The sequence below is a fragment of the Streptomyces sp. NPDC014676 genome, assembly GCF_043084105.1.
Classification (GTDB): domain Bacteria; phylum Actinomycetota; class Actinomycetes; order Streptomycetales; family Streptomycetaceae; genus Streptomyces.
Window position 1 is genome coordinate 56,791 of record NZ_JBIBZI010000004.1, and the last position, 113,764, is coordinate 170,554.

At 70.8% G+C, this 113,764-nt stretch carries 105 protein-coding genes, 3 tRNA genes and 2 pseudogenes (1 of these 110 cut by a window edge); 56 read left to right on the forward strand and 54 right to left on the reverse strand.

The features are described from left to right. Window positions 1-1,156, reverse strand: the 5' portion of a protein-coding gene (locus tag ACF1DX_RS12910; RefSeq protein ID WP_391791240.1) for a CCA tRNA nucleotidyltransferase. The gene continues 311 nt to the left of window position 1, outside the view; 1,156 of the gene's 1,467 nt are visible here — the first part of the coding sequence; its start codon is at window positions 1,154-1,156; its stop codon lies beyond the left edge, outside the window. 196 nt (window positions 1,157-1,352) lie between these two features. On the opposite strand from ACF1DX_RS12910, the gene ACF1DX_RS12915 reads away from it, so the two are divergent. The 7 genes from ACF1DX_RS12915 (at window position 1,353) to trxA (ending at window position 11,151) form a co-directional block, all read left to right on the forward strand. After that, a complete protein-coding gene (locus ACF1DX_RS12915) occupies window positions 1,353-3,725 on the forward strand; it encodes a DUF6049 family protein (protein WP_391791241.1) in 2,373 nt (790 codons plus the stop codon). Window positions 3,726-3,769: 44 nt separating this feature from the next. After that, a complete protein-coding gene (murJ, locus tag ACF1DX_RS12920; protein WP_391791242.1) occupies window positions 3,770-6,079 on the forward strand; it encodes a murein biosynthesis integral membrane protein MurJ in 2,310 nt (769 codons plus the stop codon). Window positions 6,080-6,220: 141 nt separating this feature from the next. Then, the gene (locus ACF1DX_RS12925; RefSeq protein WP_391791243.1) at window positions 6,221-7,939 is read left to right on the forward strand and encodes a protein kinase family protein; all 1,719 of its coding nucleotides are present in this window, start codon (window positions 6,221-6,223) and stop codon (window positions 7,937-7,939) included. Between the two features lie 32 nt (window positions 7,940-7,971). After that, on the forward strand, window positions 7,972-8,697 hold the full coding sequence (gene sigM, locus ACF1DX_RS12930; protein ID WP_391791244.1) for an RNA polymerase sigma factor SigM: 726 nt from the start codon (window positions 7,972-7,974) through the stop codon (window positions 8,695-8,697). After that, complete coding sequence (locus ACF1DX_RS12935) at window positions 8,694-9,611, forward strand: anti-sigma factor family protein (protein WP_391791245.1); 918 nt, start codon at window positions 8,694-8,696, stop codon at window positions 9,609-9,611. The genes sigM and ACF1DX_RS12935 overlap by 4 nt, the downstream gene beginning before the upstream one ends. 191 nt (window positions 9,612-9,802) lie before the next feature. Continuing rightward, the gene (gene trxB / locus ACF1DX_RS12940) at window positions 9,803-10,771 is read left to right on the forward strand and encodes a thioredoxin-disulfide reductase (protein WP_030857061.1); all 969 of its coding nucleotides are present in this window, start codon (window positions 9,803-9,805) and stop codon (window positions 10,769-10,771) included. A 41-nt stretch (window positions 10,772-10,812) separates the two neighbouring features. After that, window positions 10,813-11,151 (forward strand): thioredoxin, encoded by a 339-nt coding sequence (gene trxA / locus ACF1DX_RS12945; RefSeq protein ID WP_030857059.1) that lies wholly within the window; start codon window positions 10,813-10,815, stop codon window positions 11,149-11,151. Between the two features lie 87 nt (window positions 11,152-11,238). On the opposite strand, the gene ACF1DX_RS12950 is transcribed toward trxA, so the two are convergent. The 9 genes from ACF1DX_RS12950 to rpmH form a co-directional block, all read right to left on the reverse strand. Continuing rightward, entirely contained in the window at window positions 11,239-11,856 is a 618-nt protein-coding gene (locus tag ACF1DX_RS12950; protein ID WP_391791246.1) for a GNAT family N-acetyltransferase, read from the reverse strand. Between the two features lie 327 nt (window positions 11,857-12,183). Beyond that, window positions 12,184-13,278 carry a ParB/RepB/Spo0J family partition protein gene (locus ACF1DX_RS12955; RefSeq protein WP_391791247.1) on the reverse strand — a complete coding sequence of 365 codons (1,095 nt, stop codon included), beginning with the start codon at window positions 13,276-13,278 and terminating at the stop codon, window positions 12,184-12,186. Then, window positions 13,275-14,351, reverse strand: coding sequence for a ParA family protein (locus ACF1DX_RS12960; protein WP_391791248.1), 1,077 nt, complete (start codon window positions 14,349-14,351; stop codon window positions 13,275-13,277). Before ACF1DX_RS12960 ends, ACF1DX_RS12955 begins: the two co-directional genes overlap by 4 nt. A gap of 291 nt (window positions 14,352-14,642) precedes the next feature. Then, window positions 14,643-15,359 carry a 16S rRNA (guanine(527)-N(7))-methyltransferase RsmG gene (gene rsmG / locus ACF1DX_RS12965; RefSeq protein WP_391791249.1) on the reverse strand — a complete coding sequence of 239 codons (717 nt, stop codon included), beginning with the start codon at window positions 15,357-15,359 and terminating at the stop codon, window positions 14,643-14,645. 122 nt (window positions 15,360-15,481) lie between these two features. Next, window positions 15,482-15,994, reverse strand: coding sequence for a protein jag (locus tag ACF1DX_RS12970; RefSeq protein ID WP_391791250.1), 513 nt, complete (start codon window positions 15,992-15,994; stop codon window positions 15,482-15,484). Window positions 15,995-16,009: 15 nt separating this feature from the next. Beyond that, complete coding sequence (yidC, locus tag ACF1DX_RS12975) at window positions 16,010-17,263, reverse strand: membrane protein insertase YidC (RefSeq protein ID WP_391791251.1); 1,254 nt, start codon at window positions 17,261-17,263, stop codon at window positions 16,010-16,012. Window positions 17,264-17,266: 3 nt separating this feature from the next. Beyond that, window positions 17,267-17,641 carry a membrane protein insertion efficiency factor YidD gene (yidD, locus tag ACF1DX_RS12980; protein WP_078913828.1) on the reverse strand — a complete coding sequence of 125 codons (375 nt, stop codon included), beginning with the start codon at window positions 17,639-17,641 and terminating at the stop codon, window positions 17,267-17,269. Continuing rightward, window positions 17,638-18,009 (reverse strand): ribonuclease P protein component, encoded by a 372-nt coding sequence (gene rnpA / locus ACF1DX_RS12985; protein ID WP_073933322.1) that lies wholly within the window; start codon window positions 18,007-18,009, stop codon window positions 17,638-17,640. Before rnpA ends, yidD begins: the two co-directional genes overlap by 4 nt. Before the next feature lie 21 nt (window positions 18,010-18,030). Then, the gene (gene rpmH, locus ACF1DX_RS12990; protein WP_003956500.1) at window positions 18,031-18,168 is read right to left on the reverse strand and encodes a 50S ribosomal protein L34; all 138 of its coding nucleotides are present in this window, start codon (window positions 18,166-18,168) and stop codon (window positions 18,031-18,033) included. A gap of 392 nt (window positions 18,169-18,560) precedes the next feature. Between rpmH and dnaA the strand changes: the two genes are divergently transcribed. The 9 genes from dnaA to ACF1DX_RS13035 all read left to right on the forward strand — a co-directional run bounded on the left by dnaA (window position 18,561) and on the right by ACF1DX_RS13035 (window position 31,432). Beyond that, window positions 18,561-20,522, forward strand: a complete 1,962-nt coding sequence (gene dnaA / locus ACF1DX_RS12995) for a chromosomal replication initiator protein DnaA (RefSeq protein ID WP_391791252.1) — start codon at window positions 18,561-18,563, stop codon at window positions 20,520-20,522. Between the two features lie 923 nt (window positions 20,523-21,445). Further along, a complete protein-coding gene (gene dnaN / locus ACF1DX_RS13000; protein ID WP_030857039.1) occupies window positions 21,446-22,576 on the forward strand; it encodes a DNA polymerase III subunit beta in 1,131 nt (376 codons plus the stop codon). Window positions 22,577-22,717: 141 nt separating this feature from the next. Continuing rightward, the gene (gnd, locus tag ACF1DX_RS13005; protein WP_030857037.1) at window positions 22,718-23,593 is read left to right on the forward strand and encodes a phosphogluconate dehydrogenase (NAD(+)-dependent, decarboxylating); all 876 of its coding nucleotides are present in this window, start codon (window positions 22,718-22,720) and stop codon (window positions 23,591-23,593) included. 85 nt (window positions 23,594-23,678) lie between these two features. Next, window positions 23,679-24,800, forward strand: a complete 1,122-nt coding sequence (gene recF, locus ACF1DX_RS13010) for a DNA replication/repair protein RecF (protein ID WP_391791253.1) — start codon at window positions 23,679-23,681, stop codon at window positions 24,798-24,800. After that, window positions 24,797-25,339 (forward strand): DUF721 domain-containing protein, encoded by a 543-nt coding sequence (locus ACF1DX_RS13015; RefSeq protein ID WP_391791254.1) that lies wholly within the window; start codon window positions 24,797-24,799, stop codon window positions 25,337-25,339. Before recF ends, ACF1DX_RS13015 begins: the two co-directional genes overlap by 4 nt. A gap of 432 nt (window positions 25,340-25,771) precedes the next feature. Beyond that, a complete protein-coding gene (gene gyrB, locus ACF1DX_RS13020) occupies window positions 25,772-27,832 on the forward strand; it encodes a DNA topoisomerase (ATP-hydrolyzing) subunit B (protein ID WP_391791255.1) in 2,061 nt (686 codons plus the stop codon). Window positions 27,833-27,874: 42 nt separating this feature from the next. Then, a complete protein-coding gene (gyrA, locus tag ACF1DX_RS13025) occupies window positions 27,875-30,469 on the forward strand; it encodes a DNA gyrase subunit A (protein ID WP_391791256.1) in 2,595 nt (864 codons plus the stop codon). An 18-nt stretch (window positions 30,470-30,487) separates the two neighbouring features. Continuing rightward, window positions 30,488-31,234 (forward strand): DUF3566 domain-containing protein, encoded by a 747-nt coding sequence (locus ACF1DX_RS13030; protein ID WP_391791257.1) that lies wholly within the window; start codon window positions 30,488-30,490, stop codon window positions 31,232-31,234. A 121-nt stretch (window positions 31,235-31,355) separates the two neighbouring features. Further along, a tRNA-Ile gene (locus ACF1DX_RS13035) sits at window positions 31,356-31,432 on the forward strand. Window positions 31,433-31,497: 65 nt separating this feature from the next. On the opposite strand, the gene ACF1DX_RS13040 is transcribed toward ACF1DX_RS13035, so the two are convergent. From ACF1DX_RS13040 to ACF1DX_RS13095, 12 genes are all read right to left on the reverse strand, one after another. Continuing rightward, on the reverse strand, window positions 31,498-32,655 hold the full coding sequence (locus ACF1DX_RS13040) for a tyrosine-type recombinase/integrase (protein WP_391791258.1): 1,158 nt from the start codon (window positions 32,653-32,655) through the stop codon (window positions 31,498-31,500). Continuing rightward, window positions 32,655-32,843 (reverse strand): helix-turn-helix domain-containing protein, encoded by a 189-nt coding sequence (locus ACF1DX_RS13045; protein WP_391791259.1) that lies wholly within the window; start codon window positions 32,841-32,843, stop codon window positions 32,655-32,657. The genes ACF1DX_RS13040 and ACF1DX_RS13045 overlap by 1 nt, the downstream gene beginning before the upstream one ends. After that, window positions 32,840-34,321 (reverse strand): replication initiator, encoded by a 1,482-nt coding sequence (locus tag ACF1DX_RS13050; protein WP_391791260.1) that lies wholly within the window; start codon window positions 34,319-34,321, stop codon window positions 32,840-32,842. The genes ACF1DX_RS13045 and ACF1DX_RS13050 overlap by 4 nt, the downstream gene beginning before the upstream one ends. 4 nt (window positions 34,322-34,325) lie before the next feature. Continuing rightward, window positions 34,326-34,505 carry a hypothetical protein gene (locus ACF1DX_RS13055; protein ID WP_391791261.1) on the reverse strand — a complete coding sequence of 60 codons (180 nt, stop codon included), beginning with the start codon at window positions 34,503-34,505 and terminating at the stop codon, window positions 34,326-34,328. 94 nt (window positions 34,506-34,599) lie between these two features. Next, the gene (locus tag ACF1DX_RS13060) at window positions 34,600-35,145 is read right to left on the reverse strand and encodes a GGDEF domain-containing protein (protein ID WP_391791262.1); all 546 of its coding nucleotides are present in this window, start codon (window positions 35,143-35,145) and stop codon (window positions 34,600-34,602) included. Between the two features lie 3 nt (window positions 35,146-35,148). Further along, window positions 35,149-35,475, reverse strand: coding sequence for a SpdD-like protein (locus ACF1DX_RS13065; RefSeq protein WP_391791263.1), 327 nt, complete (start codon window positions 35,473-35,475; stop codon window positions 35,149-35,151). Between the two features lie 12 nt (window positions 35,476-35,487). After that, entirely contained in the window at window positions 35,488-35,643 is a 156-nt protein-coding gene (locus ACF1DX_RS13070) for a hypothetical protein (protein ID WP_106979371.1), read from the reverse strand. 14 nt (window positions 35,644-35,657) lie between these two features. Beyond that, complete coding sequence (locus ACF1DX_RS13075) at window positions 35,658-35,846, reverse strand: mobile element transfer protein (protein WP_391791264.1); 189 nt, start codon at window positions 35,844-35,846, stop codon at window positions 35,658-35,660. A gap of 4 nt (window positions 35,847-35,850) precedes the next feature. Continuing rightward, the gene (locus ACF1DX_RS13080) at window positions 35,851-36,033 is read right to left on the reverse strand and encodes a hypothetical protein (RefSeq protein ID WP_391791265.1); all 183 of its coding nucleotides are present in this window, start codon (window positions 36,031-36,033) and stop codon (window positions 35,851-35,853) included. Between the two features lie 19 nt (window positions 36,034-36,052). Next, a complete protein-coding gene (locus ACF1DX_RS13085) occupies window positions 36,053-36,721 on the reverse strand; it encodes a DUF2637 domain-containing protein (protein ID WP_391791266.1) in 669 nt (222 codons plus the stop codon). A 78-nt stretch (window positions 36,722-36,799) separates the two neighbouring features. Next, window positions 36,800-38,140, reverse strand: a complete 1,341-nt coding sequence (locus ACF1DX_RS13090) for an FtsK/SpoIIIE domain-containing protein (RefSeq protein ID WP_391791267.1) — start codon at window positions 38,138-38,140, stop codon at window positions 36,800-36,802. A gap of 2 nt (window positions 38,141-38,142) precedes the next feature. Then, a complete protein-coding gene (locus tag ACF1DX_RS13095; protein WP_381231848.1) occupies window positions 38,143-38,472 on the reverse strand; it encodes a hypothetical protein in 330 nt (109 codons plus the stop codon). Window positions 38,473-38,631: 159 nt separating this feature from the next. Here ACF1DX_RS13095 and ACF1DX_RS13100 point away from each other — a divergent pair, with 159 nt between their 5' ends. The 3 genes from ACF1DX_RS13100 (at window position 38,632) to ACF1DX_RS13110 (ending at window position 40,758) form a co-directional block, all read left to right on the forward strand. Continuing rightward, on the forward strand, window positions 38,632-39,426 hold the full coding sequence (locus ACF1DX_RS13100; RefSeq protein WP_391791268.1) for a GntR family transcriptional regulator: 795 nt from the start codon (window positions 38,632-38,634) through the stop codon (window positions 39,424-39,426). Further along, window positions 39,423-40,088 (forward strand): YdcF family protein, encoded by a 666-nt coding sequence (locus ACF1DX_RS13105; RefSeq protein WP_391791269.1) that lies wholly within the window; start codon window positions 39,423-39,425, stop codon window positions 40,086-40,088. The genes ACF1DX_RS13100 and ACF1DX_RS13105 overlap by 4 nt, the downstream gene beginning before the upstream one ends. Before the next feature lie 490 nt (window positions 40,089-40,578). Then, window positions 40,579-40,758 (forward strand): hypothetical protein, encoded by a 180-nt coding sequence (locus tag ACF1DX_RS13110; RefSeq protein WP_391791270.1) that lies wholly within the window; start codon window positions 40,579-40,581, stop codon window positions 40,756-40,758. A 384-nt stretch (window positions 40,759-41,142) separates the two neighbouring features. Here the strand turns inward: ACF1DX_RS13110 and ACF1DX_RS13115 are convergent, their stop codons facing one another. After that, a complete protein-coding gene (locus ACF1DX_RS13115) occupies window positions 41,143-41,328 on the reverse strand; it encodes a hypothetical protein (RefSeq protein WP_391791271.1) in 186 nt (61 codons plus the stop codon). Window positions 41,329-41,544: 216 nt separating this feature from the next. After that, window positions 41,545-41,913 (reverse strand): DUF6344 domain-containing protein, encoded by a 369-nt coding sequence (locus ACF1DX_RS13120; RefSeq protein ID WP_391791272.1) that lies wholly within the window; start codon window positions 41,911-41,913, stop codon window positions 41,545-41,547. Between the two features lie 339 nt (window positions 41,914-42,252). Here ACF1DX_RS13120 and ACF1DX_RS13125 point away from each other — a divergent pair, with 339 nt between their 5' ends. Together ACF1DX_RS13125 and ACF1DX_RS13130 are read left to right on the forward strand one after the other, a co-directional pair. Next, window positions 42,253-42,381 (forward strand): DLW-39 family protein, encoded by a 129-nt coding sequence (locus ACF1DX_RS13125; RefSeq protein ID WP_003999697.1) that lies wholly within the window; start codon window positions 42,253-42,255, stop codon window positions 42,379-42,381. A 210-nt stretch (window positions 42,382-42,591) separates the two neighbouring features. Continuing rightward, window positions 42,592-43,863 (forward strand): hypothetical protein, encoded by a 1,272-nt coding sequence (locus ACF1DX_RS13130; protein WP_391791650.1) that lies wholly within the window; start codon window positions 42,592-42,594, stop codon window positions 43,861-43,863. A 26-nt stretch (window positions 43,864-43,889) separates the two neighbouring features. Here the strand turns inward: ACF1DX_RS13130 and ACF1DX_RS13135 are convergent, their stop codons facing one another. Next, window positions 43,890-45,431, reverse strand: a complete 1,542-nt coding sequence (locus ACF1DX_RS13135; RefSeq protein WP_391791273.1) for a serine/threonine-protein kinase — start codon at window positions 45,429-45,431, stop codon at window positions 43,890-43,892. Between the two features lie 87 nt (window positions 45,432-45,518). Further along, a complete protein-coding gene (locus tag ACF1DX_RS13140; protein WP_073933312.1) occupies window positions 45,519-46,067 on the reverse strand; it encodes a DNA-binding protein in 549 nt (182 codons plus the stop codon). Between the two features lie 182 nt (window positions 46,068-46,249). Between ACF1DX_RS13140 and ACF1DX_RS13145 the strand changes: the two genes are divergently transcribed. After that, window positions 46,250-46,322 (forward strand) — tRNA-Ala (locus ACF1DX_RS13145). Between the two features lie 124 nt (window positions 46,323-46,446). Here the strand turns inward: ACF1DX_RS13145 and ACF1DX_RS13150 are convergent. Next, the gene (locus ACF1DX_RS13150; protein WP_391791274.1) at window positions 46,447-47,148 is read right to left on the reverse strand and encodes a DUF5324 family protein; all 702 of its coding nucleotides are present in this window, start codon (window positions 47,146-47,148) and stop codon (window positions 46,447-46,449) included. A 338-nt stretch (window positions 47,149-47,486) separates the two neighbouring features. Here ACF1DX_RS13150 and ACF1DX_RS13155 point away from each other — a divergent pair, with 338 nt between their 5' ends. Further along, on the forward strand, window positions 47,487-48,023 hold the full coding sequence (locus ACF1DX_RS13155) for a peptidylprolyl isomerase (protein ID WP_391791275.1): 537 nt from the start codon (window positions 47,487-47,489) through the stop codon (window positions 48,021-48,023). Between the two features lie 103 nt (window positions 48,024-48,126). Further along, window positions 48,127-49,014: a rhomboid family intramembrane serine protease gene (locus tag ACF1DX_RS13160; RefSeq protein ID WP_391791276.1), complete on the forward strand. Its 888-nt coding sequence runs from the start codon at window positions 48,127-48,129 to the stop codon at window positions 49,012-49,014. A 278-nt stretch (window positions 49,015-49,292) separates the two neighbouring features. Here the strand turns inward: ACF1DX_RS13160 and crgA are convergent, their stop codons facing one another. Continuing rightward, on the reverse strand, window positions 49,293-49,547 hold the full coding sequence (gene crgA, locus ACF1DX_RS13165; RefSeq protein WP_030857015.1) for a cell division protein CrgA: 255 nt from the start codon (window positions 49,545-49,547) through the stop codon (window positions 49,293-49,295). Between the two features lie 141 nt (window positions 49,548-49,688). Here crgA and ACF1DX_RS13170 point away from each other — a divergent pair, with 141 nt between their 5' ends. The 5 genes from ACF1DX_RS13170 to ACF1DX_RS13190 all read left to right on the forward strand — a co-directional run bounded on the left by ACF1DX_RS13170 (window position 49,689) and on the right by ACF1DX_RS13190 (window position 53,379). Continuing rightward, complete coding sequence (locus tag ACF1DX_RS13170; RefSeq protein WP_391791277.1) at window positions 49,689-50,468, forward strand: DUF881 domain-containing protein; 780 nt, start codon at window positions 49,689-49,691, stop codon at window positions 50,466-50,468. Between the two features lie 197 nt (window positions 50,469-50,665). Further along, window positions 50,666-50,827: a hypothetical protein gene (locus tag ACF1DX_RS13175; RefSeq protein ID WP_176726179.1), complete on the forward strand. Its 162-nt coding sequence runs from the start codon at window positions 50,666-50,668 to the stop codon at window positions 50,825-50,827. Then, window positions 50,824-51,462 (forward strand): aminodeoxychorismate/anthranilate synthase component II, encoded by a 639-nt coding sequence (locus ACF1DX_RS13180; protein WP_391791278.1) that lies wholly within the window; start codon window positions 50,824-50,826, stop codon window positions 51,460-51,462. The genes ACF1DX_RS13175 and ACF1DX_RS13180 overlap by 4 nt, the downstream gene beginning before the upstream one ends. After that, on the forward strand, window positions 51,459-52,595 hold the full coding sequence (locus tag ACF1DX_RS13185; RefSeq protein WP_391791279.1) for a class E sortase: 1,137 nt from the start codon (window positions 51,459-51,461) through the stop codon (window positions 52,593-52,595). Before ACF1DX_RS13180 ends, ACF1DX_RS13185 begins: the two co-directional genes overlap by 4 nt. Before the next feature lie 13 nt (window positions 52,596-52,608). Then, the gene (locus tag ACF1DX_RS13190; RefSeq protein ID WP_391791280.1) at window positions 52,609-53,379 is read left to right on the forward strand and encodes a class E sortase; all 771 of its coding nucleotides are present in this window, start codon (window positions 52,609-52,611) and stop codon (window positions 53,377-53,379) included. A 183-nt stretch (window positions 53,380-53,562) separates the two neighbouring features. Here ACF1DX_RS13190 and ACF1DX_RS13195 read toward each other — a convergent pair. The 7 genes and pseudogenes from ACF1DX_RS13195 to ACF1DX_RS13225 form a co-directional block, all read right to left on the reverse strand. Beyond that, window positions 53,563-54,402 (reverse strand): annotated as a pseudogene (locus ACF1DX_RS13195) (restriction endonuclease); the annotation flags it as partial. Between the two features lie 296 nt (window positions 54,403-54,698). Beyond that, on the reverse strand, window positions 54,699-56,687 hold the full coding sequence (pknB, locus tag ACF1DX_RS13200) for a Stk1 family PASTA domain-containing Ser/Thr kinase (protein WP_391791281.1): 1,989 nt from the start codon (window positions 56,685-56,687) through the stop codon (window positions 54,699-54,701). Between the two features lie 168 nt (window positions 56,688-56,855). Beyond that, a complete protein-coding gene (locus ACF1DX_RS13205; RefSeq protein ID WP_391791282.1) occupies window positions 56,856-58,322 on the reverse strand; it encodes a peptidoglycan D,D-transpeptidase FtsI family protein in 1,467 nt (488 codons plus the stop codon). Continuing rightward, complete coding sequence (locus tag ACF1DX_RS13210; RefSeq protein ID WP_391791283.1) at window positions 58,319-59,767, reverse strand: FtsW/RodA/SpoVE family cell cycle protein; 1,449 nt, start codon at window positions 59,765-59,767, stop codon at window positions 58,319-58,321. Before ACF1DX_RS13210 ends, ACF1DX_RS13205 begins: the two co-directional genes overlap by 4 nt. A 27-nt stretch (window positions 59,768-59,794) precedes the next feature. Then, complete coding sequence (locus ACF1DX_RS13215) at window positions 59,795-61,336, reverse strand: Stp1/IreP family PP2C-type Ser/Thr phosphatase (RefSeq protein ID WP_391791651.1); 1,542 nt, start codon at window positions 61,334-61,336, stop codon at window positions 59,795-59,797. A gap of 141 nt (window positions 61,337-61,477) precedes the next feature. Next, on the reverse strand, window positions 61,478-61,990 hold the full coding sequence (locus ACF1DX_RS13220) for an FHA domain-containing protein (RefSeq protein WP_030856992.1): 513 nt from the start codon (window positions 61,988-61,990) through the stop codon (window positions 61,478-61,480). 10 nt (window positions 61,991-62,000) lie between these two features. Then, window positions 62,001-62,825: an FhaA domain-containing protein gene (locus ACF1DX_RS13225; RefSeq protein WP_391791284.1), complete on the reverse strand. Its 825-nt coding sequence runs from the start codon at window positions 62,823-62,825 to the stop codon at window positions 62,001-62,003. A 526-nt stretch (window positions 62,826-63,351) separates the two neighbouring features. Between ACF1DX_RS13225 and ACF1DX_RS13230 the strand changes: the two genes are divergently transcribed. Continuing rightward, window positions 63,352-63,435, forward strand: a tRNA-Leu gene (locus ACF1DX_RS13230). Between the two features lie 261 nt (window positions 63,436-63,696). Here ACF1DX_RS13230 and ACF1DX_RS13235 read toward each other — a convergent pair. Together ACF1DX_RS13235 and ACF1DX_RS13240 are read right to left on the reverse strand one after the other, a co-directional pair. Next, the gene (locus ACF1DX_RS13235; protein ID WP_391791285.1) at window positions 63,697-66,141 is read right to left on the reverse strand and encodes an FtsX-like permease family protein; all 2,445 of its coding nucleotides are present in this window, start codon (window positions 66,139-66,141) and stop codon (window positions 63,697-63,699) included. After that, a complete protein-coding gene (locus ACF1DX_RS13240; protein ID WP_391791286.1) occupies window positions 66,135-66,881 on the reverse strand; it encodes an ABC transporter ATP-binding protein in 747 nt (248 codons plus the stop codon). Before ACF1DX_RS13240 ends, ACF1DX_RS13235 begins: the two co-directional genes overlap by 7 nt. Window positions 66,882-67,061: 180 nt before the next feature. Between ACF1DX_RS13240 and ACF1DX_RS13245 the strand changes: the two genes are divergently transcribed. Beyond that, the gene (locus ACF1DX_RS13245; RefSeq protein WP_391791287.1) at window positions 67,062-68,345 is read left to right on the forward strand and encodes a sensor histidine kinase; all 1,284 of its coding nucleotides are present in this window, start codon (window positions 67,062-67,064) and stop codon (window positions 68,343-68,345) included. A gap of 23 nt (window positions 68,346-68,368) precedes the next feature. Continuing rightward, window positions 68,369-69,001: a response regulator gene (locus tag ACF1DX_RS13250; RefSeq protein ID WP_391791652.1), complete on the forward strand. Its 633-nt coding sequence runs from the start codon at window positions 68,369-68,371 to the stop codon at window positions 68,999-69,001. Window positions 69,002-69,056: 55 nt separating this feature from the next. On the opposite strand, the gene ACF1DX_RS13255 is transcribed toward ACF1DX_RS13250, so the two are convergent. Both ACF1DX_RS13255 and ACF1DX_RS13260 read right to left on the reverse strand, forming a co-directional pair. After that, on the reverse strand, window positions 69,057-69,980 hold the full coding sequence (locus tag ACF1DX_RS13255; protein ID WP_391791288.1) for an NAD-dependent epimerase/dehydratase family protein: 924 nt from the start codon (window positions 69,978-69,980) through the stop codon (window positions 69,057-69,059). Continuing rightward, window positions 69,977-70,936 carry a ScbA/BarX family gamma-butyrolactone biosynthesis protein gene (locus ACF1DX_RS13260; RefSeq protein ID WP_391791289.1) on the reverse strand — a complete coding sequence of 320 codons (960 nt, stop codon included), beginning with the start codon at window positions 70,934-70,936 and terminating at the stop codon, window positions 69,977-69,979. The genes ACF1DX_RS13255 and ACF1DX_RS13260 overlap by 4 nt, the downstream gene beginning before the upstream one ends. Window positions 70,937-71,184: 248 nt before the next feature. Between ACF1DX_RS13260 and ACF1DX_RS13265 the strand changes: the two genes are divergently transcribed. From ACF1DX_RS13265 to ACF1DX_RS13280, 4 genes are all read left to right on the forward strand, one after another. Then, window positions 71,185-71,850, forward strand: a complete 666-nt coding sequence (locus ACF1DX_RS13265; RefSeq protein ID WP_391791290.1) for a ScbR family autoregulator-binding transcription factor — start codon at window positions 71,185-71,187, stop codon at window positions 71,848-71,850. 265 nt (window positions 71,851-72,115) lie between these two features. Next, window positions 72,116-73,555, forward strand: coding sequence for a DUF2252 domain-containing protein (locus ACF1DX_RS13270; RefSeq protein WP_391791291.1), 1,440 nt, complete (start codon window positions 72,116-72,118; stop codon window positions 73,553-73,555). A gap of 90 nt (window positions 73,556-73,645) precedes the next feature. Next, complete coding sequence (locus ACF1DX_RS13275; RefSeq protein WP_391791292.1) at window positions 73,646-74,485, forward strand: hypothetical protein; 840 nt, start codon at window positions 73,646-73,648, stop codon at window positions 74,483-74,485. Window positions 74,486-74,537: 52 nt separating this feature from the next. Further along, window positions 74,538-74,867, forward strand: a complete 330-nt coding sequence (locus ACF1DX_RS13280) for a rhodanese-like domain-containing protein (protein WP_391791653.1) — start codon at window positions 74,538-74,540, stop codon at window positions 74,865-74,867. Window positions 74,868-75,155: 288 nt separating this feature from the next. Here the strand turns inward: ACF1DX_RS13280 and paaE are convergent, their stop codons facing one another. The 5 genes from paaE to paaA are packed head-to-tail and all read right to left on the reverse strand — an operon-like array spanning window position 75,156 to window position 78,778. After that, window positions 75,156-76,214: a 1,2-phenylacetyl-CoA epoxidase subunit PaaE gene (paaE, locus tag ACF1DX_RS13285; RefSeq protein ID WP_391791293.1), complete on the reverse strand. Its 1,059-nt coding sequence runs from the start codon at window positions 76,212-76,214 to the stop codon at window positions 75,156-75,158. Beyond that, window positions 76,214-76,753: a 1,2-phenylacetyl-CoA epoxidase subunit PaaD gene (gene paaD / locus ACF1DX_RS13290; protein WP_391791294.1), complete on the reverse strand. Its 540-nt coding sequence runs from the start codon at window positions 76,751-76,753 to the stop codon at window positions 76,214-76,216. Before paaD ends, paaE begins: the two co-directional genes overlap by 1 nt. After that, a complete protein-coding gene (gene paaC / locus ACF1DX_RS13295) occupies window positions 76,750-77,484 on the reverse strand; it encodes a 1,2-phenylacetyl-CoA epoxidase subunit PaaC (RefSeq protein ID WP_391791295.1) in 735 nt (244 codons plus the stop codon). The genes paaD and paaC overlap by 4 nt, the downstream gene beginning before the upstream one ends. Then, the gene (gene paaB / locus ACF1DX_RS13300; RefSeq protein ID WP_030215302.1) at window positions 77,481-77,768 is read right to left on the reverse strand and encodes a 1,2-phenylacetyl-CoA epoxidase subunit PaaB; all 288 of its coding nucleotides are present in this window, start codon (window positions 77,766-77,768) and stop codon (window positions 77,481-77,483) included. Before paaB ends, paaC begins: the two co-directional genes overlap by 4 nt. Then, window positions 77,765-78,778 (reverse strand): 1,2-phenylacetyl-CoA epoxidase subunit PaaA, encoded by a 1,014-nt coding sequence (gene paaA / locus ACF1DX_RS13305; protein ID WP_391791296.1) that lies wholly within the window; start codon window positions 78,776-78,778, stop codon window positions 77,765-77,767. Before paaA ends, paaB begins: the two co-directional genes overlap by 4 nt. 312 nt (window positions 78,779-79,090) lie before the next feature. Between paaA and ACF1DX_RS13310 the strand changes: the two genes are divergently transcribed. From ACF1DX_RS13310 to ACF1DX_RS13320, 3 genes are read left to right on the forward strand one after another with little or no spacing between them, the layout of a single operon-like run. Beyond that, window positions 79,091-79,999, forward strand: a complete 909-nt coding sequence (locus ACF1DX_RS13310) for a DUF5819 family protein (RefSeq protein ID WP_391791297.1) — start codon at window positions 79,091-79,093, stop codon at window positions 79,997-79,999. After that, window positions 79,996-81,237, forward strand: a complete 1,242-nt coding sequence (locus ACF1DX_RS13315; protein ID WP_391791298.1) for an HTTM domain-containing protein — start codon at window positions 79,996-79,998, stop codon at window positions 81,235-81,237. The genes ACF1DX_RS13310 and ACF1DX_RS13315 overlap by 4 nt, the downstream gene beginning before the upstream one ends. Before the next feature lie 10 nt (window positions 81,238-81,247). After that, a complete protein-coding gene (locus tag ACF1DX_RS13320) occupies window positions 81,248-82,021 on the forward strand; it encodes a TrmH family RNA methyltransferase (RefSeq protein WP_391791299.1) in 774 nt (257 codons plus the stop codon). A gap of 9 nt (window positions 82,022-82,030) precedes the next feature. Here ACF1DX_RS13320 and paaN read toward each other — a convergent pair whose 3' ends face one another. After that, a complete protein-coding gene (gene paaN, locus ACF1DX_RS13325; RefSeq protein ID WP_391791300.1) occupies window positions 82,031-83,722 on the reverse strand; it encodes a phenylacetic acid degradation protein PaaN in 1,692 nt (563 codons plus the stop codon). A gap of 160 nt (window positions 83,723-83,882) precedes the next feature. Between paaN and ACF1DX_RS13330 the strand changes: the two genes are divergently transcribed. Next, entirely contained in the window at window positions 83,883-85,397 is a 1,515-nt protein-coding gene (locus ACF1DX_RS13330) for a 3-hydroxyacyl-CoA dehydrogenase (protein ID WP_391791301.1), read from the forward strand. Further along, a complete protein-coding gene (locus ACF1DX_RS13335; protein ID WP_030856948.1) occupies window positions 85,394-85,984 on the forward strand; it encodes a TetR/AcrR family transcriptional regulator in 591 nt (196 codons plus the stop codon). The genes ACF1DX_RS13330 and ACF1DX_RS13335 overlap by 4 nt, the downstream gene beginning before the upstream one ends. A 10-nt stretch (window positions 85,985-85,994) precedes the next feature. Here the strand turns inward: ACF1DX_RS13335 and ACF1DX_RS13340 are convergent, their stop codons facing one another. Beyond that, window positions 85,995-86,480, reverse strand: a complete 486-nt coding sequence (locus ACF1DX_RS13340) for an Lrp/AsnC family transcriptional regulator (protein ID WP_391791654.1) — start codon at window positions 86,478-86,480, stop codon at window positions 85,995-85,997. A 185-nt stretch (window positions 86,481-86,665) separates the two neighbouring features. On the opposite strand from ACF1DX_RS13340, the gene pdhA (ACF1DX_RS13345) reads away from it, so the two are divergent. The 6 genes from pdhA (ACF1DX_RS13345) (at window position 86,666) to ACF1DX_RS13370 (ending at window position 93,756) form a co-directional block, all read left to right on the forward strand. Continuing rightward, complete coding sequence (pdhA, locus tag ACF1DX_RS13345; protein ID WP_391791302.1) at window positions 86,666-87,805, forward strand: pyruvate dehydrogenase (acetyl-transferring) E1 component subunit alpha; 1,140 nt, start codon at window positions 86,666-86,668, stop codon at window positions 87,803-87,805. Then, window positions 87,805-88,809 carry an alpha-ketoacid dehydrogenase subunit beta gene (locus tag ACF1DX_RS13350; protein WP_391791303.1) on the forward strand — a complete coding sequence of 335 codons (1,005 nt, stop codon included), beginning with the start codon at window positions 87,805-87,807 and terminating at the stop codon, window positions 88,807-88,809. Before pdhA (ACF1DX_RS13345) ends, ACF1DX_RS13350 begins: the two co-directional genes overlap by 1 nt. Next, the gene (locus ACF1DX_RS13355) at window positions 88,809-90,227 is read left to right on the forward strand and encodes a dihydrolipoamide acetyltransferase family protein (protein WP_391791304.1); all 1,419 of its coding nucleotides are present in this window, start codon (window positions 88,809-88,811) and stop codon (window positions 90,225-90,227) included. The genes ACF1DX_RS13350 and ACF1DX_RS13355 overlap by 1 nt, the downstream gene beginning before the upstream one ends. An 84-nt stretch (window positions 90,228-90,311) precedes the next feature. Beyond that, complete coding sequence (locus ACF1DX_RS13360) at window positions 90,312-91,295, forward strand: NTP transferase domain-containing protein (RefSeq protein WP_391791305.1); 984 nt, start codon at window positions 90,312-90,314, stop codon at window positions 91,293-91,295. Further along, the gene (locus tag ACF1DX_RS13365; protein ID WP_391791306.1) at window positions 91,295-92,665 is read left to right on the forward strand and encodes a molybdopterin molybdotransferase MoeA; all 1,371 of its coding nucleotides are present in this window, start codon (window positions 91,295-91,297) and stop codon (window positions 92,663-92,665) included. The genes ACF1DX_RS13360 and ACF1DX_RS13365 overlap by 1 nt, the downstream gene beginning before the upstream one ends. After that, window positions 92,662-93,756, forward strand: a complete 1,095-nt coding sequence (locus ACF1DX_RS13370) for a potassium channel family protein (RefSeq protein ID WP_391791655.1) — start codon at window positions 92,662-92,664, stop codon at window positions 93,754-93,756. The genes ACF1DX_RS13365 and ACF1DX_RS13370 overlap by 4 nt, the downstream gene beginning before the upstream one ends. Window positions 93,757-93,849: 93 nt before the next feature. On the opposite strand, the gene ACF1DX_RS13375 is transcribed toward ACF1DX_RS13370, so the two are convergent. Together ACF1DX_RS13375 and ACF1DX_RS13380 are read right to left on the reverse strand one after the other, a co-directional pair. Further along, a complete protein-coding gene (locus ACF1DX_RS13375; protein WP_391791307.1) occupies window positions 93,850-94,698 on the reverse strand; it encodes an ABC transporter permease in 849 nt (282 codons plus the stop codon). Next, entirely contained in the window at window positions 94,695-95,723 is a 1,029-nt protein-coding gene (locus ACF1DX_RS13380; protein WP_391791308.1) for an ATP-binding cassette domain-containing protein, read from the reverse strand. Before ACF1DX_RS13380 ends, ACF1DX_RS13375 begins: the two co-directional genes overlap by 4 nt. 203 nt (window positions 95,724-95,926) lie before the next feature. Here ACF1DX_RS13380 and ACF1DX_RS13385 point away from each other — a divergent pair, with 203 nt between their 5' ends. Then, window positions 95,927-96,910: an NAD(P)H-quinone oxidoreductase gene (locus tag ACF1DX_RS13385; protein ID WP_391791309.1), complete on the forward strand. Its 984-nt coding sequence runs from the start codon at window positions 95,927-95,929 to the stop codon at window positions 96,908-96,910. 277 nt (window positions 96,911-97,187) lie between these two features. On the opposite strand, the gene ACF1DX_RS13390 is transcribed toward ACF1DX_RS13385, so the two are convergent. Next, window positions 97,188-97,850: a hypothetical protein gene (locus tag ACF1DX_RS13390; protein ID WP_391791310.1), complete on the reverse strand. Its 663-nt coding sequence runs from the start codon at window positions 97,848-97,850 to the stop codon at window positions 97,188-97,190. A gap of 192 nt (window positions 97,851-98,042) precedes the next feature. Here ACF1DX_RS13390 and ACF1DX_RS13395 point away from each other — a divergent pair, with 192 nt between their 5' ends. Continuing rightward, window positions 98,043-98,582, forward strand: a complete 540-nt coding sequence (locus ACF1DX_RS13395; RefSeq protein ID WP_085572900.1) for a bacterial proteasome activator family protein — start codon at window positions 98,043-98,045, stop codon at window positions 98,580-98,582. Window positions 98,583-98,667: 85 nt separating this feature from the next. Here the strand turns inward: ACF1DX_RS13395 and ACF1DX_RS13400 are convergent, their stop codons facing one another. Next, window positions 98,668-100,308: a protein kinase gene (locus ACF1DX_RS13400; RefSeq protein ID WP_391791311.1), complete on the reverse strand. Its 1,641-nt coding sequence runs from the start codon at window positions 100,306-100,308 to the stop codon at window positions 98,668-98,670. A gap of 348 nt (window positions 100,309-100,656) precedes the next feature. Between ACF1DX_RS13400 and ACF1DX_RS13405 the strand changes: the two genes are divergently transcribed. The 4 genes from ACF1DX_RS13405 to ACF1DX_RS13420 all read left to right on the forward strand — a co-directional run bounded on the left by ACF1DX_RS13405 (window position 100,657) and on the right by ACF1DX_RS13420 (window position 106,273). Continuing rightward, window positions 100,657-102,303 (forward strand): protein kinase, encoded by a 1,647-nt coding sequence (locus tag ACF1DX_RS13405; protein ID WP_391791312.1) that lies wholly within the window; start codon window positions 100,657-100,659, stop codon window positions 102,301-102,303. Window positions 102,304-102,683: 380 nt separating this feature from the next. Next, window positions 102,684-103,889, forward strand: a complete 1,206-nt coding sequence (gene pdhA / locus ACF1DX_RS13410) for a pyruvate dehydrogenase (acetyl-transferring) E1 component subunit alpha (RefSeq protein ID WP_391791313.1) — start codon at window positions 102,684-102,686, stop codon at window positions 103,887-103,889. Window position 103,890: 1 nt separating this feature from the next. Continuing rightward, window positions 103,891-104,868 carry an alpha-ketoacid dehydrogenase subunit beta gene (locus ACF1DX_RS13415; RefSeq protein WP_391791314.1) on the forward strand — a complete coding sequence of 326 codons (978 nt, stop codon included), beginning with the start codon at window positions 103,891-103,893 and terminating at the stop codon, window positions 104,866-104,868. Window positions 104,869-104,878: 10 nt separating this feature from the next. Then, the gene (locus ACF1DX_RS13420) at window positions 104,879-106,273 is read left to right on the forward strand and encodes a dihydrolipoamide acetyltransferase family protein (protein WP_391791315.1); all 1,395 of its coding nucleotides are present in this window, start codon (window positions 104,879-104,881) and stop codon (window positions 106,271-106,273) included. Window positions 106,274-106,357: 84 nt separating this feature from the next. On the opposite strand, the pseudogene ACF1DX_RS13425 reads toward ACF1DX_RS13420, so the two are convergent. Together ACF1DX_RS13425 and ACF1DX_RS13430 are read right to left on the reverse strand one after the other, a co-directional pair. Then, a pseudogene (locus tag ACF1DX_RS13425) lies at window positions 106,358-106,939 on the reverse strand (DNA-binding protein); the annotation flags it as partial. A gap of 271 nt (window positions 106,940-107,210) precedes the next feature. After that, window positions 107,211-108,059, reverse strand: coding sequence for a D-alanyl-D-alanine carboxypeptidase family protein (locus tag ACF1DX_RS13430; RefSeq protein WP_391791656.1), 849 nt, complete (start codon window positions 108,057-108,059; stop codon window positions 107,211-107,213). Between the two features lie 281 nt (window positions 108,060-108,340). Between ACF1DX_RS13430 and ACF1DX_RS13435 the strand changes: the two genes are divergently transcribed. Further along, window positions 108,341-108,997 carry a GntR family transcriptional regulator gene (locus ACF1DX_RS13435; protein ID WP_391791316.1) on the forward strand — a complete coding sequence of 219 codons (657 nt, stop codon included), beginning with the start codon at window positions 108,341-108,343 and terminating at the stop codon, window positions 108,995-108,997. Beyond that, window positions 108,994-110,286 carry a nitrate/nitrite transporter gene (locus ACF1DX_RS13440; RefSeq protein ID WP_391791317.1) on the forward strand — a complete coding sequence of 431 codons (1,293 nt, stop codon included), beginning with the start codon at window positions 108,994-108,996 and terminating at the stop codon, window positions 110,284-110,286. Before ACF1DX_RS13435 ends, ACF1DX_RS13440 begins: the two co-directional genes overlap by 4 nt. 173 nt (window positions 110,287-110,459) lie before the next feature. Here the strand turns inward: ACF1DX_RS13440 and ACF1DX_RS13445 are convergent, their stop codons facing one another. Further along, entirely contained in the window at window positions 110,460-111,284 is an 825-nt protein-coding gene (locus ACF1DX_RS13445; protein ID WP_391791318.1) for a maleylpyruvate isomerase family mycothiol-dependent enzyme, read from the reverse strand. A 183-nt stretch (window positions 111,285-111,467) separates the two neighbouring features. On the opposite strand from ACF1DX_RS13445, the gene ACF1DX_RS13450 reads away from it, so the two are divergent. Further along, window positions 111,468-112,271, forward strand: a complete 804-nt coding sequence (locus ACF1DX_RS13450) for a carbon-nitrogen family hydrolase (RefSeq protein ID WP_391791319.1) — start codon at window positions 111,468-111,470, stop codon at window positions 112,269-112,271. Between the two features lie 72 nt (window positions 112,272-112,343). Here the strand turns inward: ACF1DX_RS13450 and ACF1DX_RS13455 are convergent, their stop codons facing one another. Next, the gene (locus ACF1DX_RS13455) at window positions 112,344-113,615 is read right to left on the reverse strand and encodes a GDSL-type esterase/lipase family protein (RefSeq protein ID WP_391791320.1); all 1,272 of its coding nucleotides are present in this window, start codon (window positions 113,613-113,615) and stop codon (window positions 112,344-112,346) included. Between the last annotated feature and the right edge of the window lie 149 nt (window positions 113,616-113,764).

Sequence of the window (113,764 nt, forward strand, 5' to 3'; positions counted from 1 at the left end):
GCGGTCCGGCGTCACGGACATAACGACGCACGGCGGAGTCCGTCCACTCTCCCATGCCGTAGCCGTGGAAGCGCAGATGGAGCTCGACGAGACGCGAGACGTCCTTCACCAGCTCGTTGGAGTACTTGAGCGCCGTCATGCGCTTCTTGGTCATCTTCGCCCCGACCACCTCGTGGTGGTGGAACGAGACGCGGCCGTCCTTCTCGAAGCGGCGCGTGCGCGGCTTGCCGATGTCGTGCAGCAGGGCCGCCAGGCGAAGGGTCAGGTCGGGGCCGTCCTCCTCCAGGGCCATCGCCTGCTCCAGGACGATCAGCGTGTGGTCGTAGACGTCCTTGTGCCGGTGGTGCTCGTCCCGTTCCAGGTGCAGGGCCGGCAGCTCGGGCAACACGTATGCGGCGATCCCGGTGTCCACGAGCAGGGACAGGCCCTTGCGCGGGTGTGTGGAGAGGATCAGCTTGTTCAGCTCGTCCCGTACGCGCTCGGCGGAAACGATCTCGATGCGTCCGGCCATCTCCTTCATCGCCGTGACGACCTCGGGTGCCACCTCGAAGTCGAGCTGAGCGGCGAAACGGGCGGCCCGCATCATCCGCAGCGGATCGTCCGAGAAGGACTCCTCGGGTGTGCCCGGGGTGCGCAGCACCCGCGCGGCCAGATCGGCACGACCGCCGTGCGGATCGATGAACCGCTTCTCCGGCAGCGCGACAGCCATCGCGTTCACCGTGAAGTCACGGCGGACCAGGTCTTCCTCGATGGAGTCGCCGTACGACACCTCCGGCTTGCGCGAGGTGCGGTCGTACGCTTCCGAGCGATAGGTGGTCACCTCGATCTGGAAGCTCCGGGCGGCGTCCCCGACGCGGGCCTCCTTCTGTGCGCCGACCGTGCCGAAGGCGATCCCGACGTCCCAGACGGCGTCCGCCCAGGGACGCATGATCTTCAGTACGTCCTGCGGGCGGGCATCGGTCGTGAAGTCCAGATCGTTGCCGAGGCGTCCGAGCAGCGCGTCCCGCACCGAGCCGCCCACCAGGGCGAGTGAGAACCCGGCCTCCTGGAAGCGGCGGGCGAGGTCGTCGGCGACAGGGGCGACCCGCAGCAGTTCACTCACGGCGCGGTCCTGCGCCTGGCTCAGGGCACTGGTCTCTTCGTTGGCGTTCGGCACAACAGAAGAGGGTACGTGGCCCGAACCGCCGGGGGCTCCTCCATAACGCGCGCGGACACCCCGGCCGATACACGGACAAGCCCACGTTCCCCGATCTTGTGGACCGGTCCGCGGCACTTCCTCCCAGCGCACATCGTTACCATGCGTGGACGCACATTCCGACGAACACTGACGAAGACGAGGGACGGGCGAGCGCGTGGCCGAGGCGGCAGACTTCCAGGGGACGAGTCCCTCACCTGCCCGCCGTTGGCTGCGGCGCACCGGAGCCCTGCTCGCCGGAGTGCCCCTGCTGACGGGACTCGTCCAGCTGCCCGCCGCGCCCCCCGCGGACGCCGCAGGGGCGGACGCGACGCAGGCCGCCTCCGGCGCGGGCTCGGTCTCCGTCTCGGTCGACACCCTCACCCCCGCCGTCCCCACCGAAGACGACACGGTCACCGTGTCCGGAACGGTGACCAACAAGGGCAGGCAGACCGTCACCGACGCCCACGTGGGGCTGCGTGTGGGACCGCTGCTGAACACCCGCTCGGGCATCGACAGCGTCGCCAAGAACAGCACCGACGTGCAGAACGTCTTCGGCTCGGAGGTCGGCGACAAGTACGCCGAGGAATTCGACAAGCTCACCCCCGGCATCTCGCAGCCCTTCAGCATCTCGGTGCCGGTGGACAAGCTGGACCTCGGGCAGGACGGCGTCTACCAGCTGGCCGTGGCACTCTCCGGGGAGACCTCCGCCCAGCCGTGGCCGCAGACCCTCGGTGTCCAGCGGACCTTCCTGCCGTGGCAGCCCGACGACGCCGGCACGAAGACGAAGACGACGTTCATGTGGCCTTTGGTCTCCACCTCCCACATGACGGCGGAGACGCGTTCGGACGAGCAGCAGACGCCGGTCTTCCACGACGACGACCTGGCCAAGGAGATCTCCCCGGGCGGCCGGCTGGACCGGATGGTGGCGCTGGGCAAGGACCTCGATGTCACCTGGGTGATCGATCCGGACCTGCTGGCGTCCGTCGAGGCCATGACCGACCGGTACGAGGTCCCCGGCGAGGGTGACGACACCGTCGTCGGCGGCCACCAGGCGGTCGCCAAGCACTGGCTCACTCAGGTGCAGGAGGCCGTGGCGGACAAGGAGGTCGTCGCGCTGCCGTTCGGCGACCCCGACCTGGCCTCCCTCGCCCACAACGGCACCTCCGTCAGCGGCTCGCTGAGCCACCTCAAGGAAGCCACCGACGTCGCCTCCAGCACCGTCGACGCGATCCTCCACGTCAAGCCCAGCACGGACTTCGCCTGGCCCGTCGACGGCGCCGTCGATCCCTCCATCGTCAAGGTCGCCACATCCGCCGGAGCCGACAAGGTGATCGCCCGCAGCGACACCTTCGAGGAGACCGGCCTGTCGTACACGCCCTCCGCGCCCCGGCCCATCGGCGGCGGCACCACGGCCGTCGTCGCGGATGCGCGGCTGTCCACGGTGTTCCAGGGCGACATGTCCAAGGCTTCCGCCTCCACGCTCGCGGTGCAGCGGTTCCTGGCCCAGAGCCTGGCCCTCGGTCTGCAGACGGGGAAGCAGCGCAGCGTCGTCGTCGCGCCGCAGCGCACGCCGTCCGCGAGCCAGGCCCGGACGATGGCCGAGGCGCTCACGATCCTCCAGGACGGCACCTGGTCCGAGCCCGAGGGCCTCGTGGCTGCCGCCAAGGCCCAGCCGGACCCTGCCGCCACCACCAAGGTCCCCTCGGCCTCCGCGTACCCCTCCTCCTTGCGCAAGCACGAGCTGCCACGGACGACGTTCGAGCAGATCGCCAGGACCCAGGCCAAGCTCGACAAGTTCAAGGTGATCCTCTCCGACCAGTCCCGGGTGGTGACCCCGTTCGGGCGCGCCCTGAACCGGGAGATGTCCGTGTCCTGGCGGGGTCGGCAGTCGGAGGCCGCGATCTACCGGAGCGGCGTCGAGGCCTACCTCGACACGCTGATCGGCCAGGTCAGACTGATCGACAAGTCGGAGACGAAACTCTCCGGCCGCAGCGCCACCATCCCCGTGACGGTGCAGAACAACCTGGTGCAGGGCGTCGAGCACCTGGTGCTGCGCCTCACCTCGACCAACCCGACCCGTCTCGAGATCGACGGGGACGCCTACACGGAGCAGCCCGTCGCGGTCTCCGGCGGCCACAGCCAGTCGGTGAAGTTCACCACGTCCGCCAACGCCAACGGACGGGCGACGGTGGTCGCCCAGCTGTACACGCAGGACGGCCAGAAGTACGGCGAGCCCGTCACGTTCGACGTGAAGGTCACCGAGATCACCGCCACGGTGATGCTGGTCATCGGCGGTGGCGTGCTGCTGCTCGTCCTCGCCGGCTTCCGGATGTACACCCAGCGCAAGCGGGCCGCGGCCCGCGAGGCCCAGGAGCGGGACCACGAGGCGGACGAGGACGCCGACGACCCGCAGAACCCGGAAACCGCCGGGGAGCGTCCCACTCAGGACTCCGGGGCGGGCGACCCGGAGCAGCCGAGTGACCCGGCACCGGACACCGCTCCGGGGAACGCCGACCCGTCCGGCACGGGTGAGAGAGTGGACCGTTGAGGATGTCGTGGCCGGTGGGCCCGGGACGATGAGGTGGGGTAACCATGAACGCGCCGTACGACGGTGACCGCGGCCATGCCGCGGACAACTCGGGCCATCCCGAGTCGGACCCCCCGCAGGGTCCGCCGCCCGGGCACGACCAGGTGCCGCAGCCTCCCGCCGATCCGTACCTCCAGGACGCCTACGACCAGGATCCCTACCGGGCACACGACCTCGCCGCCCAGGACCCGGTCGCCGAGGCGCTCTACGACCGCGCGGCGCACCCACCGCCTCCTCCCGGCGCCTACCCTCCTCAGCAGCCGCTGTACGGGCAGCCGCCGCAGTCTCCGTACGCTCCCGACCCACGGGTGTGGGCCCGGACCCCCGCACCGGAACCGGACGGACCGACGCAGTACCTGCCGTACGGCGACGACCCGCGCACCACGCAGTTCGTGGGCGTGGACGACCTGGTCGGCCAGGCCGGCGACCAGCACCACGAGCCGGACGCCTTCGCCCATCTCTTCCGCGACCAGCAGCAGAGCGGCGCCTTCCCCGACCAGCAGGGGGGCGGGTACCACCGGCAGCCCGGCGGCGGACACCCGGCCCACCCGCCGATGAACAGCGGGCAGCCTTACGCGCCGGTGCCGGGACCGGCGTCCTCGACGCCCGGCCACTACGCGGGCGCCACGCCGCCTCCCGTCGCCGAGGCTCCCGCACCCGAACCGGCTCCCGCCCCGAAGAAGGGCGGCCGGGCCGGGGGACTGCTGAAGTCGAGCGCCGTGATGGCGGCGGGCACGATGGTGTCCCGCCTCACGGGGTTCGTCCGGTCCGCGATGATCGTCTCGGCGCTCGGCCTCGCCCTGCTGGGCGAGTCGTTCCAGATCGCCTACCAGCTGCCGACGATGATCTACATCCTGACCGTCGGCGGCGGCCTCAACTCCGTCTTCGTGCCGCAGCTCGTGCGAGCGATGAAGGAGGACGAGGACGGCGGCGAGGCCTACGCCAACCGCCTGCTGACACTGGTGATGGTGGCCCTGGCCGCGCTCACCGCCCTCGCATGGCTGGCCGCCCCGCTCCTGGTGCGCGCGCTGTCGGTCCCGGTCGCCACCGACCCCGCGGCCAACGACGTCGCCGTCACCTTCACCCGCTACTTCCTGCCCTCGATCTTCTTCATGGGCGTTCACGTGGTGATGGGTCAGATCCTCAACGTACGCGGCCGGTTCGGCGCGATGATGTGGACTCCGGTCCTGAACAACATCGTCATCATCGTCACCCTCGGCACCTTCATCTGGGTCTACGGCACCGCCGCGGACTCGAAGATGGAGGTCACGAACATCCCGCCGGAGGGTCTGCGGCTGCTGGGTGTCGGCGTTCTCCTCGGCCTCGTCGTCCAGGCCCTGGCGATGATCCCGTACCTGCGCGAGACCGGCTTCCGTATCCGCCTGCGCTTCGACTGGAAGGGCCATGGCCTCGGCAAGGCGGCGATGCTCGCCAAGTGGACCATCCTGTTCGTCCTCGCCAACCAGGCGGGCGCACTGGTCGTCACCCAGCTGGCGACCGCGTCGGTGAAGGACACGGACATCGCGGGAACGGGCTTCAGTGCCTACTCCAACGCCCAGCTGATCTGGGGCCTGCCCCAGGCCATCATCACCGTCTCCCTGATGGCCGCCCTGCTGCCCCGTATCTCCCGCTCGGCGGCCGAGAACGACAGCGGTGCCATCCGGGACGACATCTCCCAGGGCCTGCGCACCACGGCCGTCGCGATCGTGCCGATCGCCTTCGGCTTCGTCTCGCTCGGCATCCCGATGTGCACGCTGATGTTCGGTTCCTCCGGCACCGAAGCGGCCACCAACATGGGCTACATGCTGATGGCCTTCGGCCTCGGCCTGATCCCCTATTCGGTGCAGTACGTCGTCCTGCGGGCCTTCTACGCGTACGAGGACACCCGAACCCCCTTCTACAACACGGTCATCGTGGCCGCGGGCAACGCGGTCGCCTCGGGCGTCTGCTACGTCGTGCTCCCGGCCCGCTGGGCCGTGGTCGGCATGGCCGCCTCCTACGGCCTGGCCTACGTGATCGGTGTCGGTGTCGCCTGGCGCCGGCTGCGCAAGCGGCTGGGCGGGGATCTGGACGGCGCCCGGGTGCTGCGGACCTACGCCCGGCTGTGCATCGCCTCCGTCCCCGCCGCGCTGCTCAGCGGCGCGGCCTGCTACGGGGTCGTGCAGACACTCGGCCAGGGCGTCCTGGGCTCGTTCGCGGCACTGCTGGCCGGCGGGGCCGTACTGTTCGGAGTCTTCTTCGTGGCCGCCCGCCGGATGCGGATCGAGGAAGTCAACTCGCTGGTCGGTATGGTGCGCGGACGCCTTGGACGCTGAGCCAGGGGGTAGGCGCACAACCATCGTCGGCCACTGTGTGTCGTGCATAGCGGCGGACTGTGGGCACAATTGGTCTCGGCGTCGAACGGCGCGCGACGGACGCCGGCCGACGCGCATGGGATGGGGAGGCAGGGAACGACGGTGGCCGAACGGAGCACAGCTGCCGTCGACGTGGCAGACAACAGCGGCGAGCAGTCGCTGACCGCACAGGCGGACCAGTCCACGGCCGACGGGGTGGCCCAGAACCGGGAGCGGGACACGGACAACGACGAGGCACAGGAGGGCGCCGGGACCGACGGTTCCGCGATGACCTCGCCACCCGAACTGCACAGCGGTCACAAACTCGCCAGGCGCTACCGCCTCGAGGAGTGCGTCACCCGTCTGGACGGGTTCAGCAGTTGGCGCGCCGTGGACGAGAAACTCCGCCGCGCCGTCGGCGTGCACATCCTGCCCGCGGATCACGCGCGCGCCCGGTCGGTCCTGGCCGCGGCCCGTTCCGCCGCCCTGCTGGGTGATCCGCGCTTCGTCCAGGTCCTGGACGCCGTCGAGGAGAACGACGTCGTCTACGTCGTGCACGAATGGCTCCCCGACGCGACCGAACTGACCACGCTCCTGGCGGCCGGCCCGCTGGAGGTGTACGACGCCTACCAGATGGTCAGTCAGGTCTCGGCCGCCATGGCCGCGGCCCACCGCGAGGGCCTCGCCCATCTCCGTCTGAACCCCAACGCCGTCCTGCGCACCTCGACCGGTCAGTGGCGCATCCGCGGCCTCGCGGTGAACGCCGCGCTGCGTGGCATCAGCTCCGACACGCCGCAGCGCACCGACACCGAGTCCATCGGCGCCCTGCTCTACGCGGCGCTCACCCAGCGCTGGCCTTACGAGAACGACGCCTACGGCTTGTCCGGACTGCCGAAGGACATCGGGCTGATCCCGCCCGACCAGGTGCGCGCCGGTGTCCACCGCGGGCTGTCCGAGCTGGCCATGCGGGCGCTCGCCAACGACGGAGCCACGGCCTCGCGCCACGAGTCGGCGTGCACCACGCCCGAGGAACTGGTGAAAGCGATCGGCGAGATGCCCCGCATCCGCCCGCCGGAGCCCGCGTTCACCACTCCTCCGGAGTACCAGCGCACGACGTACCAGCAGGGCACCTACGGCCGTCCGGCGCCGCACCCCGGCGTCACCCAGCCGGTGCCGACTCCGCCTCCTCCCCTGCAGAGCCGCACGGGCAAGGCCCTGAAGTGGGCCGTCTCGGCCCTGCTGATCGCCGCGCTGGGCCTGGGCAGCTGGCAGCTCGCGGACGCGCTCCTGGAACAGGACAAGCAGTCCGACGACACCAACCAGACCCAGACGACGGACGGCGGCGACAAGAACGACGACAAGCCCAAGCCGACCAAGCCCATCAGCGTCCAGGGCTCCCAGGAGTACGTCGTCAAGGGCGAAGCGCAGGCACCGGAGGATGTGGCCAAGACCTACGACGGCGACAACTCCACCTACTGGCGCACGAAGAAGTACAACGACGGCCCAACACTCGCGCCGTACAAGCCCGGCGTCGGCATCGTCTACGACCTCGGTTCACCTCAGGAACTGTCGACCGCGTCGATGGGCCTCCGGTACGCCGGTGATCACACGGCCGTGCACCTCTACGCCACCGACTCTCTGTCGCCCTCGACAGGGATCGAGGGAATGAAGGAGATCGGAACCGCGACCACCAGTGGTACATCACTCACGGTCAAGGCAGCCAAGCCACTCAAGACCCGGTACGTCCTGATGTGGATCACCGCTGCGCCGTACGCTCCCTCCGACGGTTACAGCGGCGCAGGCTACAAGCAGGCCATCACCGAAGTGACGTTCAAGGGCTGAGAACCCACGGAGCCGAAGAGGGAGGGGGTCCGATGGCAGACGACAGCATCTACGGCGACGTCAGTGATCAGGACCTCCTCGCCCGCCATGTGAAGGGCGACCCCGATGCCTTCGGTGAGCTCGTGCGCCGGCACCGTGACCGGCTCTGGGCCGTGGCGCTGCGGACGCTCGGCGACCGCGAGGAGGCCGCCGACGCCGTCCAGGACGCCCTCGTCTCCGCCTACCGGGCCGCCCACACCTTCCGCGGCCAGTCGGCCGTCACGACATGGCTGCACCGGATCACGGTGAACGCGTGCCTGGACCGCGCCCGCAAGGCGGCCTCCCGCAAGACCGCTCCGGTCGACGACACGGAGCGCCTGGAGCAGTTGCTCGAACCCCACGAGTCCGCCTCCGCGCCCGCGGAGCGCAACGATCTGCACCGTCAGCTCATCGAGGCCATGGGCACCCTCCCGCCCGATCAGCGGGCCGCGCTCGTCCTCGTGGACATGCAGGGCTATCCGGTCGCCGAAGCCGCCCGCATCCTCGATGTGCCCACCGGCACGGTGAAGAGCCGCTGTGCGCGGGGCAGAGCCAGACTCCTGCCCCTGCTCACTCATCTGCGGCCGGACGGTCCCGGTGAGAGCAGAAGACAGAGGGAGGGACGGAACCGGACGCAGGGGACGTCCGTCCCACCGGCAGCGGGCCCGCGGCAAGCGGATCCGCCGGACCCAGGATCGAACGACCCGGCTGCGGTGAAGGGCGGAGGTGGGCGAGCGTGACGTCGACGACAGACAGGGCGGAGCACCCGGACGTCGCGGAGATCTCCGACCTGACCGAGGGGCTCCTCCCGTCCGCCCGGAGCGCCGACGTGCGCCGGCATCTGGACGAGTGCGCGCTCTGCGCGGACGTCCATGCCTCGCTCGAGGAGATCCGGGACCTGCTCGGTACGGCGCCGGGCCCACCCCGCATGCCCGCCGAGGTGGCGGGCCGCATCGACGCCGCACTGGCCGCGGAGGCCCTGCTGCACGCCACTGCGCCGGAGCCGGAGGCCGCCGGGGAGCCCGTCGGCGCTTCTCCCATGTCCTCCGACGACGAGCCCGCGCATGTTTCACGTGAAACATCGGTGCCCCAGGACCGGCCGACCGGACGCCCCCGCTCCACCACGACCGGTCCGGGACGCAAGGGCCGTCTGCGCGGCGGGCGCCGCCGGGTCGCCGTCCTGGGAACCGTGTTCACAGTCGCCGCTCTGGGGCTCGGGTCCGTGGTGCTGTCCTCCATGAACGACGGCACCGGCCAGGACGAGGGGACCCGGACGGCCGCCTCGGACACCTTCTCCGAAGGGAAGCTGGAGAAGCAGGTCACCGATCTCCTCGCACAGAGCCAGGGGAAGGTGAAGGGCCCCGGTACCGTCCACCCCCTCGGGTCACAGTCGGAGTCCGGTGCCGTCAGTCCCAGGGTCCTCAAGGAGCCCGCGGTGCCGAAGTGCGTCAGCGACGGCATCGGCCGCAACGACGCCGCGCTCGCCACCAAGAAGGGCACCTACAAAGGGAAGGACGCTCTGCTCGTCGTGCTTCCCGACGTCTCGGACGACACCCGTGTGACCGCGTACATCGTCGAGGCGACCTGTGTGGACAACCCGTCCGCGACCGCCACCGCGAAGGTCCTGCTGAAGCACTCCTACACGCGCTCCTGACGACCGACGCTTCGTCCGCCTCCCGCGTGGTATCCCGTACGGTGTGCGCTTCTCCCTGCCGGCAGCGGGCCGTGCCCGTGTGCCCGGGCACGGCGGGAATGCGCGCCCCTTAGGATCCGTTGGACGGGGTGAGAGTTCCGAAAGAAGCTCCCCCGGTCGACCGACGCAGTCCAGAGACGAGGAAACAAGCCGTGAGCGACGTCCGTAACGTGATCATCATCGGCTCGGGGCCCGCCGGCTACACGGCGGCGCTCTATACCGCCCGTGCGTCGCTGAAGCCCCTGGTGTTCGAGGGTGCCGTCACCGCCGGCGGCGCGCTGATGAACACCACCGAGGTCGAGAACTTCCCCGGCTTCCAGGACGGCATCATGGGCCCCGAGCTCATGGACAACATGCGGGCCCAGGCGGAGCGCTTCGGTGCCGAGCTCATCCCGGACGATGTGGTCGCCGTCGACCTGACCGGTGAGATCAAGACCGTCACGGACACCGCCGGCACGGTCCACAAGGCGAAGGCCGTCATCGTCACCACCGGTTCGCAGCACCGCAAGCTCGGCCTGCCGAACGAGGACGCCCTCTCCGGCCGCGGTGTCTCGTGGTGCGCCACCTGTGACGGGTTCTTCTTCAAGGACCACGACATCGCCGTGATCGGCGGTGGTGACACCGCGATGGAGGAGGCCACCTTCCTCTCCCGCTTCGCCAAGTCCGTGACGATCGTCCACCGCCGTGACACCCTGCGTGCCTCCAAGGCGATGCAGGAGCGTGCCTTCGCCGACCCGAAGATCTCGTTCGTCTGGGACAGCGAGGTCGCCGAGGTCCAGGGTGACCAGAAGCTCTCGGGCCTGAAGCTGCGCAACGTCAAGACCGGCGAGCTCTCGGACCTGGCAGTGACCGGCCTGTTCATCGCGATCGGCCACGACCCGCGCACCGAGCTCTTCAAGGGCCAGCTGGAGCTGGACGAGGAGGGCTATCTGAAGGTCGAGGCACCCTCGACGCGCACGAACCTCACCGGTGTCTTCGGAGCCGGCGACGTGGTCGACCACACCTACCGCCAGGCGATCACCGCGGCCGGTACGGGCTGTTCCGCCGCCCTCGACGCCGAGCGCTTCCTCGCCGCTCTCGCGGACGAGGAGAAGGCCGAGCCCGAGAAGACCGCTGTCTGACCCCCACCCTCCTCACGCATCAACCAGTTAAGGAGCCCGCTGTGGCCGGCACCCTGAAGCATGTGACCGACGACTCCTTCGAGCAGGACGTCCTCAAGAACGACAAGCCCGTCCTGGTGGACTTCTGGGCCGCCTGGTGCGGTCCGTGCCGTCAGATCGCTCCGTCCCTCGAAGCGATCGCCGCTGAGCACGGAGACAAGATCGAGATCGTCAAGCTGAACATCGACGAGAACCCGGCCACGGCCGCCAAGTACGGCGTCATGTCCATCCCCACCTTGAACGTCTACCAGGGCGGCGAGGTCGCCAAGACCATCGTCGGTGCCAAGCCGAAGGCCGCGATCGTCCGCGACCTCGAGGAGTTCATCACCGCCGCCAAGTGATGACCGACCGCCTCGCTGGCGGTGCGTGTTTCACGTGAAACACGAATGGGCCGACCCATCTGGGTCGGCCCATTCGCATGAAGAGCGTCAGAGGGGACGTAGCGCCGGCTCCTTCTGTACGGCCCCGAGCAGCCGGTCCAACGCCATCTCGACGTCTTCCTTCCAGGAGAGCGTCGTTCTCAGCTCCAGCCTCAGCCGGGGGTGAGTGGGGTGCTGCCGGACCGTCTTGAAGCCCACGGCCAGCAGATGGTCGGCGGGCAGGACGCAGGCCGGTTCCTTCCAGCGTGCGTCGCCGAACGCCTCGATCGCCTTGAAGCCCCGGCGCAGCAGGTCCTTGGCCACCGTCTGCACCATCACCCGGCCCAGCCCCTGCCCCTGGTACCCCGGCATGATGAACGCGGTCATCAGCTGCACCGCGTCGGGCGACACGGGGCTGGTGGGAAACGCTGTGGAGCGTGGCACATAGGCGGGGGGAGCGTAGAGGACGAAGCCCACGGGGACGTCATCGACGTAGACGACCCTTCCGCAGGATCCCCAGTCCAGGAGGACGGCCGAGATCCATGACTCCTTCTCGACCTCGGAGGTGCCCGCCTTTACCGCTGCCTCGCCGCTGACGGGGTCGAGTTCCCAGAAGACGCACGAGCGGCAGCGCTGGGGGAGGTCCGGAAGGTTGTCCAGCGTGAGCGGTACGAGCCGACGGCCCATGAAGGCTGTTCCTCGCTTCCTTCGCCCGCTGCCTCGCGGGCGGCTGTCAGAGCGCTCCGTTCCTTGAGCAGGCTACCGATGAAGCCGCTGACGGCACCTACCCCCAGCCCCGCGCTCACCAGTCCGGTGCGGCTCGTCATTCGCATGGCCCCTGCCTTGCTCTCAGAGGTACTGCCGGGTGGATGCGCCCTGTCCAAACGCATCGTATCCATGAAGCGATTCCATCGATACCGCCAAAAGGCAAAGGGCGGACCGTGTTCCGGTACACACCGGACACGGCCCGCCCCTGGTCACCCAGTCGGCTGTTCGACCGACCCCGTCGAGGGGTCAGGACTCGGTCTCCACGGAGTCGTCGTCCACCAGGCTCTTCTGCAGAACGGGTCCCTCACCCGGAGCGAGGGTGCCGAGGATGCGTTCGAGGTCCTCCATGGAGGCGAACTCGACGGTGATCTTGCCCTTCTTCTGCCCCAGGTCGACCTTCACCCGCGTTTCGAAGCGATCCGAGAGACGCGTCGCCAGATCCGTCAGCGCCGGAGAGACACGGGCTCCGGCGCGCGGCCCCTTGGACCGCCGGTCCTTCTGGGGATGTGAACCCATCAGGGTCACGATCTCCTCGACCGCCCGCACCGACAGCCCCTCGGCCACGATCCGGTGGGCCAGCCGGTCCTGCTCCTCCGCGTCCTCGACGGACAGCAGCGCGCGTGCGTGTCCGGCGGACAGCACACCGGCGGCGACCTTGCGCTGAACGGTCGGGGAGAGCTTCAGCAGACGCAAGGTGTTGGACACCTGCGGACGGGACCGGCCGATGCGGTCCGCCAGCTGGTCGTGCGTGCAGTTGAAGTCCTTCAGCAACTGGTCGTAGGCGGCGGCCTCTTCCAGCGGATTCAACTGGGCACGGTGCAGGTTCTCCAGCAGCGCGTCCAGGAGGAGCTTCTCGTCCTCCGTGGCCCGCACGATCGCCGGAATCGCCTCGAGCCCCGCCTCACGGCAGGCACGCCACCGGCGCTCACCCATGATGAGCTCATAGCGTGCGGGCCCCACCTGCCGTACGACGACCGGCTGGAGGAGACCGACCTCCTTGATGGAGGTGATGAGCTCGGACAGCGCGTCCTCGTCGAAGATATCGCGCGGCTGCCGAGGGTTCGGCGTGATGGCATCGAGGGGGATCTCGGCGAAGTGCGCACCCATGGGCGGCACGGCCACAGCCCCATGAGCCGAGGCCTCATCCGTTTCACGTGAAACATCCGACAGCGTGGCCACCTTCGCGGCGGCCACCCCTCGATCGTTCGGCAGTATCGGCATCGTCGCAGAAGACGTGGAGACACTGCCGCCCACCGCGGACGGCGTCACCGTCTTCTCTGTCGGGGCAGCGGGGATCAGTGCGCCGAGACCACGACCCAGCCCCCTCCGTCGCTCGCTCACTGGACGCCCTCCACCATGCTCGGATCGTTCTGCCGTACGTCGAGGTGTGCCTGCGATGCGTCATAGCTGACGCCGACACCCCTCAGCGCAATCTCTCGTGCCGCCTCGAAGTAGGAGAGGGCACCGCTTGATCCAGGATCGTAAGTCAGCACCGTCTGCCCATAGCTCGGCGCCTCCGAGATACGGACGGAGCGGGGAATGCTCGTCCGCAGTACCTCGTCGCCGAAGTGGGTGCGCACCTCGTCCGCGACCTGTGACGCGAGGCGCGTCCGGCCGTCGTACATGGTGAGCAGGATCGTCGATACATGCAGAGTGGGATTGAGGTGTCCCCGCACCAGGTCGACGTTGCGCAGCAGCTGCCCCAGCCCCTCCAGCGCGTAGTACTCGCACTGGATCGGGATCAGGACCTCCTGGCCGGCCACCATCGCGTTGACCGTCAGCAGACCGAGGGAGGGCGGGCAGTCGATGAGGATGTAGTCCAGCGGCTGCTCGTACGCCTGGATCGCCCGCTGCAGCCGGCTCTCTCGCGCCACCAGCGACACCAGCTCGATCTCCGCACCGGCGAGATCGATCGTGGCGGGTGCGCAGAAGAGCCCCTCGACGTCGGGGACCGGCTGGACGACCCCGGCGAGCGGCTTGCTCTCCACCAGGACGTCGTAGATGGAGGGGACCTCGGCATGGTGGTCGATGCCCAGGGCTGTGGAGGCATTGCCCTGGGGGTCGAGGTCGATCACCAGGACACGGCTGCCGTGCAGAGCGAGCGACGCGGCAAGGTTGACGGTGGTCGTCGTCTTGCCGACACCGCCCTTCTGGTTGGCAACCACGATGACGCGGGTCTGCTCGGGCCGTGGCAGGCCCTCACCGGCTCGCCCCAGAGCCTCCACCGCCAGTTGGGCAGCACGACCGATGGGAGTGTCGTCCATCGGAGGCGGTGTTTCACGTGAAACATCCGCTCCCGTCGACTCGGTACGGGGACCGGGGACCGGATCGGTCATCGGTCCCGCGATGTTGGCGTCGGACCGCAAGGATTCACTCTCCTCGACTTCAGGCTCGCTATGAACAGAGCCTCCCATGCCTTCGGGGTCATGAACCAGTGAGCCCTGACGTTCTGTGGAGAAATCCACCTCTGTGGACAACTCCACACCTCTTGAGGAGACCAATGTCTCGTCGGGAACAGAAGCCTCTCCAAGCGACCCGAGGGGCTTCCGGTCACGGGGTTCGGCCGCGGCGCGGCCCCGACTGATGATGCCGTGCAGCAGTGAGCGACGTTTCACGTGAAACACGATGCACAGCGGCCGAGGCGGCACTGCCGCGACACTCCGGCATGGAGGGGTTCGGCAGCTTGTGTGGAGTACGTCCGGCCCTCAGCGCCGGCGTCGGGCCCGTCCCGTGCGGGCGGCCTTCGCGCGCTTCGCCGCGAACCGCACACCGCCCGGGCTCTCGCCGACCTCGACCCGCACCACCGTGGACATCGGATCCACGATGCCCTCACCCACATGCACGATGGATGTCTCCACGGCACCGAGCTTGCTCAGCGCCGTCGCCGCGCTCTTCAGCTCCTCCTCGGCGGTGTCGCCCTTGAGCGCCAGCATCTCGCCGTAGGGCCGCAGCAGCGGAATGCCCCATGTGGCCAGGCGGTCGAGCGGAGCCACGGCGCGCGCGGTCACCACGTGCACCGGAGGAAGCTTCCCCATGACCTCCTCGGCCCGGCCACGCACGACCGTCACGTGGTCCAGCCCGAGCAGCTCGACGACCTCGGTCAGGAAGTTGGTACGCCGGAGCAGCGGCTCCAGCAGAGTGATCTTGATGTCCTCCCTGACCAGTGCCAGGGGGATGCCCGGCAGGCCGGCGCCCGAGCCCACATCGCACACCGTCACTCCCTCGGGCACGACTTCCGAGAGCACCGCGCAGTTCAGCAGATGCCGCTCCCACAGGCGGGGCACCTCACGCGGCCCGATCAAGCCGCGCTGCACGCCCGCCTCGGCGAGCAGCTCCGCGTACCGGACCGCGTCCTCGAAGCGATCTCCGAACACCTCACGTGCCTGCTCGGGCGCGGGGGGAAGCTCCGCTGCCTCCGTCACGGGGGACCGTCCTTCCGTACCGTGCCGACACGGGGCGCCGACACCAGAACCACAGAACTATCAGGCTGACAAAGTTCGGCCCCGTCTGCGCAACAGACGGGGCCGGTGGAACGTAGAGCCGATCAGGCGGGAAGCACGACGACGAAGCGCTGCGGCTCCTCGCCCTCGGACTCGCTGCGCAGGCCGGCCGTCTTGACCGCGTCGTGCACGACCTTGCGCTCGAACGGGGTCATCGGGTCCAGCCTCACGGCCTTGCCACTGTTCTTGGCCTCGGCCGCGGCCTTGGCGCCCAGCTCGGACAGCTCGGTCCGCTTCTTGGCCCGGTAGCCCGCGATGTCGAGCATGAGACGGCTGCGGTCCCCGGTCTCCCGGTGCACGGCCAGACGCGTGAGCTCCTGGAGCGCCTCCAGCACCTCACCGTCACGACCCACCAGCTTCTGCAGGTCACGGCCGCCCGTGTCGCTGATGATCGAGACGGAGGCACGGTCGGCCTCGACGTCCATGTCGATGTCGCCGTCGAGGTCGGCGATGTCGAGCAGACCCTCCAGGTAGTCCGCCGCGATCTCGCCCTCCTGCTCCAGGCGGGTCAGGGTGTCTGCGCCCTCGGCAGCGGCGGAGGTGGTGCCTTCCGTCACGGGATGGACTCCTTCTTACTTCTTGGACGGGGACTTGGGCCGCTGCGGACCCTTGCGCTGCCCGGACTGGGCCCTGCTGCGGGTACTGCCGGCGGACTTGGCGTTGTCCTTCTTGGCAGGGCCGGCGGGCTTGGCATCCTCGGGCTCGTCGGACTTGGTCAGCGAGGTGGGCTCACCGGCCGCCTTGGCCGTACCGGACTGACGCTGGGACTTGGTCTGCCGCTTGGGCTGCTGCCGCTTGACGGCGGCCGCTTCCTCGGCCTGGGCGACGGCCGTGCTCTCGCTCTTGATCACCGTGCCGTCGGCCTGGGCCGCGAGGCCCTCCTTGTTCAGACCGTTGATGAACTTGCGCTCGTACTCGTTGCGGTCCCGGCCCTTCGCGACGATGGCCTTGACGATGGCGCGCTCACCGCGGCTGCGGGTCCTGCCGTGCTTGGAGACGCTCTTGGAAAGGCGCTCCAGGTACGCGGCCTGGGCCTTGGAACCCGGCGTGGGGTTGTTGTGGATGACGTACATCTGCTGGCCCATGGTCCACACGTTGGTGGTCAGCCAGTAGACGAGGACACCGACCGGGAAATTGATACCGAAGACGGCGAAGATGATGGGGAAGACGTACATCAGCATCTTCTGCTGCTGCATGAACGGCGTCTTCACCGTGGTGTCGACGTTCTTCGTCATCAGCTGGCGCTGCGTGTAGAACTGCGACAGCGACATCAGGACGATCATGATGGCCGTGACGACCCGGACATCGGTCAGCGAGGAGTTGAGCGCCTCGACCTTGTCCGCGCTGTCCGTGAACTTCGCCGCGAGCGGGGCACCGAAGATGTGGGCCTTCTGCGCGCTCTCCAGCAGGCGCTCGTTGATCACGCCGATGGTGTCGTTCGACGCGATGCTGTTGAGCACGTGGTAGAGGGCGAAGAAGAACGGTGACTGCGCCAGGATGGGAAGGCACGAGGAGAGCGGGTTGGTGCCCGTCTCCTTGTACAGCTTCATCATCTCTTCGGACTGGCGCTGCCGGTCGTTCTTGTAGCGCTCCTGGATCTTCTTCATCTCCGGCTGGAGCGTCTGCATCGCGCGCGTCGCCTTGATCTGCTTCACGAAGAGCGGGATCAGGCAGATACGGATCAGAATCACCAGGGACACGATGGACAGGCCCCAGGCCCAGCCGGTGTCAGGGCCGAAGATGGCGCCGTACACGCTGTGGAACTGGACGATGACCCAGGAGACAGGTGTCGTGATGAAGCTGAAGAGGCTGGCAATCGTGTCCACTAATCATGCTCCTTGGGCATGGGACGGGGTCTCTGCGGCCGGGCTCGAAGGGCTCGCCGGACCTGTGGGAGAGGTCCGCCCCTCGGTGGCCGGTTCGGCGGCGGAGGTCCCGCCCCCGCGTGCACGCCAGGCGTCACGCAGCATTTCGTGCCACCGCGGGCGCTTGCGCGGTGGGACATGGTCCACACCACCCGGCGACCACGGATTGCACCGGAGAATGCGCCAGGCCGTGAGCGCCGTGCCCTTGAGGGCACCGTGCCGGTCGATGGCCGTGTAGCCGTAGTGGGAACACGACGGGTAGTACCTGCACACCGGTCCCAGCAGCGGACTGATCGTCCACTGGTAGATCTTGATCAGAACCAGCAGCGGGTACTTCATCGCGCGCCCCCTCCCAGCAGCCGTCGTAGGGCGGCATCCAGGTCTCGGGCCAGTTGTGCATGGTCGGCGTCACCCGCACCGGGCAGCGCTCGTACGACTACCAGGCTACCGGGGGGCAACTGGTCGACTCGCTCGCGCATCAGATGGCGAAGCCTGCGCTTCACCTTGTTGCGCACCACCGCACCACCCACGGCCTTGCTCACGACGAAACCCGCACACGACGGGGGAGCGCTCTCCCCAGGCGCATGCGGGTCCGTGGCACCGCTACGAAGATGGACGACGAGATGCCGACTTCCTGCCCGGCGCCCTCGTCGTACCGCGGTCGCGAAGTCCTCGCGCCGCCTCAGCCGGTTCTCGGTGGGCAGCACGACGGCATGACCTGACCGGGATCAGGCGGACAGACGGGCGCGACCCTTGCTACGGCGGGACGCGAGAATCGCGCGGCCGGCACGGGTGCGCATACGCAGCCGGAAGCCGTGGGTCTTGGCGCGACGACGGTTGTTCGGCTGGAAGGTGCGCTTGCTCACTCGGGGGCTCCAGAAAGACTCGGTGTTTGCGGGGTGCCGTCCTGGCTGTCACCGTGCGCCCACGAGTAGCTCGCGTTACGCCCGAGTGCACCGCTGACCGATCACCTTGCGTGATCTGTGCCCATCGGAGGCAGGCGGCAGCAGCCATCGACAACTCGACCTGGTCACGGTACGCGCGGCTGCGCCATTCGGTCAAACCGGCGACGACTGAGGGACACTTGTCCACAGCCTGGGGACAACAACTTGAACCGTACCGGCCGCGCTGACTACCGTGGCTTGACTCCGGTTCGTTCCCTTGACGAGTCGTTTCCTTAATCCCCCCACCACCCGATTCACATCCCGACCCGTCCTCCGCATCACACGATCGAAGGACCTGTGAGAGAGCGTGCCCTGTGGCTGACGTACCTGCCGATCTTGCCGCAGTGTGGCCACGCGTACTGGAGCAGCTCCTCGGGGAGGGCCGCGGACAGGGGGTCGAGGGCAAGGACGAGCACTGGATCCGGCGCTGCCAGCCGCTGGCACTCGTCGCCGACACCGCGCTGCTCGCCGTACCCAACGAGTTCGCGAAGGGCGTGCTCGAGGGCCGCCTCGCCCCCGTCGTCAGCGAGAGCCTGAGCCGCGAGTGCGGACGCCCGATCCGCATCGCGATCACCGTCGACGACACCGTCGGCGAGCCCCCGCCGGCGCCCCGCCCCCAGCCGCGCTACGAGGAGCCCGAGCTCCCGGCCGTCCGCCAGGAACGACCCGAGCGCCCCGATCACCTGGAGCGGTCCGACCGGCCGGACCGGCAGGAGCGCGAGCCGTACGAGGGATACGACGGCTACGAGAGCTACGGCCGCCGCCGTACCGACCAGCAGCAGGGCCCCTCCGGCGACCAGCTGCCCACCGCCCGTCCCGCCTACCCGTCGGAGTACCAGCGCCCGGAGCCCGGCGGCTGGCCGCGGCCGGCGCAGGAGGAGTACGGCTGGCAGCAGCAGCGCCTCGGCTTCCCGGAGCGGGACCCGTACGCCACACCCCCGCAGGACGCCTACGGCTCCCAGGACTCGTACGGCTCGCAGGACGGCTACGGCGGCGGCCCGCCCACGCAGGACTACCGTCCGCAGCCCATGGACCGGCCGTCCTACGACCAGCAGCGATCCGACTACGACACCTCACGCGGCGACTACGACCAGCGTGACGCCAGGCGCCGTGAGCTGCCCGATCCGCCCGCCGGTTCCGGGCACGTCCACCGCGGCGGCCCGGTGGGTCCGAACCTGCCCACCACCGGCGCGCCCGGCCCGCTGGCGGCGCAGCCGGCACCGGCGGCCGGCCCCGGTGAGCCGACCGCGCGGCTGAACCCGAAGTACCTCTTCGACACGTTCGTCATCGGCGCGTCCAACCGCTTCGCGCACGCGGCCGCGGTCGCCGTCGCCGAGGCACCGGCGAAGGCCTACAACCCGCTGTTCATCTACGGGGAGTCCGGGCTCGGCAAGACCCATCTGCTGCACGCGATCGGACACTACGCGCGGAGCCTGTACCCCGGCACGCGCGTGCGGTACGTGAGCTCGGAGGAGTTCACCAACGAGTTCATCAACTCCATCCGCGACGGCAAGGGCGACAGCTTCCGCAAGCGGTACCGCGAGATGGACATCCTGCTCGTCGACGACATCCAGTTCCTGGCGGACAAGGAGTCGACGCAGGAGGAGTTCTTCCACACCTTCAACACGCTCCACAACGCCAACAAGCAGATCGTGCTCTCCAGCGACCGGCCGCCCAAGCAGCTGGTCACGCTGGAGGACCGGCTGCGGAACCGTTTCGAGTGGGGCCTGATCACCGACGTCCAGCCGCCGGAGCTGGAGACCCGCATCGCGATCCTGCGCAAGAAGGCGGTGCAGGAACAGCTCAACGCCCCGCCGGAGGTGCTGGAGTTCATCGCCTCCCGGATCTCGCGGAACATCCGTGAGCTGGAGGGCGCGCTGATCCGGGTGACGGCGTTCGCCTCGCTCAACCGGCAGCCGGTGGACCTGGGCCTGACGGAGATCGTCCTCAAGGACCTGATGCCCGGCGGCGACGACTCGACGCCGGAGATCACCTCGACGGCCATCATGGGCGCCACGGCCGACTACTTCGGCCTCACGGTCGAGGACCTGTGCGGCAGCTCCCGGGGCCGGCAACTGGTGACGGCCCGCCAGATCGCCATGTACCTGTGCCGTGAGCTGACGGACCTGTCGCTGCCGAAGATCGGCGCGCTGTTCGGCGGCCGTGACCACACCACGGTGATGCACGCCGACCGGAAGATCCGCAATCTGATGGCCGAGCGGCGCTCCATCTACAACCAGGTCACCGAGCTCACCAACCGCATCAAGGCCGGCTGAGCGGCGGCCCACGGGCCGGACGGTTCTTCGTCGAGGGCGCCCCTGGAGCGATCCGGGGGCGCCTTTTCGTGTCCCGGAGCGATGCGAGGGCGCCCTCTTCGTCTCCCGGAGCGCCTCGCCTCCTCGTGGAGCACCTCGGCGCTGTTCGATTCCGAAGCCGGGTTACGGCCTTCCTCCACAGATTCGGTGACTTTTTCCCGTCCACATCCTGGGGACCGGGAAGTTGTCCCGATCTTGTCCACAGGGCAGCCTGTCCAGGAGTCATCGGGCCAGTTCAGCGGGGTGTGGATACGTGGAAAAGCGATCTCCACAGGCTGTGGAAAAACTGGAGGTCCGCAACCCGTGCACCGAGTTGTCCACGGGCAACCCACAGGCTGGAGGCGGTTGTCCCCAGTGATCGCCCGGTTCTCCACATGTCTGTCCACTGTTCGGCAACACGACGCACTCTCTCACCGTGGCGAGTGAAAGGCGTCACACCGACCTGCCGGAGGGGCCTGTGGGAAAGAGCCTCAAACCTGGGGACGGAGCTGGGGAGAACTCGCCCCTCCCTGTGTACGGGATGTGCAGAACTTTCCGTTCTCCACAGAGACGCCCAGTTGTCCACGGCCTCCACCCACAGGACCGGTGGACAAAATCCCCGACCTGACCTGCGGAAACGAGGTTATCCACGGTATCCACAGGCCCTACTACTACTCCCAACTAGAGAGAGCGAGGAATCCGTTTCGAAGGAGGCCCTGTGCACAACTCGGTGTCTCGGCCCCGACTGCCACTCGTCACGACTTGACCCCGAGGGGCACCTACTGTCAGTGCGGTGCGTCAGACTGTTCCCGGTGTCCTTCCCCTCACCGGGGCCGACGACACCGAGTCAGACGACGAAAGCCAGGCAGGGCGAGAAGCGCCGGCAACAGCAGGAGGCGGCAACAGTGAAGATCCGGGTGGAACGCGACGTACTCGCGGAGGCAGTGGCCTGGGCGGCGCGCAGCCTCCCGGCCCGTCCGCCGGCCCCTGTCCTCGCCGGCCTGCTCCTGAAGGCCGAGGACGGCCAGCTGAGCCTGTCCAGCTTCGACTACGAGGTCTCCGCGCGGGTGTCGGTGGAGGCGGAGGTCGAGGAGGAGGGCACGGTCCTCGTCTCGGGGCGGCTGCTGGCCGACATCTCCCGCGCCCTCCCCAACCGGCCGGTGGAGATTTCCACAGACGGTGTACGGGCGACGGTGGTCTGCGGCTCCTCGCGGTTCACACTTCACACACTGCCTGTGGAGGAATACCCGGCCCTGCCGCAGATGCCGAACGCGACGGGCACAGTCCCCGGCGAGGTCTTCGCCTCCGCCGTGCAGCAGGTCGCCATCGCGGCCGGCCGTGACGACACGCTGCCCGTCCTCACCGGTGTGCGCATCGAGATCGAGGGCGACACCGTCACGCTGGCCTCCACCGACCGCTACCGCTTCGCGGTCCGCGAGTTCCTGTGGAAGCCGGAGAACCCGGAGGTCTCCGCGGTCGCCCTGGTGCCCGCCAAGACGCTCCAGGACACCGCCAAGGCGCTGACCAGCGGTGACCAGGTGATCCTGGCGCTGTCCGGTTCGGGTGCGGGCGAGGGCCTGATCGGCTTCGAGGGGGCCGGCCGCCGTACCACCACGCGCCTGCTGGAGGGCGACCTCCCGAAGTACCGCACGCTGTTCCCGACCGAGTTCAACAGCGTCGCCGTGATCGAGACCGCCCCCTTCGTGGAGGCCGTCAAGCGCGTGGCCCTGGTCGCCGAGCGCAACACCCCGGTGCGGCTGAGCTTCGAGCAGGGCGTGCTCATCCTGGAGGCCGGTTCCAGCGACGACGCACAGGCTGTGGAAAGGGTCGACGCCCAGTTGGAGGGCGACGACATCTCGATCGCCTTCAACCCGACGTTCCTGCTGGACGGCCTGAGCGCCATCGACTCCCCGGTGGCCCAGCTGTCCTTCACCACGTCCACCAAGCCGGCGCTGCTCAGCGGCCGTCCGGCGGTGGACGCGGAGGCGGACGACGCCTACAAGTACCTGATCATGCCGGTGCGGCTCAGCGGCTGACCGGTATCCCGAGCAAAGCCGCAGGTGAGGGCTGCGCATGAGCGCGTATGCCCACAGATGTGCGCGGGCGTCCGGGTTTAGGCTCGGGCGTCGGCACGTACGTGCCGACACGCCACGTCGCATACCTAAGGATCACAACTGATGGAGCTCGGTCTCGTCGGCCTCGGCAAGATGGGCGGCAACATGCGCGAGCGGATTCGCCGCGCGGGTCACACCGTCCTCGGATACGACCGCAACCCGGACCTCGCCGATGTCCACAGCCTGCGGGAGCTTGTGGACAAGCTCAGCGGCCCCCGTGTGGTGTGGGTGATGGTTCCGGCGGGCGGGCCGACCCAGTCCACGATCGACGAGCTCGCCGAGCTGCTCGAGCCGGGTGACGTCGTCGTGGACGGCGGCAACTCCCGCTGGACGGACGACGAGAAGCACGCCGAGGAGCTGGCGGCCAAGGGCATCGGCTTCGTCGACTGCGGCGTCTCGGGCGGCGTCTGGGGCCTGGAGAACGGTTACGCGCTGATGTACGGCGGCGACAAGGAGAACGTCGCCAAGGTGCAGCCGGTGTTCGACGCCCTCAAGCCGGAGGGCGACTTCGGCTCGGTGCACGCGGGCAAGGTCGGCGCGGGCCACTTCGCGAAGATGGTCCACAACGGCATCGAGTACGCCATGATGCAGGCCTACGCCGAGGGCTGGGAGCTCCTGGAGAAGGTCGACTCGGTGACCGACGTCCGGGAGGTGTTCCGCTCCTGGCAGGAGGGCACCGTCATCCGCTCCTGGCTGCTCGACCTCGCGGTGAACGCCCTGGACGAGGACGAGCACCTGGACGGGCTCCGGGGTTTTGCACAGGACTCCGGTGAGGGACGCTGGACGGTGGAGGCCGCCATCGACAACGCGGTCCCGCTGCCGGCGATCACCGCCTCGCTGTTCGCGCGGTTCGCCTCCCGTCAGGAGGACTCGCCGCAGATGAAGATGATCGCGGCGCTGCGGAACCAGTTCGGCGGCCACGCGGTCGAGAAGAAGTAGTCCACAGGGCACGTCCCGTATCCACAGGACCGCATCCAGGACCGTTTCCACGGTCCGCGACGTCAGGGAGATCGGCGGAACGACCATGCACGTCACGCATCTGTCGCTGGCCGACTTCCGGTCCTATCCCCGGGTCGAGGTCCCGCTCGACCCGGGGGTGACGGCCTTCGTCGGGCCCAACGGGCAGGGCAAGACGAACCTGGTCGAGGCGGTCGGCTACCTCGCCACCCTCGGCAGCCACCGGGTCTCCTCCGACGCCCCGCTGGTCCGCATGGGCGCCGACCGTGCGATCGTCCGGGCCCAGGTCCGTCAGGGTGAGCGACAGCAGCTCGTCGAGCTGGAGCTGAACCCGGGCCGCGCCAACCGTGCCCGCATCAACAGGTCCTCGCAGGTCAGGCCCCGGGACGTGCTGGGGATCGTCCGCACGGTGCTGTTCGCGCCCGAGGACCTCGCCCTGATCAAGGGCGACCCCGGTGAGCGGCGCCGGTTCCTGGACGAGCTGATCACCGCGCGCTCCCCGCGCATGGCCGGTGTCCGCTCCGACTACGACCGGGTGCTCAAGCAGCGCAACACCCTGCTGAAGTCGGCCGCGCTGGCGCGTCGGCACGGCGGCCGCACCATGGACCTGTCCACGCTCGACGTCTGGGACCAGCACCTCGCGCGTGCGGGCGCCGAGCTCCTGGCGCAGCGGCTGGACCTGATCGCCACGCTCCAGCCGCTGGCCGACAAGGCGTACGAGCAGCTCGCGCCCGGTGGCGGACCGGTCGCCCTGGAGTACAGGCCGTCCGCGCCCGGTGAGGCCCATACGCGCGAGGATCTCTTCGAGCAGTTGATGGCCGCGCTCGCCGAGGCGCGCAAGCAGGAGATCGAGCGGGGCGTCACCCTGGTCGGTCCGCACCGTGACGACCTGTTGCTCAAGCTGGGGCAGTTGCCCGCCAAGGGCTACGCCTCCCACGGCGAGTCCTGGTCGTACGCGCTGGCGCTCCGGCTGGCCTCCTACGACCTGCTGCGCGCGGAGGGCAACGAGCCGGTGCTGGTGCTCGACGACGTCTTCGCCGAGCTGGACGCGCGGCGGCGCGAGCGGCTGGCCGAGCTGGTGGCGCCCGGCGAGCAGGTTCTGGTGACCGCGGCGGTCGACGACGACGTACCCCATGTGCTGGCGGGCGCGCGGTTCGCCGTGTCCGAGGGGACGGTGGAGCGCGTATGACCGAGCAGGGCACGCCCGGCAGTGGTGCCGGGAAGGCACCCGAGCCGTCCGGTGTCGACCTCGCGCGCGTGGCGTTGCGCGCGGCCAAGGAGGCGGCACGCGCGCGTGGGGACGCGGCGCAGCAGCGGAAGCAGGCGCGGCGCGGCGGCCTGCGCTCCGGTGCGCGCGCCGACCGGCGCGATCCGATGGCGCTGGGTTCGGCGATCAGCCGGCTGCTCAGCGAGCGCGGCTGGGAGGCCCCGGCCGCGGTGGGCGGCGTGATGGGGCGCTGGCCGGAGATCGTCGGCGAGGACGTGGCCAAGCACTGTGAGCCGGAGCGGTACGACGAGGACGAGCGGGTGCTGGTCGTGCGCTGCGACTCCACGGCGTGGGCGACGAATCTGCGGCTGCTCGCGCCGACCCTGGTCGCGCGTCTGAACGAGGACCTCGGGCATGGCACCGTGCGGCTGATCAAGGTCGTCGGCCCCGGTGGTCCCGCCCGTCGTTTCGGGCCTCTGCGCGCTCCGGGAAGCACGGGTCCCGGGGACACGTACGGGTGATCGGGCGCCCGTTTCGGACCCTTCAGCCCTACGTGATGGACATCACATCATGCGTCTCGGCGGTGCTGTCCGGCCGTCGATGCCCGTTTCGTCGCGGCATCGCACACGGTTGCGAATCGCCACCTGACTCCTAAGTAGCCAAGGGTTGACGGCCCGAAGCGCTGAGTGCCCTTGTGGGGCTCTTGGAGCCCCCATCCGTATATCGGGAGTCGGGCGAGACCGGTTGAGGGCGGCACATGCGGACTCAGGTACCGGCAAACCCCCATCGATGTCAGTGCTACCGGTAGAATGGAAGACAATCCCGCCCCGAACGTGGGGACCGCCCGGGAAAAGCTGAGCAACGCTGATCAAGGCTTACCAACGCAACATGCCGCAGCCGCTCCGGCAACCTGCCGACGAGCCCGGCTCGTGCTGTGCCAGAAAGGGCGCTTCGTGGCCGATTCCGGCAACCCCAACGAGAACATCCCGTCCACCGACACCGGCGTCAGCGACGCGGCGAGCGCCCCGACCGGCGAGGGCGCCACGTCGTACGACGCGAGTGCCATCACCGTCCTCGAGGGCCTGGACGCGGTCCGTAAGCGACCCGGTATGTACATCGGGTCGACCGGCGAGCGGGGACTGCACCACCTGGTGCAGGAGGTCGTCGACAACTCGGTCGACGAGGCGCTGGCCGGTCACGCGGACACCATCGACGTCACGATCCTGGCGGACGGCGGCGTCCGCGTCGTCGACAACGGCCGCGGCATCCCGGTGGGCATCGTCCCCTCCGAGGGCAAGCCCGCCGTCGAGGTCGTGCTGACCGTGCTGCACGCGGGCGGCAAGTTCGGCGGCGGCGGTTACGCGGTCTCCGGCGGTCTGCACGGCGTGGGCGTCTCCGTGGTCAACGCGCTGTCGACGCGCGTCGCCGTCGAGGTCAGGACCGACGGTTACCGCTGGACGCAGGACTACAAGCTGGGTGTCCCCACCGCGCCCCTCGCCCGGCACGAGGCCACCGAGGAGACCGGGACGTCGGTCACCTTCTGGGCCGACGGCGACATCTTCGAGACCACCGACTACTCCTTCGAGACGCTCTCCCGGCGCTTCCAGGAGATGGCGTTCCTCAACAAGGGCCTGCGCATCAACCTCACCGACGAGCGCGAGTCGGCGAAGGCCACCGCCGGTGCGGACGAGGCGGGCGAGGACGAGAAGCACGAGGTCAAGGCCGTCTCGTACCACTACGAGGGCGGCATCGTCGACTTCGTGAAGTACCTCAACTCCCGCAAGGGAGACATGGTGCACCCCACCGTGATCGACCTCGAGGCCGAGGACAAGGACAGGCACCTGTCCCTCGAGATCGCGATGCAGTGGAACAGCGGTTACACCGAGGGTGTGTACTCCTTCGCCAACATCATCCACACCCACGAGGGCGGTACGCACGAAGAGGGCTTCCGCGCGGCGCTCACCTCGCTCATCAACAAGTACGCGCGGGACAAGAAGCTGCTGCGGGAGAAGGACGACAACCTCACGGGTGACGACATCCGCGAGGGTCTGACCGCGATCATCTCGGTCAAGCTGAGCGAGCCGCAGTTCGAGGGCCAGACCAAGACCAAGCTGGGCAACACCGAGGTGAAGACCTTCGTCCAGAAGGTCGTCTACGAGCACCTCAACGACTGGCTGGACCGCAACCCCAACGAGGCCGCGGACATCATCCGCAAGGGCATCGCGGCGGCCACCGCGCGCGTGGCGGCCCGCAAGGCGCGTGACCTGACCCGCCGCAAGGGCCTGCTGGAGTCGGCGTCGCTGCCGGGCAAGCTGTCCGACTGCCAGTCGAACGACCCCACCAAGTGCGAGATCTTCATCGTCGAGGGTGACTCCGCGGGCGGTTCGGCCAAGTCCGGCCGCAACCCGCAGTACCAGGCGATCCTCCCGATCCGCGGCAAGATCCTCAACGTCGAGAAGGCGCGCATCGACCGGATCCTGCAGAACCAGGAGATCCAGGCGATGATCTCCGCGTTCGGCACCGGTGTGCACGAGGACTTCGACATCGAGAAGCTCCGCTATCACAAGATCATCCTGATGGCGGACGCCGACGTCGACGGCCAGCACATCAACACCCTGCTGCTGACCTTCCTGTTCCGCTTCATGCGGCCGCTGGTCGAGGCCGGACACGTGTACCTGTCCCGCCCGCCGCTCTACAAGATCAAGTGGGGCCGGGACGACTTCGAGTACGCGTACTCCGACCGCGAGCGCGACGCGCTGATCGAGATGGGCCGCAACGCCGGCAAGCGCGTCCGCGAGGACTCCGTCCAGCGCTTCAAGGGTCTCGGTGAGATGAACGCCGAGGAGCTGCGCGTCACCACGATGGACCAGGAGCACCGGGTCCTCGGCCAGGTCACCCTGGACGACGCCGCCCAGGCCGACGACCTGTTCTCGGTCCTCATGGGCGAGGACGTCGAAGCCCGCCGCGCGTTCATCCAGCGCAACGCCAAGGACGTCCGCTTCCTCGACATCTGAGTCGGTCTCAGCTGACCGCACCAGGAAGGACCTTCACCAGCAATGACCGACGAGAACACTCCTGTGACGACGCCCGAGGGCGACGCCCTGGCCATGCGCGTCGAGCCCGTCGGGCTCGAGACGGAGATGCAGCGCTCGTACCTCGACTACGCGATGTCCGTCATCGTCTCGCGCGCGCTGCCGGACGTCCGTGACGGCCTCAAGCCCGTGCACCGCCGCGTGCTGTACGCCATGTACGACGGCGGCTACCGCCCCGAGCGCGGCTTCTACAAGTGCGCCCGCGTCGTCGGCGACGTCATGGGCAACTACCACCCGCACGGCGACAGCTCCATCTACGACGCCCTGGTGCGCCTCGCCCAGCCCTGGTCGATGCGGATGCCGCTCGTCGACTCCAACGGCAACTTCGGCTCGCCGGGCAACGACCCGGCGGCGGCCATGCGCTACACCGAGTGCAAGATGGCGCCGCTGTCGATGGAGATGGTCCGCGACATCGACGAGGAGACCGTCGACTTCACGGACAACTACGACGGCCGTTCCCAGGAGCCGACCGTCCTGCCGGCCCGCTTCCCGAACCTGCTGATCAACGGTTCGGCCGGTATCGCGGTCGGCATGGCGACCAACATCCCGCCGCACAACCTGCGCGAGGTCGCGGCCGGAGCCCAGTGGTACCTGGAGAACTTCGAGTCCTCGCACGAGGAGCTGCTGGACGCGCTCATCGAGCGCATCAAGGGCCCCGACTTCCCGACCGGCGCCCTGGTGGTCGGCCGCAAGGGCATCGAGGAGGCGTACCGCACGGGCCGCGGCTCGATCACCATGCGCGCGGTGGTCGAGGTCGAGGAGATCCAGAACCGCCAGTGCCTGGTGGTCACGGAGCTGCCCTACCAGACCAACCCCGACAACCTCGCGCAGAAGATCGCCGACCTGGTGAAGGACGGCAAGATCGGCGGCATCGCCGACGTCCGCGACGAGACGTCGTCCCGGACCGGCCAGCGCCTGGTCATCGTGCTGAAGCGGGACGCGGTCGCCAAGGTCGTCCTGAACAACCTCTACAAGCACACCGACCTGCAGACCAACTTCGGCGCCAACATGCTGGCGCTGGTCGACGGCGTGCCGCGCACGCTCTCCCTGGACGCGTTCATCCGGCACTGGGTGAACCACCAGATCGAGGTCATCGTCCGCCGTACGCGCTTCCGGCTGCGCAAGGCCGAGGAGCGGGCGCACATCCTGCGCGGCCTGCTGAAGGCCCTGGACGCCATCGACGAGGTCATCGCGCTGATCCGGCGCAGTGACACCGCGGAGATCGCGCGCGGGGGCCTGATGGACCTCCTGGAGATCGACGACATCCAGGCCAACGCCATCCTCGAGATGCAGCTGCGCCGGCTGGCCGCCCTGGAGCGCCAGAAGATCGTCCAGGAGCACGACGAACTCCAGGCGAGGATCAACGAGTACAACGAGATCCTCGCCTCCCCGGTCCGCCAGCGCGGCATCGTCAGCCAGGAGCTGGCCGCGCTCGTCGAGAAGTACGGCGACGACCGCAAGACGAAGCTGATCCCCTACGAGGGCGACATGTCCATCGAGGACCTGATCGCCGAGGAGGACATCGTCGTCACGGTCACGCGCGGCGGCTACATCAAGCGCACCAAGACCGACGACTACCGGGCCCAGAAGCGCGGCGGCAAGGGCGTGCGCGGCACGAAGCTCAAGGAAGACGACATCGTCAACCACTTCTTCGTGTCCACCACCCACCACTGGCTGCTGTTCTTCACCAACAAGGGCCGGGTCTACCGGGTGAAGGCCTACGAGCTGCCCGACGCCGGCCGGGACGCGCGCGGGCAGCACGTGGCGAACCTGCTGGCCTTCCAGCCGGACGAGACGATCGCCCAGATCCGCGCGATCCGGGACTACGAGGCGGTGCCCTACCTGGTCCTGGCCACCAAGGCGGGCCTGGTGAAGAAGACACCGCTGAAGGACTACGACTCCCCGCGTGCGGGCGGTGTGATCGCGATCAACCTGCGGGAGCAGGAGGACGGTTCCGACGACGAACTGATCGGCGCCGAACTCGTCTCGTCCGACGATGATCTGCTGCTGATCAGCAAGAAGGCGCAGTCGATCAGGTTCACGGCGACCGACGACACACTCCGTCCCATGGGCCGTGCGACCTCAGGCGTCAAGGGCATGAGTTTCCGCGAAGGGGACGAGCTGCTCTCGATGAATGTTGTTCGACCCGGTACGTTCGTGTTCACTGCCACAGACGGCGGGTACGCGAAGCGGACCGCCGTCGACGAGTACCGCGTCCAGGGTCGCGGCGGCCTCGGCATCAAGGCTGCCAAGATTGTCGAGGACCGCGGCACCCTCGTCGGCGCGCTGGTGGTCGAGGAGACCGACGAGATCCTCGCCATCACGCTGTCGGGTGGTGTGATTCGTACGCGAGTCAACGAGATCAGGGAAACCGGCCGTGACACCATGGGCGTCCAACTGATCAATCTGGGCAAGCGCGATGCCGTGGTCGGCATCGCCCGTAACGCCGAGGCTGGACGCGAGGCGGAGGAAGTCGACGGCGACGTGGCCGTGGACGAGACCGCCGACGGGGACGCGACCGCCGGCACGGACGAGGGTGAGGCGCCCTCGTCCGAGTAGCACGAGGAGTGAGTCAGCGTGAGCGGAGCCACGGGCGCCGGACCGGCCGGTACCAACAGGGGAACGGACGGCGGCGGCCGTGGCTCCGCCGCGCCGGCGGCCGATCCGCACACGACCAATCTCAAAGCGATCAAGGCGCCCGTCAAGGGTGTCTCCTCGTCCAGCAGGCAGGGATCCCAGGGGGGGACCGTGACGGACACCCGAGGCCCGCAGCAGGCCGCGCCCGACCAGGGCGCCGCCGCTCAGGCGGCCTCGCCGCTGCCGGGGGAACGGCAGTCGCAGCAGGAGGCGGGCCCGTACCACCCGCCGCAGGCCTACGCGGCGCAGGCCGGCACGGCGGCCGGCCAGACCGGCGCGGTACGGCGTCCCCGCACGGGGGCGCGCACCACCCCGCGCGTGCGCAAGGCGCGTCTGCGGGTGTCGAAGGCCGACCCGTGGTCGGTGATGAAGGTCAGCTTCCTGCTCTCCATCGCGCTCGGCATCTGCACGATCGTCGCGTCCGCGGTGCTGTGGATGGTCATGGACGCCATGGGCGTGTTCTCGACGGTCGGCAGCACGATCTCCGAGGCGACCGGCTCCAACGAGTCGAACGGCTTCGACCTCCAGTCGTTCCTGTCATTGCCCAACGTCCTGATGTTCACGACGATCATCGCGGTCATCGACGTCGTCCTGGCGACGGCGCTGGCGACGCTCGGCGCGTTCATCTACAACCTCTCCGCGGGTTTCGTGGGCGGTGTCGAGCTGACGCTGGCCGAGGACGAGTGAGCTGCTCACAGCGGCCTCCCCGCCCGTTCTGAGGGCCCCGCGACAACCGATTTTGGGACTGCCCCGGTCGTGCGCTAATCTTCAGGAGTCAGCGCGCGGGACACACACCGCAGAGCGCGGCGGGGCTATAGCTCAGTTGGTTAGAGCGCATCCCTGATAAGGATGAGGCCACAGGTTCAAATCCTGTTAGCCCCACCAGCGAAAAGACCCCCGAGCCATCAGGCCGGGGGTCTTTTGACACCAGCGGTTGACACCAACGGCGGTCAGCCGATGAGTGGATCTTCCAGCAGCTCGGCGAGCATGCCGACCGCTTCCCGCTCACTGTCGCCGACCACGTGGGTGTACACGTCCATGGTCATGCTGATCTGACTGTGCCGGAGGATCGCCTGTGCGACCTTGGGGTGCACCTTCAGGAAGGCGAGCAGGGTCCCGCAGGTGTGCCGAGCGAGGCGGACCGTGATCCGGCGGACGCCGGCGCGCTTCACGAGCCGCTCGAAGGTCCGGGAGAAGCCCACCGGGTCGATCATGCCGCCATGCTCGGAGGAGAAGATCAGGTCATGGTCAGGTTCCTGCGACCAGTGCTCACCGGCGATCTTCCGTTCCAGCTCCTGCAGCTCCCGGCGCTCCTCCAGGGCACGGGCGCAGAACTCCGGAAGCGGGAGCACGGCCTGTGAGGACTCCGTCTTGAGGTCCTTGAGGACCAGGCCGACGCCCTTGACGCGCTGCACTTGCTTGACCGGGGTGAAGTGGCCGGCCTCGAAGTCGATGTCCTGCCAGCGCAGCCCGAGCACCTCGCTGCGACGGAGGCCGAGGACCAGGACGAGGACACAGGCCGCGTAGAGCCGGTGGGCACGAGCCGAACGCAGGAAGGCGATCGCCTCCCGAGCGTTCCACGCCGTGCCCTTGTCCTTGGTGACCTTGGGCATGTCGACCAGGAGGGCGACGTTTCGCGTGACCAGCTCTTCCCGGATGGCCCGGTTGAGGGCGTTGCGGAGGACACGGAGGACCTCGAAGCGGGCGGAGGCGCCGACCTGCTCACGTCTCAGCGCGGCCATGAAGGCGCGGATCTGCGCCGGGGTGAGCTTGACCAGTGGCTTTTTGCCGAGATGCGGCAGCAGGTACAGCCGCACCTTCGACTCGTACTTGACGTACGTGTTGTGCTCACGTTCCGGTGCCACGATGTGCTCCAGCCAGTACGACAGCCACTCGCCGAGCGTCCAGGAGCGGGAAGGCACCGGAATGCCGTTGCGCTCCTGGTCCTGGAGCTTGCCGAGCTTCTCGTTGGCTTCGTCCCACGTGGCACCGTAGACGGTCTTGCGGACGCGGTTGCCGTCCGTGTCGGTGACGTACGCGCGGCCCATGTAGCGGCCATCTGCCCGCCTTGAGATCGTGCCTCCGCCGTTGGGACGCCTCTTGGCCATCAGGCGCCCCTCTCGATCTGACCTCGGATGAAGTCACCGACCGAGTCAGCCGGGATACGCCGACAGCCGTCGACTTTGATGGAGGCCAGGCGGTGAGTGCGGATCAGGTCGTAGACCTTGGTCCTGCCCACCTTCAGCCGCGCCATGACCTCCGGCACGGTGAGCAGTTCGGGGACGACGGTGGTCATGCGGCGGCTCCTTCCAGGTCGAGCAGGGCGGGTAGTTCCTCGCGGGCGGTTTCGCGGTTGTACTGGATGTCACGGCGGATGTTGGCGGCGAGCCAGGACTCGCCGGGGGTGTGGCCGTGGCCGGCGTAGGTCCAGTGGGCGAGGGTCAGGGTGGTTGCTTCCTCGTCGTCGGGGTCGGGCAGGCCGAGGGCGGCGCGTTGCTGGGTGGCGCGGTAGTCGGCGCGGACCTGGCGCAGGGCGCCGAGAGTGGTGGAGTAGCTGCGGGACTTGGTGGAGAAGTGGCCGCGGAAGCCGAGCATGTGGGCCCACTGAGCCAGCAGCCGATCGCGGTAGAGCGGCTGGAGGTCGATGCACGCGGCCATCAGGCGCCGGGCGTGCTCGGGGATCTCCAGGCGTGCGAGGTCTTCGCCCAGCCCGGTGCCCTGACAGGTGGCGCAGCGGCCGAGTGCTGAGCCGGCGCGGTCGTAGCGGGGGGAACGGCCGGTGCCCCGGCAGGTACGGCAGTGCACGGGGGCGTCCGTGGCACCGGTGGTCTCGGCTGCCTTGGTGGCGTACTTGGCGACGTAGGAGGCGACTGCCTGTTCGCTGATCTCTTCACCGTCGCCGAAGGCTTGGATCGGTCGTACGTCGAGCTGGGTGCCCCAGCGCAGCGTGCGGGCCGGCTGGTCCCCGGCGGCGGGGACGTCGACGCCGACGCGGGCGGCGGCGGCATGGATCGCGTCGGTGAGCAGGTCGAGGGTGGCCCACGCGGGCGGGGGGTCGTCGGGCCCGTCGGGTCCGTCGAAGCGGATCACGGCATGGAAGTGCACCGCCCCGCGCTTCTGGTACTCGGCGACCTTGCCGAAGGAGACGCGGGACTGTTCGCGGGCGTCCTTCTGTGTGAGTCCGGCGCGCTTGGCGATCTCGCGGCGGAGGTAGATCGTGAAGTAGCGCCACAGTTCGGAGGCGTGGTTGTTCCACAGCACCGCGCCGGCGTAGTCGTAGGTGTCGGGGTCGAGCGGGGTGCCTAGCTCGGGAGCGTCTTCGCTGTGGCGGGTGCCGCAGCGGCAGGGCCGGTTTCCGGTCCGGTTGTGGACCGGGCCGAACGAGGGCGCGGTGAGGGTGGCGAAGACCCGCGGGTGGTCCCGGATCGTGTGCGGGGTGCCCTTGGCGGGGTCGCCGACGAGGCCGGCGCGGATCAGGTGGTAGGTGTCGCCCGCATAGGTCCAGGCGCAGGACGGGCAGCGGGAGGCGCGGCGGTTGCCGCAGGCGACGCGGAGCCGTCCGCCGGGTTCGGTGTCGGTCGAGTACGCGTGCAGCACGTGCCCGGTGGCAGCGTCGCGGGTGACGGTCGAGCCCATCAGGTGGATGGGGTCGGAGCAGCCGCCGGTACGGCGGATCTGGTCCTGGAGGCGGTCGAAGCCGGTGGACCCGGCCAGCCTCAGCACGTCGGCGAGGGTGGCCGGGTCCAGGCCCGCCATGGTGGCGGCGTCGGTCACGCGGTCACCTCCCGACCCGGACGACACCGGCGGGGGCGGTGTGGCCGGTGCCCTTACAGGCGGGGCAGGCGACACGGAGGGTGGCGCGGGTGCCGTCGGCGTGGCGAGTGCCGGTGGTGATCGAGGCGGTGGCGAAACCGTCGCAGTCGCGGCAGACACGTATGTTCCGGGCGTGCTGGGGCATGATGAGGTCTCCCTTTCGGGTCCGTTGGATCTGGAATGGGTGCAGGCGCCCGGAGCGGCGGAAGTTTGGCGACCGAGGCCGCTCCGGGGGCCGTTCAGTTGTGGACGTTGCGCCTTCCGTGGCCCTTGGCCGCGTACATGCCGGCGTCGGCGTGGGACAGGGCGTCGGTGAGGGCAGCGACCGGCAGGTCGGTGCGGTGGCAGAAGCCGACCGAGGCGGAGACCGGCAGCAGGCGCCCGTCATGGGCCACAGGCCGGGCGAGGGCCGTTTGCAGCGCGGTCGCGCCGGGGGTGTGAGCGGGGTCGGTGACGATTGCGACGAACTCGTCTCCGCCGAGACGTGCGGCGACGCCGTGGCGTCCGCACCAGTCGCGCAGTCGGCGGGCGGTCGCGGCGAGGACGGCGTCACCGGCGGCATGGCCGTACGTGTCGTTGATGGCCTTGAAGTCGTCCAGGTCGATCAGGGCGACCAGCGCGGCCGGGTGCCGGGTGAGCAGGTGTTCGGCGCGGGCGGTCCATCCGGCGCGGGTGTGCAGGCCGGTCAGCGGGTCGCGGCGAGCGGTGGCCAGGCGGCGCAGGAGCAGTCCGCCGTGGACGGCCCAGCCGAGCGCCGGTAACGCGGCGGCGATCACGGTTTCCATGGCTCACCGCCCCTTGTGCATGTCGTTGACGAGCAGGCGCAGGACGACGGCGACCAGGGCGACGGACACGCCGGTGATGGCGACCGCGAGGAGCATGGAGACCAGGACCGCGCCGACGACCAGGACCACGGCACCACCGCCGGCGGCGAGGGCGAGCGCGCTGCCGGGGGTGAGCTGGACCGTGGGCCGGGACGCGACCGGAGCCGGGGTGACCGGTGCAGGCGGCGAGGTCGGAGTGCCGGGGGTGATGGTGGTCGGCTCGACGACGACCGCGGGTGGGGTGACCCGGCCGGTGGGCTGGGGCATGGACGGGAGCTTGGGTCGGAACATGAGCGGGTCTCCTTACTTGACGACGGTGGCGAGGGCGGGAGCGAGGATGCTGTCGGCGAGGAGGTAGCCGCCCAGGAGGAGCACGGCCACGAGCCACCACGGCGGGCGGATGAGCTTGACGCCGAGGAAGCCGACGGCGAGCAGGGCGAGCCAGAGCGGAACGTCCATGACGCGCGGTCCTCCTATGCCTTGCAGCGGTGGGTACGGGCGGCGAGTTCGGCGCCGGCGCGGTCCCGGTAGTTGGCGGAGAAGCCGCAGCCGGGGGCGGTGCAGGCGGCGGTGTGCCGGTCACGGCCCCGGCCGTCGTAATACGTGGCGACCTGCACGGGGCCGATGCGGACGCGGTCACGGAAGCGGCGGTACACGGCCATGAGGTCAGCCCTCCTGTCGGAGGCTGGGGCCGGGGAACGCGGCGAGGATGCGGGCGGCGGCGTCGGCGTCCGGGGTGCGGTCGGCGGCTTCCTCGGCAAGCAGCCGGGCCAGGGCAGGACGGCCGGTGACTGCCATCTCGCGGGCGGCATCGATGAAGTCGGCGGCGCAGTCGAAGGACCGGGACATGAGACGAGTTCCTTTCCGATCAGGTGAGCTGGAGTTGCGCGGCGATGGCGTCGGTCATCGGGGCGGGTAGGCCGAGCCGGGCCGACAGGACGTCGGCGGGTATCGGTGCGCCGGTCGAGGCACGGTGTGCGTCGGCGATCTTCCGGGCGTGGTCGAGCAACGCGGCCGGGACGATCGGTACGGCGGCCGGGACGGGTGGCGGTGGTGCCGGTGAGAGTTCCGGCGCGGGAGCCGCGGGCGGAGCGGGGTCGGGTTCGTCGGTGCGGTGCATCTCGACTTCCGGCGCGGCCGGTTCGTCGTCCACGGGCTGTGCGGGGGCGGCCGGTTCGGCGGGAGTGTGGACCAGGAGGGTTCCGCCGAGGAAGGCCAGCGCGGGCCAGCCCGCGACGAGGATGCGCAGCCAGGCGGGCACATGGTCGAGGTCGAGGAGTCCGGCGGTCGCAACGTTCGCGCCGAGGGATGCGGTCAGGGCGATGACGAACCAGGTCCAGGCCGAGCGGTCCCGGCGGGCGGTACGCAGTCGGCGCCAGGCGGCGACAAGGAGCAGGTCGACCGAGACCGGGTAGGCCCAGGCCTTCCAGCCGGTCTGTCCGGCAGCGGCGGCGAGGTCGTGCAGGTGGGCGAAGGACAGCGCACCGGCGATGACGGCTTGGACGAGTACGGCGTCTGGGCGGATCGAGCGGGGCATGGGGCACCTCCCTTCGAGGGGGTGTCGGGCCAGGGGCGGGCGGGGAGCAGGCGTCCGGCCGCCCAGCCCCGGGCGGTGTCAGTCGGTGACCGGGCGGGGCTTGACCAGCGACGGACCGGTCGCCGGCGCCTCGACGGGCGCGTAGGGGCGGAACGGTTCGAGGGCGGGAAAGTCCGGCACCAGGTGGGCGAACTCTCGGCAGGTCGCGACGACTTCCGCGCGGGACGTGTTCGGGGTGCGGATCTTCGACCAGCCGCCCGTGGAGTCCGCCGCGACAGCCGTCCCGGGACGCTCCATCGGGATCAGGCTCGCGACCGGCACCGCGTCCGGGGCGACGTCGGCCAGGCCCATTTCGGCGGTCTGCTTGTCGTTGACGCGGTGCACCACGCGGCCGGTGAGCTGGGCGCGGAGCATGGTGGCGCCCTTGCCCAGGTCGGAGCCGAAGCGCTGCCCGCAGATCTCCAGGTGGATACCGACCGCGCGGGCCATCTGTGCCAGCCGGATCAACGCGGTTACGATCTTCTCGCGGCGTTCCTCGTCCTTCTTCGAGGAGATCAGGAACAGTTCCGCCACCTCGTCGACCAGGACCACAACCGGCACCGGCCGCAGACCGGCGGGCAGCTCCCACACGTCGGAGACGCCGTGCCCGCTCAGCAGGTCGAAGCGGTCCTCCATCTCCGACACCAGCACCGCGAGCAGCGCGGCGGCGTCATCGGGGGTGGTGACCAGCGCCGACAGCCGCGGAGCGAGCGCCCGCTGCTCGACACCGCGCTTGCAGTCGATCCCGACCAGCGCCACAGGCAGTTGAGCCAGGCCCTTGATCAGGTTCCGCAGGTACATCGACTTGCCCGAGTGGTTCGCGCCCAGGGTGAGCGCCATCGGGGCTTTGCGGTAGTCCCGCTCGAAGGCGGTCCCGTCCTCCCGCAGTGCCACCGGCACCACCAGGTCGTGCGGAGCGGCATGGCGCGGCATGCGCACCCGGCGCAGCACGTCATAGCCGGTCATGCGCAGTTCCACGAACCCCGGCTTGGTCTCCACCACGGTCACGGAGTGCACGCCCCAGGCGTGCCGCAGCCGCTCCGAGGAGGCGATCACGTCGGCGGGCTCCAGCCCGGCCGGAAGACGCAGCGTGACCCGCAGGCCGGTCGAGGTGGGACGAACCCGGCGGATCTTTGGCGGTACCGGCTGCACCTCGCGACGGGCGACGTTACGGGTCACGAACGCTCGTAGGCCGGACGGCTGCACCGTCAACCCGCACACGTCCATGGTCGACCGGTAGGAGAAGGTGAACCGGCCCCAGGTGACCGGCATCCCGACCAGCGACCAGTACACGCGCGGAGCCCGGACCTTGGCGTACCCGAGGCCGCCGGCGCCCGCTAAGGCTCCCGTGGCCTCCAGCCATATCGTCAGGTCAGCCATGGTCAGGCCGCCGGGGTGATCGCGACCGCGCGGAACGAGATCCCGTGCCGCTTCTCGCCGTTGAAGGTGTTCTCCCAGTCGCGGGCCTTGAGGCCGACCACCCGCACCGGCATGCCCGGCGTCAGACCCTCCGGGTAACCCGTCTCCGGGACGGTCACCTGGTAGAGGTTGCCCTCACCCTCGTCCGAGACCAGCAGGCCCACGGTCGACAGGCTCGCGCCGGTCTCCCGGTCCAAGGCCCGCTCCCCGGTCTTCTTGTTCGCCATCTTCGGTTCCGGCGCGGTCGCCACGAACACCACGGCGGTCGAAAGGTCGATCTTGAAGGACGGCATCAGTACTCCCAGCGTTGATGTCGGAGCAGCCCGATAGGGCCGCAGGATGCCCGCTGTCCTAGGACTGCGAGCCACTGGGAGAGATAGTGCATCGCAGTCCCAGGACTGTCAACAGTCCTGGGACTATGTTTCACTAGACTTCGTCGAGAGGGGTTCTAGATGGCGCCCAAGTGGCGAGAGCTGGCGGACAAGCTGGCCGAGCAGATCAGAAGGGGTGAATACGCCCCTGGCCAGCAGCTTCCGCACATCAGAACGCTTGTCGAGGCAGGCGAAGGCTCCAAGTCCACCGTGCATGCCGCCTACAAGGCGCTGGAAGCCGAAGGCCTGGTCACCTCGTCGCGTGGCCACGGCACCGTCGTGCGCCAGCAAGTTCCCCTCAAGCGCTTGGGTATCGCCCGCTACGACAAGGCCAAGTGGCGGGACGGCGACGAGGTCGCCTTCATCGCGGACCGCGTGGCCTCCGGACGGGGGTACCGCCGGAACGAGCAGACCCAGACGGTCAGCCGCGTCGTAGCGCCACCGGAGGTGGCAGCCGCACACGGACTCCCCGAAGGCGCCGAGGTCTACGCCCGCGCGCGGCTGGTCAAGGAAGGCGATCAGCCGACGCACACCCTGACCAGCTACTACCGGCCCGAACACGTGGAGGGCACGCGACTGGTGGACCCCACGCCGGGGCCCGCCGGCCGAGGCGGCGGATTTCGCGTGCTGTACGACGCGGGTTACGAGATCGATCACATGAGGGAGCGACTGTTCGCCCGTGCCGCCACCCCGGACGAGGTGAAGCAGCTCCAGCTACCGCCGGGCGAACCGGTCGTCGAGCTGCATCGGACGACCTACACGGCCGACGGCACCGTCGTGGAGTTCGCCATCGGGGTACACGCGGCATCGCGCTTCGCGTGGGAGTACGACTTCAAGGTGCCCGACTCGGCGAAGGACGGGGAAGGACAGCAGTGATCTCGACACAGGATTGGGCAGACGCCCGGCGCGTGTGGGACTACCACCAGATGTGCCACCCACCCCGGCCGTGCTCGGTTGCCATCGGACTCGGCAGTCACGACCTGGGCGTGGCCGACACCGCAGTGGACCTGTACAAGCGAGGCATGGCACCCCTACTCCTGTTCACCGGCGCCACCAGCCCCACGACACGGGAACGCATGCCCCGCGGTGAAGCCGTCCACTACCAGGAACGGGCACTGGAGCTCGGTGTCCCCAGCACGGCCGTTCTCGTCGAACCACGCGCCCGCAACACGGGCGAGAACATCCGCTTCTCACGCGAGGTGCTGGAAGAGGCCGGCATCGAGGTGTCCTCGGTGCTCCTGATCAGCAAGCCCTACGAGGAGCGGCGAGCGTACGCCACCGCACGCAAGCTCTGGCCCGAAGTCGAGATCGTCAGCGCTTCCACTCCGATGACGCTCGACGAGTACGTCGACTCCATCGGTGACGCCCGCCTGGTGATCGACATGCTGGTCGGTGCGCTCCAGCGGCTGATGATCTACCCGGAGCAGGGATTCATGATCAGCCAACCGGTACCCGCCAACGTGCTCGAGGCATACGAGCGCCTGTGCCAAGCCGGATTCACGAGCCGACTCCTGACCACCGACGTACCTTCGGCTTGACCCAGGCCAGGGCGAGAGCTGTTACAGGTTTCTCTACCTCATCAAGGCCCGCGCGAGGCGCGGGCTGGCCCCTTGGGCTCGGCCCCTCTGCGCCTTCGGCGCCGGGGCCGGCCCATGGGGCCGCAGCAAAGCAACGGCCCGAGAGTAGAGCCCGCATAGCGCGGTGACGGTCAAGGCAATGCCTCCGGCGGGGGATCGGCCGGCACCGGGATGGAGGGGGCGCCATCGCCGACTGCGGGCCTGTAGGTGGCGTGCGTGGGGAGCTCCCATCCCGTCCACCGCCGACCCAGGCAGAGCCGAGCAGACGCGGCCCCTGGCGTCCAGGTCGTTCGTACAGTAGCGCGCTCCACCTGGACGCCAGGAACCACGCCCGCTCCACGGTGTGTGGGTCGACGGCGGACGGGATGGGAGCTGGGTGAGTGGTGGGCTGAGCTGTAGGAGCGACGCTGCGCCTGTAACCTTCCGCCGCAAGCGGAGGAGTGGGGGAAGCATGGACGTCTGGTATTTCTTCATGGCGGTACCGTTTGTCGGGATCGCCATGTTCTGCGCTTTCGGGGCATTTGTGGACTTCTTCAACCATGCTGATTCGCAAAGAAGTAGAAACCTGAAGATATATCCCGTCGTCGGTTTGGTGAGCTTGGCGGTGGGTCTGTTCCTTCTGTCGCTCTGAGAGCCCTTAGCGTCGGCGGCAGGGCGACTGCAGTTGACGGAGCTGCGCAAGGCGGGGTTGGCGTACGCGCAACCTGGCATCGGGGCGGCCGTCACTGAGCTGCCCAAGCGGTGGTTGTCAAGCGGCCCACTGGTGTCTGACACCAGTGGATGACACCAACAGCCCCGTACACCGCCGGATCGAGGCGCACCAGGACGACCGGCAGAAGGCCGCCGAGCAACCGAGAGCCAGGGGCGGCAGGGTCCCATGATCGACCTGATAAGGATGAGGCCACAGGTTCAAATCCTGTTAGCCCCACCAGCACGAAGACCCCCAGTCGGTACCGACTGGGGGTCTTCGGCGTCCGCAGGTGGCATCGGCCGGTGAGCGGCCCCGGTACCTTGCTCAGAGGGACGAGATCCAGACGACGACCCCGACGGGGACGAGGGCACACGCGAGGCCGAAGGCCAGGCATGCGTAGGCCAGCACCTTGAAGGCCTCGTGCTTCTGGGCCCGGCACGCCGCGAAGCAGGTGAAGCCGATGATGGCGAGGCACGGCAGGGTGATGAAGACGAACCCGAGTGCTGCCATGACTCCCCCGGTCCGTCCGCCCGCCCCGTAGCGGGAACCTACAGCAGTGATCGCGGCGGCTGACGTCCGTCCCCTGCCGTGGACAGCGAAGAAGACCCCGGTCGGATGTCGACCGGGGTCTTCTGGTGCCGGCTCGGGCCGTGGTGCCGTACGCGAGTTCGCCAGGACTCGGGGAGGCGGCGACGGCGCGAGGAGGAGGTGGCGGAGGCCCTGGGATCAGCGCTGGAGGGGGATGCGGCCGGCGGCGGGTTCCGTGCGGGTGGACGTCGTGTCGTCGGAACAGTCCGCGGAGCCGGGCTCCGCCGTCGTGTCCGAGAGCGGACGGTGCCGACAACTGGGAGACTTGCCGTGGGCCTCGGCGTGGATGCGCTGTTTCATCGTGGGGGGCAGGGCCCTGGCCAGTGACCGGGGCCGCAGGGGCGTCGTCGGCGCCGACATGTTCGGGGTGCTGTCGCTGTTGCGCGTCTTGTCGGTCTGCGGTACGGCCGCGGAAGCGGTCGTGGTGATGAGTCCGAGCGCCGTGCACAGCGCGAGGAAGGCGGTGACGATGGCGTTCCACAGCTTCATGACCTTGTTCCGGGCCACGGCCCCTCACTTTCGGGTTGGGCGATTTGCGTACTTTCCTCATGATGTGTATGGGGCTCGCGAAGTGGTGGACCGACGCTCGTGGCGCGTGGATGTTCAGATGAACACCACACAGATGGGTGCATAGGCGGAGAAAAGATGTGAAGGCGGCAGGGAAGTCGCCAAAGTGACCGTCCGTGCGGATGTGATCACCCTCTGGCCGGATCGCCGTACTCCGCTTCTACTGCGCCGTCCCGGAGGGCAGTTGGCGGAGCCGACGCAGGTCACCGATCGGTATCGACCGGTGTGTATAGTCGGGCGGCAGAGGTCCCCTACGTCAAGGAAAGACGAGGTCGCGCGGTGAAGAAGCTTCTCCTGGTCGCACTGGCCGCCATCGGCGGGCTCCTCGTGTACCGCCAGATCCAGGCGGATCGCGCCGAGCAGGATCTGTGGACGGAGGCGACTGACTCCGTGCCCACGGGTTCGTGAGTACCGACATCCGACGCTGAACAGACCCCGGCCGCCCACGCGGTCGGGGTTTTGTGTGTGCCGGGGACTTGTCCGAGGGCCTCGTCCGCGGGGCAGGATGTGGGCGCGGTGCGACGTCCGGGCGACGACGAGGGGTGGCGCGTGAGAGGACGGCGGGGTAGGGCCCGGGCTGGGCGCGTCGGGCCCCCGGCCGGTGGACGCGCGGGCGTGGTGACGCTCGCGTCCGTGACGGTGCTGGCGCTGGCCGGTGTGCTGCCGGGGCGGGTGGCCGCCGCGGACGAGGCCGCCGACGACACCGGGGCCTATGCCTTCGCCGAGGACGCGCGGAGGATCGACGGCACCGCGAGCACCGCGGACGCCGTGGAGCTGGAGCCCGGCCGCACCTACCGGAGCACCCTCCCGGCGAGCGGCGCGGTCCACTACCGCCTCGAACTCGACGCCGCCACGAGCACCTACGTCTCCGCCACCGCCGCGCCCCCGGCAGGCCGCACCGCCTCCGTCATCGACGGGGTCAAGGTGTCCGTGCAGGACGGCGAGGGCCGCTCCTGCGACGTGGACACGGCGAGCTTCGGCACCGCCGGCAGCAGGCATCCGGTCGCCGCGTGGGCCATGCGGGAGATCTCACCCGGGAGATCACTCTGCCAGGAGGCCGGTACGTACTACCTGAGCGTCGAACGCGTCGACCCGGCCGGGGAGGGCTCCTCCCCCGGCCCCTGGGAGATGGAGCTCACCGCGGTGGCGGAACCCCCTGTGGAGCAGGCCGGTGCACCGAGCGCGCCGAAGGAGTGGAATTCCGCCCCTCCCCAGGCCCTCACCGGGAAGCCCGAACGGCGCTCCGGAGGCGCGGGCTTTTCCCGGGCCACCCCCGTCGGCCAGGGGGTCTGGCGGGACGACATCCGCCCCGGCCAGACACTCTTCTACAAGGTCCCCGTCGACTGGGGCCGGCAGCTCTACGCCACCGCCGAACTGGGCGGTTCGGGCAAGGGCGTCAGAGGCTATACCGCCGCCGCGCTGGACCTGGACCTCTACAACCCCGTACGCGGTCGCGTCGTGGACGTGGGCGTCGGCTACGACGGCGGCCGGAAGGCGGAGAGCCTCGCGCCCCTCCCGCCGGTCGCGTACGCCAACCGGCACGCCGCCGGCCGCCAGGCCGGGGCGATGCGGTTCGCCGGCTCCTACTACCTCGTCGCACACCTCTCGGCCGCGGTGGCGGACGACTTCGGCGACGGACCCGTCCCGCTGACGCTCAAGGTGCGGCTGGACGGTGCGGCACAGGACGGACCCGGATACACGGGGGAGTCCGTGCCGCCGGACGTCTTCACGGTCACGGAGGAGGACCGGGAGGCGGCGGCCGGGGGCGGGGACGCGGGCGACGACACCGCCTTCCGGGCGCTCGCCGTGGGCGGCATCGGCACGGGCACCGCACTGCTGGCGGGGCTCGGTGTGTGGACGCTGGCGGTCCGGCGACGGGCCGTTCCGTAGGCCGTGGACGGCTCGGACAGCGGCGGTCAGAGGCGCGTGAGGGCCCAGAACCCCACGGCGTAGCAGGCCAGGGCCAGGAGCAGCAGGGGAACGACCACCTGTGCCGGAGGACCGGGGCGCCGGCTGCGCCGGCGATGGGTCCGGGGGGCGGTGGGCCCGCGCTGTGACCGTGCTTCGCCCGCGGGCGGGGCCTGGGCGGTGTACTCCGCGGTGGAGGCGTCGGGCCGTGCGGCCGGCCGCGGCAGGGGGGAGCGCAGCCGGTGAGTGGGGTCGTGGGGGAACACGGAGGGTACGGCGTCGGCCGGCCGGTGCCGCACCGGCACCCGGGGGGCCTGTTCGGGGGGCGGCGGAGCGGGCGCGGGGGAGGAGGTGAGCGTGGCCCGGGGCGGCGGCAGGGGGAAGCTCCCGGTGTCCGACATGCCGGGCGGCCGCGGGGAGGCGCCGGACGCGGTGCCCGGACGCGGATCGGCGGGTACGACGCCCCCGCCCCCGTCCGGGCCCGCACCGTGCTCCCCCGAGCCGGTTCCGGCGTTCGTGCCGGCACCCGCCGCCGTGGCCGGCCGGACGGATCCGGGGCCGGTCGTACCGCCGGAGGCGTCCGCACCACCCGTGTCCCGGACGGATCCGGAGCCGGTCGAAGAACCCCGCTCCTCCTCCGGGACCGTACGCACCACGCCCGAAGCCCGCTTCAGCGGACCGTCCGCGGCGAACCCCGGGGGCAAGGGGCCCAGTTGGTCGAAGATCTCGATCAGTTCGTCGTCGGGGCCGGGCTCCGGAAGGAGCTCCGCGGCGGCCGCGAGCGCCTTCCGCGCCCCCGTGGCGGTACGGAACCGCGCCTGTGGATCCGGCTGGAGCAGCGAGGCCACCACCTGCCACAGCGGCTCGGGGACGCCCTGGGGCGCACCGGGCGTCCCGTGGTCGGCGAAGTACTGGATGAGGGCCTTGGCATCCGGCTTGGCGCCCTCCAGCAGGTACAGCGCCACCAGGCCCACGGCGAACAGGTCGGCGGGGAAGTCCGGTTCGGAGCCCATCAGCTGCTCCGGCGCGAGATAACCCGGCGTGCCCACCACCAGGTTGGTCTCGGTCAGCCGGGGCTCGCCCAGCCGCATCGCGATGCCGAAGTCCGACAGCCGCAGCCGCGGCCTGCCCGTGCCGGTGGCCTCCAGGAGCACATTGGCGGGCTTGATGTCACGGTGCACGACGTCCTCCGCGTGCACCGCGGCGAGCCCCGCCAGTAACTGGTCGAGCAGGGTGCAGACGAAGGCCGGCGGCAGCGGGCCGTAGTCGCCGACCAGGTGGACCAGCGAACCGCCGGCGACCAGGTCCATGGTGAACAGGACCTGGTCGTCGTCGGCGGCCCAGCTCGTGGGCGCCAGGACATGGGGGTGATCGATCCGCAGCGCCTGCTCGCGCACGAAACGGAGCAGGGAGTGGGCGTCGCTCTGCAGCAGGACCTTGGCGGCCACATAACGGCGGCGGCGGTGGTCCCAGGCACGCCAGACGGCACCGACACCCCCGCGCCCGATCGGATCGACCAGCTCGTACCGGCCGGCGAAGACCTCACCCATCGCTGTGCGTCGCCCCTCCCCTGCGGTGTCCCCCGTCTTCCGCGCGTCCCCGGCGGCCGGACCCCCCTCCGGCCGCCGGGCGGGGAATCAGTTCTGGTGGGACTGGTAGTGCGTGACCGCGTCGGAGGTGCGGCCCGCGCCGTAGACCCGGAGGAACTCTGCCAGTTCGGGGTGCGTGGGGGCGAGGGTGTCGGCGGCCTCGATGATGTCGCCGGCGGCGGCCACCGAACGCAGAAGGGACTGGATCTCACGGACCACCCGCTTGACCGTGGGCGCTCCCGAACTGCTCGTCGTCTGCGTGGTGTTGCTGAGCACCGAGCCCCCCTGGGACCTCTTGATCTCGTCCATGCGCTCGGTCGCCTCGGCCGCGCTCACACTGCCGTCGGCGACCTGCCCCGCCAGGTCCTGCAACAGCTGCACCCGCTGCACCACGGCGGGATTTCCGATCTTCGCCCGCTGACCGCTCATCAGCTGCGACAGCATCGGTGCGGACAATCCCAGCACCCCCGCGAGACGAGCCTGGTTGAGGCCCAGGTCGTCTATGAGCCTACGGAAGAGCGCCCCCAGCGGCTCCCCGTACCAGTTCCGCTGCAGTTCCCGCGCTCTTGCGGTGGCTTCCTGCTGTGCGGCGTCCATTGCGTCTCCCCATCGCTTCCCCAAGAACCGTGGTTCGCTGTAGCGAACCACGTCCGAGCATCTTACGGAGAGTGGTTGGTCACGGGGACCCCCAATCTTTTTGCGGAATCCCCCGGGGGACCCGGTACTCTGGTCCCAGGCGCCCACCGGGATGCGGTTCCCGCAGGTGGACGCTTTCCTCCGGGGCCTTAGCTCAGTTGGTAGAGCGCTGTCTTTGCATGGCAGATGTCAGGGGTTCGACTCCCCTAGGCTCCACATTCGGACCCCTCCCAGCTGCGGAAACGTGGCGGGAGGGGTTCCTTGTTTCACGTGAAACGGCGCGGTGGGGCAGGAGACGTCCAAGTCTCCTGCCCCACCGCGCCGTTGACGTCGCCGCGCGTCAGGTCTGGTCGTCGCGCCGGGCGGCCTCCTCGGCCTCCTTGGCCTCGACCTCCGGGTCGAGCGTGGCCCCGCTGCTGCCGTCCACCGACGTCAGCCTGGCCGACCCCGACGACACATCCGTCGCGGCCGGCGGCTCCACCAGCCAGTCCGGATTGGCCTGCTTGTCCCACCACTTCCAGGCGGCGAAGGCACCGCCCGCCACGGCGCCCACGATCAGGACCACCCTCGCGGCACGGCCGGCCTTCGCCCGCCGCCGCTGCTTGCGGACCAGCTTCTGGATCTGCCGCGCCGGAACCTGACCGCGCAGCGCGACCAGCGCCGCCGCGCCACGGGCAGCGGCCTCTTCCGTCATGGGGCCGGCGGCGGCCACCGCCTGCTCGATCCTCGGACGGGAGTAGTCCGCTGCCTGCCGGGCGACCTTGCGGGTGCGGTCGGCGGCCTGGTGGGCGGCCAGGTCGACCTTCGGTGGCACATGCGTCCGGGCCTGCTCCAGATACGGCTGCACATGGGCGCCGTACTGAACGCGGGCCTGGCCTGCGGCCTGCGTCACCATGGGCGCGAGCCGTACGCGGGCCTCCTGCGCGTAGTGCGCGGCCCTGACCTTGGCCGTGTCGGCGTAGGGCGCCACCGCTTCCGCGGCGTGCAGCACGCTATCCTTCGCCGAACCGGTCGCGGCGCGCACGCTGTCGATGCGGGTCACGGGTTCCTCCTCCTCGGTGGCGTACGGTATTTCGACTTTCCACCCTTTTACGGATCATGCCTGCCGGGTCACCGCGCGGCATGCGCGGACGGGCATCCGGGTGCCGACGAACGTGATCGATGGTGATATCGACTGTGATGGCGGATGAAACCGGGCAACAGGAGCTTGTCGTCGACAATGCCACGGATCGCCGCCATGTGCCCCTTGCGCGGGACCGCCCACCCGGTTCCGCGCAAGGGGAACGGCCCGGTTCGTCACCTGTGAGCGGACGCCGGGCGACTGCGCGCCCCGTCCGTGCGAGGATCAGGGAGTCACGGAAAGACAACGGAAGGCACATCGTGGCTGAGCAGCTCAACGCCACCCTGAAGACCAACCACGGCGACATCCAGGTCCGGCTCTTCCCGAACCAGGCGCCGATCACGGTCAAGAACTTCGTCGAGCTCGCCAAGGGCGAGCGGGAGTGGACCCACCCGCAGACCGGTGCGAAGACCACGGACAAGCTCTATGACGGTACGGTCTTCCACCGGGTGATCAGCGGTTTCATGATCCAGGGCGGAGACCCGCTGGGCAACGGCACCGGTGGTCCCGGTTACCAGTTCGAGGACGAGTTCCACCCGGACCTGCGCTTCGACAAGCCCTACCTGCTGGCGATGGCGAACGCCGGACCGGGCACCAACGGCTCGCAGTTCTTCATCACCGTCGCCCCGACGGCCTGGCTGAACCGCAAGCACACCATCTTCGGCGAGGTCACCGACGCCGCCAGCCAGAAGGTCATCGACTCCATCGCGGCCACGCAGACCAACCCGCGCACCGACCGCCCGGTGAACGACGTCGTGATCGAGTCGGTCGTGATCGGCGAGATCACCAAGGGCTGACACCCCGCCCCCGGAGCGCGAAAGCCCCCGAAGGGAACCGATCGCCCCGCTCATCCGTAAGGATGGGCGGGGCGGGGCTTTTCCACACGACCTAGGGGATCCCATGGACGACCAGGCAGCCGGCACTCCGCAGGACGCCCAGCGCGTCCCCGTCTGCTATCGCCACCCGGACCGCGAGACCGGCATCCGCTGCACCCGGTGCGAGCGGCCGATCTGCCCCGAGTGCATGGTCGACGCCTCGGTCGGGTTCCAGTGCCCGGAGTGCGTCCGCAAGGGCTCGGGCACGGGCCACGCGCCGACGGCCTCCCTGCCCCGCACGCTCGCCGGTGGAGCCGTCGCCGCCGATCCCCGGCTGCTGACCAAGATCCTCCTCGGGATCAACCTCGCGGTGTTCATCGCCGTACAGGTCCGGTCGTCCCTGCTGGACCACCTCGTGCTGGTCGGCGTCTGGCCGCCGGCGCCGTTCCTCCCCACCGAGGGGGTGGCCGAGGGCGAGTGGTACCGCCTGTTCACCTCGATGTTCACGCATGAGGAGATCTGGCACATCGGCTTCAACATGCTCGGTCTGTGGTGGCTCGGCGGACCGCTGGAGCAGGCCCTCGGCCGCGCCCGCTATCTGGCGCTCTATCTGATCTCGGGCCTGGCGGGCAGCGCGCTGACGTATCTGCTGGCCGCGGGCACCACGGCCTCGCTCGGCGCGTCCGGCGCGATCTTCGGGCTGTTCGGCGCGACCGCCGTACTGATGCGCCGGCTCAACTACGACATGCGTCCGGTCATCGCCCTGCTGGTGATCAATGTGATCATCACGTTCGGCTGGGGCAACATCGCCTGGCAGGCCCATGTCGGCGGACTCGTCGCCGGTGTCGTGATCGGGTACGCCATGGTGCACGCCCCGCGCGAGCGGCGGTCGCTGGTGCAGTACGGCACCTGTGCGCTGGTGCTGGCCGTGGTCGTCCTGGTGACCCTGCTGAGGACGGCGCAGCTCACCTGAGCACCGAGTTGTCCACAGTCGGTGGCGGATCTTGTGCACAGGGTGCCCTGAGGGGTGTGTGCTGGGTGATCGACCAGCGTTTCCGCAGTTCAGGCGGCGTACGAACAGATTTTCGGTTACTGGTATTTCTGTCACACCGGCGTCAAGGCCCCGAAAGTTATCCACAGATCGGGTCTCCTATCCACATGTGGACAAGGGCTGTGGATAACTCAGAGGACAACCCTGCCCAGAGCTGATGGACAGCCCTGGGCAGGGGAGCGCTCACCGTGCGGTGAGCGTTACTTCCACTGGGTGGAGACGCCGAACCCGGCGGCGATGAACCCGAAGCCCACCACGATGTTCCAGTTGCCCAGGGCGTCGATGGGCAGCGAACCGTCGGTGACGTAGAAGACGACGATCCAGGCCAGGCCGATGAGGAACATGGCCAGCATCACCGGCGCGACCCAGGCACGGTTGGTCAGCTTGAGCGCGGTCGTCTGCTTCGCCGGCGGCGGCGTGTAGTCGGCCTTCTTGCGGATACGTGACTTCGGCACGAGGGTCTCTCCTGTCGATGCGCTGCGTGGCCGCGCAGGGAACTGGGTCGGGCTCGGGGCAGCGTACAAGGGGACTCCGAGCACTCCCCCGGGCGTCCGTTAGCGTAGTGCTTCCACGGCGCCGAAGGAGATAAGGGTACGTTGAGCAATTCTGCCGACTTCCCCGGGAAGGAATCCAGTGCTGCCCGCCGGCGCCGTCTCCGGCCCGTGCGGATCCTCACCGCGGGCGTCTTCGCTCTGGCGGGACTCATCTTCTTCACCAGCTTCGACACGGCCAAGGGCACCAACATCCGCACGGATGCCTCGCTGCTGAAGCTCTCCGACCTGATCCACGAGCGCAGCCGCAAGAACGGCGAGCTGGAGGAGTCCAACGGAGCGCTGCGCGACGACGTGGAGTCCCTCGCCGAGCGTGACGACGGCAGCACCAAGGCGGAGGACGACAAGCTCGCCGCCCTGGAGAAGCGCGCCGGCACGCAGAAGCTCAAGGGCGAGGCGATCACGGTCACCCTCGACGACGCGCCGCCGGACGCCACCGCCAAGCTCCCCGGCTATCCCGAGCCACAGCCCGACTATCTGGTCATCCACCAGCAGGATCTCCAGGCCGTGGTGAACGCGATGTGGCAGGGCGGCGCCGAGGGCGTCAAGGTCATGGACCAGCGGCTGATCTCCACCAGCGCCGTGCGCTGTGTGGGCAACACCCTGATCCTCCAGGGCCGCGTCTACTCACCGCCGTACAAGATCACGGCGGTCGGTGATCCCGAGAAGCTGAAGAAGGCGCTCAGTGCCTCGCCGGCGATCCAGAACTACATGGTGTACGTCAACGTCTACGGGCTCGGCTGGCAGGTCGAGGACAACGGGACGGTGACGCTGCCCGGCTACTCGGGCACGGTGGACCTGCACTATGCGAAGCCCGTGGAGTAGCGGTCCTTCCGGGTTCCACGTGAAACATCCCCGGACATCGAGGCGATCGGCTCCGAACCACGTATGCGTGGGTGCACGCGGCCGGGCCCGCCCCGACCTCACACAGCCTGTGGAGGCCGGGAAAACGGAGGGGTCGCGCCGTTAGTCTGTTGGCGTACGGCGTGGGTCTGGTGCCGTGGTACGACGGAAGGGACGGCATGTACAGCTGGATCTGGCGGCATCTGCCGGGCAACGGGTGGGTGCGGGCACTCATCTCACTGGTGCTGATCATCGCCGTGGTCTACGTCCTCTTCCAGTACGTCTTCCCGTGGGCCGAGCCGCTGCTGCCCTTCAACGATGTGACGGTGGACAACCAGTGAGCGCGCGCATTCTCGTCGTCGACAACTACGACAGCTTCGTCTTCAACCTGGTCCAGTACCTCTACCAACTGGGCGCCGAGTGCGAGGTCCTGCGCAACGACGAGGTGTCGACGGCGCATGCTCAGGACGGTTTCGACGGGGTGCTGCTGTCGCCGGGTCCCGGCACTCCCGAGGAGGCCGGCGTCTGTGTGGACATGGTGCGGCACTGCGCGTCCACCGGGGTGCCGGTGTTCGGCGTCTGCCTCGGCATGCAGTCGATGCAGGTGGCGTACGGCGGTGTGGTAGGCCGTGCGCCCGAGCTGCTGCACGGCAAGACGTCGCCGGTGGAGCACGGGGGCAAGGGCGTCTTCGCGGGCCTGCCCTCCCCGTTCACGGCGACCCGCTACCACTCGCTGGCCGCCGAACCGGCCACGGTGCCGGCGGAGCTGGAGGTCACGGCCAGGACGCCGGACGGCATGGTGATGGGGCTGAGGCACCGTGAACTCCTGGTCGAGGGTGTGCAGTTCCATCCCGAGTCGGTACTGACCGAACACGGCCACCGGATGCTGGCCAACTGGCTGGTGGAGTGCGGCGACGAGGGCGCGGTGGCGAGGTCGGCGGGGCTCGCCCCGGTGGTGGGCAGGGCCACGGCGTGACCGCGCTGCGTCCCGAGCGCGAGTCCGGCGCCGACGCCTACGGCGGCGCCGGCGAACAGGGCACCTCGTACGGCGGGCAGCCGTACGGAGCGCCGGGTGCGTACGGGGACGGGTGGTACGGCGACACGGCGTCCGACTCCTATGGCGGCGCTGCCGGGAGCACCGCGTATCTGCCGCCGGCCGACGAGGAGACGGTGGCGCTGCGGATCCCCGAGCCGCCGGAGCGTACGGCGCGGACGGCAGGCGAGGAGTCCGCGTCGGCTCCTTTAGCGGCACCGGGCGGGCGTGCGGCCCGCAGGAAGGCCGCCAGGAAGCGCCACGGGCGCCGTGGAGGCTCCCACAAGGCCGTGGAGGGCCCCGGTGCGGGCGTGGGCCGGGAAGGGGCGTCAGAGGCGTCTGAGGGGGCCTCACGGGCTCCGTTGTCGCGGGTGGAGGCGCGTCGGCAGGCACGGGCGCACAAGGCGAGTCCGGCGGTCGTCGCGAGCCGGGCGATCGGCGAGGTGTTCATCACCTGCGGTCTGCTCATGCTGCTGTTCGTCACCTACCAGCTGTGGTGGACGAACGTGCGGGCGCACGCGCAGGCCGGCAAGGAGGTCAGCGACCTCCAGGACGACTGGGCCAGCGGCGAGCGCAAGCCGGGGGCGTTCGAGCCGGGGCAGGGCTTCGCGCTGCTGCACATCCCCAAGCTGGACGTGGTGGTGCCGATCGCGGAGGGCATCAGCAGCAAGAAGGTGCTCGACCGCGGCATGGTGGGGCACTACGCGGAGGGCGCGCTGAAGACGGCGATGCCGGACGCGAAGACCGGCAACTTCGGACTCGCGGGCCACCGCAACACGCACGGGGAACCGTTCCGGTACATCAACCGGCTGGAGCCGGGCGACCCGATCGTGGTGGAGACGCAGGACGAGTACTTCGTCTACAAGATGGCGTCGATCCTGCCGGTGACGTCGCCGAGCAATGTGAGCGTCCTCGACCCGGTGCCGAAGGGATCGGGCTTCACCGGGCCCGGCCGCTACATCACGCTGACCACGTGCACACCGGAGTTCACCAGCAAGTACCGCTTGATCGTCTGGGGAAAGATGGTCGAGGAACGGCCGCGCAGCAAGGGCAAGCCGGATGCGCTCGTCAGTTAAGGGCAGAGGAAACGTGGCAGCGACCGCCGACGACACCGAAGAACACGCCGACGCGCCCGCGTCCTCGCCGCCACCGGGGCGCCGCCGCCTGGGGCCGGTGGCGATGGCGGTCAGCTTCTTCGGGGAACTCCTCATCACCGTGGGCCTGGTGCTCGGCCTGTTCGTCGTCTACTCGCTGTGGTGGACGAACGTCGTCGCCGACCGTGCGGCGGACAAGCAGGCGGACAAGGTCCGCGACTCCTGGTCCCAGGAGTCCGGCGGCGACGGCGGCGGCAGCGGTGGACCCCCCTCCTACGACAGCAGGAACGGCATCGGCTTCCTGCACGTGCCCGCGATGAGCGGTGACGAGATCCTCGTCGAGAAGGGCACGTCGATGAAGGTCCTCAACGACGGCGTCGCCGGCTACTACACCGACCCCGTGAAGGCGACCCTGCCGACCTCCGGCAAGAAGGGCAACTTCTCCCTCGCCGCCCACCGGGACGGGCACGGCGCGAAGTTCCACGGCATCCACAGGATCGGGAAGGGCGACCCGATCGTCTTCGAGACGAAGGACACGTGGTACGTCTACAAGGTCTACGGCATCCTCCCCGAGACCTCGAAGTACAACGTCGACGTCCTCGGGAAGATCCCGAAGGAGTCCGGGAAGAAGAAGGCCGGCCACTACATCACGCTGACCACCTGCACGCCGGTGTACACCAGCAAGTACCGCTACATCGTCTGGGGTGAACTGGTCCGCACGGAGAAGGTGGACGAGGAGCGGACACCGCCGGCGGAGCTGCGCTGAATCTCCCTGTCGAGGGAGTCGGTTGCCTAATATGGCGAAGGCCCGAAGCCGCAACCTCCTTCTGCGGCTTCGGGCCTTCTGCTCATGGGCCTGGCGCAGCGCCTTCAGCCGTGCTCCCGCGCTCCACGCCTCCAGTTCCGCACGGTTCACGGTGAGGACTCCGCTCAGGTCGGCGATCGCCTGTGCTTCGTGGCTGAAGTAGGACGTGGTGACGAACAGGGCGACGTCGACGCGTTCGACGGCTCGTGCGGCTCCGGCGAACCTCTGCATGTCCGAGCTCGGCACGTGGCGGTGGCCCGCCCGGTTCTCGCACTGGACGGCGACGGTACGGCCGTCGGCCGTGCGTGCGGTGATGTCGATGCCCCGGTCGATGCAGGCCTGTCGTACGACGACGTCGCGGCAGCCGTCCCGGCGCAGCAGACCGGCCACGTGACGATCGAACGCCTGCCAGGTCATGGACGCGATGGAGTCCCTGGCCCGGCCCGTCGGAATCTCTTCCTCCAGACCGCTGATCCGGCGGTGGTGCCGGCACAGCGTGCGTTCGACGTTCTCGATGTCCTCGCGGAGCTCGATGAGTTCGCGGCGGTGTTCACCGGAGGTGGCGATCAGGGCGTTGAACATCGGTACGACGGTCGTGCCGAGGATGCGGGTGATGCGCTGGTCGATGCGGTCGTCGAGCAGGGCGGTGTCGGGCCGCGGAGGGTTTTCCACAGGCTGTGTGCGGGCCAGGTGCTCCATGTCGAGCAGGTATGTGCGTACCTGACGGGCGACATGGCTGTCGCGGAGGAGCATCGCGACGTTGAGGACGGCTCGCCGGGAGTAGATGGTGAGACTCCGACGGGCCTGTGGATAACTCGCCAGTGAGAGTGACACGTTGTCACTCTCGAATTGGCGCAGGTCAGAGCCTCGGAGTACCGCCATTCCATTGACTTCGAGCTCTTCACGGTGGCGCTTGGCCAACTGGCGGACGACTTCGACCGTGACCTCGAAGTACGCCGCCACCATCGCCGTCGTCACATGCATCCCGTCCGGCAGCAGCGACAGGGCCTTGACCCTGTCGAGGACGTCCGTCCGGTCCAGCACGCCGCTGCGCAGAGTCTTCGACTCCAGGAGTGCGGATTCGTTGATCACCTTCTGCCCCTTTCGTTTTCGTGGCCGGGGCAGAACTCCGGATGTCCCACCCCACCCGATCAACGAGTGGTGACAAGCGAAGGCACGAGCGAAGCGAGGACGCGTGTGCGGGACGGGCTCATGACGGAAGCCCCGATCCCCTCCGAAGAGGGTGCCGGGGCTCCTGTCGTACGGGGTGCTACGCCGCGTCAGTCGTCGTCGCGGCCGCCGGTGAGGCCGCCGAAGATGCCTCCGTTGTTGCCGCCCTGGTCCACGGTGACCAGGTTGATCGCCGTTCCCTTGTTGACCGGGTTGCCCTGACCGGGGTTGGAGGCGATGACCCGGGAGTTCTCGTCCTGCGAGCCACCGATGTTGCCGACCACGAGTCCGGCTTCCTCGATCATCCTCCGGGCGTCCTTGAGGGTCTGCCCATTGATGTTCGGGACCGCGACCTGCTGGTTCTCCTTGGCCTTGCCGATCTGGATGGTCACCGGCGAGTTCTTGGCGAGCTGGGTGCCCTGCACGGGGTCGGTCCCGATGACCCTGTCGACCAGAGCCGGGTTGTCCGTCTCCACCTGGACGCAGTTGCCGACGAGTTCGTTGGCGGTCATCTGGGCCTTGGCCTCGTCGCAGGTCCTGTTGGTGACGTCGGGCACGGTGGCCTTGTCCGCCTCCTTGGCGACGGTGAGGGTGATCGTGCTGCCCTTCTCCTGCTCCGTGTCGCCCTCGGGGTCCTGCCCGATGACCACACCCGGGGTCTGGTCGGAGACCTCCGTCTCCTGCTCGACCGTGAAGCCCTTCTCCTCGAGCTGGGACTTCGCCTTCTCATAGGTGAGACCCTGCACGTCGGGCACCGTCACCTTCGGTGCCCCGGTGGACACCGTCAGGGTGACGGTGGAGTCCTTGTCGACCTTCGTGCCCGCGTCGGGATCCTGGTCGCAGATCTTGCCCTTGCTCTGGTCCTCGCAGGGTGCTTCTTTGAAGGTGAGTTTCACGTCGCCGTTGATGGCCTGCTGTTCGGCGTCCGCTTTGGTCTCGCCGACGAAGTTCGGGGTCGCGACCTTGTCGTTGTCCACGCCACCGCCACCGCTGATGGCCCAGCGGCCGATCAGGATCGCGCCGATGAGGACCAGGACACCCGCCACGACCAGCAATATCGTCGAGGTGTTGTTCTTCTTCGGCTGGCGGCGGCGGCTCTGGCGGTCGTCGTAGCCGTAGCCGCCGTCGTCCGGGTTCACGGGCGGCAGCATCGAGGTCGCCGCCGCGGCGCCGGCGTCCTGGCGCAGGGCCGTCGTCGGCTGGTCGTCGGGGTAGCCGCCGTAGCCGACCGCGCCCAGGGCGGCGGTCGCCGCGACGGGCTGGCCGTCGAGGCAGGCCTCGATGTCGGCGCGCATCTCGTCGGCCGACTGGTACCGGTAGTCGGGGTCCTTGACCAGCGCCTTCAACACGATCGCGTCCATCTCGGGCGTGATCTCGGGGTCGAAGACGCTCGGCGGCTGCGGTTCCTCCCGTACGTGCTGGTAGGCGACCGCGACCGGGGAGTCGCCCACGAAGGGCGGCCGGACGGTCAGCAGCTCGTACAGCAGGCAGCCGGTGGAGTACAGGTCGGAACGCGCGTCGACCTGCTCGCCCTTGGCCTGTTCCGGCGAGAGGTACTGCGCGGTGCCGATGACGGCCGAGGTCTGGGTCATCGTCATGCCGGAGTCGCCCATCGCGCGGGCGATGCCGAAGTCCATGACCTTGACCTGGCCGTTGCGCGTCAGCATGACGTTGGCCGGCTTGATGTCGCGGTGGACGATGCCGGCCCGGTGGGAGTACTCCAGGGCCTGGAGGATGCCGATGGTCATCTCCAGCGTCCGCTCCGGCAGCAGCTTGCGGCCGCTGTGCAGGAGCTCACGGAGCGTGGAGCCGTCGACGTACTCCATGACGATGTACGGGATGGAGACCCCGTCGATGTAGTCCTCGCCCGTGTCGTAGACCGCGACGATCGCGGGATGGTTGAGCGAGGCGGCCGACTGGGCCTCCCGGCGGAACCGGGCCTGGAAGGACGGGTCGCGCGCGAGGTCCGCGCGCAGCGTCTTCACCGCCACCTGGCGTCCGAGCCTGGTGTCATGCGCGTGGTAAACCTCCGCCATGCCACCACGGCCGAGCACCGGGCCCAGCTCGTACCGGCCGCCGAGGCGACGCGGCTCTTCCATAGCTACTACCAGCCCTCTCCGTCGGTCCCGGGCGGCACACGCGTGCCGCCGGAGGCTGCCGTCCGGGCCTACCGTACCCGGCTCTTTTTGTGTGACCTGGCCAAGTGCGTCAGCCGATATGGGACCGGTACCGCAACGTGCACCGATGTGAAGCGGACGTGACGGGGGTCACTGCTTGTCCTTGAGGACCGCCTCCATGACGGCCTTGGCGATCGGTGCGGCCAGGCCGCCGCCGGTGATGTCGGCACCGGTCGCGGCACTGTCCTCGACGACGACGGCGACGGCGACCGGGGAGCCCTGGTCGGTCTTGGCGTACGAGATGAACCAGGCGTAGGGCTTGCCGCTGTTGTTGACGCCGCGCTCGGCGGTGCCGGTCTTGCCGCCGACGGTGACGCCGTCGATCTTGGCGTTGCCTCCGGTGCCGTCCTCGACGACGGTCTCCATCATCTCCTGGATCTTCTGGGCGTTCTCCGAGGAGAGGGGCTGGGACAGCTCCTGCGGTTCGGTCGTCTCGATGGTGTCCAGGTTCGCGGCCTTGAGCTGGTCGACCATGTACGGCTTCATCAGCTTGCCGTCGTTGGCGATGGCGGCGGTGATCATGGCCATCTGGAGGGGGGTGGCGCGGTTGGAGGCCTGGCCGATGCCGGCCATGGCGTTCTGCGACCTGTTGTCCTCGGGGAAGATGCTCTCGGCGGCGCGGACGGGGGTGTCCAGTTCGGGGTTGTTGTAGCCGAACTTCTCCGCGTACTCGATCATCTTCTCGTTGCCGACCTCGTGGCTGAGCTTGCCGAAGACGCTGTTGCAGGAGTACTGGAGGGCCACGCGCAGGGTGGCGTTCTCACAGGGGATGTTCCCGTGGTTGCGCAGGGGCGTGGTGGTGTCCGGCATGATCCACGGTTCCGGAGTGTCGGTCTTGGCGTCGATGTCGTCGACCAAGCCCTCCTCCAGCGCCGCCGCGGCGGTGACCACCTTGAAGGTGGAGCCCGGCGAGTAGGTCTCGCGCAGTGCCCGGTTCAGCATCGGGTCGTCGGGGTTGTTCTTCTTCTGGACTTTCTGCCAGGCCTTGGCGTCCTCGTCGGAAGTCCCGGCGAACTTCGACGGGTCGTACGACGGCGTGGAGGCCAGTGCCAGGATCTTGCCGGTCTCCGGGTCGAGCGCGGCGACGGCGCCCTTCTTGTCGCCGAGACCCTTGTACGCGGCCTTCTGCGCGGCGGCGTCGAGGGTGGTGACGACGCTGCCGCCTTCCTTCGGCTGGCCCGTGATCATGTCGAGGGTGTTGCGGAAGAAGAGCCGGTCGTCGTTGCCGGTGAGGATGCCGTCCTCCAGCTTCTCCAGCTGGTTGGCGCCGAAGGCCTGCGAGGAGTAGCCGGTGACCGGCGCCCACATGGCACCGTCGGTCCAGGTGCGCTTGAACTTGTAGTCGCCGCTCTTGGACTCGACGGACCCGGTGATGGCCTTGCCGTCGACGATGATGTTGCCGCGCGGGGTGGCGTAGCGCTCGATGTTGACGCGGCGGTTCTCGTCGTCGGAGGCCAGCTCGTCGGCCTGGACGTACTGCAGCCAGTTGCCCCGGATGAGCAGGGCGAGGATGAGCAGGCCGCAGAAGATCGCGACCCGGCGCAGGGGCTTGTTCACGGGCGGACCACCTGGGTCATCTCGGCGTCGGGGTTGGTGGCGGGGGCGGGCGCCGGGCGGCGGGCGGTGTCGCTGATCCTGAGCAGGATGCCGATCAGTGCCCAGTTGGCGATGACGGAGGAACCGCCGTACGCCAGGAAGGGCATCGTCATACCGGTCAGCGGGATCAGGCCCATGACGCCGCCGGCCACGACGAAGACCTGGAGCGCGAAGGCGCCGGACAGGCCGATGGCGAGCAGCTTGCCGAACGGGTCGCGGGCGGCGAGGGAGGTGCGCACGCCGCGCTCCACGATCAGCGCGTAGAGCAGGAGCAGTGCCATGACGCCGGCCAGGCCGATCTCCTCGCCGAAGGTGGCGAGGATGAAGTCGGAGTTGGCGGCGAAGCCGATGAGGTCGGAGTGGCCCTGGCCCCAGCCGCTGCCGAGGGTGCCGCCGGAGCCGAAGGCCCACAGTGCCTGCATGGCCTGCTCGGAGTGGACGATGCCGTCCTGGACCCCGGCGCGGCTGAGCTCGAACTCGTGCATCGGGTCGAGCCAGGCCTGCACACGGGTCTGGATGTGCGACTCGAAGCTCGCCACGCCGACGGCGCCGACCGCGGACATCAGCAGACCGAAGACGATCCAGCTGGTCCGCTCGGTGGCGACGTACAGCATGACCACGAACATGCCGAAGAACAGCAGCGAGGTGCCGAGGTCGGTCTCGAAGACCAGGATCAGGATGGAGATGATCCAGACGACGATGATCGGGCCGAGGTCGCGTCCGCGGGGGAGGTAGAGCCCCATGAAGCGGCGGCTGGCGAGGGCCAGGGCGTCACGTTTGACCATGAGGTAGCCCGCGAAGAAGACCGCGAGGACGATCTTGGCGAACTCGCCGGGCTGGAGGGTGCCGAGTCCGGGGATCTTGATCCAGATCCGGGCGCCGAAGACGTTGTGCCCGATGCCCGGGACCAGTGGCAGGAGCAGCAGGATCAGCGCGCCGGCCATGGAGATGTAGGTGTAGCGCTGCAGGACGCGGTGGTCCTTGAGGAAGAACAGCACGGCCATGAACAGGGCGACACCGAGCGCGGAGTACATCAGCTGGCGTGGCGCCGCCTCGACGAACGTGCTGCTGGCCTGCAGCCGCTTCGACTGGTCCAGGCGCCAGATGGCGACCAGGCCGATGCCGTTGAGCAGGGTGGCCAGCGGCAGCATCAGCGGGTCCGCGTACGGGGCGAACTTCCGTACGGCGAGGTGGCCGACGCCCGCCATCAGGCCGAGGCCCAGGCCGTAGCTCAGCAGCCCGGTGGGCAGCTCGTCGTTGATGGCCAGCCCTACGTTGGCGTAGGCGAAGACCGGGATGACGACGGCGAACACCAGGAGCGCCAGCTCGGTGTTGCGGCGGCTGGGTGCGCCGATCGCGCCGATCGTGGACGTGTGCTGCGTCGACGGGTTGGTAGTACTGCTCATCGTGTGACAGGGCCTCTCACGGCTTGCCTACTGCTTACCGCACAACGAGACGACCTTCTGCTCCTCCTCCGAGAGGCTGGGGCCGGGGCTGGAAGTGGGTGCGGTCGTGGACGGGGGCGTGGACTGCTCCGGTGCCTTCGCCGAACCCGAGGGGTCCGGCGTCGGCGAGGCCTTGGACGTGAAGGAGGCGGGTGTGGTTCCCGTGGTGCCCCCGGCCTCGCCCTCGCCGGTCTTCGCGTTCTTCTCGGTCTCGGCGGAACGCCGCTCGGCCTGCTTCCTGCACGCGGAGGCCTGTACCGACAGTTCCTCGATCTTCGCGCGGGCGCCGTAGAGGTCGCCCTCGGCGATGGTCGCCTCGACCAGCTTCCGCTGGTAGGGCGGCAGGTACTTGAGTTCGATCTCGGGGTGGTCCTTCTCGATCTCCGAGAGGGAGACCCAGGCGAGGTCCTGGCTGATGCCCTGGTACAGGGCGACGTGTTCGCCGTTGGTGCCGACGTAGTACTGCGTCTGGGTCCAGCGCCAGCCGCCGTACAGGCCGCCGCCGAGGACGGCGAGCGCGAGCAGGCTGTAGACGGACCGCTTGAGCCACCGGCGGTTCTTGCCGGGCTTGACGAAGTCGTCGTCGCCGTAGGCGAAGCCGTCGGTGGGGATGAAGCCGGTGATGTCGCCGCTGCCGGGCGGGCCGAACTCGCCTCCGCCGCCCTCCTTGCGCCGCCTGCCGAGGCCGGAGGCGCGGCCGGCGGGGGTCTGCATGATGCCGTTGTCGGAGAGCTGGTTCTGGTTCTCGGCGACGGCGCCGACCACGACCGGGGTGTCGGAGAGCTGCCCGGCGAGGGTGTCGCCGGTGTCGAGGTCCAGGACGTCGGCGACGATCACGGTGATGTTGTCGGGGCCGCCGCCGCGCAGGGCCAGCTCGATCAGGTGCTGGACGGTCTCCTCGGGGCCCTGGTAGCTGGCCAGGGCTTCCTCGAGGGTCTGGTGGGAGACCACGCCGGACAGGCCGTCGGAGCAGATCAGGTACCGGTCGCCGGCCCGGACCTCGCGGATGGAGAGGTCGGGTTCGACGTGCTCGCCGCTGCCGAGGGCCCGCATCAGCAGGGAGCGCTGCGGGTGGGTGGTGGCCTCCTCCTCGGTGATCCGGCCCTCGTCGACCAGACGCTGCACCCAGGTGTGGTCCTGGGTGATCTGGGTGAGGACGCCGTCGCGCAGGAGGTAGGCGCGGGAGTCGCCGACGTGCACCATGCCGAGGCGCTGACCGGTCCACAGCAGGGCGGTCAGGGTGGTGCCCATGCCCTCGAGCTGGGGGTCCTCCTCGACCATCATGCGGAGCTGGTCGTTGGCCCGCTGGACGGCGGTGCCGAGCGAGGTGAGCACGTCGGAGCCGGGGACGTCGTCGTCGAGGGCGACGATGGTGGAGATCGCCTCGGAGGAGGCGACCTCGCCGGCCGCGGCGCCGCCCATGCCGTCGGCGATCGCGAGCAGGCGGGGACCGGCGTAACCGGAGTCCTCGTTGCCCTCCCGGATCATGCCCTTGTGCGATCCGGCGGCGAAGCGCAGGGACAGACTCATGCGCACCTCGCCCGTCGGCTCCGGGTACAGCCGGTCGTGTCGAGCCACACTGCCCACCCTCCGGTCGGGAGCGCGCCGGGGCCCTGGTCGGGGACCCCCGCTGCGTGCTCGCTCCGCTCGCGCTCATTCATTGGTGTAGCACTACTTCCGCAGCTCGATGACGGTCTTGCCGATGCGGATCGGCGCGCCCAGCGAAATCGGTGTGGGGGTCGTCAGCCGGTTCCGATCCAGGTAGGTGCCGTTGGTGGAGCCCAGGTCCTCGACGATCCACTGGCCGTCGCGGTCCGGGTAGATCCTGGCATGGCGGCTGGAGGCGTAGTCGTCGTCCAGCACGATCGTGCTGTCGTGCGCCCGGCCCAGGGTGATGGTCTGGCCCTGGAGGGCGACGGTGGTGCCGGTGAGGGTGCCTTCGGTCACGACCAGCTTGGTGGGGGTGTTCCGGCCGCGGCGGCCCCCGCCGCCGGACTGCTGGCGTTGCTGCGGAGGTGCCTGGCGGGCGGCCTGCTGCGGCCGGCCGGCGTCACGCCGTGATCCGCGCTGGGTGACGCGAGTGCCGAACAGGTCACTCCGGATGACCTGCACGGCCACGATCACGAACAGCCACAGTACGGCCAGGAAACCCAGCCGCATGACCGTGAGGGTCAGCTCTGACATTGCCCCCGCTTCACCCTTCGGCTTGCCTATAGATAACGGTGGTGCTGCCCACGACGATCCGCGAGCCGTCGCGGAGCGTAGCGCGGGTGGTGTGCTGCCCGTCCACCACGATGCCGTTGGTGGATCCGAGATCCTGGATCGTCGAGGGCGTTCCGGTCCGGATCTCGCAGTGCCGGCGGGAGACGCCGGGGTCGTCGATCCGTACGTCGGCTTCGGTGCTGCGGCCCATCACGAGGGTGGCGCGGGAGATCTGGTGGCGGGTGCCGTTGATCTCGATCCAGTAGCGGGTGCGTCCGCCGGCGGCGGGGGGCCGCTGGCCGCCCGCGGGCTGCGGGTAGCCGTAACCGCCGGGCGGCGGCGCGGCCGGCATGGGCGGGGCGCCCGCGGGGCCGGCCGGCGGGTAGCCGTAGCCGCCGGGGCGGCCGGCCGGCGGTGCGCCGCCGGGGGCCTGGCCGGCGGAGGAGGAGGCGAGCGTGCGGCTGCGGACCCGGTACAGGCCGGTGTCGAGGTCGTCCGCCTTCTCCAGGTGCACCTTGATGGGGCCCATGAAGGTGTAGCGCTGCTGCTTGGCGTAGTCGCGCACCATGCCGGCGAGCTCGTCGCCGAGCTGGCCGGAGTACGGGCTGAGCCGCTCGAAGTCCGGGGTGCTCAGCTCGACGATGAAGTCGTTGGGTACGACGGTGCGGTCGCGGTTCCAGATGGTGGCGTTGTTGTCGCACTCCCGCTGGAGCGCTCCCGCGATCTCCACGGGCTGCACCTCGGACTTGAACACCTTGGCGAAGGTGCCGTTGACCAGACCTTCGAGGCGCTGCTCGAACTTCTTCAGGACTCCCATGGGGCACCTCCTCCGTAGCTGCCGTCCTGTGTACTGCCCGGCACACCGTTTCGCGCACCGCCTACCTGGTACTGCTTACTGATCGTATCCACGCGCCGGTCGATCGGCTGGTTCCCCCTGTCGGCCCGGTCGACGGGTGTCGACGCCTGACGAAGTTCCCTCCGGAGCCCCTCTTCGAACTCCTTCGGCGAACTCCTTCGGCCGTGCTCGTGCCCGTCGTTCTGCCATGGATCGTAGAGGGGGCCGCAGACCAGTGTCCCGCACCCGGCTGTGGACTCCATCCTGCTCCTGGACAGACGGGGACTACCGGTACGAGGTTGATACGTGAATCAGTCGGCGTCGCGACATCCGGGGCTCGGGGAGGCCGGCCGGGGCGATGCGGGCTCGTCGGGGCCGGTGGGGCGGCGGGGGTGGTGGGAGTGGTCGCGGGGAAAGGGATGTGAACCCACCCCGGCCAGCGTGCTAATGTTCTGGGTGTCGGAAGGCGCAAGGCCCCAAGGGGCAGGGCCCGGAAGACACACCCAATGCGCGGGTGGCGGAATAGGCAGACGCGCTGGATTCAGGTTCCAGTGCCCGCAAGGGCGTGGGGGTTCAACTCCCCCCTCGCGCACTCCGTCGAAACGGGCGGCATCCATCGGATGCCGCCCGTTTCGCGTGCTCGCGGTGGATGCGGCGGCGGGATGACGTGTGAGGAACATCTCATGATCCTTTTCGTCGTGGAGTGGTGTGCCGCCCCCCTCCGAGGCCGTCCTTCCGAGGCCTCCGGGGAGACCCCGGAAGAGAGCGGGGAGGGTGCCGGCGGGGCCTTTGGAGCGGGCCGCGCGGGCTCACCCGCGCAGGCCCGCCGATTTCAACGCGGGTGACGAGGGGCTCACTCGCGGACACCCGCCGATTCCAGCGCGGGCCGGCGCAGGGCGAGGGCGGCGGTGACGACCGCGGAGACCGTGGCGAGCACGGCGCAGGCGGCCGTGACGGCGGCGAGCGTGGACCAGGGGAGGACGATCGTGGCGGGGGACGAGAGCAGGACCAGTGCTCCCCACATGCCGGCCAGGTCGAGCGCGGCCACGGTCAGGCCCAGGAGCGCGCCGACCACGACCACCGTCAGCGACTCCGCGCCCACCATCCGCAGCACCTGCCACCGCGTGGCCCCGGCCAGCCGCAGGACCGCGAGGTCGCGCACCCGGTCGGAGGTCGCCATGACCATGGTGCTGGCCAGGGAGATGCCCGTGTACAGCAGGGCGATGCCGAGGACCAGCAGAAGGCCGTAGCGGGTGGTGCGTTCCGTCCCGGGGGCCGTGGCGGAGAGCCACTGCTCCGAGGTGAGGACACGACCGCCGGCGGGCCGCACCGCCCGCTCCAGCCCGGCGGCCACCACGCGCGCGTCGGCGCCGTCCACGAGGGCGACGTCCACCCGGTCCGCGCGGGCGCCCGGCGCGTTGGCCGGGGTGACGTAGACGCCGTTGTCGCCGGTGCCGGTGGTCATCACCGCGGCGATCCGCAGCGTCCGCTCCGTGCCGTCCCCGAGCCACACCCGCACGCGCTGCCCCACCGTGTGCCGTTCCCACTCCTCGTTGACGACGACCGAGCCGTCGTCGAGGTCGGTGACCTCCCCCGCGGTGAGCGGCAACCGCGCGGTGGCCGCCAGCGCCCCGGGATCGACGGCCCGGGCCTCGGACCTGACCAGCGCCACGCCCTCCTCCAGGACGTACACCGCGCTCGGCGCGCTCGCCGACACCCGCGCGCCGGGCACCGCGCGCAGCCGGTCCAGCGTCCGCGCGTCGAAGGCCCCGTCACCCGCGGCCGTGACGACGAACGCCGCGGTGGTCCGTTCCCGCGCCTCGAGGGCCCCGGCCCGGTCCAGGGTGGCGGTGGCGCCGAGCAACGAGCCCGCGAGGGCGACCGTGACCAGCACGGGCGCCGCGACCGCGGCCGTACGGCGCACCCCGGCGGCCGCGTTCTCACGCACCAGCATGCCGATCACCCCCGGAGACCGGGTCAGCAGCCGCGTGAGCGGGCGGACGACGAGCGGGGCGAGCAGCGCGCCGGCGGTGATCAGCAGCATGGGCCGGCTGACGTAGGTCTTGCGGTGCAGCAGGTCGCCCGGATCGCCGAGCAGCGCCACGGCGAGCGTCACCCCGGCGGTCAGCAGCAGAGCCGCGCCGCACAGCCACCGCCCCCGCGTCAGGGCCACGCTGTCGGCGGACGCCTCGCGCAGCGCCTGGACGGGGCCCGTACGCCCCGCCCGCCAGGAGGCGACGACGACACCGCTCAGGGCGACGAGGAGCCCCGTCCAGAACGCCACGTGATACGGCCAGACCGCGTCGCCGATCGTGAACCAGTCCGGCGCCAGCTCCACGTCGGCCACCCACGCGGCCAGCGAGGGCGCCGCGTACCCGCCGAACGCGCAGCCGGCGGTCGAGGCGAGCACCCCGACCAGCAGGGCCTCGGCGGCCACCGTGCGCCGTATCTGACCCGGCGTGGCCCCCGCGGTGCGCAGCAGTCCGAACTCCCGGCGCCGCCGGTCGACCACGAAGGCGAAGGTGGACGCCACCACGAACACCGAGACGAAGGCGGAGACCCCGCCCGCCGTGCCGAACAGGGCGTTCATCGCGGTCAGCGCCTCGCTGTCCCGCTCGGGAGCCGCGTCGGCGTACCGGAGGCCGTCCCCGGTGAGGACCCGGACGCCCTCGGCTCCACGCACCGCTTCCCGTACGGCCGCCGGGTCGGCGTCCACGACCAGCTGGGTGACGGCCGGGGACAGCTCGGCGGCGCGCGCGTCGGTGTGGAAGACGGCGCGCTCGAAGCCGCGGCCGGCCACGGTGCCCACGACCCGTACGGTGCCGTGGTCCGTGCGCATCCGCGCGCCGGGCCGCGTCCAGTCGCCGCTGACGACGACCTCGTCGTCCGCGCGGGGCGCACGGCCCGCCTCGATCTCGTACGGGGCGAACGCGGCGGTGGACCAGGGGTGGCCGGTCAGCTCGCCGGGGGCGCCCTCCACGCGGACGGGATAGGAGCGGTCCTCGACGACCGTGCCGAGCCGGCGCAGCTTCGCGACGGTCGCCGCCGGCACCGCGCGCGGGTGTGCCAGTTCCGCGGTCTTCTCGCCGTTCGGCGTCGGTACGCGCAGGGTGTCCGCGCCCTTGACCACGGCCGGGGCGGCGGCGAACCGCTCCGGCTCCCGCACGGGGGCGTCCAGGGAGGAGGCGAGGGCGAGTCCCATGACGGTGAGGAGGGCCACGCCCAGCGCGAGGGCGGTGAAGCTGCCGGCGAAGGTGATCCACCGGGCGCGCAGGGTGCGCAGGGCGAGGCTCAGCACGGCGTGGCCTCCAGACCGGTCATCCGCGCGGCGACGACGTCGGCGCCTGCCCCGGTCAGCTCGTCGTGGACGCGGCCGTCGACCAGGAAGACCACGCGGTCGGCGCGGGAGGCGGCCACCGGGTCGTGGGTCACCATGACGACCGTCTGTCCCTCACGGTCCGCCATGCCGCGCAGCAGCGTGAGCACCTCGTGTCCGGTGCGGGAGTCCAGCGCGCCGGTCGGTTCGTCGGCGAACAGCACCTCGGGGCGGGTGACCAGGGCACGGGCCAGCGCGACGCGCTGCTGCTGACCGCCGGACAGCTCGGCGGGCCGGTGCCGGGCGCGGTCACCGAGACCGACCTGGTGGAGCGCCTCACGGATCCGGGCCCGCGGCACGCGCCGGCCGGCCAGCCGCAGCGGGAGGGCGACGTTCTGCTCGGCGGTCAGCGCCGGCAGCAGGTTGAACGCCTGGAAGACGAAGCCGACGCGCTCGCGGCGCAGCAGGGTCAGCCGTCTCTCACCGAGCCCGGTGAGCTCGGTGCCGCCGACGGTGACCGATCCCGAGGTGGGCCGGTCGAGTCCGGCGGCGCACTGCAGCAGCGTCGACTTGCCGGAGCCGGACGGGCCCATCACGGCGGTGAAACTCCCCCGCGGGAAGGCGAGGGAGACCTCGTCCAGCGCGCTCACCGCACCGTCGTCCGACCCGTACCGCCGGCTCACCCGACGCAAGGTGACCGCGTCACCGTTCCTCTGGCTCATGTGCCCCGCTCCCCATGTCCGGCCCGGCCGTTCCGGGCTGTTCACCTGCGACCACGAAACCGTCCGGGAGCCGGTCGGCGCAGTGCGGCAGGGGTGAGAAAAGGGGTAGGGCCAGGCATACCCCGAAGCCTCCGCCCAGGCCCATGGCCGCGTCCGGCGCGGGCTTCTACCGTGATCCGCATGCACCCTCGAAATCCCTGGCAGGCCATGTCCCGTCCCGGCTACGCGCTGTCGGTGTGGCCGTGGCGCTCGGCCGGATACCTGCTCACCGGCGCGGTGACCGGCGTGGTCGTGCTCGTGGGCGTCGTGGTGTCGGTGGTGGCCGGCGGAGTGCTCGCGCCGGTCCTGGTGGGGCTGGTGCTGCTGCTCGGCACCGCCCTCGCGGGCATACCGGTGGCCCGGCTGGAGCGGTGGCGGCTGCGGCTGGCCGACCGCGATCCGGCACCCGACCCGCACCTGCCGCCCGCCGCCCCCGGCCTGCGGGCCTGGCTGACCTTCCGGCTGCGGGAGCGGACCACCTGGCGGGAGCTCGGGCACGCCCTGCTGTTCGCGGGCCTGCTGTGGCCGGTCGACGCCCTCGCGCTCACGGCCGGCCTGCTCTTCCCGGCGGCCGTGACCGCCACCCCGTTGCTGATGGCCACGGCCGGGGACGGCGAGGAGGCGAAGGTCCTCAAACTGTGGACGGTCACCACCTGGCCGGCGGCGGCCGGTGCCGCCCTGCTCGGGATCGTCCTGCTCGCCCTGGGCTCCTACCTGCTGGGCGTCGCGGCGGGTGCCCGCGCGGGGCTGACCCGGCTGCTGATCGCCCCGCGCGAGACCGCCCTGGACGCCAGGGTGACCGAACTGACCCGGTCCCGGGTGCGGCTGGTGGAGGCCTTCGAGGCGGAGCGGCGGCGCATCGAGCGGGATCTGCACGACGGGGCCCAGCAGCGTCTGGTCGCCCTGACGATGACGCTGGGCCTGGCCCGCCTGGAGGCGCCGCCCGGACCGCTGGCCGACCGGCTCGCCAAGGCCCACGACGAGGCGGGCCGGGCGCTCGGGGAGCTGCGGGAGCTCATCCACGGCATCCACCCCCAGGTCCTCGCCGACTACGGTCTCGAGGCCGCGGTCGCCGACGCCGCCGACCGGTCCGCCGTACCCGTGGACGTGGACCTGGACCTCACCGGCCGACTGCCCACGCCGGTCGAGGCCGCCGCGTACTTCGTGGTGTGCGAGGCACTCGCCAACGTCGCCCGGCACAGCGGGGCGAGCCGCGCGCGGGTGGCCGGCGGGCACCATGACGGGCGGCTGCTGCTGGAGGTCCGTGACGACGGACGGGGCGGCGCACGGGCCGGGGCGGGCAGCGGACTGACCGGACTCGCCGACCGGGTGTCGGTGCTCGATGGCAGACTCATCCTGTCCAGCCCGGTGGGTGGACCGACCCTGCTGCGTGTGGAGATCCCTTGCGCCCCCTGCTCCCCCTGACGGACGGCCGAGCACTGCGCGTCGTGCTGGCCGAGGACAGTGTGCTGCTGCGGGAGGGCCTGATCGGCCTGCTCCAGCAGTGCGGGCACGAGGTCGTCGCGGCGGTCGGCGACGCCGAGGCGCTGATCGCCGAGGCCGGGAGACACGAACCCGACATCGTGCTGACGGACGTCCGGATGCCCCCGGGTTTCCAGGACGAGGGCCTGCGCGCGGCCGTGCGCCTGCGCGCCGAGCGGCCCACACTGCCCGTCCTCGTGCTCAGCCAGTACGTGCAGCGCCGGTACGCCTCCGACCTGCTGGACTCCGGCGACGGCACCGGCATCGGCTATCTGCTCAAGGACCGGGTCGGCCAGATCGAGGAGTTCGTGACCGCGCTGAGCCAGGTGGCGGACGGCGGCACGGTGGTCGACCCCGAGGTCGTACGGCAGTTGCTGCGCCATCGCCGTGATCCACTGGAGCGGCTGTCCCCGCGGGAGCGGGAGGTGCTGGCGTTGATAGCGGAAGGCAAGTCCAACGGCGCGATCGCCCGGGAGCTGGTGGTGTCGGAGGCCGCCGTCGGCAAGCACATCGGCAGCATCTTCACGAAGCTGGACCTGCCGTTGACGGACGAGACGCACCGGCGGGTCCTCGCGGTGCTGGCTTATCTGCGGGCGTGACCAGGCGTGACTACGCGTGACCGGCTGTGGCGATATAAACCGACCAAACGGTTTTTTATCGGCCGGTCATCATGTACGACCGGTACCAAGGCGCCGACCGCGCGAACGCACGGGCGAACCCCTCGCCCGGTGAGCAGTCCAGGTCCTTCCAGAAACCGTCGTCCGCGAACCAGTGGTCCACGGTGAGCATGCCCAGGTGATGCAGCGCGCGCGGGGACCCGGCGGCCCGGGCGAGGGCGGTGTCCGCGTCCACCGAGGCGCCGCCGGGCCGTTCCACCCGCTCGCACACGGCCGCGAGCAGTTCCGAGGCGGGGACGGGGTCCGGGTGCGCGACGTAGTGGGCACCGGGTCCGTGGCCGGGGGACAGTGCCGCGGCGACGACCGCCCGGCCCAGGGTGTCGACGTCGATCATCGAATGGAGCGCCTCGCAGCCGGACACGGACGCGGACAACTCCCGCAGCAGTCCCACCAGTCCGGGGATCACCCAGCGGTCGCCCTCGCCGTGCACCAGGTGCGGGCGCAGCACCAGGCCACCCGCGTCGAGGACATGCCGTTCGGCCGCCGCGCGGGTGCGGCTGGTGGCGGACGCGGGCGCGATCGGGGCCTCGCCGGGCCGTACGCCCCGGAAGGGGCCCCGGCCGTGGACGGCGGCGGTGCTCACGTACACGATCCGGCGCACTCCGCTCCGTACGGCCTCCTCCACCAGGGCCTTCGTGCCGAGGTCGTTGACCGCGGCGACGGACTCCGGGTCACCGCTCACGCGGGAGGCGCAGTGGACGAGGACGTCGACGCCGACGCACGTGCCGTGCAGGGTGCGCGGGTCGGCGAGGTCGCCGGGCACCGCCTCGGAGTCCGGCCGCCCGGACGGCGCACGGCGGGACAGCGACCGGACGCGGACCCCGGGGCGTTCGAGGGCCGCTGCCGCGACCCGGCTGCCGATGAAGCCCGTCGCGCCGGTGATCAGGAGGTCGACGGTCAAGGCAGGGACCGCACCGGGGCCATGGGCGCGCAGGTGAGGGTGGCGGCGAAGACGGGCCGGCCGTCCTGTGTGCCCGACACCCGCACCGTCACCTCGCCCTCGCCCTTGTCGAGCACTTCGGTGTCGAGGCGGCAGGGGCTGTCCAGTTCGGCGTAGCGGCTGAAGGAGACGGACAGTTCGGACGGCAGGAAGGGCAGCCGGCCCGACGCCGCGGTCGCGGCCTGGCGGGCCGCCTCGAACAGGACCATGCCGGGGACGTGGTCGTTGGGGCGCGGGAAGAGGACCGGGTGCCCGGTGTGCGCGCGCAGCAACCAGGAGCCGGTCCGGTCCGCAGGGGCGAGGACGACGTCCTCCGCGCGGTGGCGTCCCACCAGTTCGGGCGACACCGGTTCCGGCAGCGGTATTCGGGCCCCCTGGGCGGCCAGTTGGCGTTCCCGCAGGCGGCGGTAGGCGGCCGGGGAGGTGCAGCCGGTGCTGCCGGTGCCCCGGGCGACGAGGCGTCCCGCGCGGCGGAACTCCATCGTCGTGCGCATGCCGTTCAGGCCCCGGCCCCGGCGGCGGACCTCGGAGCAGACGACGTCGACGGTGACCGGCTCGTCCGCGTCCGCGAGCAGCAGCCGGTCCGGGTCGGTGAGCACGTCCAGGTCCCGCATGACGAAGTGGGTGTCGGCGGGGGCGCCGAACTCCGCGTGGGCGAGAGCCATCGTGGTCTGGCGCAACGTTTCACCGACGATCATCGGATCCTGGTGGCGGTCGTCGACGGGGCCGAAGAAGGCGTGGCCGGCGGGCCAGCGCGCGGTGACACGGAAGCGGACGTCCGAGAGCCGGACCCATTCGACCGGGAAGACGTCCGCCGCGCGGGGGCGGTGGGCGAGTTCGGTGGTGACGCGGGTGCGGGCACCGGGTCTGCCGGCGGTGTTTGCGGGCGGGACCCGCTGTCCGGTCTGATCCTCCATGGGGGCGCTCCAGGAATCCGGTGGCGGCATGAGGAACACCCGGGATCGGGCATCGGACCTCCGGGCGGCTCGCACTAAGATACGGACGAGTTGGTTTTTTTCCAAGGGTGATCCACACCGCCGGAGACGAGCCCACGCGCCCCGCACGACACGACAGACCGCACGGCGGCTTCACGGCGGCTCCACGGCAGCTTCACGACGACCGCGCGGTGCGACCCACGAGATCCACCCAGATCAGGAGGCACCCGATGGCGCGACAGGAGCGCGCGATCCGCACCCGGCGGACCATCCTGGAGGCGGCGGCGGCCGTCTTCGACGAACGCGGCTACACCTCGGCGACCATCGGGGAGATCCTGGAGCGGGCCGGAGTCACCAAGGGCGCGCTGTACTTCCACTTCGGCTCCAAGGAGGAGCTGGCGCTCGGCGTGTTCGAGGAGCAGCTCGCGATCTCCCTGCCGCCCCAGTCCAGCAAACTGCAGGAACTCGTCGACTCCGGCCTGGTGCTGGCGCTGCGGCTGCGGACCGAGCCGCTGGTGCGGGCCAGTGTCGGACTGGCCCTGGACCAGGGGGCGCTGGGGCTGGACCGCACTCCGGCGTTCGGCATGTGGATCGACCAGACCACCCGGACCCTGGCCGAGGCCAAGGCGGGAGGCGAACTGCTGCCGCACGTCGACGCGACGGAGACGGCGGAACTGCTGGTCGCGAGCTTCTCCGGGGTGCAGCTCCTGTCGCAGCTGCGCTGCCAGCGGCAGGACCTGGAGCACCGGGTCGCCGTGCTCTTCCACCACATGCTGCCGGGCGTGGCCGTTCCGGCCGTGCTGGCCCGGCTGGACATCTCCCAGGACCGCGCCGGGCGGCTGCTCGCCGAGGGACGGCTGCTGCCGGCGGTGGAAGAGGTGGCGGAGGTCGGGTAGGGGCCGGGCCTCGTCCGCACCGGACGGGACTGACCGAACCCGCCGACAAGACGTTGGTCGCGGGCCGGCCCTCGTCCGCACCGGATGGGACCGGACCTCGTCCGCACCGGGCCGGGCTCGGGTTTCTCCACACCGGAAGAGTTGTCCACAGGGTCTGACGTGTTTCGGCCACCGGCGGTACGGTCGGCACGATCGATGTCGACGCGTGTGTACGGCACGTATGTGTACGGGGGAGGCGGTCGCCGTGAAGGAAGCTGTTGCCGTGATGTCCGGGACTCATGAGCCCGCCGGTGCGACCGGGACCGGCGGTGCGGTCCCGGTGCGGCGGCTGCCGCGGGTGCCGGGATTCGCCGAGCCGTCCACCGGGGGCAGCCCCAGGGAGGAGGGCAAGGCCCTGCGCGGTCGGGTTCCCCGCGCGGCACACGCCGCCTTCGACGCGGACGCCTCCCGCCCCGACGCCGTGAGCGCCGTCGAGGAGTCCAGCCGGGGCCGGCTGCCCGAGCTCGCACCGCTCCGGGTGGGCAGGATGGCGGCGACCCCGTTCGCCTTCCTGCGCGGATCGGCGGGTCTCATGGCGTACGACCTGGCCCGCACGCCGGTGACCCGGATCGGTGCCCAGATCTGCGGCGACGCCCACGCGGCGAATTTCGGCCTCTACGGCGACGCGCGCGGCGGACTGGTCATCGACCTGAACGACTTCGACGAGACGGTGCACGGACCCTGGGAATGGGACCTCAAGCGGCTCGCCACCTCCCTGGTGCTCGCCGGGCGCGAGGCCGGCGCGGACGAGGACACCTGCCGCGCCGCGGCCCACGACACCGTGGGCGCCTACCGCCGCACGATGCGGTTGCTGTCCAAGCTGCCGGCGCTGGACGCCTGGAACGCCATCGCGGACGAGGAACTGGTCTCCCACACCGACGCCCACGACCTGCTGGGCACCCTGGAGCGGGTCTCCGAGAAGGCCCGCGCGAACACCAGCGGCCGGTTCGCGGCCAAGTCCACCGAGCCGACCGGGGACGGCGGACGCCGCTTCGTCGACGCGCCACCGGTCCTGCGCCGGATACCAGACGACGAGGCCGCCCGGGTGGCCGCCTCGCTGGAGCAGTACCTCGGCACGCTCCCGCCCGACCGCCACCCGCTGCTGGCCCGGCACGCGGTGCACGACGTGGCGTTCCGCGTCGTCGGCACCGGCAGTGTGGGCACCCGCTCGTACGTCGTGCTGCTCCTCGACCACCGGGGCGAGCCCCTGGTCCTCCAGGTGAAGGAGGCCCGCCCCTCGGCCCTCGCGCCGCATCTGCCGGCGGCCGGGTTCGACGTCCCCGAGGCCGGCCACGAGGGCAGACGGGTGGTTCACGGCCAGAAGCGGATGCAGGTGATAAGCGACAGCCTGCTGGGCTGGACGACGGTCGACGGCCGCCCCTACCAGGTGCGCCAGTTCCGCAACCGCAAGGGCAGTGTCGACCCGGCCGCGCTGGCCACCGACCAGATCGACGACTACGCCCGGATGACCGGCGCCCTGCTGGCCCGCGCACACTCCCACAGCGCCGACCCCCGCCTGATCGCCGGGTACTGCGGCAAGAACGACGAACTGGACGAGGCGGTGGCGGCCTTCGCCGTCACCTACGCCGACCGCACCGAGGCCGACCACACCGACCTGGTGACCGCGGTGCGGTCGGGACGGATCGCGGCGGAGACAGGGGTGTGAGCGGGCGTCCGGGCCAGGCGCGCGCCTCTGACCGGGGAGTGCGCCGCCGCGGCGGGGCGACCGGCCGGGCGGGTGGCCTACGCTGTCCGGGTGACGACCTCGGAAGGTGAGCAGAGTGGCGGCGCCGGTGCGGAGCGGATCCCCGGCGGTGGTGGCGCGGCGCGGCCCGAGGAGCGGCTGGAGCAGGCCGTACGCGCGGCCGAGCAGGCGCTGATCGAGTTCGAGATCGCCGTGGAGACCTTCCGCGTCGAGGTCGAGAACTTCTCCCGGCTGCACGAACAGAAGCTCGGCCCGATGTACGCCCGGCTCGAGGAGCTGGAGGCCCTGATCCTGGAGGCCAGGGCCGCCCGCAGCGACGACCCCGAGGACCGGCGCCGGGCCGACGAGGCGCGCGCCCGGCTGATGCCCATCCCCGGCGTCGAGGAGCTGCTCAACGGGTGGATGGACGGCGACGGCCTCTTCCCCGAGGCCACCGCCATGCTCACCGACCGGCCGGTGCGGCCCCCGCGGCGGGTGCGGCCCAGCGAGGAGGCCCGCAAGCTCTACCGCGACCTCGCCCGCAAGGCCCACCCGGACCTGGCGCAGGAGGAGAAGGAACGGGCGCGCCGCGAGGAGTTCATCACCCGCGTCAACGCCGCCTACGCCCGCGGCAACGAGGACGAACTGCGCGAACTCGCCGAGGAGTGGGCCAAGGGCCCGGAGCTGAAGCGCGTCCCGAGCGCGGGCGAGGAGCTCTACGCCCGCCTCGAATGGCTCGCCCGGCGCAAGGAGATGCTCACGCTGGTCGCCAGGGAGCTGGAGGACGGCGCCATCGGCTCGATGCTCCGCCTCGCCCCGGACGACCCCGACAGGCTCCTGGAGGAGATCGCCGAGCAGCTGCGGACCCAGGTGACCGAGCGCGAGGCGGAGCTGGCGGCACTGCTGGCCTGAGCCGGGGGCCGCCCGGTCGGGTAGCGTCGGGGGCATGAGTTTCGGAGCTGGTGTGCCCACGGTCCGGGTCGCGGACATCGAGGACGGCGACTTCCTGCTGGACGTCCGCGAGGACGACGAGTGGAAGGCCGGCCACGCCGCAGGGGCGCTGCACATTCCCATCAGTGAGTTCGTGGCCCGCTACGGCGAACTGACCGAGGCCGTCCCGCAGGACGGCCGGGTCCATGTGATCTGCCGTTCCGGCGGACGGTCGGCGCAGGTCACCATGTATCTGGCCCAGCAGGGCGTCGACGCCGTGAACGTGGACGGCGGCATGCAGGTGTGGGAGGCCGCCGGGCGTTCCGTCGTCACGGACGACGGAACGCCGGGGCACGTTCTGTAGACCCGTCCCGCGGACGCCCGCGCGGCCGGCCCGCCGGGCGCGGCCCCTGCGGACACCCGGCGGCACCGGAGCATGGCACCGGACGACCGGAGAGCGGCGCCGGGCGACCGGACCTGCGCCGGAGTGACTCCGGAGCGTGGCACCGAAGGGCAGGACCGGCATCGGGAAGCCGTACCGGACGACCGGGCCGGCACCGGAGAGCGGCACTGGACGGCCGGACCTGCACCGGAGTGGCCCTGGAGCGACCCCGGAGTACCCCCCTGGCCCGCGAAGGCGGGCCGGGGGCTCCTACCGGTCGAAGTCCAGCTCCACCCGCTCCGTCACCGGATGCGACTGGCAGGCCAGGACGTAGCCCGCCTCCGTCTCCTCCGACTCCAGCGCGAAGTTGCGGTCCATCCGTACCTCGCCCGAGACGAGGAAGGCACGGCAGGTTCCGCACACCCCGCCCTTGCAGGCGTAGGGCGCGTCGGGCCGGTTGCGCAGCACCGTGTCCAGCAGGGACTCGCCGTCCTGGACGGGCCAGGTCCCGCCGCGTCCGTCGAGCCGGGCGGTGACCGTACTGTGCGTGAGGGCGGGCGCCGTGGTGACGGTCGCCGTACCGGCGTCCACGTGGAAGATCTCCTGGTGGATGCGGGAACGCGCCACACCCAGTCCGCGCAGCGCCCGCTCGGCCCCTTCGACCAGGCCGTACGGCCCGCACAGGAACCAGCCGTCCACCTGCTCCACGGGCAGCAGGGCCGGCAGCAGCCCGGTCAACCGCTCCTGGTCCAGCCGGCCGGACGGCAGCCCCGCCTGCTGCTCCTCCCGGGAGAGCACCGTCACCAGCTGGAGCCGCTCGGGGTAGCGGTCCTTCAGGTCGGCGACCTCCTCCAGGAACATCGTCGAGGCGGCCGTCCGGTCGCTGCGGATCAGGCAGAACCGGGCCCCGGGCTCACGCGCGAGGAGGGTCGAGACGATCGACAGCACCGGCGTGATGCCGCTGCCGCCGACGACCGCCGCGTACCGGCCGGGCGCGGGAAGGAGCGTGAACCGGCCGGCCGGGGTCATCACCTCCAGCTCGTCGCCGAGGCCGATCTCCTTGAGCGCGTACGTGGAGAAGGCACCGCCCTCGACCAGCCGCACGCCGACCCGGAGGGTGCTCGGCGCCTCGCCGTCGGGTGCGGGGGAGCAGATGGAGTAGGTGCGCCGGACGTCCTCGCCGTCCGCGACGCGCCGCAGGGCCAGGTGCTGGCCCGGTGCGTACCGGTACTCCTCGGCCAGGTGCGGGGGGACCGTGAGGGTGAGGGCGACGGAGTCGTCGGTGAGCCGGTCGACCGCGGCCACCCGGAGCCGGTGGAAGCGGGCCATCACAACTCCTTGAAGTGGTCGAACGGTTCACGGCAGGCCAGGCAGCGGCGCAGCGCCTTGCACGCGGTGGACGAGAAACGGCTGAGCAGTTCGGTCCCGACGGAGCCGCAGTGCGGGCAGCGGACGGGCGCCGGTTCGTCCTCCGGCCGGGTCGCGCGGATGCGCGTCGGGCCCAGCTCCACCCCGACCGGCCCGGAGGCCGTCCGGACACGGGGCGGGGCGATGCCGAACTCCCGCAGTTTGCGGCGTCCTTCGTCCGTGATGTCGTCGGTCGACCAGGCGGGCGCGAGCACCCTGCGCACGGTGACCTCGCGCACCCCGTGCTCGCGCAGCACCCGCTCGATGTCCAGGCTCATCGCCTCGACGGCCGGGCAGCCGGTGTACGTCGGGGTCAGCTCGACCTCGACGGTGTCCGTGCCACGCGCGTGCACCGCGCGCACGACGCCCAGTTCGCGCAGGGTCAGTACGGGCAGTTCGGGGTCGGGCACCGAACCGGCGAGTTCCAGGAGTTCGGCCTCCAGCGGGGTGAGGGTGGTCACCACGTCGACCCCGGATGGCTGCGGTGCAGGTGCTGCATCTCGGCGAGCATCCGGCCGAAGGGCTCGGTGTGCAGGCCCTGACGGCCGGCGCCGGCCGTCCACGCCCCGGTGCGCGGGCCGTCGGGCACGGTCAGGGTGGCCCGGCGCAGCACCTCCGAGACCCATGCGAGCCAGGCCGTCTCCAGGCCGCTCCAGTCGACGTCCAGGCCCTCGACGGGCTGGAACATCTCGCCGGTGTGGCGCCACAGCGCGTCCACGGCACGCTGCATCCGCGCACGGCTCTCGTCGGTGCCGTCGCCGAGCCGCAGCGTCCACAGCTCGGCGTGGTCGCGGTGGTAGGCGGTCTCCTTGACCGCCTTGCCGGCCAGCGGCGCGAACGGGCCGTCCCCTGCGGCCAGTTCGCCGTAGAGGAGGTACTGGTGGGCGGAGAAGAACAGCTGGCGGGCGATGGTGTGGGCGAAGTCGCCGTTGGGCTGTTCCACCAACTGGAGGTTGCGGAAGGCGCGCTCCTCGCGGAGATAGGCCAGCTCGTCCTCGTCGCCCACCATCGACAGCAGCACGCGGGCCTGGCCCAGCAGGTCCAGCGCGATGTTGGCGAGGGCGACCTCTTCCTCCAGCACGGGGGCGTGGCCGGCCCACTCGCCCAGGCGGTGGGAGAGCACCAGCGCGTCGTCGCCGAGGGCGAGCGCGGCCGTCACGTGGGCGGTGTCCTTGGCGGGGGGCGTGGTCACAGGTGCCGCACCCCCTCGGGGATCTCGTAGAACGTCGGGTGCCGGTAGGGCTTGTCGGCGGCCGGTTCGAAGAACGGGTCCTTCTCGTCGGGTGAGGAGGCGGTGATCGCGGACGACGGGACGACCCAGATGGAGACGCCCTCGCCGCGCCGGGTGTACAGATCGCGGGCGTTGCGCAGGGCGAGCTCCGCGTCCGGGGCGTGCAGGCTGCCGGCGTGGGTGTGGGACAGGCCCCGGCGCGAGCGCACGAAGACCTCCCACAGGGGCCAGTCGGTGTGGGTCATGCTCGCGTAGCTCCTGTCTCGCCGTTCGAGTGCTTGGCCGCGTGGGCCGCCGCGGCCTCCCGGACCCAGGCGCCCTCCTCGTGGGCCTGCCTGCGCCGGGTCAGCCGCTGTTCGTTGCACGGGCCGTTCCCCTTGAGGACGTCCCAGAACTCCGACCAGTCGATCGCCCCGAAGTCGTGGTGCCCCCGCTCCTCGTTCCACTTCAGGTCCGGGTCGGGCAGGGTCAGGCCGAGGGACTCGGCCTGGGGGACGCAGATGTCGACGAAACGCTGGCGCAGCTCGTCGTTGGAGTGCCGCTTGATCTTCCAGGCCATCGACTGCGCGGAGTGCTGGGACTCGTCGTCGGGCGGACCGAACATCATCAGCGACGGCCACCACCAGCGGTCCACCGCGTCCTGAGCCATCGCGTGCTGCTCCGGGGTGCCTTTGCTGAGGGCCAGCAGCAGCTCGTAGCCCTGGCGCTGGTGGAAGGACTCCTCCTTGCAGATGCGGACCATCGCGCGCGCGTACGGGCCGTAGGAGCAGCGGCACAGGGGCACCTGGTTGGTGATCGCCGCGCCGTCCACCAGCCAGCCGATGGCGCCGACGTCCGCCCAGGTCAGCGTCGGGTAGTTGAAGATCGAGGAGTACTTCTGACGGCCGGAGTGCAGCTTGTCGAGCAGCTCCTCGCGGCTGGTGCCGAGGGTCTCGGCGGCGCTGTACAGGTACAGGCCGTGCCCGGCCTCGTCCTGCACCTTGGCCATCAGGATCGCCTTGCGGCGCAGCGAGGGCGCGCGGGTGATCCAGTTGGCCTCCGGCTGCATGCCGATGATCTCGGAGTGCGCGTGCTGGGCGATCTGCCGGACGAGCGTGGCCCGGTAGGCCTCCGGCATCCAGTCGCGCGGCTCGATCCGCTCGTCGGCGGCGACGGCCGCGTCGAAGGCGCGCTCGTGGCCGACGGTGTCGCCGGCGCCGGCCGGTGCGTCGTACGCCTGGCTGCCGGCCGTATCGCGGGCGGCTGCTGTCGCCATGAGGTCCCCCTCGACTGGATGCTTCCCGGAGCACGCTCCCGACCGATCGTTCGGTTCGTGCGATTCCATGGTGGGACGGGCGCCGCGAGGTGTCAACCGCTGTGGATAACCTGCGGAGACCGCCTGTGGACAACGAGGGCTCGGGCCGTGCTGTGGATACGGACGCGGAACGGGATCCCGGCGGGACTGTGCTCGGGGGGCCGGTGCTGAGTACCGTTCCGTGCGGCACGGCGGAGCGGTCGTGCGGGGCGGAACGCCGTTCTCGTGGCCGGGAGGGCGCGGCGACGGACCGGGATCGGGGAGCGGGGCGGAATGGACGCGTACGACAAGGGCTCGGACGCCCGGCACGGCCCTGCGGGGCCCTCTGCCGGGCCGGACGAGCCGGACGGACCGGAACCGGGCGCCGCCCTGCCCGAGCCCGCCACCCCGGCCGAGCCCGCCACCCCGGCCGGCTCACCCGGACCAGCAGCCCTGCCGCCCGGTACCGGCCGCCCGGACGATCTCCCCCCTGCCGATCCCGACGCCGATCCCGACACCGGCCCCCACGCCGCCCCCGGCCCGCCCGCCGGGCCCCGTACCGGGGTGGCCGCGCTCTCCCTGCGCTATCAGATCGGCGCCGCGGTGGCGCTCGCGGTCGTCGCGGTCGCGGTCTGTGTGCACCTCGGCATGACATTCCTGCACGTCGCACCGGTGAACACGGTCAGCAAGAAGCACGGCGAGACGATCGGGAACTGGATCTACCCGGAGTTCGAGCAGAACTGGAAGCTGTTCGCGCCGAACCCGCTGCAGCAGGACATCGCCGTCCAGGTGCGTGCCGAGATCCGTACGGCGGACGGGGGGACGCGGACCACCGGCTGGTACGACCTGTCCGCACAGGACGGCCGCGCCATCGACGGCAACCCCCTGCCCAGCCACACCCAGCAGAACGAACTACGCCGCGCCTGGGACTTCTTCACCGCCACGCACGACGACGACAACCGGCCGGTGGGCCTGCGCGGTGCGCTGTCCGAGACGTATCTGCGCCGGATCACGGTGCTGCGCCTCGACCGCGCGGACGCTGCCGGGCCGGGCGGTGCCGTCGAGCGCGTCCAGATCCGCTCACGGACCACCCGCGTGCCGCCGCCCGAGTGGAGCGGGGAGAAGATCTCCACCCCACCCGTGTACCGCACGCTGCCCTGGTGGTCGCTGCCCGGGGACGAGGCCCGGGGAGGCGTGGGGTGAACCGCTGCTCGCTGGCCCTGTCCCGCGCGATCGCCCGCGTCACCGACTCCGCGCTCGGCCCCTACCAGACCGCCGTGATCCGCATCGGCTTCAGCCTGACCTGGCTGCTGTTCCTGTTGCGCGAGTTCCCCCACCGTCAGGAGCTGTACGGCCCCGACGGACCCTGGAGCTGGGACCTCGCCGACCAGCTGGTCGCGGTGAACGACGCCTTCACGCCGCTGCTGTGGTCGGACAGCCAGGTCTGGTTCGAGGCCGTCTACGCGCTCGCCGTGCTGTGGAGCCTCCTGCTGCTGCTCGGCTGGCGCACCCGCACCATGTCGGTGCTGTTCATGGTGGGTGTGCTGGCGCTGCAGAACCGCAGTGTCTTCATGGGGGACGGCGGCGACAACGTCCTGCACCTGATGTCGGTCTACCTGGTGTTCACGCGCTGCGGCCGGGTCTGGTCCCTGGACGCGCGCCGTGCGCGCCGCGCGGCCGGGGCACGCGCGCGTGGCGAGTGGCCGCGCGACCGGACCGGCCCGGTGCTGTGGGGCGTGCTGGGCCTGTTGCTGCTCCTGGCGACACTGGCGGGCCGGATGGACGGCGACTGGTTCATACCGGCGCTGCTGTGGACCGTATGGCTCGCGCAGGCGCTGTGGTGGCTGGTGGGGCGCCGCGCGGAGACCGGGCAGCCGCGGATCCTGCTGGACGTCGTCGCGAACGTCGTGCACAACGGCGCGCTGCTGGTGATCATGGCCGAGGCTTGTCTGATCTACGCCACGGCCGGCTGGTACAAGGTCCAGGGTTCCCGCTGGCAGGACGGCACCGCCGTCTACTACCCGCTGCACCTGGAGTACTTCTCCCCCTGGCCGGCCCTCGCGGACCTGCTGTCGGCCAGCGGCACCATGGTGATGCTGGTGACCTACGCGACGGTCGCCGTGCAGGTCGCCTTCCCGTTCACGCTGTTCAACCGGCGGGTCAAGAACGTCCTGCTGGCCTTCATGATCCTGGAGCACGCGGTCATCGCCGTCGTGCTCGGACTTCCTTTCTTCTCCCTGGCGATGATCGCGGCGGACGCGGTCTTCCTGCCGACGGCCTTCCTGCGCCGCCTCGGGAACCTCGCGGCACGCGCGCGTGGGCGGCTGCGTCCGCGCGGGACGCCGGTCCCGCGGCCATGGCCCCCGGCCGGCCGCCCGGCGGGAAAGGACCCGGTGGAGGCCGCCCCGGCGCCCGGCGGAGTGCCGGGTGCGCGCACGTAGGCTGCGTGCCATGACCGACCCCGCTCCCGAGACCCCGGCCGACCCCGTCTCCGCCTGGCACCGCCTGGCCGGCACCGCCGTGCTGCTCGACGGCTTCCACGCCCTCAAGCACGCCGTGCGCTTCGGGGCCGAGGTCCCGGTGGCGCTCACCGCGGACCGGGCCGGCGCGCTCGCCCTCGCCGGCGAACTGGCCGGGGACGTGCGGGAGGCGCTGGCGGAACTGCTGACCGAGGTGCCCCACGGGACGTACGCCGCTCTCGTGCCGCGCCCGCATCCCACCGCCGTGGCCGCCCTGGCCGTACGCCCCTCCCGCGCGGGCAACCTGGAGAAGCTGGCGCACACCCCGCGCACCGCCCCCGTGGTGGTCCTGGACAACCCGCGCAACCTCGGCAACGCGGGCGCGGTGATCCGGCTGGCCGCCGGTTTCGGGGCGACCGGGGTCGTCACCACCGGCACGCTCGACCCCTGGCACCCCACCGTCGTACGCGGCGGGGCGGGGCTGCACTTCGCCACCGCCGTGGAACGGCTGCCCGTGGCGGAGTTGCCGCCCGGGCCGGTCTTCGCGCTCGACCCGGAGGGCGAGGACATCCGCTCGCTGAGGTTCCCGGACGACGCGCTGCTCGCCTTCGGCTCCGAGCGCAGCGGACTGTCGGCGGAGCTCCGCGCGCGGGCCGACCACCTGGTGGCGCTGCCGATGCGCCCCCAGGTCTCCAGCTACAACCTCGCGACCAGTGTGGCCATGACGCTGTACCACTGGAGCGCCACCGGGGGCGCACCCTCCTGAAACGGCGTCCTACGCCTCCCGGCGCACCTCGATCACCCGGAACCGGTCGGCCACGAACGCGCCGTCGCACAGGGCCGCGTTGGCCGCCGGGTTGCCGCCGGAGCCGTGGAAGTCGGAGAAGGCGGCCGTCTGGTTGACGTACACCCCGCCGGTGAGGTTCAGGGAGAGCTGGGCGGCCTCCTCCAGGCAGACCTCCCGCACCGTCTCCTCGACCTCCGGGGAGGTCGTGTACGCGCCGACCGTCATCGCGCCCTTCTCGCGGACCGTGCGCCGCAGCAGCTCCGCCGCGTCGGCGGCCGAGTCGACGGCGACGGCGAAGGAGACCGGGCCGAAGCACTCGCTCATGTAGGCGGCCTCGGCGTCCGGCTTGGCGCCGTCGAGCTTCACGATCACCGGCGTGCGCACCACCGCGCCCGGGAACTCCGGGTGGGTGATCTCACGGGAGGCGAGGGCGACCTCGCCGAGCCCGGCGGCGGCCTCCAGGCGGGCCTTGACGTCCGGGTTGACGATCGCGCCCAGCAGCGCGTTCGCGCGGGCGTCGTCGCCGAGCAGGCCGTCGACCGCCTTCGCCAGATCGGCGGCGACCTCGTCGAAGGACCTGGGGCCCTGGTCGGTGGTGATGCCGTCGCGCGGGATCAGCAGGTTCTGCGGGGTGGTGCACATCTGGCCGCTGTAGAGCGACAGGGAGAACGCCAGGTTGGCCAGCATCCCCTGGTAGTCGTCGGTCGACTCCACGATCACCGTGTTGACGCCGGCCTTCTCGGTGTACACCTGCGCCTGGCGGGCGTTGTGCTCCAGCCAGTCGCCGAACCCGGTGGAGCCGGTGTAGTCGATGATCCGGATCTCGGGACGGGTGGCGAGGGTCTTGGCGATGCCCTCGCCGGGCCGCTCGGCGGCCAGCGCCACCAGGTTCGGGTCGAAGCCGGCCTCGGTGAGCACCTGGCGGGCCACCTGGACGGTGAGGGCGAGCGGCAGCACCGCGCGGGGGTGCGGCTTGACCAGGACCGCGTTGCCGGTGGCGAGGGAGGCGAACAGGCCCGGGTAGCCGTTCCACGTCGGGAAGGTGTTGCAGCCGATGACCAGGCCGATGCCGCGCGGCACCGGGACGAACTCCTTGCTGAGCGCGAGCGGGTCGCGCTTGCCCTGCGGTTTGGTCCACTCCGCGGTGCCGGGCGTGCGGGTCTGCTCCGCGTACGCGTAGGCCACCGCCTCCATGCCGCGGTCCTGCGCGTGGGGGCCGCCCGCCTGGAACGCCATCATGAACGCCTGGCCGGAGGTGTGCATGACCGCCTGGGCGAACTCCATGGTCCGGTCGCTGATCCGCTTGAGGATCTCCAGACAGACCACCGCGCGGGTCTCCGCGCCCGCGTCCCGCCAGGCCCGCATCCCCGCCTTCATGGCGGGCAGCAGCTCGTCGGGGTCCGCGTGCGGGTAGCTCACGCCCAGCTCGATGCCGTACGGGGACGTCTCGCCGTCCACCCAGCCGTCCGTGCCGGGCTGGCCGAGGTCGAGGCGGGTGCCGAGCAGGGCGTCGAAGGCGGCCTTGCCCGCCGCCATGTCCAGGCTGCCGTGCTCCCCGTACGCCTTGGGGTGCTCGGGGTGCGGGGACCAGTACGCGCGCGTGCGGATCGCTTCCAGCGCCCGGTCCAGGGTGGGACGGTGGCGGGCGATCAGCTCGTGCGCCGTGGGTTCGGCGGCCATGCGGGACCAACTCCTCGTCTCAGGAACTCTTCGTCGAGCTCATGGACCTGTGCGGAAACGTAGTCAGAACGGGCGGTCAGAGTTAGAGTAACCGAACGATCGGTCGGGACAAGGGGGTCCGCCGCATCTGTGGAAAACCCCGTGCGGGAGGATCGCGCACATGACAGCACTCGACCTCAGCAGTCCCGTGGCCGTGGTCGGCACCGGCACCATGGGGCAGGGAATCGCCCAGGTCGCGCTGGTCGCGGGCCACCCCGTGCGGCTGTACGACGCCGCTGACGGCCGGGCCCGTCAGGCGGCCGACGCGATCGGCGCCCGGCTCGACCGGCTGGTGGAGAAGGAGCGCCTCACCGCCGCCGAGCGGGACGCGGCCCGCGCCCGTCTGCGGCCCGCCGGCGAGCTGGCCGAGCTCGCCGACTGCGCCCTGGTCGTCGAGGCCGTCCTGGAGCGCCTGGACGTCAAACAGGAGTTGTTCCGCGCGCTGGAGGACATCGTCTCCGACGACTGCCTGCTCGCCACCAACACCTCCTCCCTCTCCGTCACCGCGATCGGCGGCGCCCTGCGCACGCCCGGCCGCTTCGTGGGCCTGCACTTCTTCAATCCCGCGCCGCTGCTGCCGCTCGTCGAGGTCGTCTCCGGCTTCGCCACCGACGTCGCGTACGCCACGCGCGCGTACGAGACGGCCCGCGCCTGGGGCAAGACGCCCGTCGCCTGCGCCGACACCCCCGGCTTCATCGTCAACCGCGTCGCCCGGCCCTTCTACGCCGAGGCCTTCGCGGTGTACGAGTCCCAGGGCGCCGACCCGGCCACCATCGACGCGGTTCTGCGCGAGTCCGGCGGCTTCCGCATGGGCGCCTTCGAACTGACCGACCTCATCGGGCAGGACGTCAACGAGTCCGTCACCCACTCGGTGTGGGAGTCCTTCTTCCAGGACGTCCGCTTCACCCCCTCGCTCGCCCAGCGCCGCCTGGTCGAGTCCGGCCGTCTCGGCCGCAAGACCGGGCACGGCTGGTACGACCACGGCGTCGGCGCCGAGCGTCCCGAACCGCACACCGCCGAGCCCGCCGGACCGCCCGCGTACGTCGTCGCCGAGGGTGACCTGGGGCCCGCCTCCGAGCTGCTCGCCCTGATCCGCGAGGCCGGGATCGAGGTGCGTGAGGAGGCCGAGGACGAGGGCACCCGCCTGGTGCTGCCCGGCGGCGGACAGCTGGTGCTCGCCGACGGCCAGGCCTCCGTGGAGTTCGGCGACGTCGTCTACTTCGACCTGGCCCTCGACTACCGCGCGGCCACCCGCATCGCCCTGTCCCACTGCCAGGACACTCCCGCGCGGACCGTCGCCGAGGCCACCGGGCTGTTCCAGGCGCTCGGCAAGAAGGTCAGCGTCATCGGGGACGTCCCCGGAATGATCGTCGCGCGGACGGTGGCCCGGATCATCGACCTCGCGGTCGAGGCCGTCGCCAAGGGCGTCGCCACCGAGGAGGACGTCGACACCGCGATGCGGCTGGGTGTGAACTACCCCCTGGGGCCCTTCGAGTGGAGCCGCCGCCTCGGCCGCGGCTGGGCCGGCGCCCTGCTGGACGAGATGCACGAGATCGACCCGTCCGGCCGCTACGCGCCCTCCCTCGCGCTCTACCAGTACGCGTGCGCCACCCGCGAGAGGGAGGACACCCCGTGACCACCGCCAGGCGCGACACGTACACCCCGGAGACGCTGCTGTCCGTCGCCGTCCAGGTGTTCAACGAGCGCGGCTACGACGGCACCTCCATGGAGCACCTCTCCAAGGCCGCCGGCATCTCCAAGTCGTCGATCTACCACCACGTGGCCGGCAAGGAGGAACTGCTGCGCCGCGCGGTGAGCCGGGCCCTGGACGGGCTCTTCGGCATCCTCGACGAGGAGCACGCGCGCGTGGGGCGCGCCGCCGGGCGCCTCGAGTACGTCGTACGGCGCATGGTCGAGGTGCTGATCGCCGAACTGCCGTACGTGACGCTGCTGCTGCGGGTGCGCGGCAACACGGGCACCGAGCGGTGGGCGCTGGAGCGGCGGCGCGAGTTCGACCACCGGGTGGCGGAGTTGCTGAAGGCCGCGGCGGCCGACGGGGACGTGCGTGAGGACATAGAGGTGCGCCTGGTGACCCGGCTGGTCTTCGGCATGATCAACTCGATCGTGGAGTGGTACCGGCCGGACGGACGCGGCATGAACGAGCTCGAGGTGGCCGACGCGGTGGTGCGGCTCGCCTTCGGAGGGCTGCGCAAGGCGCCCTGAGGCCCTCGCCTCACCCCTGCGGCTCCAGGTCCTCCTCCTCGAACACCAGCAGGGTGCGCGTGCTCAGCACCTCGGGGATCGCCTGGAGCCGGGTGAGCACCAGCTCGCGCAGCGCCCGGTTGTCGGGCGTGTGCACCAGCAGCAGGACGTCGAAGTCACCGCCCACCAGCGCGATGTGCGAGGCGCCCGGGAGCTGCCGGAGATGCTCGCGGACCGTGCGCCAGGTGTTCTGGACGATCTTCAGGGTGATGTACGCGGACGTCCCGTGACCGGCCCGCTCATGGTTGACGCGGGCCCCGAAGCCGCGGATGACACCGTCCTCGACCAGCCGGTTGATGCGCGCGTACGCGTTCGCGCGGGAGACGTGCACCCGCTCGGCGACCGACCGTATCGACGCGCGGCCGTCCGCCTGGAGCATCCGCAGGATGTCCTGGTCGATGGCGTCCAGGGGCCGCGCGGGAGCGAGCGGCCCGGTCCCCTCCTGGCCCTCGGCCATTTGTTCAGATGCCACCCGCCCCCACCTCTCCGCCGTGGACGTCCTGCGTCCATCTCAGGCTGTGGAGAACCGTTTGTCCACAGCCTGGTGCCACCCGTAGCCAAAATGTGCCGGCGACCGAACAATCGGTTGGTGAGGCGTGTCACAGACGCCGCGCCTCCGACGTCCCACGAGGAGGTGCCGTCATGACGGTCATGGAGCAGCGGGGGGCCTACCGGCCGACCCCGCCGCCCGCCTGGCAGCCCCGTACCGACCCCGTGCCGCTGCTGCCCGACGCGGAGCCGTACCGCGTGCTCGGCACCGAGGCGGCCGCCGGGGCCGACCCGGAGCTGCTGCGCCGGCTGTACGCGGAGCTGGTGAAGGGCCGCCGCTACAACGCGCAGGCCACCGCCCTCACCAAGCAGGGCCGTCTCGCGGTCTACCCCTCCAGCACCGGCCAGGAGGCCTGCGAGGTCGCCGCCGCGCTCGTCCTGGCGGACCAGGACTGGCTCTTCCCGAGCTACCGCGACACCCTCGCCGTCGTCGCGCGCGGGGTGGACCCCGTCGAGGCACTCACCCTGCTGCGCGGCGACTGGCACACCGGTTACGACCCCCACGAGCACCGCGTGGCCCCGCTGAGCACCCCGCTCGCCACCCAGCTGCCGCACGCCGTCGGTCTCGCGCACGCCGCCCGCCTCAAGGGCGACGACGTGGTCGCGCTCGCCATGGTCGGCGACGGCGGCACCAGCGAGGGCGACTTCCACGAGGCGCTGAACTTCGCCGCCGTCTGGCAGGCCCCGGTGGTCTTCCTCGTCCAGAACAACGGCTTCGCGATCTCCGTACCGCTCGCCAAGCAGACCGCGGCCCCGTCGCTGGCCCACAAGGCCGTCGGCTACGGCATGCCCGGCCGCCTGGTGGACGGCAACGACGCCGTCGCCGTGCACGAGGTCCTGGCCGACGCCGTGCGCCGTGCCCGCGCGGGCGGCGGTCCGACCCTGGTCGAGGCGATCACGTACCGCGTGGAGGCCCACACCAACGCCGACGACGCCACCCGCTACCGGGGCGACGCCGAGGTCGAGACCTGGAAGCGGCACGACCCGATCGCCCTGCTGGAGCACGAGCTGACCGGGCGCGGACTGCTCGACGAGGCCGGTGCCGAGACCGCCCGCCAGGACGCCGAGGCCATGGCCGCCTCCTTGCGCGCCCGCATGAACCAGGACCCGGCGCTCGATCCCATGGACCTCTTCACCCACGTCTACGCCGAGCCCACCCCCCAGCTCCTGGAGCAGCGTGAGCAGCTGCGGGCCGAGCTGGCGGCCGAGGCCGAGCCGGAAGGGGCACAGTGATGACCACCGTCGCCGTCAAGCCGGCCACCATGGCGCAGGCCCTCACGCGCGCCATGCGCGACGCCATGGCCGCCGACGCGTCCGTGCACGTCATGGGCGAGGACGTCGGCACCCTCGGCGGTGTCTTCCGGGTCACCGACGGACTCGCGAAGGAGTTCGGCGAGGACCGCTGCACGGACACCCCGCTGGCCGAGGCGGGCATCCTCGGCACGGCCGTCGGCATGGCCATGTACGGACTGCGCCCGGTCGTGGAGATGCAGTTCGACGCGTTCGCCTACCCGGCGTTCGAGCAGCTCGTCTCGCACGTCGCGAAGATGCGCAACCGCACGCGCGGGAAGATGCCGCTGCCCCTCACCATCCGCGTCCCCTACGGCGGCGGCATCGGCGGCGTCGAGCACCACAGCGACTCCTCCGAGGCGTACTACATGGCGACCCCGGGGCTCCACGTCGTCACGCCCGCCACCGTCGCCGACGCCTACGGGCTGCTGCGCGCCGCCATCGCCTCCGACGACCCGGTCGTCTTCCTGGAGCCCAAGCGGCTCTACTGGTCGAAGGACTCCTGGAACCCGGAGCACCCGACGGCCGTTGAACCGATAGGCCGTGCGGTGGTGCGGCGCTCCGGGCGGAGCGCCGCGCTCATCACGTACGGGCCGTCGCTGCCCGTCTGCATGGAGGCGGCCGAGGCGGCCCGGGCCGAGGGCTGGGACCTCGAAGTCGTCGATCTGCGCTCCCTGGTGCCGTTCGACGACGAGACGGTGTGCGCCTCGGTACGGCGGACGGGGCGCGCGGTCGTCGTCCACGAGTCGGGTGGCTTCGGCGGCCCGGGCGGGGAGATCGCGGCCCGGGTCACGGAGCGCTGCTTCCACCACCTGGAGGCGCCGGTGCTGCGTGTGGCCGGGTTCGACCTGCCGTATCCGCCGCCGATGCTGGAGCGCCACCACCTGCCCGGAGTGGACCGGATCCTGGACGCCGTGGGGCGTCTGCAATGGGAGGCCGAGAGCTGATGGCACAGGTGCTGGAGTTCAAGCTGCCCGACCTCGGTGAGGGGCTCACCGAGGCGGAGATCGTGCGCTGGCTGGTCGAGGTCGGTGACGTCGTCGCCGTGGACCAGCCGGTCGTCGAGGTCGAGACGGCCAAGGCGATGGTGGACGTGCCCTGCCCCTACGGCGGTGTCGTCACGGCCCGTTTCGGCGCGGAGGGCACGGAGCTGCCCGTCGGCGCCCCGCTGCTGACGGTGGCGGTGGGCGAGCCGGCCGACGGCCGCCCGGCCGGGGACGCGAGCCCCGCGAAGCCCGCGGAATCCGAGGGCGCGCGCGGCACGGCCCCCGCCACCGAGGGCTCCGGAAACGTCCTGGTCGGCTACGGCACCGCGGAGGCCCCGGCCCGGCGCCGCCGCGTCCGTCCGCCGCAGACGGCCCCCGCCGTCCCTTCCCCACCCATGGCGAACGGACGGTCCAGGACCGCGCGGCCCGCCGCCGCGCAGGCCCGCACCCCGGGCGCGGTGGACGGCCCCGTCCCCGTGATCTCCCCCCTGGTGCGCAGGCTGGCCCGGCAGAACGGCCTGGACCTGCGGGAGATGACCGGCTCCGGACCCGAGGGGCTGATCCTCCGCGCGGACGTGGAGTACGCCCTGCGCGCCGCCGCCGCCCAGGGCCGTACGGGCACGACGGCCGGCGAACCGCGGACCGGCCGGGCGGGCGCGGGCGCGCCGGCGCCGGTCGCGGACACCTCGGGCGTGACCCGTGTCCCCCTCAAGGGCATCCGCGGGGCCGTCGCCGACAAGCTCTCCCGCAGCCGTACCGAGATCCCCGACGCGACCTGCTGGGTGGACGCCGACGCGACCGAACTGATGCGCGCACGGGCCGCGATGAACGCGGCGGGCGGGCCGAGGATATCCGTCATCGCGCTGCTGGCCCGTGTCTGCACGGCCGCGCTCGCCCGCTTCCCCGAGCTCAACTCCTCGGTGGACACCGAGGCCAGGGAGATCGTCCGGTACGGCGACGTGCACCTCGGCTTCGCCGCGCAGACCGACCGGGGGCTGGTCGTCCCCGTCGTCCGGGACGCGCACACGCGGGACGCCGAGTCGCTGACGGCCGAGTTCGCCCGGCTGACCGAGGCGGCCCGGACCGGCACGCTGACGCCCGCGGAACTCACGGGCGGCACCTTCACATTGAACAACTACGGCGTGTTCGGCGTCGACGGCTCCACACCGATCATCAACCACCCCGAGGCCGCCATGCTCGGCGTCGGCCGCATCGTCCCCAAGCCATGGGTGCACGAGGGCGAGCTGGCGGTGCGGCAGGTCGTGCAGCTCTCGCTCACCTTCGACCACCGGGTCTGCGACGGCGGCACCGCGGGAGGCTTCCTGCGGTACGTGGCGGACTGTGTCGAACAGCCGGCGGTGCTGCTGCGGACGCTGTGAGTCCACTTCGAGCCACCGGTCTTCCCGGCCGCGTCTCGGTGCCCCCGCGTTCCCTGTGATCGCGGGGGCACGCATACTCGGAGGGTGACCGAGTATCAGCCACCCGGCGATCCCTCCGGTGATCCCTCCGGCGATCCTCCCGATGATCCCTCCGGCGACCCCTCCGAGGGCCCCGGCCCCGCGTACGACGCCGTCGTGCTCGCCGGTGGCGCCGCCCGGCGGCTCGGGGGCGCGGACAAGCCCGGGGTGCGGGTGGGCGGCCGGGCGCTGCTCGACCGGGTGCTCGCGGCCTGCGCCGACGCCCGGACCACGGTGGTCGTCGCCGGTCCCCGCCCCACCGCGCGGCCCGTGATCTGGGCCCGTGAGGAACCCCCGGGCGGCGGCCCCCTGGCCGCGCTCGCCGCCGGACTCCGGCACACCACGGCCGACCAGGTCGTCCTGCTCTCCGCCGACCTGCCCTTCCTCGACCGCCGCACGGTGCGGGGACTGCTGGCACCCCTTCGGCACGGCACCGCGGACGGCGTGCTGCTGACCGACTCCGACGGCCGGGACCAGCCGCTGGTCGCCGCGTACCGGGCCGAGGCCCTGCGCCGCGGGCTGGCCGTGCTCACCGGCCGGCACGGCGAGCTGGCCGGGCTGCCCCTGCGCCGGCTGACCGGCTCGCTCGACCTCACCCGTATCTCCGACCCGGTGGCGTCCTTCGACTGCGACACCTGGGACGACATCGCCACTGCCAGGGCACGCATCAGGGAGCATGGACACGTGTTGGATGAATGGATCTCCGCAGTCAAGGACGAACTGGGCATCGACCTGGACGTCGACACCGGCGTACTGCTCGACCTCGCCCGTGACGCCGCCCACGGTGTGGCCCGGCCCGCCGCGCCGCTGACCACCTTCCTCGTCGGCTACGCGGCCGCGCGGGCGGGCGGTGACCGGGAGGCCGTCGCCGAGGCGGCCCGCAAGGCCGCGGCACTCGCCCTGCGCTGGGCCGACGAGGAAACCGCCGACGTCACCCCCAAGGCCCCCGACGCCACCCCAGAAGCTCCCGACACCCGCCCGGACGCCTGATGACCGCGCGCGCCGCCCGGGCCGACGGGAACGCCGACGACCTCGACGTCGAGGAGGCGCTCGCTCTCGTGAGGAAACACCCCGGCGGCACCACGGACACCCCCCGCCCCACGCACCCGCGCCACGACGCCACCGCCTGGCCCGACGCCCGCGCCATCGCCGAGGACGCCCCGCGCCACGGCACCGGCGGACGCACCGGAGGCCGTACCGGCTGCCTGACCCCGGTCGCCGTCCCCCTCGCCTCCGCCCTGGGCCTCACCCTCGCCGCCCCCCTCACCGCCCTCACCGACCTGCCCTCCTTCGACACCTCCGCGATGGACGGCTGGGCGGTCTCCGGACCAGGCCCCTGGTCCGTGCGGGACGAGGGCGTCCTCGCCGGGCACTCCGCGCACCCCCCGCTCACCGACGGCGAGGCCGTCCGCATCGCCACCGGCGCCCGTGTCCCCCCGGACACCACCGCCGTACTCCGCAGCGAGCACGGCCGCACCGACGACAAGGGCCGGCTGCACGTCACCGCGGCCACCCGGCCGCCGCACACCGTCACCCACGGCCAGGACATCCGCCCCCGCGGCCAGGAGTGCCGCAGCGGCGACCAGTTGCTGCCCGTGGGCACCCCGGTGACCCCGCCCGTCCTGGGGATGGCCGCCGCCGCCGGATACGACACGCTCACCGCCGTCCCCCGCCCCCGCGCCGACGTGTTCGTCCTCGGCGACGAACTGCTCGGCGAGGGCCTGCCGCACGACGGGCTGATCCGGGACGCGCTCGGCCCGCTGCTGCCTCCCTGGCTGCGCGCACTCGGCGCGGAGGTCACCGCCGTACGCCGGGTCGGCGACACCGAACAGGCGCTGTACGAGGCCATCACGGCATCCGGCGCCGATGTCGTCGTCACCACCGGCGGCACCGCCGCCGGCCCGGTCGACCACGTGCACCCCGCGCTGCGCCGCATCGGCGCCGAACTCCTCGTGGACGGCGTCAAGGTGCGCCCCGGCCATCCCATGCTCCTGGCCCGCACCAAGGCCGACCAGTACCTCGTCGGCCTGCCGGGCAACCCCCTCGCCGCCGTCTCCGGCCTGCTCACGCTCGCCGAGCCCCTGCTGCGCACCCTCGCGGCCCGCCCCGCTCCCGAGCCGTACACGCTGCCGCTGCGGGACGGTGTGCAGGGACACCCGTACGACACCCGGCTGGTCCCGGTCGCCCTGCGCGGCGACCGGGCGCTGCCGCTGCTCTACAACGGCCCGGCCATGCTGCGCGGCATCGCGGCGGCCGACGCGCTCGCCGTCGTACCCCCCGGCGGCGCACGGCCCGGCCAGGAGACGGAACTGCTCGACCTGCCCTGGACGTCCGGAGGAACCGGGGTGTGTTTCACGTGAAACTTCCGGGCCAGGACGCCATCGCTCGCCAGGCGGACGAACACCTGGTGACCCATCGGGTGAAACTCCCGAGGAAACTGGTGGAGCACCCGGTCCGCCAGGTCGCCAAACGACTGTCGTGGGCCCTGGTGGTGCTGGTGGTGACGGCGGTCGTCGTGTACGCCGACCGCGACGGCTACAACGACAACTCCGACCGGTCCATCGATCTCCTCGACGCGTTCTACTACGCGACCGTCACCCTCTCCACCACCGGGTACGGCGACATCACACCGGTCAGTGACGCCGCCCGGCTCACCAACATCTTCGTCATCACGCCGCTGCGCGTGCTGTTCCTGATCATCCTGGTCGGCACCACCCTCGAGGCCCTCACCGAACGCACGCGGGAGGAGTGGCGACTGAACCGCTGGAGGTCCGCGTTGCGCGATCACACCGTCGTCGTCGGATTCGGTACCAAGGGCAGGTCCGCGATCAAGACCGTCTGCGCGACCGGGCTCCGGAAGGAGCAGGTCGTGGTCGTCGACCCCAGCGCGAAGGCGATCGACGCGGCCACGGCGGACGGCTACGCGGGCGTCATAGGGGACGCCACGCGCAGCGAGGTGCTGAAGCGGGCCGAGGTGCAGCGGGCACGGCAGATCATCATCGCGACGCAGCGCGACGACACGGCCGTCCTCGTGACGCTGACGGCGCGGCAGATCAACCGGGGCGCGAAGATCGTGGCCGCGGTGCGCGAGGAGGAGAACGCCCCGCTGCTGAAGCAGTCGGGCGCCGACGCGGTCATCACCAGCGCCAGCGCGGCCGGGCGGCTGCTCGGGCTGTCCGTGCTCAGCCCCTCGGCCGGCATGGTCATGGAGGACCTCATCCAGCAGGGCTCCGGGCTCGACATCGTGGAGCGGCCGGTCATAAAGGCCGAGGTGGGCAAGACACCCCGCGAGATCGGCGACCTGGTGGTGAGCGTCGTCCGCGGGCACCGGGTGCTCGGCTACGACGACCGGGACGTCGGAACGCTGGAGCTGACGGACCGGCTGATCACGATCGTGCGGGCGACGCCGGGCACGCAGATCGCGCCCGACGTCCGCCCGTTCCGCGGCTGAGACCGCAGAGGGGACCGCACGGCTGGGACCACAGAGGGGACCGCACGGCTGGGACCGCGCCGGGACCGTGGTCGAAACCGCGGCCGGGACCGGCTACTTCCGGCTGTACAGCCGCATCGTGACCGGCCCGAAGACCGCCACGAACAGTCCGGCCCAGCCCAGCGTCCAGGCGATCTCGTCGGCCGGCCAGTCACCCGCCATCAGTCCGCGCACCGCGGACGCCAGGTGGGTGACGGGGCTGTTGTTGACGAACGCCTGGAGCCAGCCGGGCATGGTGCGCGGGTCGACGAAGACGTTGGACAGGAAGGTGAGCGGGAAGATCACCATCATGCTGACGCCCATCACCGACTTCTCGGTGCGCAGCATCAGCCCGAACATGGTCCAGATCCACGAGAAGGCGAACGAGAACAGCACCAGCAGCGCGATCCCGGCGAGCACTCCGGGGACCCCGCCGTCGGCACGGTAGCCGAGGATCATGCCCACGGTCAGCATCACGACGGACGCGATGGTGTAGCGCAGGGCGTCGCCGAGCAGATAGCCGACCATCGTCGACGGCCGCCAGATCGGCAGGCTGCGGAACCGGTCGAAGACGCCCTTCTCGATGTCCGTGTTGACCGAGACCCCGGTGTACATGGTGATCATCACGACCGACATCACCAGGATTCCCGGCAGCAGGAACTGGATGTACTCCTTCGGCGACCCGGCCAGCGCCCCGCCGAACAGGTACGTGTACATCAGCACCATCATGATCGGGAACGCCGTCACGTCGAAGAGCTGCTCCGGCACGTGCTTGATCTTCAGGACCGCCCGCCAGCCGAAGGTCAGTGAGGCGGACCAGGCGCTGGGCCGCGGCGGGCGCTCCTTGGCGACCAGCAGTTCGGCGAGGGAGTCGGTGCGCACCGGGGCGAGTTCGGCGCTCTCGGTGGTCGTCGTGGTGCTCATGCCGCCACCTCGTCCTTCGGGTCGTGGGAGTCGTCCTGGCCGGATGCGTCGGGCACGTGCGTGTCGTGGCCGGTGAGGGCCAGGAACACCTCGTCCAGGCTGGGCTGGCCGAGCGAGAAGTTGTCGACGGTGACACCGGCGCGGGCCAGCTCGCTCAGCGCACGGGCGGCCTGCTCGGCGGCCGTGTCGTGGCTCGCGGCGGCGAGGCGGGCGGTCAGCGCCACCGGGTCGGGCTCGGGCTGCACCCGCGCGTCGAGGGCGCGGCGCAGCAGGTCGGCGGCGAGCGGCCGCTGCTCCGGATCCCGCAGCCGCAGATGGACGGACCCGGCGCCGACGGACGCCTTCAGCTCGCCCTTGGTGCCCTCGGCGATCACCTTGCCGTGGTCGATGACGGCGATCCGGGACGCCAGCTGGTCGGCCTCGTCCAGGTACTGCGTGGTCAGCAGCACCGTCGTGCCCTGGGCGACGACCGCGCGCACGATGTCCCACACCTGGTTGCGGCTGCGCGGGTCCAGGCCGGTCGTCGGCTCGTCGAGGAACAGCAGGTCGGGGGTGTTGAGGATGGACGCGGCGATGTCGATACGGCGCCGCATGCCGCCGGAGTAGTGCTTGACCTGCTTCCCGGCCGCGTCCGTGAGTCCGAAGGCCTCCAGCAACTGGGCGGCGCGGGTGCGGGCGGCGGGCTTGCGGTGGCCGAGGAGCCGGCCCAGCAGGACCAGGTTCTCGGTGCCGGTGAGGTCCTCGTCCACGGAGGCGTACTGGCCGGTGAGGCTCACCCGGCCGCGCACCTCGTCGGCCTCGCGCACGATGTCGTGCCCGAAGACATGGGCCTCGCCGCCGTCGGGCCGCAGGAGGGTGGCGAGCATCTTCACGGTGGTGGTCTTGCCGGCGCCGTTCGGCCCGAGGACCCCGTACACCGTGCCGGCCGGCACGGCGAGATCGACACCGTCCACGGCCCGCGTCTCACCGAAGGTCTTGACCAGGCCCGCGGTCTCGATCGCCAGGCCGGACGTCTGCGTGCTCATGCTTCGGGTCCTTCCGCATGCTCGGGCTACGCAGGGACAGACCTTCACCGTCGCGCAAACTCATCGCTCCCGCACGGGGATTTCCGCCGGGACCGGCCCTACGGCCGGGAACAGGACCGGTCCTACGGCCGAGAAGGGGGCGACCCGGGTCGTAGGCCCGCGGTGTGCCGGGCCCCCGGCATCCCAGGAGTACCGTCCCCCTCATGTATGCGATCACGATTCCCGAACCCGGTGGGCCCGAGGCGCTGGTGTGGGACGAGGTCCCCGACCCCGTGGCCGGCCCCGGCGAGGTCCTGGTCGAGGTGGTGGCCGGTGCCGTCAACCGGGCCGACATCCTCCAGCGGCAGGGCTTCTACGACCCCCCGCCCGGCGCCTCCCCCCACCCCGGTCTCGAATGCTCCGGACGGATCGCCGCGCTCGGTGAGGGGGTGAGCGGCTGGGCCGTCGGCGACGAGGTCTGCGCGCTGCTCGCCGGCGGCGGCTACGCGGAGAAGGTCGCCGTCCCGGCCGGACAGCTCCTGCCCGTCCCCGAGGGACTCACCGTCGACCAGGCCGCGGCGCTCCCGGAGGTCGTCTGCACGGTCTGGTCGAACGTCTTCATGGTCGCCCACCTCCGCCCCGGCGAGACCCTCCTCGTGCACGGCGGCTCCAGCGGCATCGGCACGATGGCGATCCAGCTCGCGAAGGCCGTCGGCGCGCGGGTCGCCGTCACCGCCGGCACCGGGGAGAAGCTGGAGCGCTGCGCCGAACTCGGCGCCGACATCCTGATCAACTACCGCGAGCAGGACTTCGTCGCCGAGCTGAAGCGGGCCACCGACGGCCACGGCGCCGACGTCATCCTCGACAACATGGGCGCCAAGTACCTGGACCGCAACGTCCAGGCCCTCGCCGTCAACGGCCGGCTCGCCATCATCGGCATGCAGGGCGGGGTGAAGGGGGAGCTGAACATCGGTGCCCTGCTCGGCAAGCGCGCCGCCATCAGCGCGACCTCGCTGCGCGCCCGGCCCCTGGAGGAGAAGGCGGCGATCGTGGCGGCCGTACGCGAACACGTCTGGCCGCTCGTCACCGGCGGCCACGTCCGCCCGGTCATCGACCGCGAGATCCCGATGCCGGACGCGGCCACCGCCCACCGGGTCGTGGAGGACAGCGGCCACATCGGCAAGGTCCTGCTGGTGACACCGAACTGAGCCGGCCGGCAGGGCGGGGGCCGTTCCCGTCTCCGGCGCGGCCCGCCGGCCGCGTCCACCGGGGGCGGGCTCCCGCCCGGGTACGGCACCGCCCTGTGCGTGTCCCACTCGGTGCGGCAGGGGGAGACGGCCCGGAACCGGGGGCGGGCCCCCGGACTTCACGTCCTGACAGGCAGCCCACCCGGCGGCGGTGCCACTACGGCCCGGGTCCTGGGAAGCCGTGCGCGGAGTGCCGCCGCGGCCTGCCGGGAGATTCCCGGCAGGGGATTTCGCCGGCTCAGGACGCGCCGCGCCCCTGACGCATGCGCAGCGCGACGAAGGCGAGGCCGAAGCCGAGTCCGATGAGCATCAGGCCGCTGCCGAGCGGCAGGATGCGCAGTACGGGCTCGGCGGAGGAGGCGATCGCGTCCGGTTCCGCCGCCCGCGAGGTCGCGGAGGGCACGGGGACCGCCGCCTGGGACGCCGGTGTCCGCGGGGCGGTGTCGCCCGCGCCCGGCGCCCGGGACACGGCCCCGTCGTCCCCCGGCCGCGGGGGCCGCTCGCCCACCCCCTCGGCACGCCCCGGCTTCCGCGGCACGGCACCCGCGCCCCCGTCGTCCGGACCGTCCCGGTCGCCGTGCTCCCGCTCCCGCTCCCGTTCCCGCTCCCGTTCCTGCTTCCTTTCCCGCTCCCGCGGCTCCCTCTCGGCCCTCTCGTGCCGCCCCGGCCGCTCCCGGCCCTCGCCCGGCCGGCTCCCGGCCCGCGACGGCTCCCCGGAGGGCGACGACGAGGGCGACGACGAGAGGGACGACGAGGACGACGACAAGGGGGACGGGGGCGAGGGGGCGGCGCCGTACGCCACCCCCGTGCCGGGGGGCGCCACGGCAGGGCCGTACGGCACCACCGCCGTCCCCGTGACCAGAACAACCGCCGTCCCCGCTACACGCAGCCATGGAGCCACGACCGTGACCTCCCGCGCCGGCCGGTGCTCGGTCGCACCGCCGGCAAGATGGGCCGGATGGACGCCAAACAGCCTGGCATTCCAGGGTGCTCCCGGCATTCCGGATACGGCCGTCGGACGGACCCCCGCCGAACGACCCCGCTTCCGGGGGCACCGCCGAAACGGCACCCGGCCGTGCGCGACAATGGCGGCATGGAGATGCCGAGGAACGAACGATCGCCGGAGAATCCGCAGATCCTGGTCGTCGGCCAGGACGGCATGGCGCTCAGCGGCGGCGCCGGGGACGAGGACTCCCGCGAGACCCCGCTCACGGAGCAGGTCGAGCAGCCGGCGAAGGTCATGCGGATCGGCAGCATGATCAAGCAGCTGCTGGAGGAGGTGCGCGCGGCTCCCCTGGACGAGGCCAGCCGGGTCCGGCTCAAGGAGATCCACGCCAGTTCGGTGAAGGAACTGGAGGACGGCCTGGCCCCGGAGCTGGTCGAGGAGCTGGAGCGGCTCTCCCTGCCCTTCACGGACGAGAACACCCCGAGCGACGCCGAACTGCGGATCGCGCAGGCCCAGCTGGTGGGCTGGCTGGAGGGCCTGTTCCACGGGATCCAGACCACGCTCTTCGCCCAGCAGATGGCCGCGCGCGCCCAACTGGAGCAGATGCGCCGCGCCCTCCCGCCCGGCGTCGGTGACGGCTCGGAGGACCCGCACCCGGGCGGCCGCTCGGGCGGCCCGTACCTGTAGACCGCGCGACGTCCCTGTCCGAACACCGCGAAGGGGCCCGGCATCCGATGCCGGGCCCCTTCGTCACGCCTCGTCCGTCCCGGGGTCAGGACGGAGGGTTGCCCGTCGAGACCTTGAGGGTGATCTCGGGCATGTTCTCGGGGTCGACGTCCGTGCCCGCCGGCGGGAACTGCTCCCTGACGGAGCCCTCGCCGTAGGTGTTCTCATCGACCTCGATGATCTTGAAGTCTCCCCAGCCGGCGGCCTGGAAGCACTCCTTCACCGACTGGATGTACTTGAACTTGAAGTCCGGGAGCTGGATCTTGTCGGGGTCGTTGGCCGACTCGTACGGCTCCTCGCACTTCTCCTTGTCGATCTTCTTCGACGTGTCGGGTCCGCGGTAGCCCTCCGCCTTGGTCGCCGACGCCGAAGCGCCGCCTCCGCCGGCCTGCGGATCCTCGTCGCCGCCGTTCATCATCAGCGCCGCGATCAGCCCGCCGACGGCGACGAGGGAGACGACGACCGACCCGATGACCACCGACTTGTTCCGGCCACCACCCGATCTGCCCGAGCCGGACGTCTGAGGCGTGATGTTGTACGGCGGCGGGGTCCCCGGCCCCTGCCCCGGCTGCGGCGCGTACGGCGACGGGGCGGGCGTCTGGTAACCGCCCTGCTGCGGATAGCCGTACGCGGGTGACGGCGCGGACGGCGCCGGGGTGCCGTACGGGTGCGGCGCCGGCTGGTACGGCGTCTGCACGTTGCCCGCGGGTGCCTGCGGCGCCTGGCCGACCGGCGGGAACACCGCGGAACCGACGCCCGCGCCGCTCTGCGCCTGCGTGCCCGGCACGATGCTCGGCGGGGCCGGCTGGAAGGACTGCGCCACCCGCAGGCACTCCCCGCGCATGGACTCCGCGCTGGGGAAGCGCTCGTTCGGATTCTTCTTCAGCGCGCGGGTGATCAGCGCGTCCACGGCCGGCGGCAGCGAACGGTTGATCGAGGACGCGACCGGCGGCTCCTCCTGCACATGCGCGTACGCGATGGCCAGCGGCGAGTCCGCGTCGAACGGCAGCCGCCCGGTGACGAGCTGGAACAGCATGATGCCGACCGAGTACAGGTCGGAGCGGGCGTCCACGCCCCGGCCGAGCGCCTGCTCCGGGGAGAGGTACTGCGGGGTGCCGACGACCATGCCGGTCTGTGTCATCGACGTCACACCGGACTGCATGGCGCGGGCGATGCCGAAGTCCATGACCTTGACCACGCCGCGCTTGGTCATCATCACGTTGCCCGGCTTGATGTCGCGGTGGACCAGCCCCATCTCGTGGCTGATCTCCAGGGCCGCCAGGACGTCCGCGGTGATCTTCAGCGCCTTGTCGGCGGGCATCGCGCCCTGCTGCCGTACGTCCTCGTCGAGCACGGAGCCGAGCGGGCGGCCCTCGACGTACTCCATGACGATGTACGGCGTCGTCATGCCGTCGACGTCGTCCTCGCCCGTGTCGAAGACCGAGACGATGTTGGTGTGCGTGAGCTTCGCCACGGACTGGGCCTCGCGGCGGAAGCGCTCGCGGAAGGCCTGCTCCCGGCCCAGTTCCGTGTGCAACGTCTTGATGGCGACCTGGCGGTCGAGCACGCTGTCGTAGGCGAGGTGGACCGAGGCCATGCCACCCTGGCCGAGCAGGTCCCGCAGTTGGTAGCGTCCGCCGGCGAGCGCCCGCCCCGCGTTGTGGCCCTGTGCGCCGTGCTGGCTCATGTTCCGCTTCCCCCGTAGCCTCTCCGGCGCCGCCGTACCGGTGGCCGATCCGCCGTAGATCCCATGCTCTATTCCCGGCCAAGTCTGCCCCAGGCCACTGACACGTCAAGCGCGGTGCCCGTTCCGTGACCGTACGCGAAGGAAGCGTCGCGGAAGCGTTACAGCGGTCGTACTACCGGTACACGGGATTTGCACGACAGTACGGAGTACGGGTTTCATGGCCGGTCCGTCTCGTGCCGGTCCTGGGAGCCCGTCCCGGACCGGGGGCACGCGCTGAGGCTGTAGCGTGGCCGACGAAGACCGTAACAACACCGCGCGCACCGCGGGCAGAAACGACGGCGAGGACTGATGGCACAGCAGCAGCGCGCTCAGGGCCCGTCCGACCCCGAGGCGACTGGCGGCGGCATCTCGGACGCGCCGGACAACTGGGGCAACGGCGGGCTCGTCGGCGACGGCCGGTACCGGCTGACCCACCGGCTCGGCCGGGGCGGCATGGCCGAGGTGTTCGCCGCCGAGGACGTACGTCTCGGCCGCACGGTCGCCGTCAAGCTGCTGCGCGCCGACCTCGCCGAGGACCCCGTGTCCAAGGCGCGCTTCACGCGCGAGGCGCAGTCGGTGGCCGGTCTCAACCACCACGCCATCGTCGCCGTCTACGACTCCGGCGAGGACGTCGTCGGCGGCCAGTCGGTGCCGTACATCGTGATGGAACTGGTCGAGGGCCGCACCATCCGCGACCTGCTGATGAACGCCGAGGCCCCGGGCCCCGAGCAGGCGCTGATCATCGTCTCCGGTGTCCTGGAGGCGCTCGCCTACTCGCACCAGCACGGCATCGTGCACCGCGACATCAAGCCGGCCAACGTCATCATCACCCACAACGGTGCCGTGAAGGTGATGGACTTCGGCATCGCCCGCGCGCTGCACGGCGCGTCCACGACGATGACCCAGACCGGCATGGTCATGGGCACCCCGCAGTACCTCTCCCCGGAGCAGGCGCTCGGCAAGGCCGTCGACTACCGGTCCGACCTGTACGCCACCGGCTGCCTGCTGTACGAACTGCTGGCGCTGCGGCCCCCCTTCACGGGCGAGACGCCGCTGTCGGTGGTCTACCAGCACGTCCAGGACATCCCCACGCCCCCGTCGGAGGCCTCGGACGCCTGCCCGCCGGAGCTGGACGGCATGGTCATGCGCGCCCTCGCCAAGGAGCCCGACGACCGTTTCCAGACGGCCGAGGAGATGCGCGGGCTGATCCAGTACGCGCTGCAGATGCTCTACGAGCAGGGCGGTCACACCGGCACCTGGAACACCGGTCCGGTGGAGATGCACGAGGGTCCGCGCACCCCGGCGGCCGGCTTCGCGGGCACGACCGCGATGCCGCACCCGGACGTCTCCGGTACGGCGGCGATCCCGCAGCCGATCCTGCCCGCCGGGTACGGCAGTGGGTACGGCGGCGACGACGGCGGCTTCGAGGGCCACGGCAACAAGGGCAGCGGCCGCGGCAAGCTGTGGGTCCTCGCGGTGCTCGCGGTGATCGCCGTCGCGGCGGGTGTGGCGCTGGCGCTGAACAACGGCGGCGGTGGGGGCGGGGGCAAGACCGACCAGTCTCCGTCCGTGACGCAGAGCACCGGGGACGAGAAGGCCAGCGAGAGCCCGAGCGACGAGGCGACCGAGGAGACGACCGACCCCGGCACGGAGACCGAGACCGACCCGGGCTCGGGATCGGGCGGGAACTGGGAGGAGCCGTACACGCCGTCCCAGGAGCCGACGTACACGGAGACCGAGAGCGAGGCGCCGAGCATCCCGCCGACGTCCGCGCAGCCGACCCAGACGGGTGGCACCGGGGACGGCGGCACCGGAGACGGTGGTACGGGAGACGGTGGTACCGGGGACGGCGGCACCGGTGACGGTGGCACGGAGAACGGTGGCACGGAGAACGGCGGCACGGACACGGGCGGCGAGAACGCCGGCACGGGCAGCATCGAAGGCGTGACCGGCTGACCCCGGCCGGCTCCGGCCGTACCGGGCGCACCCCCGCCCACCCCGCGCGGCGTACCACTTCCGGCCGCGAAACTCGACCCTTCCCGAGTCCGGGGTGGCCGGGATAACGTGCCGTTGCTCCGGCCTCCTGCGAGGCTGTGACCAGCACACCTTCGGCGCCTTCCCCGATTTACTTGGAAATCCAAGCAAAATCGCAGGTCAGAGGGGTTTCACAGAGATGTGGAGCACTGGGTAACGTGCCTCTTGCAGGGCGCTCGCCGGGGCACCTGTCACGCCTGTTCCCGGCCGAGTGGCACCCACCCCGTGCCCGGTGGTCGAGAACAGGTGAGCCGCACTGGCCCACCGGCAACCCCGGGGGTCGGACCGACGGAGGAGCACACGTGACCGTGGAGAGCACTGCCGCGCGCACATCGCGACGCAGCGCCGGAACAAAGGCCGGCACCACCGGCACCAAGCGCACCACCAGCACCACCAAGAAGGCCACCGGCGCCGGGAAGAGCGCCGAGCCCGCCCTCGTCCAGTTGCTGACGCCCGAGGGCAAGCGCGTCAAGAACGCCGAGTTCGACGGTTACGTCGACGGCATCACCGCCGACGACCTGCGCGGTCTCTACCGCGACATGGTGCTCACCCGCCGCTTCGACGCCGAGGCCACCGCGCTCCAGCGCCAGGGCGAGCTGGGCCTGTGGGCCTCGCTGCTCGGGCAGGAGGCGGCGCAGATCGGCTCCGGCCGGGCGCTGCGCGACGACGACTACGTCTTCCCCACCTACCGTGAGCACGGTGTCGCGTGGTGCCGCGGGGTGGACCCGACCAATCTCCTCGGCATGTTCCGCGGCGTGAACAACGGCGGCTGGGACCCGAACGGCAACAACTTCCACCTGTACACGATCGTCATCGGCTCGCAGGCCCTGCACGCCACGGGCTACGCGATGGGCGTCACCAAGGACGGCGCGGACAGCGCGGTCATCGCCTACTTCGGCGACGGCGCGTCCAGCCAGGGCGACGTGGCCGAGGCCTTCACCTTCTCCGCGGTCTACAACGCCCCGGTGGTGTTCTTCTGCCAGAACAACCAGTGGGCGATCTCCGAGCCGACCGAGAAGCAGTCCCGCGTGCCGCTGTACCAGCGCGCGCAGGGCTTCGGCTTCCCGGGCGTCCGCGTGGACGGCAACGACGTGCTGGCGAACCTGGCCGTCACCAAGTGGGCCCTGGAGCGGGCCCGCGCGGGTGAGGGCCCGACGCTGGTCGAGGCGTTCACGTACCGCATGGGCGCGCACACCACCTCCGACGACCCGACCCGCTACCGCGGCGACGAGGAGCGCCTGGCCTGGGAGGCCAAGGACCCGATCCTGCGCCTTCGCCGCTACCTCGAAGCCTCAAACCACGCGGACGAGGGATTCTTCGCGGAACTGGAGACCGAGAGCGAGGCGTTGGGCAAACGAGTGCGCGAAGCGGTCCGTGCCATGCCGGACCCGGACCACTTCGCCATCTTCGAGAACGTGTACGCGGACGGACACGCGCTCGTGGACGAGGAGCGTGCGCAGTTCGCGGCGTACCAGGCGTCGTTCGCGGACGCGGACGGGGGTAAGTGACATGACGGAGAAGATGGCCCTGGCCAAGGCGATCAACGAGTCGCTGCGGCACGCCCTGGACGCGGACCCCAAGGTCGTCGTCATGGGTGAGGACGTCGGCAAGCTCGGCGGCGTCTTCCGGGTGACGGACGGCCTGCAGAAGGACTTCGGCGAGAGCCGTGTCATCGACACCCCGCTCGCCGAGTCGGGCATCGTCGGCACGGCGATCGGGCTGGCCCTGCGCGGCTACCGCCCGGTGGTGGAGATCCAGTTCGACGGCTTCGTCTTCCCGGCGTACGACCAGATCGTCACGCAGCTCGCGAAGATGCACGCCCGCTCGCTGGGCAAGGTCAAGCTCCCCGTCGTCGTGCGCATCCCCTACGGCGGCGGCATCGGCGCCGTGGAGCACCACTCGGAGTCCCCCGAGTCGCTGTTCGCGCACGTGGCCGGCCTGAAGATCGTGTCGCCGTCGAACGCGTCGGACGCGTACTGGATGATGCAGCAGGCCGTCCAGAGCGACGACCCGGTGATCTTCTTCGAGCCCAAGCGGCGCTACTGGGACAAGGGCGAGGTCGACACCGAGGCGATCCCGGGCCCGCTGCACACCGCGCGCGTGGTGCGCGAGGGCACGGACCTGACGCTCGTGGCGTACGGCCCGATGGTGAAGCTCTGCCAGGAGGCCGCGGACGCGGCGGCCGAGGAGGGCCGCTCCCTGGAGGTGCTGGACCTGCGCTCGGTCTCCCCGATTGACTTCGACTCCATCCAGGCGTCGGTGGAGAAGACGCGCCGCCTGGTCGTGGTCCACGAGGCACCGGTGTTCTTCGGCTCCGGCGCGGAGATCGCCGCGCGGATCACGGAGCGCTCCTTCTACCACCTGGAGGCCCCGGTGCTGCGGGTGGGCGGCTACCACGCCCCGTACCCGCCGGCCCGCCTGGAGGAGTCCTACCTCCCGGACCTGGACCGGGTGCTCGACGCCGTCGACCGCTCGCTGGCGTACTGAGGAGAGGGTCGTGACGACGATGACGAACGCGTCCGTACGCGAGTTCAAGATGCCGGACGTGGGCGAGGGCCTCACCGAGGCCGAGATCCTCAAGTGGTACGTCCAGCCCGGTGACACGGTCACCGACGGCCAGGTGGTCTGCGAGGTCGAGACGGCGAAGGCGGCCGTCGAACTGCCCATCCCCTACGACGGCGTGGTCCGCGCGCTGCACTTCCCCGAGGGCACCACGGTCGACGTGGGCACGTCCATCATCGCGGTGGACGTGGCGGGCGGCGCGGCGCCGGTGGAGGAGGCACCCGCCCCCGCTCCCGCCGAGGAGCCCGCGACGCCCGAGGAGCAGCCGGCGGCCCGTCAGCCGGTCCTGGTCGGCTACGGCGTGGCGACGTCCTCGACGCGCCGCCGCCCCCGCAAGGCGCCGGCCCCGGACACCGCCGTCCAGCAGGCGGCGGCAGCGGTCCAGCAGGAGCTGAACGGCCACAGCGCCCCCGCCGTCTCCCAGGAGCGCCCGCTGGCGAAGCCCCCGGTGCGCAAGCTGGCGAAGGACCTGGGCGTCGACCTGACGACGGTCACCCCGACCGGCCCGGACGGCATCATCACCCGCGAGGACGTCCACGCGGCGGTGGCGCCTCCGGCTCCGCGGGAGACCGCCCCGGCCGCCGCCGCACCGGCTGCCGCACCCGCGGCCCCGGTGTCGTACGACACCGCCCGCGAGACCCGTATCCCGGTCAAGGGGGTCCGCAAGGCCACGGCGGCGGCGATGGTCGGCTCGGCGTTCACGGCGCCGCACGTCACGGAGTTCGTGACGGTGGACGTGACGCGGACGATGAAGCTGGTCGAGGAGCTGAAGCAGGACAAGGAGTTCACGGGTCTGCGCGTGAACCCCCTCCTGCTGATCGCCAAGGCGCTGCTGGTCGCGATCAAGCGGAACCCCGACATCAACGCCTCCTGGGACGAGGCGGCCCAGGAGATCGTGGTCAAGCACTACGTCAACCTGGGCATCGCGGCGGCCACCCCGCGCGGCCTGATCGTGCCGAACATCAAGGACGCCCACGCCAAGACGCTGCCGCAACTGGCCGAGTCCCTGGGGGAACTGGTGTCCACGGCCCGTGAGGGCAAGACCTCCCCGTCCGCCATGCAGGCGGGCACGGTCACGATCACCAACGTCGGCGTCTTCGGCGTCGACACGGGCACGCCGATCCTCAACCCCGGCGAGTCCGCGATCCTCGCGGTCGGTGCGATCAAGCCCCAGCCGTGGGTCCACAAGGGCAAGGTGAAGCCCCGCCAGGTCACCACCCTGGCGCTCTCCTTCGACCACCGCCTGGTCGACGGCGAGCTGGGCTCCAAGGTCCTGGCCGACGTGGCGGCGATCCTGGAGCAGCCGAAGCGGCTGATCAGCTGGGCCTGACGCCCGCGAACCGCTAGGTTCATGAGACAGGAGGGGCGCCGCAAGTCCGGATTGCGGCGCCCCTCCTGCTGTGTGCCGGCCGGCCTATGAGAGCACGTACACCGGTGCCCCGTCCTCGGCCCCGCCCTGCGAGCGGATGCAGGCGTGCTTGCGCAGCAGCCGGAGACAGTCGTTGACGCGTCGGACGGAGAGCCCCGTACGGGCGGCGATCGACTCCAGCGGCTCGCACAGCTCACCCTGCTCGACGAGCACCGGCGCGATCACCACGGCCACCGCCCATACGTCCTCGGTCACGGACAGCCGCTGCCGCCAGTCGGCCAGCACCGACTCGGTGGTGGGCCGCGCGGTGAGGAGGGACGTGGGCGTCCGACGTTCGAGGACGAGGGTGTCGAACCGGTCCGTGATGCGTTCCACCGCCCGGACCATGGCCTGCTGCACGGCGAGGGTGGCCTGCTGGGTGACCAGTAATTCCCTCTGCAGGGTCACCGTCTCCTTCTGCAAAGCGATCGATTCGCGCTGCCCGGCGGCCAGTTTCTCGTCCAACCGAAGGTTGTGCGTCTCCAGCCGGACGATGGCCTCGGCGACCTGCTCCGGCACGGCGTAGGCGATGGGGGCGCCGGGTTCGGGTGACTGCACCTCGGCCTCGTCGAGAGAGTACGAACCCTCGCCCAGCCAGTTCGATGATGTTCACGACTGCGAGCGAACGTGAATGGAAGCTGCTGTGTCGGCTTATGACGACGTGTATGGCGAGTGCCCGGGGCGGGCGGGATCGGCGGCGCGACGACATTTCTCAGCACCGCTCCCACCTGCGCAAACGCCGAGACCGTGACTTCCGGTCACGGTCTCGGACATTTCTCGTAGCCCCGTGCCGAAGGCCGTGCGAGGCATGCGGAAGGGGCCCACCCGTGCGGGTGGGCCCCTTCCCGGTTCGGTGGTGTCAGATCTTGCCGAAGCCGTAGCCCAGGAGCTTCTTCGCGTCCTTCTCGCGCTGGGTGGCGGAGGAGGAGGCGAGGACCGTGCCGATGACCGTCTTGCCGTTCCGGGTCGCGGCGAAGACCAGGCAGTACTTGGCCTCCGGGCCCGAGCCGGTCTTCACGCCGATCGTGCCGCTGTAGCTGCTGAGCAGCGTGTTCGTGTTGGTCCACGGCGCCATCGTGCGGGTGCTGCCCGTCTTCGTCGTCGTCTTCGCCGTGTACTTCTTCGTCTTCACGATCGAGCGGAACGTGGAGCTCTTCATCGCGCTGCTCGCGATCTTCGTCAGATCGCGCGGCGTCGAGTAGTTGCTGCCGTTCCCGATGCCGTCGAAGGAGTCGAAGTGGGTGTTCTTCAGGCCCAGCTTCTTCGCCTCGGAGTTCATCTTGCCGATGAACGACTTCACGCGGGCCGCACGCGTCGTGCCCGAGCCGAACTTGTCCGCCAGCGCGTACGCCGCGTCGCAGCCGGACGGCAGCATCAGCCCGTACAGGAGCTGGCGCACGGTGACCTTGTCACCGACGATCAGCCGCGCCGACGAGGCGTTGTTCCGCACGATGTAGTCGCTGTACGCCTTCTGGATCGTGACCTTGGTGTCGAGGTTCAGGTTCTTCTGCGCCAGCACCACCTTCGCGGTCATGATCTTCGTCGTCGAGCCGGTCGAACGACGTGTGTCCGCCGCCTTCGTGTACAGGGACTTGCCGTTCGCGTTGTTCATCACGAAGCCGCCCTTGGCGACGATGGACGGCGCGGCGGCGGCCTGCGCGGGCGCGGCGTAGAGAGCCCCGGAGGCGAGCAGGGCGCCGGTGGTCATGGCGACGCCGACGGCTCTGCGGACACGGAAGCCCTGAATGTCGATCTTCAAGTCGAATACCCCGATTACCTGGAATGGCCTTACCCTGCGGCCAAGTTGAGGCGCGGCCCATGAAGGGGCCGCGTCTGTCTGACTCGTGACGTGTGCGGATGGTTGTGCGTGGATCGGGGACCACTTCCGACTTCTCCGGGTCCGCGTCCGGGCCCGCATCGAAGCCCGTACCGGAGTCCGCATCGTGGATGGATTCTTCCGTGCGTGCGTGTTGTATCTATCCTGTCCGCATGACCAGCATGGCCCCTGTGAAGCAACCCCCCGCCGCCGACCGCGTCTACACCCACGTCAAGCAGGGCGTACTGGACCGCCGCTACGAGGGCGGGACACTGCTCACCGAAGGCGAACTGGCCGAGGCCGTGGGGGTCTCGCGGACCCCCGTGCGCGAGGCGCTGCTGCGGCTGGAGGCCGAAGGGCTGCTCAAGCTCTACCCGAAGAAGGGCGCCCTCGTCCTGCCCGTCTCCGCGCAGGAGATCGCCGACGTCGTCGAGACCCGGCTGCTCGTCGAGGAGCACGCCGCCAGGAAGGCCGTACCCGCGCCGCCCGGTCTCATCGAGCGGCTGGAGGAGCTGCTCGCCCGGCAGAAGGAGCAGGCCGCGGCCGGTGACTTCGCCGCGGCGTCCGTCACCGACCGCTGTTTCCACGCCGAGATCGTCCGCAGTGGCGGCAACGAGATCCTCTCCCGCCTCTACGACCAGCTCCGCGACCGCCAGCTCCGGATGGGCGTCGCCGTGATGCACTCCCACCCCGACCGGATCGCCAAGACCCTCGCCGAGCACGGGGAGATCCTCCAGGCGCTGCGCTCCGGCGACGCGGAGGCGGCCGTCGAGGTCGTCCACCGGCACGTCGGCTGGTTCTCCCACCTGGCCCGGGGCGAGGTGCGATGAGCGGCACGCTGCCCGGGGATCCTCCCGGCGGACGGCGCGCCCTCGCCGTGTGGGGGATCGGCGTCTCGGTCTACTTCGTCGCCGTCATCTTCCGTACGTCGCTGGGTGTGGCCGGTCTCGACGCCGCCGACCGCTTCGACGTGGGCGCCTCCGCCCTGTCCACCTTCTCCATCCTCCAGTTGCTGGTCTACGCGGGCATGCAGATACCCGTCGGACTGCTGGTCGACCGGCTCGGCACCAAGAAGGTGCTGGGCATCGGCGTGGTGCTGTTCACGGCCGGGCAGCTCGGCTTCGCGTTCTCCCCGTCGTACGGCATGGCGCTCACCTCGCGGGCCCTGCTCGGCTGTGGTGACGCGATGACGTTCATCAGCGTGCTGCGGCTGGGCACCCGGTGGTTCCCGGCCCGGCGCGGGCCGCTGATCGCGCAGATGGCGGGGCTGGCCGGAATGGCCGGGAACCTCGTCTCCACGCTGGTCCTCGCACGGCTGCTGCACGGCGTCGGCTGGACGGCGGCGTTCGCGGGGAGCGCGGTGGCCGGTGCCGTGGTGTTCGTGCTGCTCCTGTTCTTCCTCAAGGACCATCCCGAGGGGTACGAACCGGAGCCGGTGCCGCACCAGGGGGCCGCTTATGTACGCCGTCAGATCGCCGCCTCCTGGCGGGAGCCGGGGACGCGGCTGGGGCTGTGGGTGCACTTCACGACCCAGTTCCCGGCGATGGTGTTCCTGCTCCTGTGGGGGATGCCGTTCCTGGTGGAGGCGCAGGGGCTGTCGCGGGCGGCCGCCGGTGAGCTGCTGACTCTCGTCGTGCTGTCCAATATGGCCTTCGGGCTCGTCTACGGCCAGATCATCGCCCGGCATCACGGGGCGCGGCTGCCGCTGGCGCTGGGGACGGTGGCGGCGACGGCGGTGCTGTGGGCCGCGACCCTGGTCTGGCCGGCGGACACGGCGCCGATGTGGCTGCTGGTGGTGCTGTGCGTGGTGCTGGGGGCCTGCGGGCCGGCGTCGATGATCGGGTTCGACTTCGCTCGGCCGGCGAATCCGGCCGAGCGGCAGGGGACGGCGTCGGGGATCACGAACATGGGGGGCTTCGTGGCCTCCATGACGACGTTGTTCGCGGTCGGAGTGCTGCTGGACGCGACGGGGGACGACTACGGCGTCGCCTTCTCGTCCGTGTTCGTGCTGCAGGTGTTGGGTGTCACCCAGATTCTGCGGTTGCGGAGGCGGGCGGTGCGCAGGGAGCGGGAGCGGTTGGTCGCGAGCCGGGTGAGTTCGGTGCACGTGCCTGTGTGACGGTGCAGGTGCCTGTGTAGGTGCCCGGTGTCGTTGCTGGGCGGGGGTGGGTCGCGCGGCCCGGCGCTTGCAGGGTGCCGTCGCGCCCACCCGTGCCGCCCTGCGGCACGATTGCCCGCGGATTGCGGATTGCGGATTGCGGATCGCGGATCGCGGATCGCGCGGACGCGCGGTTACGGGGTGACTGCGAAGTACCTCAGGATTGCCGCCGCCAGGTCCGGGTCGCCTTCCGTCTTCACCCGGTCCGTCACCGCTTCCGCCGTCACCCGGCCGCAGGCCAGGCGGACGTAGGTCTCCCAGTCGAGGGCGAGGGAGGCGGCCGGGCCGAGGGCCGGGGCCGTCTCCAGGGTGCCCCGGCCCTGGATGTCGACGCGGATGGTGCGCAGGAACTCCACCGGACCGTGGACGTCGATGACCACGGCCGAGCTGCGCGGCGCCTGCGCCAGCTCGGCGACCACGCGCGGCAGCTCGGCGAGCAGCACGTCCCGGGCGATGTACGCGCCGGGGGAGTCGAGGTTGCCGGGGCGGCCGAGGGCCGTGCGCAGGTCCTGCTCGTGCGCCCACACGGCGAAGGCGTGCCGGCGCATGGACTCCTCCAGCGTCAGCTCCGTGCCGAGCGGGCCGCGCACCGTGGTGCCGGGCGCGCGGTTCTCGTTCCGCAGCTGGCGGTTGCGGCGGATGATCATGAGTTCCAGCTCGGAGGTCATCTCCGGCGCCGTGTGGTGGCGGCGCACGTCGACCTGCATCTCCATGTACCGCTGGTGGTCGTTGGTGACGTGGAACAGGTCGCGCGGCAGGGTGTGGATGGGGCGGGGGTCGCCGTACATCTCGGAGTCCAGGCCGATGACGTGCGAGACGATGTCGCGGACCGACCAGCCCGGGCACGGCGTCCGCCGGTTCCAGTCGGCCTCCGGGAGCGGCTGCACCAGCTCGGATATCGCCTCGATGGAGTGGGTCCAGGCGTCGGCGTAGGGCTGGAGGGTGGGATGCAGGCTCACGGAAACGGGACCCCTCGGCGGTCGGTACACGGGCAGGTTGTGGCGGCGGTGCCAGTGGGCGGTGGCTGCACTCGGCGGGTGTCTCGGGACGCTAAGTTACGCTGCTGTGAGGCACCCCGGCAGTGCTTTCGTGTGACGATCGTAGGCCCGTGTGCGCGGGTCGAATGCCAGGACGGTGGTAGTGTGCGCGCTTCCTTGCTCCAAGTCGCCGTGAACGAGGACGAATCGGTCGAATCGCGTCGGCTGCGGGTCGCCGGGACGGTACGGGATCAGGCCGAGGCCGATCTCGTCGTGTTGCCGGAGCTGTGGACCACGGGCGCGTTCGCGTACGAGCGGTTCGCCGACGAGGCGGAACCCCTCGAAGGGCCGACCTTCGAGGCGATGGCCAAGGCCGCGAGCGACGCGGGCGTGTGGCTGCACGCGGGCTCGATCCCCGAGCGTGCCCCTGACGGCACCCTCTACAACACCTCCCTCGTCTTCTCCCCCTCCGGCGACCTGGCCGCCTCCTACCGCAAGATCCACCGCTTCGGCTTCGACAAGGGCGAGGCCGTGCTGATGGGGGCGGGCGACGCGCTGGTGACCGTCCGTCTGCCGCACACCGTCGTCGGTGTGGCGACCTGCTACGACCTCCGTTTCCCCGAACTCTTCCGCGGTCTCGTCGACGCCGGTGCCGAGACCCTCGTCGTCCCGGCGGGCTGGCCGGAGCGCCGCCGGTCCCACTGGACGCTCCTGGCCCGGGCACGGGCGGTGGAGAACCAGGCGTTCGTCCTCGCGTGTGGAACGGCCGGGACCCACGCGGGGGTTCCCCAGGCGGGTCACTCGATCGTGGTGGATCCGTGGGGCGAGGTCCTGGCCGAGGCGGGCCCCGGCGAACAGGTCCTCACGGTCGACTTCGACCCGGCCACGGTGGCGGGCACCCGCGACCGCTTCCCGGCCCTCAAGGACCGCGTCCTGGGCCTGGCCGCTCCCCGGCCCGTCACCGGATAGGCCGCCCCGCCGTAGAAGGCCCGGGGCGGGGCGGTCGCCCGGAGACGTGCCGGTCACCTGGAGACGTGCCGGTCAGCGCCGGGCCGAGGACAGCAGCATGCGCAGCGGGACGGTCCTCGCCTCGGCCTCGTGGCCCGCCTTGTTGACGTGGATCCCGTCGCCGACGTCGTACGCCCCGTTGATGCTGTTGGGGTTCACCGGGTCCAGGATGGCGTGGTCGAAGTCGACGACGCCGTCGCACTCACCGCCGCAGCCGCCCTCGTCGCCCACGTACGCGCCGACGTCCCAGCGGTAGCGGTTCATCTGATCGGTGTAGATCGGGCGCGGGGTGCTCGGCACGACGTACACCGCGATGCCCGCCTCGTGGAGCCGTGCGAAGACGTCCTTGTAGCTCTCGATGATCTGGTCCGACGTGCACCCGTTCTGCAGGTCGTTGGTGCCGTAGAAGTAGATCACCCCGGTCACGCCGTGCAGTGCCAGGACGTCGCGCCGCAGGCGCGGTCCGGCTTCGAGTCCGGCGACCGGCGCGGGGGCGTCCGGGCAGCCGGCCGCGCTGTGGGTGCCGTTGATGCCGGCGTTGGCCACGGCGAGCTGTTGGCGCGCGGGCAGTTCCTCGGTGATGCGGCGGGCCAGGACGTCCGTCCAGCGGCTGTTGTCGCCGTTCCCGTCGCACCCGGGACCGCAGTCGGTGCTGCCCGCGCCGTCCACCACGGAGCTTCCGTACGCGACGATCGTGCCGCGCAGCCGCGGGTTGCGGACGTCCACCGCGCTCACCAGGTAGGTGGACCCCACCGTCCTCGTGTACGCCGCCGCGTCCGTGTCGGCGACGTGGTCACCGCTGCCGGGCTCGGTGAGGTAGTTGTCGCGGTACGCCGCACTGTGCTCGCCGGGGCGCACGCTGCCGGGCACGTGGAGGCTCACCGCGAGGTCGCTCTGCGGTGCCGTCGTGAGGGTGACCGGATCGCTCCACACGTCGCCGCCGACCGGCACCGTGACGGACGCACGGCCGTGGAAGGTGAGGGGCCGGACGGTGCCGGCGCGGACCGCGGCGCTCTTCCCGTCGTCGCTCAGGGCGACCGTGCCGCGCCCGATCCTCAGCGGCTCGGTGCCGAACTCGTTCTGGATACGCACCCGTACGGCGTTCCCGCCCTGGCTCAGGCGGGCGATCGACCGCACCGACTGGTCGTCCAGGGTGGTCTGCGCGAGCCGCTGCTGGGAGCCGGCCCAGACGGTGTGCCAGCCGGAGTGCGCTGGAGTGCCGCTCGCCCGGGACGGGCCGGAGGAGGCCGCCGGCATGGCCGGTGCCGCGCCGACCAGCGTCGAGAGCAACGCCGTCACGGCCATCAGCACCACCGTCCGCGCGCCGCCGCGCCCACCCTTTCCCGTTCCACGTCCACCCGTCCCCGTTCCACGTCCGCCCATTCCGCGTCCGCCGCGTATTCCGCCGGTCGTCATCCGTCCGCCCTTCTGTCGTGGCACTGCGCGGTCATCTG

Bases quoted from the DNA above. Each gene is read 5' to 3' on its own strand.
- ACF1DX_RS13210 (WP_391791283.1), bottom strand. From the start codon at position 59,767: ATGAGCAGTACTACCAACCCGTCGACGCAGCACACGTCCACGATCGGC.
- ACF1DX_RS13440 (WP_391791317.1), top strand. From the start codon at position 108,994: ATGAGCGGCACGCTGCCCGGGGATCCTCCCGGCGGACGGCGCGCCCTC.
- paaE (WP_391791293.1), bottom strand. From the start codon at position 76,214: ATGGCCCGCTTCCACCGGCTCCGGGTGGCCGCGGTCGACCGGCTCACC.
- ACF1DX_RS13415 (WP_391791314.1), top strand. From the start codon at position 103,891: ATGACGGAGAAGATGGCCCTGGCCAAGGCGATCAACGAGTCGCTGCGG.
- yidD (WP_078913828.1), bottom strand. From the start codon at position 17,641: ATGAAGTACCCGCTGCTGGTTCTGATCAAGATCTACCAGTGGACGATC.
- sigM (WP_391791244.1), top strand. From the start codon at position 7,972: ATGGCAGACGACAGCATCTACGGCGACGTCAGTGATCAGGACCTCCTC.
- ACF1DX_RS13330 (WP_391791301.1), top strand. From the start codon at position 83,883: ATGACAGCACTCGACCTCAGCAGTCCCGTGGCCGTGGTCGGCACCGGC.
- ACF1DX_RS13085 (WP_391791266.1), bottom strand. From the start codon at position 36,721: ATGCCCCGCTCGATCCGCCCAGACGCCGTACTCGTCCAAGCCGTCATC.
- ACF1DX_RS13080 (WP_391791265.1), bottom strand. From the start codon at position 36,033: ATGTCCCGGTCCTTCGACTGCGCCGCCGACTTCATCGATGCCGCCCGC.
- ACF1DX_RS13095 (WP_381231848.1), bottom strand. From the start codon at position 38,472: ATGCCGTCCTTCAAGATCGACCTTTCGACCGCCGTGGTGTTCGTGGCG.
- ACF1DX_RS13435 (WP_391791316.1), top strand. From the start codon at position 108,341: ATGACCAGCATGGCCCCTGTGAAGCAACCCCCCGCCGCCGACCGCGTC.
- ACF1DX_RS13365 (WP_391791306.1), top strand. From the start codon at position 91,295: ATGACCGCGCGCGCCGCCCGGGCCGACGGGAACGCCGACGACCTCGAC.
- pdhA (WP_391791302.1), top strand. From the start codon at position 86,666: ATGACGGTCATGGAGCAGCGGGGGGCCTACCGGCCGACCCCGCCGCCC.
- ACF1DX_RS13070 (WP_106979371.1), bottom strand. From the start codon at position 35,643: ATGGACGTTCCGCTCTGGCTCGCCCTGCTCGCCGTCGGCTTCCTCGGC.
- ACF1DX_RS13270 (WP_391791291.1), top strand. From the start codon at position 72,116: ATGTCCGGGACTCATGAGCCCGCCGGTGCGACCGGGACCGGCGGTGCG.
- ACF1DX_RS13135 (WP_391791273.1), bottom strand. From the start codon at position 45,431: ATGGGTGAGGTCTTCGCCGGCCGGTACGAGCTGGTCGATCCGATCGGG.
- ACF1DX_RS13015 (WP_391791254.1), top strand. From the start codon at position 24,797: ATGACCGAGCAGGGCACGCCCGGCAGTGGTGCCGGGAAGGCACCCGAG.
- ACF1DX_RS13380 (WP_391791308.1), bottom strand. From the start codon at position 95,723: ATGAGCACGCAGACGTCCGGCCTGGCGATCGAGACCGCGGGCCTGGTC.
- ACF1DX_RS13140 (WP_073933312.1), bottom strand. From the start codon at position 46,067: ATGGACGCCGCACAGCAGGAAGCCACCGCAAGAGCGCGGGAACTGCAG.
- ACF1DX_RS13400 (WP_391791311.1), bottom strand. From the start codon at position 100,308: ATGAGCCAGCACGGCGCACAGGGCCACAACGCGGGGCGGGCGCTCGCC.
- ACF1DX_RS13060 (WP_391791262.1), bottom strand. From the start codon at position 35,145: ATGGAAACCGTGATCGCCGCCGCGTTACCGGCGCTCGGCTGGGCCGTC.
- paaB (WP_030215302.1), bottom strand. From the start codon at position 77,768: ATGACCCACACCGACTGGCCCCTGTGGGAGGTCTTCGTGCGCTCGCGC.
- ACF1DX_RS13115 (WP_391791271.1), bottom strand. From the start codon at position 41,328: ATGGCAGCACTCGGGTTCGTCTTCATCACCCTGCCGTGCCTCGCCATC.
- ACF1DX_RS13045 (WP_391791259.1), bottom strand. From the start codon at position 32,843: ATGACCACCGTCGTCCCCGAACTGCTCACCGTGCCGGAGGTCATGGCG.
- ACF1DX_RS13225 (WP_391791284.1), bottom strand. From the start codon at position 62,825: ATGGGAGTCCTGAAGAAGTTCGAGCAGCGCCTCGAAGGTCTGGTCAAC.
- ACF1DX_RS13220 (WP_030856992.1), bottom strand. From the start codon at position 61,990: ATGTCAGAGCTGACCCTCACGGTCATGCGGCTGGGTTTCCTGGCCGTA.
- ACF1DX_RS12960 (WP_391791248.1), bottom strand. From the start codon at position 14,351: ATGGGAGGCTCTGTTCATAGCGAGCCTGAAGTCGAGGAGAGTGAATCC.
- ACF1DX_RS13320 (WP_391791299.1), top strand. From the start codon at position 81,248: ATGACCGACCCCGCTCCCGAGACCCCGGCCGACCCCGTCTCCGCCTGG.
- ACF1DX_RS13245 (WP_391791287.1), top strand. From the start codon at position 67,062: ATGCACCCTCGAAATCCCTGGCAGGCCATGTCCCGTCCCGGCTACGCG.
- ACF1DX_RS13065 (WP_391791263.1), bottom strand. From the start codon at position 35,475: ATGTTCCGACCCAAGCTCCCGTCCATGCCCCAGCCCACCGGCCGGGTC.
- paaN (WP_391791300.1), bottom strand. From the start codon at position 83,722: ATGGCCGCCGAACCCACGGCGCACGAGCTGATCGCCCGCCACCGTCCC.
- ACF1DX_RS13175 (WP_176726179.1), top strand. From the start codon at position 50,666: ATGTACAGCTGGATCTGGCGGCATCTGCCGGGCAACGGGTGGGTGCGG.
- ACF1DX_RS12950 (WP_391791246.1), bottom strand. From the start codon at position 11,856: ATGGGCCGTCGGCTCGTACCGCTCACGCTGGACAACCTTCCGGACCTC.
- ACF1DX_RS13260 (WP_391791289.1), bottom strand. From the start codon at position 70,936: ATGGAGGATCAGACCGGACAGCGGGTCCCGCCCGCAAACACCGCCGGC.
- ACF1DX_RS13075 (WP_391791264.1), bottom strand. From the start codon at position 35,846: ATGGCCGTGTACCGCCGCTTCCGTGACCGCGTCCGCATCGGCCCCGTG.
- ACF1DX_RS13240 (WP_391791286.1), bottom strand. From the start codon at position 66,881: ATGAGCCAGAGGAACGGTGACGCGGTCACCTTGCGTCGGGTGAGCCGG.
- ACF1DX_RS13430 (WP_391791656.1), bottom strand. From the start codon at position 108,059: ATGACCACCGGCGCCCTGCTCGCCTCCGGGGCTCTCTACGCCGCGCCC.
- gnd (WP_030857037.1), top strand. From the start codon at position 22,718: ATGGAGCTCGGTCTCGTCGGCCTCGGCAAGATGGGCGGCAACATGCGC.
- ACF1DX_RS13110 (WP_391791270.1), top strand. From the start codon at position 40,579: ATGGACGTCTGGTATTTCTTCATGGCGGTACCGTTTGTCGGGATCGCC.
- ACF1DX_RS13395 (WP_085572900.1), top strand. From the start codon at position 98,043: ATGGAGATGCCGAGGAACGAACGATCGCCGGAGAATCCGCAGATCCTG.
- ACF1DX_RS13160 (WP_391791276.1), top strand. From the start codon at position 48,127: ATGGACGACCAGGCAGCCGGCACTCCGCAGGACGCCCAGCGCGTCCCC.
- ACF1DX_RS13455 (WP_391791320.1), bottom strand. From the start codon at position 113,615: ATGGCCGTGACGGCGTTGCTCTCGACGCTGGTCGGCGCGGCACCGGCC.
- murJ (WP_391791242.1), top strand. From the start codon at position 3,770: ATGAACGCGCCGTACGACGGTGACCGCGGCCATGCCGCGGACAACTCG.
- recF (WP_391791253.1), top strand. From the start codon at position 23,679: ATGCACGTCACGCATCTGTCGCTGGCCGACTTCCGGTCCTATCCCCGG.
- ACF1DX_RS13090 (WP_391791267.1), bottom strand. From the start codon at position 38,140: ATGGCTGACCTGACGATATGGCTGGAGGCCACGGGAGCCTTAGCGGGC.
- ACF1DX_RS13385 (WP_391791309.1), top strand. From the start codon at position 95,927: ATGTATGCGATCACGATTCCCGAACCCGGTGGGCCCGAGGCGCTGGTG.
- paaA (WP_391791296.1), bottom strand. From the start codon at position 78,778: ATGGCGACAGCAGCCGCCCGCGATACGGCCGGCAGCCAGGCGTACGAC.
- ACF1DX_RS13340 (WP_391791654.1), bottom strand. From the start codon at position 86,480: ATGGCCGAGGGCCAGGAGGGGACCGGGCCGCTCGCTCCCGCGCGGCCC.
- ACF1DX_RS13265 (WP_391791290.1), top strand. From the start codon at position 71,185: ATGGCGCGACAGGAGCGCGCGATCCGCACCCGGCGGACCATCCTGGAG.
- ACF1DX_RS13100 (WP_391791268.1), top strand. From the start codon at position 38,632: ATGGCGCCCAAGTGGCGAGAGCTGGCGGACAAGCTGGCCGAGCAGATC.
- ACF1DX_RS13310 (WP_391791297.1), top strand. From the start codon at position 79,091: ATGGACGCGTACGACAAGGGCTCGGACGCCCGGCACGGCCCTGCGGGG.
- ACF1DX_RS13375 (WP_391791307.1), bottom strand. From the start codon at position 94,698: ATGAGCACCACGACGACCACCGAGAGCGCCGAACTCGCCCCGGTGCGC.
- ACF1DX_RS13040 (WP_391791258.1), bottom strand. From the start codon at position 32,655: ATGGCCAAGAGGCGTCCCAACGGCGGAGGCACGATCTCAAGGCGGGCA.
- ACF1DX_RS13405 (WP_391791312.1), top strand. From the start codon at position 100,657: ATGGCACAGCAGCAGCGCGCTCAGGGCCCGTCCGACCCCGAGGCGACT.
- ACF1DX_RS13215 (WP_391791651.1), bottom strand. From the start codon at position 61,336: ATGAGTCTGTCCCTGCGCTTCGCCGCCGGATCGCACAAGGGCATGATC.
- gyrA (WP_391791256.1), top strand. From the start codon at position 27,875: ATGACCGACGAGAACACTCCTGTGACGACGCCCGAGGGCGACGCCCTG.
- ACF1DX_RS13055 (WP_391791261.1), bottom strand. From the start codon at position 34,505: ATGCCCCAGCACGCCCGGAACATACGTGTCTGCCGCGACTGCGACGGT.
- pknB (WP_391791281.1), bottom strand. From the start codon at position 56,687: ATGGAAGAGCCGCGTCGCCTCGGCGGCCGGTACGAGCTGGGCCCGGTG.
- ACF1DX_RS13355 (WP_391791304.1), top strand. From the start codon at position 88,809: ATGGCACAGGTGCTGGAGTTCAAGCTGCCCGACCTCGGTGAGGGGCTC.
- ACF1DX_RS13350 (WP_391791303.1), top strand. From the start codon at position 87,805: ATGACCACCGTCGCCGTCAAGCCGGCCACCATGGCGCAGGCCCTCACG.